The sequence below is a fragment of the Candidatus Hadarchaeales archaeon genome, assembly GCA_038736355.1.
Classification (GTDB): Archaea; Hadarchaeota; Hadarchaeia; order Hadarchaeales; family WYZ-LMO6; genus WYZ-LMO6.
The window spans coordinates 1-113,747 of the sequence record JAVYML010000002.1; the positions used below are offsets into that span (position 1 = coordinate 1).

At 56.0% G+C, this 113,747-nt stretch carries 113 protein-coding genes and 4 tRNA genes (1 of these 117 running past the window's edge); 49 read left to right on the top strand and 68 right to left on the bottom strand.

The genetic code is table 11. From position 1 onward, the window contains the following. Positions 1-131: 131 nt before the first annotated feature. The 3 genes from QXG22_02260 to rpiA form a co-directional block, all read right to left on the bottom strand. Positions 132-1,148, bottom strand: coding sequence for a pectin acetylesterase-family hydrolase (locus tag QXG22_02260; protein ID MEM0358821.1), 1,017 nt, complete (start codon positions 1,146-1,148; stop codon positions 132-134). A 264-nt stretch (positions 1,149-1,412) separates the two neighbouring features. Then, positions 1,413-1,523: transfer RNA gene (locus QXG22_02265), tRNA-Met, on the bottom strand. A 32-nt stretch (positions 1,524-1,555) separates the two neighbouring features. After that, complete coding sequence (gene rpiA, locus QXG22_02270; protein ID MEM0358822.1) at positions 1,556-2,317, bottom strand: ribose-5-phosphate isomerase RpiA; 762 nt, start codon at positions 2,315-2,317, stop codon at positions 1,556-1,558. Positions 2,318-2,377: 60 nt separating this feature from the next. On the opposite strand from rpiA, the gene QXG22_02275 reads away from it, so the two are divergent. Together QXG22_02275 and QXG22_02280 are read left to right on the top strand one after the other, a co-directional pair. Next, positions 2,378-2,902 carry a CBS domain-containing protein gene (locus QXG22_02275; protein MEM0358823.1) on the top strand — a complete coding sequence of 175 codons (525 nt, stop codon included), beginning with the start codon at positions 2,378-2,380 and terminating at the stop codon, positions 2,900-2,902. A 96-nt stretch (positions 2,903-2,998) separates the two neighbouring features. Beyond that, positions 2,999-3,096, top strand: a tRNA-Gly gene (locus QXG22_02280). Positions 3,097-3,197: 101 nt separating this feature from the next. On the opposite strand, the gene QXG22_02285 is transcribed toward QXG22_02280, so the two are convergent. Together QXG22_02285 and tsaA are read right to left on the bottom strand one after the other, a co-directional pair. Continuing rightward, positions 3,198-3,560: an MscL family protein gene (locus QXG22_02285; GenBank protein MEM0358824.1), complete on the bottom strand. Its 363-nt coding sequence runs from the start codon at positions 3,558-3,560 to the stop codon at positions 3,198-3,200. 22 nt (positions 3,561-3,582) lie between these two features. After that, positions 3,583-4,056: a tRNA (N6-threonylcarbamoyladenosine(37)-N6)-methyltransferase TrmO gene (gene tsaA, locus QXG22_02290; protein ID MEM0358825.1), complete on the bottom strand. Its 474-nt coding sequence runs from the start codon at positions 4,054-4,056 to the stop codon at positions 3,583-3,585. Between the two features lie 57 nt (positions 4,057-4,113). Here tsaA and QXG22_02295 point away from each other — a divergent pair, with 57 nt between their 5' ends. The 3 genes from QXG22_02295 to QXG22_02305 are packed head-to-tail and all read left to right on the top strand — an operon-like array spanning position 4,114 to position 6,821. Continuing rightward, on the top strand, positions 4,114-4,779 hold the full coding sequence (locus QXG22_02295) for a peroxiredoxin (protein ID MEM0358826.1): 666 nt from the start codon (positions 4,114-4,116) through the stop codon (positions 4,777-4,779). Positions 4,780-4,829: 50 nt separating this feature from the next. Then, positions 4,830-5,699: an FAD-dependent thymidylate synthase gene (gene thyX, locus QXG22_02300; protein ID MEM0358827.1), complete on the top strand. Its 870-nt coding sequence runs from the start codon at positions 4,830-4,832 to the stop codon at positions 5,697-5,699. Next, positions 5,700-6,821, top strand: coding sequence for a GTPase (locus tag QXG22_02305; GenBank protein MEM0358828.1), 1,122 nt, complete (start codon positions 5,700-5,702; stop codon positions 6,819-6,821). It abuts the gene before it with no gap. On the opposite strand, the gene trxA is transcribed toward QXG22_02305, so the two are convergent. Beyond that, positions 6,818-7,222, bottom strand: a complete 405-nt coding sequence (trxA, locus tag QXG22_02310; protein MEM0358829.1) for a thioredoxin — start codon at positions 7,220-7,222, stop codon at positions 6,818-6,820. The two genes, QXG22_02305 and trxA, sit on opposite strands and share 4 nt — an antisense overlap. A 70-nt stretch (positions 7,223-7,292) precedes the next feature. Here trxA and QXG22_02315 point away from each other — a divergent pair, with 70 nt between their 5' ends. Genes QXG22_02315 through map form a run of 5 tightly spaced genes read left to right on the top strand, consistent with a single transcriptional unit; the run spans position 7,293 to position 11,051 of the window. Next, on the top strand, positions 7,293-7,961 hold the full coding sequence (locus QXG22_02315; protein ID MEM0358830.1) for an NAD-binding protein: 669 nt from the start codon (positions 7,293-7,295) through the stop codon (positions 7,959-7,961). Next, positions 7,958-8,113, top strand: a complete 156-nt coding sequence (locus QXG22_02320; protein MEM0358831.1) for a hypothetical protein — start codon at positions 7,958-7,960, stop codon at positions 8,111-8,113. The genes QXG22_02315 and QXG22_02320 overlap by 4 nt, the downstream gene beginning before the upstream one ends. A 9-nt stretch (positions 8,114-8,122) precedes the next feature. Next, positions 8,123-9,634 (top strand): potassium transporter TrkG, encoded by a 1,512-nt coding sequence (locus QXG22_02325; protein ID MEM0358832.1) that lies wholly within the window; start codon positions 8,123-8,125, stop codon positions 9,632-9,634. Continuing rightward, positions 9,631-10,131 carry a hypothetical protein gene (locus QXG22_02330; GenBank protein MEM0358833.1) on the top strand — a complete coding sequence of 167 codons (501 nt, stop codon included), beginning with the start codon at positions 9,631-9,633 and terminating at the stop codon, positions 10,129-10,131. Before QXG22_02325 ends, QXG22_02330 begins: the two co-directional genes overlap by 4 nt. Positions 10,132-10,154: 23 nt before the next feature. Continuing rightward, positions 10,155-11,051: a type II methionyl aminopeptidase gene (map, locus tag QXG22_02335; protein MEM0358834.1), complete on the top strand. Its 897-nt coding sequence runs from the start codon at positions 10,155-10,157 to the stop codon at positions 11,049-11,051. Here map and QXG22_02340 read toward each other — a convergent pair. The 4 genes from QXG22_02340 to QXG22_02355 are packed head-to-tail and all read right to left on the bottom strand — an operon-like array spanning position 11,041 to position 15,143. Next, complete coding sequence (locus QXG22_02340; GenBank protein ID MEM0358835.1) at positions 11,041-12,171, bottom strand: MFS transporter; 1,131 nt, start codon at positions 12,169-12,171, stop codon at positions 11,041-11,043. The genes map and QXG22_02340 overlap by 11 nt on opposite strands. A 34-nt stretch (positions 12,172-12,205) precedes the next feature. Then, positions 12,206-12,883, bottom strand: a complete 678-nt coding sequence (locus tag QXG22_02345; protein ID MEM0358836.1) for a fibrillarin-like rRNA/tRNA 2'-O-methyltransferase — start codon at positions 12,881-12,883, stop codon at positions 12,206-12,208. Next, the gene (locus tag QXG22_02350) at positions 12,880-14,055 is read right to left on the bottom strand and encodes a hypothetical protein (protein ID MEM0358837.1); all 1,176 of its coding nucleotides are present in this window, start codon (positions 14,053-14,055) and stop codon (positions 12,880-12,882) included. The genes QXG22_02345 and QXG22_02350 overlap by 4 nt, the downstream gene beginning before the upstream one ends. Then, entirely contained in the window at positions 14,040-15,143 is a 1,104-nt protein-coding gene (locus tag QXG22_02355) for a radical SAM protein (GenBank protein MEM0358838.1), read from the bottom strand. Before QXG22_02355 ends, QXG22_02350 begins: the two co-directional genes overlap by 16 nt. A 35-nt stretch (positions 15,144-15,178) precedes the next feature. Between QXG22_02355 and pdxS the strand changes: the two genes are divergently transcribed. Both pdxS and pdxT read left to right on the top strand, forming a co-directional pair. Next, entirely contained in the window at positions 15,179-16,063 is an 885-nt protein-coding gene (gene pdxS, locus QXG22_02360) for a pyridoxal 5'-phosphate synthase lyase subunit PdxS (GenBank protein MEM0358839.1), read from the top strand. A gap of 15 nt (positions 16,064-16,078) precedes the next feature. After that, positions 16,079-16,687, top strand: coding sequence for a pyridoxal 5'-phosphate synthase glutaminase subunit PdxT (gene pdxT, locus QXG22_02365; protein MEM0358840.1), 609 nt, complete (start codon positions 16,079-16,081; stop codon positions 16,685-16,687). On the opposite strand, the gene QXG22_02370 is transcribed toward pdxT, so the two are convergent. From QXG22_02370 to QXG22_02385, 4 genes are all read right to left on the bottom strand, one after another. Beyond that, positions 16,684-16,884: a hypothetical protein gene (locus tag QXG22_02370; GenBank protein MEM0358841.1), complete on the bottom strand. Its 201-nt coding sequence runs from the start codon at positions 16,882-16,884 to the stop codon at positions 16,684-16,686. The genes pdxT and QXG22_02370 overlap by 4 nt on opposite strands. A 294-nt stretch (positions 16,885-17,178) precedes the next feature. Then, a complete protein-coding gene (locus QXG22_02375) occupies positions 17,179-17,928 on the bottom strand; it encodes a S49 family peptidase (GenBank protein MEM0358842.1) in 750 nt (249 codons plus the stop codon). A 22-nt stretch (positions 17,929-17,950) separates the two neighbouring features. Next, positions 17,951-20,332, bottom strand: a complete 2,382-nt coding sequence (locus tag QXG22_02380) for an SMC family ATPase (GenBank protein ID MEM0358843.1) — start codon at positions 20,330-20,332, stop codon at positions 17,951-17,953. Further along, positions 20,329-21,603 carry a DNA repair exonuclease gene (locus QXG22_02385; GenBank protein ID MEM0358844.1) on the bottom strand — a complete coding sequence of 425 codons (1,275 nt, stop codon included), beginning with the start codon at positions 21,601-21,603 and terminating at the stop codon, positions 20,329-20,331. The genes QXG22_02380 and QXG22_02385 overlap by 4 nt, the downstream gene beginning before the upstream one ends. 91 nt (positions 21,604-21,694) lie before the next feature. Between QXG22_02385 and QXG22_02390 the strand changes: the two genes are divergently transcribed. Both QXG22_02390 and QXG22_02395 read left to right on the top strand, forming a co-directional pair. Continuing rightward, the gene (locus tag QXG22_02390; protein MEM0358845.1) at positions 21,695-22,912 is read left to right on the top strand and encodes a replication factor C large subunit; all 1,218 of its coding nucleotides are present in this window, start codon (positions 21,695-21,697) and stop codon (positions 22,910-22,912) included. Positions 22,913-22,914: 2 nt separating this feature from the next. After that, positions 22,915-24,000 (top strand): DNA methyltransferase, encoded by a 1,086-nt coding sequence (locus QXG22_02395; GenBank protein ID MEM0358846.1) that lies wholly within the window; start codon positions 22,915-22,917, stop codon positions 23,998-24,000. Here the strand turns inward: QXG22_02395 and QXG22_02400 are convergent. From QXG22_02400 to QXG22_02430, 7 genes are all read right to left on the bottom strand, one after another. Continuing rightward, positions 23,966-24,379, bottom strand: a complete 414-nt coding sequence (locus QXG22_02400) for a hypothetical protein (GenBank protein ID MEM0358847.1) — start codon at positions 24,377-24,379, stop codon at positions 23,966-23,968. The two genes, QXG22_02395 and QXG22_02400, sit on opposite strands and share 35 nt — an antisense overlap. Continuing rightward, positions 24,376-25,578, bottom strand: a complete 1,203-nt coding sequence (locus tag QXG22_02405; protein ID MEM0358848.1) for a DUF438 domain-containing protein — start codon at positions 25,576-25,578, stop codon at positions 24,376-24,378. The genes QXG22_02400 and QXG22_02405 overlap by 4 nt, the downstream gene beginning before the upstream one ends. Then, complete coding sequence (gene moaA / locus QXG22_02410) at positions 25,579-26,532, bottom strand: GTP 3',8-cyclase MoaA (protein MEM0358849.1); 954 nt, start codon at positions 26,530-26,532, stop codon at positions 25,579-25,581. Between the two features lies 1 nt (position 26,533). Further along, positions 26,534-27,256: a molybdopterin-guanine dinucleotide biosynthesis protein B gene (gene mobB / locus QXG22_02415; GenBank protein MEM0358850.1), complete on the bottom strand. Its 723-nt coding sequence runs from the start codon at positions 27,254-27,256 to the stop codon at positions 26,534-26,536. Next, the gene (locus tag QXG22_02420) at positions 27,256-28,479 is read right to left on the bottom strand and encodes a molybdopterin molybdotransferase MoeA (GenBank protein MEM0358851.1); all 1,224 of its coding nucleotides are present in this window, start codon (positions 28,477-28,479) and stop codon (positions 27,256-27,258) included. Before QXG22_02420 ends, mobB begins: the two co-directional genes overlap by 1 nt. After that, on the bottom strand, positions 28,464-29,141 hold the full coding sequence (locus QXG22_02425) for a glycosyltransferase family 2 protein (GenBank protein MEM0358852.1): 678 nt from the start codon (positions 29,139-29,141) through the stop codon (positions 28,464-28,466). Before QXG22_02425 ends, QXG22_02420 begins: the two co-directional genes overlap by 16 nt. A 238-nt stretch (positions 29,142-29,379) precedes the next feature. Continuing rightward, positions 29,380-29,958 (bottom strand): PH domain-containing protein, encoded by a 579-nt coding sequence (locus tag QXG22_02430; protein ID MEM0358853.1) that lies wholly within the window; start codon positions 29,956-29,958, stop codon positions 29,380-29,382. Positions 29,959-30,030: 72 nt separating this feature from the next. On the opposite strand from QXG22_02430, the gene QXG22_02435 reads away from it, so the two are divergent. The 3 genes from QXG22_02435 to QXG22_02445 are packed head-to-tail and all read left to right on the top strand — an operon-like array spanning position 30,031 to position 31,522. Then, positions 30,031-30,441, top strand: a complete 411-nt coding sequence (locus QXG22_02435) for a secondary thiamine-phosphate synthase enzyme YjbQ (GenBank protein ID MEM0358854.1) — start codon at positions 30,031-30,033, stop codon at positions 30,439-30,441. Then, positions 30,442-30,984, top strand: a complete 543-nt coding sequence (locus QXG22_02440; protein MEM0358855.1) for a ribonuclease H-like domain-containing protein — start codon at positions 30,442-30,444, stop codon at positions 30,982-30,984. It abuts the gene before it with no gap. Continuing rightward, positions 30,950-31,522, top strand: coding sequence for a uracil-DNA glycosylase (locus QXG22_02445; GenBank protein MEM0358856.1), 573 nt, complete (start codon positions 30,950-30,952; stop codon positions 31,520-31,522). Before QXG22_02440 ends, QXG22_02445 begins: the two co-directional genes overlap by 35 nt. Here the strand turns inward: QXG22_02445 and QXG22_02450 are convergent. Then, a complete protein-coding gene (locus tag QXG22_02450; protein MEM0358857.1) occupies positions 31,512-32,195 on the bottom strand; it encodes a 7-cyano-7-deazaguanine synthase in 684 nt (227 codons plus the stop codon). The genes QXG22_02445 and QXG22_02450 overlap by 11 nt on opposite strands. A 50-nt stretch (positions 32,196-32,245) precedes the next feature. On the opposite strand from QXG22_02450, the gene gatD reads away from it, so the two are divergent. Beyond that, positions 32,246-33,556, top strand: a complete 1,311-nt coding sequence (gene gatD, locus QXG22_02455; GenBank protein ID MEM0358858.1) for a Glu-tRNA(Gln) amidotransferase subunit GatD — start codon at positions 32,246-32,248, stop codon at positions 33,554-33,556. Here gatD and purC read toward each other — a convergent pair. After that, positions 33,537-34,613 (bottom strand): phosphoribosylaminoimidazolesuccinocarboxamide synthase, encoded by a 1,077-nt coding sequence (purC, locus tag QXG22_02460; protein MEM0358859.1) that lies wholly within the window; start codon positions 34,611-34,613, stop codon positions 33,537-33,539. The genes gatD and purC overlap by 20 nt on opposite strands. A gap of 27 nt (positions 34,614-34,640) precedes the next feature. Continuing rightward, on the bottom strand, positions 34,641-36,887 hold the full coding sequence (locus QXG22_02465) for an MMPL family transporter (GenBank protein MEM0358860.1): 2,247 nt from the start codon (positions 36,885-36,887) through the stop codon (positions 34,641-34,643). 51 nt (positions 36,888-36,938) lie between these two features. Here QXG22_02465 and QXG22_02470 point away from each other — a divergent pair, with 51 nt between their 5' ends. Genes QXG22_02470 through glmS form a run of 3 tightly spaced genes read left to right on the top strand, consistent with a single transcriptional unit; the run spans position 36,939 to position 41,231 of the window. After that, entirely contained in the window at positions 36,939-37,616 is a 678-nt protein-coding gene (locus tag QXG22_02470) for a DNA-3-methyladenine glycosylase (protein ID MEM0358861.1), read from the top strand. After that, positions 37,546-39,438: a Glu-tRNA(Gln) amidotransferase subunit GatE gene (gene gatE, locus QXG22_02475; protein MEM0358862.1), complete on the top strand. Its 1,893-nt coding sequence runs from the start codon at positions 37,546-37,548 to the stop codon at positions 39,436-39,438. The genes QXG22_02470 and gatE overlap by 71 nt, the downstream gene beginning before the upstream one ends. Then, a complete protein-coding gene (glmS, locus tag QXG22_02480; GenBank protein MEM0358863.1) occupies positions 39,423-41,231 on the top strand; it encodes a glutamine--fructose-6-phosphate transaminase (isomerizing) in 1,809 nt (602 codons plus the stop codon). The genes gatE and glmS overlap by 16 nt, the downstream gene beginning before the upstream one ends. A gap of 33 nt (positions 41,232-41,264) precedes the next feature. Here the strand turns inward: glmS and QXG22_02485 are convergent, their stop codons facing one another. Then, the gene (locus QXG22_02485) at positions 41,265-42,374 is read right to left on the bottom strand and encodes an NAD(P)/FAD-dependent oxidoreductase (protein ID MEM0358864.1); all 1,110 of its coding nucleotides are present in this window, start codon (positions 42,372-42,374) and stop codon (positions 41,265-41,267) included. A gap of 459 nt (positions 42,375-42,833) precedes the next feature. Here QXG22_02485 and QXG22_02490 point away from each other — a divergent pair, with 459 nt between their 5' ends. Then, positions 42,834-43,433 (top strand): mechanosensitive ion channel, encoded by a 600-nt coding sequence (locus QXG22_02490; GenBank protein MEM0358865.1) that lies wholly within the window; start codon positions 42,834-42,836, stop codon positions 43,431-43,433. Positions 43,434-43,528: 95 nt separating this feature from the next. Beyond that, entirely contained in the window at positions 43,529-44,521 is a 993-nt protein-coding gene (locus tag QXG22_02495; GenBank protein MEM0358866.1) for a sugar phosphate nucleotidyltransferase, read from the top strand. Here the strand turns inward: QXG22_02495 and QXG22_02500 are convergent. Beyond that, positions 44,508-45,485, bottom strand: coding sequence for a bis-aminopropyl spermidine synthase family protein (locus tag QXG22_02500; GenBank protein MEM0358867.1), 978 nt, complete (start codon positions 45,483-45,485; stop codon positions 44,508-44,510). The two genes, QXG22_02495 and QXG22_02500, sit on opposite strands and share 14 nt — an antisense overlap. Before the next feature lie 2 nt (positions 45,486-45,487). Then, the gene (gene speD / locus QXG22_02505; protein MEM0358868.1) at positions 45,488-45,826 is read right to left on the bottom strand and encodes an adenosylmethionine decarboxylase; all 339 of its coding nucleotides are present in this window, start codon (positions 45,824-45,826) and stop codon (positions 45,488-45,490) included. A gap of 120 nt (positions 45,827-45,946) precedes the next feature. Here speD and QXG22_02510 point away from each other — a divergent pair, with 120 nt between their 5' ends. The 3 genes from QXG22_02510 to QXG22_02520 all read left to right on the top strand — a co-directional run bounded on the left by QXG22_02510 (position 45,947) and on the right by QXG22_02520 (position 49,448). Further along, complete coding sequence (locus QXG22_02510) at positions 45,947-46,984, top strand: adenylosuccinate synthetase (GenBank protein ID MEM0358869.1); 1,038 nt, start codon at positions 45,947-45,949, stop codon at positions 46,982-46,984. Continuing rightward, entirely contained in the window at positions 46,981-47,544 is a 564-nt protein-coding gene (locus tag QXG22_02515) for an adenylate kinase family protein (GenBank protein ID MEM0358870.1), read from the top strand. Before QXG22_02510 ends, QXG22_02515 begins: the two co-directional genes overlap by 4 nt. A 68-nt stretch (positions 47,545-47,612) precedes the next feature. After that, entirely contained in the window at positions 47,613-49,448 is a 1,836-nt protein-coding gene (locus QXG22_02520; GenBank protein ID MEM0358871.1) for a beta-galactosidase, read from the top strand. An 11-nt stretch (positions 49,449-49,459) separates the two neighbouring features. On the opposite strand, the gene QXG22_02525 is transcribed toward QXG22_02520, so the two are convergent. Then, positions 49,460-50,413: an MBL fold metallo-hydrolase gene (locus QXG22_02525; protein MEM0358872.1), complete on the bottom strand. Its 954-nt coding sequence runs from the start codon at positions 50,411-50,413 to the stop codon at positions 49,460-49,462. A gap of 162 nt (positions 50,414-50,575) precedes the next feature. On the opposite strand from QXG22_02525, the gene QXG22_02530 reads away from it, so the two are divergent. Next, complete coding sequence (locus QXG22_02530) at positions 50,576-51,442, top strand: zinc metalloprotease HtpX (protein MEM0358873.1); 867 nt, start codon at positions 50,576-50,578, stop codon at positions 51,440-51,442. Here QXG22_02530 and QXG22_02535 read toward each other — a convergent pair. Then, entirely contained in the window at positions 51,439-51,594 is a 156-nt protein-coding gene (locus QXG22_02535) for a preprotein translocase subunit Sec61beta (GenBank protein MEM0358874.1), read from the bottom strand. The two genes, QXG22_02530 and QXG22_02535, sit on opposite strands and share 4 nt — an antisense overlap. 52 nt (positions 51,595-51,646) lie before the next feature. Between QXG22_02535 and QXG22_02540 the strand changes: the two genes are divergently transcribed. Then, positions 51,647-53,017 (top strand): ATPase, T2SS/T4P/T4SS family, encoded by a 1,371-nt coding sequence (locus tag QXG22_02540; GenBank protein MEM0358875.1) that lies wholly within the window; start codon positions 51,647-51,649, stop codon positions 53,015-53,017. Here QXG22_02540 and QXG22_02545 read toward each other — a convergent pair. The 3 genes from QXG22_02545 to QXG22_02555 are packed head-to-tail and all read right to left on the bottom strand — an operon-like array spanning position 52,989 to position 54,977. Beyond that, positions 52,989-53,513 carry a DUF367 family protein gene (locus QXG22_02545; protein MEM0358876.1) on the bottom strand — a complete coding sequence of 175 codons (525 nt, stop codon included), beginning with the start codon at positions 53,511-53,513 and terminating at the stop codon, positions 52,989-52,991. The genes QXG22_02540 and QXG22_02545 overlap by 29 nt on opposite strands. 15 nt (positions 53,514-53,528) lie before the next feature. Next, the gene (locus QXG22_02550; GenBank protein ID MEM0358877.1) at positions 53,529-54,542 is read right to left on the bottom strand and encodes a radical SAM protein; all 1,014 of its coding nucleotides are present in this window, start codon (positions 54,540-54,542) and stop codon (positions 53,529-53,531) included. A gap of 33 nt (positions 54,543-54,575) precedes the next feature. Further along, positions 54,576-54,977, bottom strand: a complete 402-nt coding sequence (locus tag QXG22_02555) for a DUF488 domain-containing protein (protein ID MEM0358878.1) — start codon at positions 54,975-54,977, stop codon at positions 54,576-54,578. Positions 54,978-55,024: 47 nt separating this feature from the next. On the opposite strand from QXG22_02555, the gene QXG22_02560 reads away from it, so the two are divergent. From QXG22_02560 to glyS, 3 genes are read left to right on the top strand one after another with little or no spacing between them, the layout of a single operon-like run. Next, positions 55,025-56,137 carry an amidohydrolase family protein gene (locus QXG22_02560; protein MEM0358879.1) on the top strand — a complete coding sequence of 371 codons (1,113 nt, stop codon included), beginning with the start codon at positions 55,025-55,027 and terminating at the stop codon, positions 56,135-56,137. 41 nt (positions 56,138-56,178) lie between these two features. Continuing rightward, a complete protein-coding gene (locus QXG22_02565) occupies positions 56,179-56,994 on the top strand; it encodes a CBS domain-containing protein (GenBank protein ID MEM0358880.1) in 816 nt (271 codons plus the stop codon). A gap of 6 nt (positions 56,995-57,000) precedes the next feature. Beyond that, a complete protein-coding gene (gene glyS, locus QXG22_02570) occupies positions 57,001-58,560 on the top strand; it encodes a glycine--tRNA ligase (protein MEM0358881.1) in 1,560 nt (519 codons plus the stop codon). On the opposite strand, the gene QXG22_02575 is transcribed toward glyS, so the two are convergent. Further along, positions 58,510-59,436: a hypothetical protein gene (locus QXG22_02575; GenBank protein ID MEM0358882.1), complete on the bottom strand. Its 927-nt coding sequence runs from the start codon at positions 59,434-59,436 to the stop codon at positions 58,510-58,512. The two genes, glyS and QXG22_02575, sit on opposite strands and share 51 nt — an antisense overlap. Positions 59,437-59,529: 93 nt before the next feature. Between QXG22_02575 and QXG22_02580 the strand changes: the two genes are divergently transcribed. Continuing rightward, positions 59,530-60,042: a dCMP deaminase family protein gene (locus tag QXG22_02580; GenBank protein MEM0358883.1), complete on the top strand. Its 513-nt coding sequence runs from the start codon at positions 59,530-59,532 to the stop codon at positions 60,040-60,042. Position 60,043: 1 nt separating this feature from the next. Here the strand turns inward: QXG22_02580 and QXG22_02585 are convergent, their stop codons facing one another. Then, on the bottom strand, positions 60,044-60,736 hold the full coding sequence (locus QXG22_02585) for a winged helix-turn-helix transcriptional regulator (GenBank protein ID MEM0358884.1): 693 nt from the start codon (positions 60,734-60,736) through the stop codon (positions 60,044-60,046). A gap of 136 nt (positions 60,737-60,872) precedes the next feature. On the opposite strand from QXG22_02585, the gene QXG22_02590 reads away from it, so the two are divergent. Further along, positions 60,873-61,613 (top strand): anaerobic ribonucleoside-triphosphate reductase activating protein, encoded by a 741-nt coding sequence (locus QXG22_02590; GenBank protein ID MEM0358885.1) that lies wholly within the window; start codon positions 60,873-60,875, stop codon positions 61,611-61,613. Continuing rightward, positions 61,610-65,872: a ribonucleoside triphosphate reductase gene (locus QXG22_02595; GenBank protein ID MEM0358886.1), complete on the top strand. Its 4,263-nt coding sequence runs from the start codon at positions 61,610-61,612 to the stop codon at positions 65,870-65,872. Before QXG22_02590 ends, QXG22_02595 begins: the two co-directional genes overlap by 4 nt. A gap of 51 nt (positions 65,873-65,923) precedes the next feature. Here the strand turns inward: QXG22_02595 and QXG22_02600 are convergent, their stop codons facing one another. From QXG22_02600 to QXG22_02630, 7 genes are read right to left on the bottom strand one after another with little or no spacing between them, the layout of a single operon-like run. Continuing rightward, positions 65,924-66,685, bottom strand: a complete 762-nt coding sequence (locus QXG22_02600) for an AAA family ATPase (protein ID MEM0358887.1) — start codon at positions 66,683-66,685, stop codon at positions 65,924-65,926. Continuing rightward, positions 66,682-67,386: a hypothetical protein gene (locus QXG22_02605; protein ID MEM0358888.1), complete on the bottom strand. Its 705-nt coding sequence runs from the start codon at positions 67,384-67,386 to the stop codon at positions 66,682-66,684. The genes QXG22_02600 and QXG22_02605 overlap by 4 nt, the downstream gene beginning before the upstream one ends. Further along, positions 67,370-68,149 carry an acyl-CoA dehydratase activase gene (locus QXG22_02610; GenBank protein MEM0358889.1) on the bottom strand — a complete coding sequence of 260 codons (780 nt, stop codon included), beginning with the start codon at positions 68,147-68,149 and terminating at the stop codon, positions 67,370-67,372. The genes QXG22_02605 and QXG22_02610 overlap by 17 nt, the downstream gene beginning before the upstream one ends. A gap of 5 nt (positions 68,150-68,154) precedes the next feature. Continuing rightward, positions 68,155-68,937 (bottom strand): acyl-CoA dehydratase activase, encoded by a 783-nt coding sequence (locus QXG22_02615; GenBank protein MEM0358890.1) that lies wholly within the window; start codon positions 68,935-68,937, stop codon positions 68,155-68,157. Between the two features lies 1 nt (position 68,938). Continuing rightward, entirely contained in the window at positions 68,939-70,315 is a 1,377-nt protein-coding gene (locus tag QXG22_02620; protein ID MEM0358891.1) for a 2-hydroxyacyl-CoA dehydratase family protein, read from the bottom strand. Beyond that, entirely contained in the window at positions 70,293-70,628 is a 336-nt protein-coding gene (locus QXG22_02625; GenBank protein ID MEM0358892.1) for a hypothetical protein, read from the bottom strand. The genes QXG22_02620 and QXG22_02625 overlap by 23 nt, the downstream gene beginning before the upstream one ends. Next, positions 70,625-71,728 carry a 2-hydroxyacyl-CoA dehydratase family protein gene (locus QXG22_02630; protein ID MEM0358893.1) on the bottom strand — a complete coding sequence of 368 codons (1,104 nt, stop codon included), beginning with the start codon at positions 71,726-71,728 and terminating at the stop codon, positions 70,625-70,627. Before QXG22_02630 ends, QXG22_02625 begins: the two co-directional genes overlap by 4 nt. A 77-nt stretch (positions 71,729-71,805) precedes the next feature. On the opposite strand from QXG22_02630, the gene QXG22_02635 reads away from it, so the two are divergent. Genes QXG22_02635 through QXG22_02645 form a run of 3 tightly spaced genes read left to right on the top strand, consistent with a single transcriptional unit; the run spans position 71,806 to position 75,844 of the window. Further along, positions 71,806-73,002: a saccharopine dehydrogenase NADP-binding domain-containing protein gene (locus QXG22_02635; GenBank protein ID MEM0358894.1), complete on the top strand. Its 1,197-nt coding sequence runs from the start codon at positions 71,806-71,808 to the stop codon at positions 73,000-73,002. 35 nt (positions 73,003-73,037) lie between these two features. Continuing rightward, positions 73,038-74,336: a RuBisCO large subunit C-terminal-like domain-containing protein gene (locus QXG22_02640; GenBank protein MEM0358895.1), complete on the top strand. Its 1,299-nt coding sequence runs from the start codon at positions 73,038-73,040 to the stop codon at positions 74,334-74,336. An 8-nt stretch (positions 74,337-74,344) separates the two neighbouring features. Continuing rightward, positions 74,345-75,844, top strand: coding sequence for an FGGY-family carbohydrate kinase (locus tag QXG22_02645; protein MEM0358896.1), 1,500 nt, complete (start codon positions 74,345-74,347; stop codon positions 75,842-75,844). On the opposite strand, the gene QXG22_02650 is transcribed toward QXG22_02645, so the two are convergent. The 3 genes from QXG22_02650 to QXG22_02660 all read right to left on the bottom strand — a co-directional run bounded on the left by QXG22_02650 (position 75,841) and on the right by QXG22_02660 (position 78,095). Continuing rightward, a complete protein-coding gene (locus tag QXG22_02650; GenBank protein ID MEM0358897.1) occupies positions 75,841-76,263 on the bottom strand; it encodes an archease in 423 nt (140 codons plus the stop codon). The genes QXG22_02645 and QXG22_02650 overlap by 4 nt on opposite strands. 327 nt (positions 76,264-76,590) lie before the next feature. Continuing rightward, entirely contained in the window at positions 76,591-77,718 is a 1,128-nt protein-coding gene (locus QXG22_02655) for a DUF1464 family protein (GenBank protein MEM0358898.1), read from the bottom strand. Between the two features lie 14 nt (positions 77,719-77,732). Beyond that, positions 77,733-78,095, bottom strand: a complete 363-nt coding sequence (locus QXG22_02660; protein MEM0358899.1) for a DUF192 domain-containing protein — start codon at positions 78,093-78,095, stop codon at positions 77,733-77,735. Positions 78,096-78,131: 36 nt separating this feature from the next. Between QXG22_02660 and QXG22_02665 the strand changes: the two genes are divergently transcribed. Together QXG22_02665 and QXG22_02670 are read left to right on the top strand one after the other, a co-directional pair. Beyond that, a complete protein-coding gene (locus QXG22_02665; protein MEM0358900.1) occupies positions 78,132-78,899 on the top strand; it encodes a sulfide-dependent adenosine diphosphate thiazole synthase in 768 nt (255 codons plus the stop codon). Between the two features lie 140 nt (positions 78,900-79,039). Further along, positions 79,040-80,182, top strand: a complete 1,143-nt coding sequence (locus QXG22_02670; protein ID MEM0358901.1) for a M23 family metallopeptidase — start codon at positions 79,040-79,042, stop codon at positions 80,180-80,182. 92 nt (positions 80,183-80,274) lie between these two features. On the opposite strand, the gene QXG22_02675 is transcribed toward QXG22_02670, so the two are convergent. Then, positions 80,275-80,359 (bottom strand) — tRNA-Ser (locus QXG22_02675). Between the two features lie 72 nt (positions 80,360-80,431). On the opposite strand from QXG22_02675, the gene QXG22_02680 reads away from it, so the two are divergent. The 3 genes from QXG22_02680 to QXG22_02690 are packed head-to-tail and all read left to right on the top strand — an operon-like array spanning position 80,432 to position 82,603. Next, entirely contained in the window at positions 80,432-80,767 is a 336-nt protein-coding gene (locus QXG22_02680; protein ID MEM0358902.1) for a hypothetical protein, read from the top strand. A 22-nt stretch (positions 80,768-80,789) separates the two neighbouring features. Beyond that, positions 80,790-81,782 (top strand): ATP-binding cassette domain-containing protein, encoded by a 993-nt coding sequence (locus QXG22_02685; GenBank protein MEM0358903.1) that lies wholly within the window; start codon positions 80,790-80,792, stop codon positions 81,780-81,782. Beyond that, on the top strand, positions 81,764-82,603 hold the full coding sequence (locus QXG22_02690; GenBank protein MEM0358904.1) for an ABC transporter permease: 840 nt from the start codon (positions 81,764-81,766) through the stop codon (positions 82,601-82,603). Before QXG22_02685 ends, QXG22_02690 begins: the two co-directional genes overlap by 19 nt. Here the strand turns inward: QXG22_02690 and rpsJ are convergent. From rpsJ to purB, 20 genes are all read right to left on the bottom strand, one after another. Beyond that, on the bottom strand, positions 82,600-82,908 hold the full coding sequence (rpsJ, locus tag QXG22_02695; GenBank protein ID MEM0358905.1) for a 30S ribosomal protein S10: 309 nt from the start codon (positions 82,906-82,908) through the stop codon (positions 82,600-82,602). The genes QXG22_02690 and rpsJ overlap by 4 nt on opposite strands. Positions 82,909-82,948: 40 nt before the next feature. Then, positions 82,949-84,211 (bottom strand): translation elongation factor EF-1 subunit alpha, encoded by a 1,263-nt coding sequence (gene tuf, locus QXG22_02700; protein ID MEM0358906.1) that lies wholly within the window; start codon positions 84,209-84,211, stop codon positions 82,949-82,951. A gap of 49 nt (positions 84,212-84,260) precedes the next feature. Next, a complete protein-coding gene (locus tag QXG22_02705; protein MEM0358907.1) occupies positions 84,261-84,866 on the bottom strand; it encodes a 30S ribosomal protein S7 in 606 nt (201 codons plus the stop codon). Positions 84,867-84,873: 7 nt separating this feature from the next. Next, positions 84,874-85,302 (bottom strand): 30S ribosomal protein S12, encoded by a 429-nt coding sequence (locus QXG22_02710; GenBank protein MEM0358908.1) that lies wholly within the window; start codon positions 85,300-85,302, stop codon positions 84,874-84,876. Between the two features lie 21 nt (positions 85,303-85,323). Beyond that, a complete protein-coding gene (locus tag QXG22_02715) occupies positions 85,324-85,746 on the bottom strand; it encodes a NusA-like transcription termination signal-binding factor (GenBank protein MEM0358909.1) in 423 nt (140 codons plus the stop codon). After that, positions 85,743-86,042: a 50S ribosomal protein L30e gene (locus QXG22_02720; GenBank protein ID MEM0358910.1), complete on the bottom strand. Its 300-nt coding sequence runs from the start codon at positions 86,040-86,042 to the stop codon at positions 85,743-85,745. Before QXG22_02720 ends, QXG22_02715 begins: the two co-directional genes overlap by 4 nt. Next, positions 86,029-87,216, bottom strand: a complete 1,188-nt coding sequence (rpoA2, locus tag QXG22_02725) for a DNA-directed RNA polymerase subunit A'' (GenBank protein MEM0358911.1) — start codon at positions 87,214-87,216, stop codon at positions 86,029-86,031. The genes QXG22_02720 and rpoA2 overlap by 14 nt, the downstream gene beginning before the upstream one ends. Further along, on the bottom strand, positions 87,217-89,835 hold the full coding sequence (locus tag QXG22_02730) for a DNA-directed RNA polymerase subunit A' (protein MEM0358912.1): 2,619 nt from the start codon (positions 89,833-89,835) through the stop codon (positions 87,217-87,219). 11 nt (positions 89,836-89,846) lie between these two features. After that, positions 89,847-93,161, bottom strand: coding sequence for a DNA-directed RNA polymerase subunit B (locus tag QXG22_02735; GenBank protein MEM0358913.1), 3,315 nt, complete (start codon positions 93,159-93,161; stop codon positions 89,847-89,849). A gap of 3 nt (positions 93,162-93,164) precedes the next feature. Continuing rightward, positions 93,165-93,446 carry a DNA-directed RNA polymerase subunit H gene (locus QXG22_02740; GenBank protein MEM0358914.1) on the bottom strand — a complete coding sequence of 94 codons (282 nt, stop codon included), beginning with the start codon at positions 93,444-93,446 and terminating at the stop codon, positions 93,165-93,167. After that, positions 93,422-93,496: transfer RNA gene (locus tag QXG22_02745), tRNA-Lys, on the bottom strand. The genes QXG22_02740 and QXG22_02745 overlap by 25 nt, the downstream gene beginning before the upstream one ends. A gap of 56 nt (positions 93,497-93,552) precedes the next feature. Beyond that, positions 93,553-95,031 carry an amidophosphoribosyltransferase gene (locus tag QXG22_02750; GenBank protein ID MEM0358915.1) on the bottom strand — a complete coding sequence of 493 codons (1,479 nt, stop codon included), beginning with the start codon at positions 95,029-95,031 and terminating at the stop codon, positions 93,553-93,555. A gap of 31 nt (positions 95,032-95,062) precedes the next feature. Further along, on the bottom strand, positions 95,063-95,548 hold the full coding sequence (locus tag QXG22_02755) for an AIR carboxylase family protein (protein ID MEM0358916.1): 486 nt from the start codon (positions 95,546-95,548) through the stop codon (positions 95,063-95,065). A gap of 37 nt (positions 95,549-95,585) precedes the next feature. Then, positions 95,586-95,981: a DUF2703 domain-containing protein gene (locus tag QXG22_02760; protein MEM0358917.1), complete on the bottom strand. Its 396-nt coding sequence runs from the start codon at positions 95,979-95,981 to the stop codon at positions 95,586-95,588. 14 nt (positions 95,982-95,995) lie between these two features. Next, positions 95,996-96,781: a phosphoribosylformylglycinamidine synthase I gene (gene purQ, locus QXG22_02765; GenBank protein ID MEM0358918.1), complete on the bottom strand. Its 786-nt coding sequence runs from the start codon at positions 96,779-96,781 to the stop codon at positions 95,996-95,998. Continuing rightward, complete coding sequence (purL, locus tag QXG22_02770; GenBank protein ID MEM0358919.1) at positions 96,778-99,132, bottom strand: phosphoribosylformylglycinamidine synthase subunit PurL; 2,355 nt, start codon at positions 99,130-99,132, stop codon at positions 96,778-96,780. The genes purQ and purL overlap by 4 nt, the downstream gene beginning before the upstream one ends. Next, positions 99,129-99,395 (bottom strand): phosphoribosylformylglycinamidine synthase subunit PurS, encoded by a 267-nt coding sequence (gene purS / locus QXG22_02775; protein MEM0358920.1) that lies wholly within the window; start codon positions 99,393-99,395, stop codon positions 99,129-99,131. The genes purL and purS overlap by 4 nt, the downstream gene beginning before the upstream one ends. Before the next feature lie 4 nt (positions 99,396-99,399). Beyond that, on the bottom strand, positions 99,400-100,536 hold the full coding sequence (locus tag QXG22_02780) for an AIR synthase-related protein (protein MEM0358921.1): 1,137 nt from the start codon (positions 100,534-100,536) through the stop codon (positions 99,400-99,402). After that, a complete protein-coding gene (locus QXG22_02785; GenBank protein MEM0358922.1) occupies positions 100,533-101,402 on the bottom strand; it encodes a tetrahydrofolate dehydrogenase/cyclohydrolase catalytic domain-containing protein in 870 nt (289 codons plus the stop codon). Before QXG22_02785 ends, QXG22_02780 begins: the two co-directional genes overlap by 4 nt. A gap of 4 nt (positions 101,403-101,406) precedes the next feature. Next, a complete protein-coding gene (gene purB / locus QXG22_02790) occupies positions 101,407-102,855 on the bottom strand; it encodes an adenylosuccinate lyase (GenBank protein ID MEM0358923.1) in 1,449 nt (482 codons plus the stop codon). Between the two features lie 53 nt (positions 102,856-102,908). On the opposite strand from purB, the gene purH reads away from it, so the two are divergent. Genes purH through QXG22_02805 form a run of 3 tightly spaced genes read left to right on the top strand, consistent with a single transcriptional unit; the run spans position 102,909 to position 106,230 of the window. Further along, positions 102,909-104,441, top strand: a complete 1,533-nt coding sequence (gene purH / locus QXG22_02795) for a bifunctional phosphoribosylaminoimidazolecarboxamide formyltransferase/IMP cyclohydrolase (GenBank protein MEM0358924.1) — start codon at positions 102,909-102,911, stop codon at positions 104,439-104,441. Positions 104,442-104,458: 17 nt separating this feature from the next. Beyond that, positions 104,459-105,472, top strand: coding sequence for a CoA-transferase (locus QXG22_02800; protein ID MEM0358925.1), 1,014 nt, complete (start codon positions 104,459-104,461; stop codon positions 105,470-105,472). Beyond that, positions 105,472-106,230 carry a CoA-transferase gene (locus QXG22_02805; GenBank protein ID MEM0358926.1) on the top strand — a complete coding sequence of 253 codons (759 nt, stop codon included), beginning with the start codon at positions 105,472-105,474 and terminating at the stop codon, positions 106,228-106,230. The genes QXG22_02800 and QXG22_02805 overlap by 1 nt, the downstream gene beginning before the upstream one ends. Here the strand turns inward: QXG22_02805 and guaB are convergent, their stop codons facing one another. From guaB to QXG22_02820, 3 genes are read right to left on the bottom strand one after another with little or no spacing between them, the layout of a single operon-like run. Beyond that, the gene (gene guaB / locus QXG22_02810) at positions 106,231-107,688 is read right to left on the bottom strand and encodes an IMP dehydrogenase (GenBank protein ID MEM0358927.1); all 1,458 of its coding nucleotides are present in this window, start codon (positions 107,686-107,688) and stop codon (positions 106,231-106,233) included. A gap of 55 nt (positions 107,689-107,743) precedes the next feature. Next, the gene (locus tag QXG22_02815; protein ID MEM0358928.1) at positions 107,744-108,235 is read right to left on the bottom strand and encodes a DUF359 domain-containing protein; all 492 of its coding nucleotides are present in this window, start codon (positions 108,233-108,235) and stop codon (positions 107,744-107,746) included. Next, positions 108,232-109,098 (bottom strand): UbiA family prenyltransferase, encoded by an 867-nt coding sequence (locus QXG22_02820; protein MEM0358929.1) that lies wholly within the window; start codon positions 109,096-109,098, stop codon positions 108,232-108,234. Before QXG22_02820 ends, QXG22_02815 begins: the two co-directional genes overlap by 4 nt. Positions 109,099-109,173: 75 nt before the next feature. On the opposite strand from QXG22_02820, the gene QXG22_02825 reads away from it, so the two are divergent. The 4 genes in view from QXG22_02825 to QXG22_02840 are tightly spaced (at most 48 nt apart) and all read left to right on the top strand, a layout consistent with a single transcriptional unit that may run on beyond the window. Then, positions 109,174-110,784: a radical SAM protein gene (locus tag QXG22_02825; protein ID MEM0358930.1), complete on the top strand. Its 1,611-nt coding sequence runs from the start codon at positions 109,174-109,176 to the stop codon at positions 110,782-110,784. 48 nt (positions 110,785-110,832) lie between these two features. Continuing rightward, the gene (locus QXG22_02830) at positions 110,833-111,999 is read left to right on the top strand and encodes an NAD(P)/FAD-dependent oxidoreductase (GenBank protein ID MEM0358931.1); all 1,167 of its coding nucleotides are present in this window, start codon (positions 110,833-110,835) and stop codon (positions 111,997-111,999) included. Further along, entirely contained in the window at positions 112,000-112,755 is a 756-nt protein-coding gene (locus QXG22_02835; GenBank protein ID MEM0358932.1) for a geranylgeranylglyceryl/heptaprenylglyceryl phosphate synthase, read from the top strand. Beyond that, on the top strand, positions 112,752-113,747 hold the 5' portion of the coding sequence (locus QXG22_02840; protein MEM0358933.1) for an NAD(P)-dependent glycerol-1-phosphate dehydrogenase. The gene runs 45 nt beyond the window's last position; 996 of the gene's 1,041 nt are visible here — the first part of the coding sequence; the start codon lies at positions 112,752-112,754; its stop codon lies beyond the right edge, outside the window. Before QXG22_02835 ends, QXG22_02840 begins: the two co-directional genes overlap by 4 nt.

Sequence of the window (113,747 nt, forward strand, 5' to 3'; positions counted from 1 at the left end):
CTATGATGGTTCGGGGAAGGACCTCCTCCACTACAGCTGTTTGGCCGACAGGAAGCTGGGACAGTACGGGAAGACCATCATGCTGGGGACGATGCCCTACAAGCTTCCTGAGGAATGAGTTTAGCTAGCTATTAACAATCCCTTTCCACCAAATCCATCGGTTGTCTTCCCTCGAGCCTCAATAAGCCTTTCACCCATTCGCACACCGATATTCCGTTTATTTCCCTGGTGTAAAAGTCAGAACCCACGAGGGGATAGCCATAGAGCACGGTGTGGCCCATTCCAAATGGCAAGAATCTGAAGAGGTTGTTTGGACATGAGTTCTTGAGTTCACCCCAAACCTCCAACAGTTTTTCTTTGAATTCCTTTCCCGTATACCATAGAAACACGTTACCTATAACGAAATCCTTCTGATCTTCGTAGAGAGCATAAATACTGTCCCTATACTTTGGATCGTTGTAAAGATCCAAAAAGTACAAGAGACCATATGCCACCTCCCCCCTCTCCAGGATTATTTTCCTCACATTTTCGGGTTGATTTTGGAGGAACCCCCAACAATAATCCGTCATCTCGAGCGTGAAATTCGGATTCCTCTTGGAAGTCAAGCCCGGACCGGCATCGTTTATGATAACAACGGGTTGGTTGAAGATTTCGATCACGTTGAGAGCATGGGCAAGCGTTCCATATCCTCCAGCACTCGAGCCCGCCAACACGATTTTACCGGGGTTTTGGAACTCCTGTGCCGCCCAACGGAGGGCGACCGTGGCATTAACATAACCCACGTGATATACTACCTTGCTTTTCTTCGGATTAATCGGATTCAAGTATTTCATTACCCTATTACCTGAGTGAACATCCGCAGTACAATAAGGAACGAAAACAAAGGTCCAATCCCTGAAGGGGTTGTCGGGGTTCCTCCTGTCAAAAATACCACACTTGGGTGGTAACAACTCACAAATGTAGCTGAAAGCCATGGTGTAGTAAGTGACGAAATCAGTGGCAGCTCCACCCCCTTCTAAATATATGAGGAGATTGTTGGAGCTTCCCTTGCTCACCATGATATAGGTTCTCTTATTATCGGCATTAACACACGGATACGGAAGATAGATTTTTTCCCAATCGATACCATTGGCTGGATCATCTATCATCAGCTCGTTTGCTCTTTTCATGGAGGAAATGTCTATCTTGAAGGGATCCGCGTAATACGATACAAGGATTTGTCTATAAGCGCAACTAGAGCTTCCGGTATTGGCCGTGGCACTTTGGAAAGAAACTAAACAAATGAGTACCGAAACACACACCGCTAACAGAGGATACCGGATCGAATCCTTCTCATTCTGTTTAAGTCTCCCCACCTTTTTTTCTTTAGCGAAGTCGTTTATAAATTTGACTTACCTCGGAAAACGAGATAGTGCCGGGGGCGGGACTCGAACCCGCGATCTCCGGATTTCCCATCATCCCTGAGGTCAGCACTCATAGCAGGGCTATGAGTCCGGCGCTCTAACCATCTGAGCCACCCCGGCCAAACAAAAATAAGGGGTCAAAAACTTATAACTTACTCCAAAGTAAGCCCCCAACCTTTCAGCGATTCACCAAGCCTTTTTCCCTTGCAGAGTGCTGTACACCCTTCCTCGTGTCCCACCACCACTACATCCGCCAAACCACTAAAAATTCCGTTCTCTACCACTCCAGGCACCGAGTTTATTCTCTTCTCGAGCTCTCGGGGCCTTTTTATCAGACCAAAAAACACATCCAGCACATAATTCCCGTTGTCTGTGAGGAAGGGCCTACCCTTCTCCTCTCTTATTGAAGCTTTTCCTCCCAGTCTTTCAAGCCTTGTCGCCGTTTGCTTCCAACCAAAGGGAAGAACCTCAACTGGAACAGGCCTCTTTTCTCCCAAGACCCTCACCAACTTGGTTTTATCCACGGCAATCACCACTTCCCTCGAAACCAGTGCCAAGAGTTTCTCCCTTGTATGTGCTCCCCCTCCCCCCTTGAGGAGATCCAATTCCGGATCGACTTCGTCTGCCCCATCTATCGTCAAATCCACTTCCCCATATTCTTCCAACGTACCCAATCTAAGTCCCACTTCTTTACAAAGACTTTCCGTGGAGCGGGAAGCAGGGATGAAAATCGACCTGGGTCTTCTTTCTCCCAGCATCTTCACCATCTCCGCCACCGTAGTACCAGAACCCAAACCCACCACCTCTTTACCATCCGCCAATTCGACTGCTCCCCTAGCGGCCTTCCTTTTCCATTCCGCCACTGCTGAAGGAGTCGGAACCACCTTCTTTTCCACTTCCTTCCCCTCCCACAAGCCTTTCTTTTCAGGGAAGGAGGGGTTAAATATGGTAGTGGACAAAAAAAGGAGGAGCCTATGAAGACCATACCTGTAAGGGAAATAATGACAGAAAACGTGGTAACCTGTACGCCCAACACCAACGTAGCTAAAGCCGCCAAACTGATGACCGAAAAAGGAGTGGGATGCGTAGTGGTAACAAGGAACAGAAAACCCGTGGGTATCCTCACGGAACAGGATATTCTCACGAAAGTGGTGAGCGTGGATTTGAAGGCCAGCAAAATAAAGGTGGGAGACATCATGTCGAAGAAACTCATCACCATAGAAGCCGATTCCGATGTACTCGACGCTGCCAGGCTCATGACCAAGCACAAGATAAGAAGGCTTCCTGTGGTGAAGGGAGGGGTTTTGGTGGGGATCCTCACCGCCTCCGACATAGCTTCCTTTTCTCCAGGAATGGCCGAAACCATCGAACACCACGAAGTGCTCAGAAGGGAGGAAATAGGGAGGAGCGTCTGCGAACTCTGCGGGGAGGTCAAGGAGGGGCTTAGGGAAGTAAACGGAAGATGGGTTTGCGAAGACTGTGCTGAAAGCGAAACCTAGAACCAAAACTGAAGGGGAGAAACCTTCCAGCAAAACTTTTTACTCTCCCCCTTCTTCGACGATAAAGTTAAAGTTGGTAAGGAAGAGGGGGATAGGGCGGCCGTGGTCCAGCCTGGTCTAAGACCCGGGCTCCCCGTGAGCCAAGGGCTCGGGGAGGGCCCGTGACGCGGGTTCGAATCCCGCCGGCCGCACCACTGCCTTTGGCGAGGGTTAAAAGCTCCAAATCTATTCGTTTGGGTGAAGGATTCCCCCAGTACCTCCGTAATCCTCGTACTGGATCCCTTGGAAATTGTACTTATTCGATTCTCCACTTCTTCGCTGCCTTTACGATGAGGAAGATCACGAAAGCCACGATGATAAAGGTTAGGAGGGCACCCAAGAAGTGACCCACCCTGAAGGGACCCACCTCCAGTCCTTCCCAAGGTCCCGGGGTCACCAGCTGGATGATGGGCATGATCAAATCCGAGACCAAGGCCTGTACCAGTGCACCCAAGTAAAGACCTAGGATGAAAGCCACTGCCATCCCCAAGACTTTATATTTGGAGAGAAAGTCCATGAACTCTGCCCTGAAACCTTTAGGAGGCGGAGGAGGAGGTTTCGGCTCCAAAAGGGTCCTTATGCGCTTTAACTCCTCCAGCATTTCTTCCTCTTTAGCCACATTTCTTTTTCTCCCCCAATTTTTAAAGCCTATCCTTTATCCTCTCCAACCAAGCCGGTAGAGTAGGCTCTGGAAGGATCCTGCGGGGAACATATGGTCTAAGGTCCAAAACGGGTGTACCGTTGAAGAGGTCCAAGCCCGAGACCCTCAGGAATCTCCCCCTCCTTTCCTCCAACTTCACCACCGTTATGCCCAGAGGATTGGGACGGTGGGGGGAATCGGTACAGAAAACTCCCACTTCGGGTATTTCCTCTTCGGGAACCCCCAACCCGATTAACCTCCTGGGTCTCACTTTCAGGACCTTCCTCTCCCTTTCTCCAACCTTATGCAGCCAAACCAACAGTTTAAGGTGAGAGAAGTTTTCTATTCCATCCAACGCCTGCTCGTATTCGGGATAGATCTCTATCTCTCCCTCCACCCCTCCCGTTTTCCAGGCCTCTTTCACTTGCTCGTCACTCAGGTTCACTCTAACTACCCCGATCGGTCTGAGTTCCATCAGCACACAACGACCCTTCGTGGGAAAACTTAAAAAATGGTCCTCGAAGGTTAGCCGATGGAGGAAAAGAAAGGGATACCTCTGCTGGGAGACAGGTTTCCCGAAATGAGGGTTAGAACGACACACGGTGAAAAACTCTTACCCAACGACTATGCCGGAAAATGGTTCGTGCTCTTCAGCCATCCTGCGGACTTCACCCCGGTATGTACCACCGAGTTCGTGGCTTTCCAGAAGAGGTACGAAAGGTTCAAGGCTCTCAACTGTGAGCTCATAGGCCTCAGCGTGGATCAAGTCTTCTCCCATCTCAAATGGATGGAGTGGATCAGGGAAAAACTGGGTGTGGAAATCCAGTTCCCCATCATCGCCGACACGGGGGCTGTGGCGGAGAAGTTGGGACTCATCCATCCGGGCAAAGGAACGAATACGGTAAGGGCCGTTTTCGTGGTGGATGCGGAGGGAAAAATACGCATCATCATATACTATCCCCAAGAGCTGGGGAGGAACATCGATGAAATCCTCAGGACGGTGGAAGCCATGCAGCTCTCCGACAAGTACGGGGTAGCCATGCCCGCCAACTGGCCCAACAACGAACTGGTGGGGGACCATGTGATCGTTCCTCCAGCGAACACCGTGAAAGCCCTGCAGGAAAGGCTGGAAAAGGCCAAGGCTGGAGAAATAGAGTGCTTCGACTGGTGGTTCTGTCACAAGAAACTCCAGCGCTGAAGCCTAGAAATCCGGCATGATTTAAGGGAAAAGACGGCGAAAAGAAAAAGATGGAAATAAGGGCAGTGAAGCCTCTCGTGTGGAACTTTCAAATAGTGGGGGGAAGGGATGCGTGGAGAGAAGTAGTCTATTCCGCTAGGCTTTCGGGGGTACCGGAAAACCTGGAGGAGGAAGAAGTCTTCAGGATGATGGTGAGGAACGATTACGGTTCCGCATTGGAACACATCGTGATCAAGTTCGATGTGAAGATGTCGAAAGGGATGGCCCCCGAATTCCTCGAGCATAGGATCGTCAGCCACACAGGCTTTTCCACCAGGTATCTAAAGGCGGACGAGGGTATAGAGAAGGAAAAGCGTGTTTACGAAGTGATAGTGCCTTGGCATCTCCTGGGAAAGAAGGAAGACGATCCCTTCTTGAAGGGTTTCTGGAGGGTGGTGGAGGAATGCTTGAGGGAATACGAGAGGATGCTGGAAGGGGGATTGCCTAGGGAAGCTGCGAGGTATCTCCTTCCCTTTTGCCAAGCGGTGGGAATCTACCATGTCACCATGAACCTCCGCTCCCTCCTCAACCTCCTGGGCCTGAGGCTCTGCGTCAGGGCCTCTCCCGAATTCAGATGCTTGGCCTCCCAGCTCTATTTCCTGCTCCTCGAACACCTCCCCCTCCTCAGGGGGCTGGTGGGATGCAGGGGTTTCATGCTCAGGGTCTGCCCGGAGGAAGGAGTAACTGGGGTGAGAAGTGGAAAACCGCATCCCTTCTATCCCCCCTGTCCTTTCAGGAATCCCAAGAGCAAGATCTTCCTTCCCACGAAGGGAGAAAAACCCTCTTCCTTTGATCCCTCCAAGGCCCTGAAGGTACAGGAGGAGCTTTTCCTCCAATGGGCCTCTTGGGGTGAAAAACCGAGCAGAGAACCCCGTAGTTAAATGCCCGCCAACCTTCCCCCAGAGTACTTCAAGGCCGAACAAAGGTACTTGCAGGCCAAGACCCTCGAGGAGAAAATCCAGGCCACCCAGGAGCTCATCAGGATCGCCCCAAAGCACAAGGGTACTGAAAAGCTCCTCCGGATGCTGAAACAAAGGCTCGCCAAGCTGAGGAGGGAATTGGAGGAAAGGGAGAGGAGGAGGGGTGGAGGGGGACCCAGCTTTGCCGTGAAGAAAGAGGGATGCGCCCAGGTGGCTCTGGTAGGACTGCCCAATTCTGGTAAATCCACCCTCCTCAGGAAGCTCACGAATGCTAGACCAGAAGTGGCGGACTATCCCTTCACCACCAGGTTCCCCGTTCCGGGTATGATGGACTACGAGGATGTGCAAGTCCAGCTCGTGGAGATACCCTCAATCGTGGAAGGGTCCAGCTGGGGTAGGGGACTGGGGGCTCAACCTTTGAGCGCCGCTAGGAACGCGGATGTCATCGCACTCGTCTTGGACGCCTCTTCCCATCCCCTCCAACAACTGGAAATCCTGGTGAAGGAACTGGAGGAGAGCGGGGTTAGGTTGAACCGTTCCCCACCTAAGGTCACCATAGAGAGGAGGGAGGAGGGGGGAATAGTGATCAGGGGAAAGGAATTGATGGAGGGAGGGGAGGAAGAAATCAAGAGGATTTTGAGAGAACACAGGATACATAACGCCTTCGTGGTGGTGGAGGAAAGGATAACTCCTCAGACCTTCGAGGAGGTGCTGGAGGGATCGGTGGTCTATCGCCCATGCTTCGTTCTCCTCACCAAGACCGATCTTTGCCCCACACCCTCCCTCCCCATACCCTTCAAGGTAATAGACGCTGGGAAGGACCCCGGGGAGCTCAAGAGGGAAATTTTCCAAAGCCTTGGTCTCATCAGGGTCTACACCAAAAAACCCAACGAGGAACCCTCCGACAAACCCCTCGTTTTGCCCAAGGGATCCACCCCCATAGATGTGGCGAGGGCCATCCACAAGGAACTCGAAAGGGAAATGAGGGCGGTGAGGGTGTGGGGATCCACCCGCTTCCCCGGACAATGGGTGCCCAGAGACTATCCCCTCCAAGACGGGGATGTGGTTGAGCTTCACACCTAAAGGAGCCTCTTGATCCTCTCCTCTATCACACTTGCGGGCAGGGCCCCTACCGTCTCATCCACGAGCTTTCCTTCCTTGAAGTAGAGGAGGGTGGGAATGCTCATGATCCCGAAGCGCTGTGCCACGGAGGGGTTCTCATCCACGTTCAGCTTTCCGAAGACCACCCTTCCGGCATATTTCTTCGCCAGCTCCTCTACCACGGGTGAGAGGAGCCTGCAAGGGGGACACCAAGCGGCCCAGAAATCCACCACCACTCGAGGATTCGCCCTGATGAACTCGTCGAAGTTCTCCTCCGTAACTTCAACCGGTCCTTCGGTACCCATTTTCCTCCCCTTTAGCCACCTCTCTTCCAACTCTTTAAGCTTCCTCTCCCGTATCCTCGCGAGTTCCTCATCCTCCATCCTACTACCCCTTCTGCCCCTAAAATACCTCCAAGTTAATTTTTAAAGAAGACCCCCTAAGGAGAGAGGGATGAAAAAGCCCAAGCTCATCGTCATAGCCGGAGGGGGAAGGGTAGGTTCCCACCTGGCCGAGATCCTCACCAAGAAGGGAAAGGATGTGGTCCTCATAGACAAGGATCCCCAGGTGTGCGAAAAACTGGCCGAAAGGCTCAACGCCCTCATCCTCTGCGGTGATGCCACCGAGAGGGAGACGTTGGAGGAAGCCAAGATAAAGGAGGCGGATGTCTTCGTGGGGGCTACGGGAAACGACAACGACAACATCGTGGCCTGCCAGCTGGCCAAAAACGCCTATGGTGTTCCCCTGGTGATGGCCAGAGTAGAGGATCCGGAGATGGCCAAGATGTCCAAGAGCTTCAACATCGACCTGATGGTCAGTCCCTCCCATGTGGCTTCCATGGTGCTTGAGAACGCCATTTCCCTTCCAGGCACCACCTCCATCTTCCTCTCGGATACTCCCATGACGGCGGCGGAGATAAGGATCCCAGAGGGTTCGAAGGTGGTCCACAAGAAACTCTCGGAGCTCGCCATACCCAGGGGATGCATCATAGGAATGATCTACAGGGATGGGGAACTCGTCGTCCCCAGGGGGGAAACCGTGCTGGAGGCGGGGGATATCGTGGCAATCATGGGTAAGGAGGAGGCTATAGCCAAGCTGGTGGACCAAATAAGGGGTAGGTGAAGATGGCCTTCAGAAAGCTCGGACTGAGGGGATTCTTGGAAAAGAACTGGGATTTCCTGAGCGGGCTCGTGGTGGAGTTCACCATCGCCTCCGCCCTCATCCTCCTCTCCGCGGCTCTCTGCTTCCTAGTCGTAACCCTCTCCTCCCTTTGAGGTGCTCGCTTGCTTTTCCGTCTCACGGGAGGGGACTGGAAGATCATCCTCTACAATCTGGGGAGGATGCTCCATCTCCTCTCCTTCGTCTTCCTCCTCCCCCTCCTTCCCGCCTTCCTTTACGAAGAACTCGACACCCTGCCCTACTTCTTCCTCACCTCCGGTCTGACACTCCTCATAGCCACCTTCCTCTCCCACTCGTTCAGGACGGAAGAACAAATGGAACTCAAACATGCCCTATGTTTGGTGGCTCTGGCCTGGCTCCTCACCTCTCTCTTGGCCTCCTTTCCCCTCTGGCTGGGAAAGGCCTGCTCTTCCTTCCTGGATGCCTGCTTCGAATCTCTAAGCGGCTTCACGGGCACGGGTCTCACCCTAGCCGTTGATCCCGACCACCTCGCCCGCTCCCTTCATTTCCACCGCCATCTCCTCCAGTTCCTGGGTGACGGGGTGGGAATCGTGGTGGTCTCCCTCGCCGTGCTGGGGAGGACCGAGATGAGCAGTGTACTGGCCTTCAGGGGGGAGGCGAGGGAGGAAGGGATCAGACCGAGCGTGATAAGGACCACCAGGCTCATCTTCGGCATAGCCTTCACCTTCTTCATACTCGGAGCCCTTCTCCTCACCCTTGCGGGAATCTACGAGGGAGCCGACCCCGATACGGCCCTTTTCGACGGTGTTTGTCACTCCTTCACCGGATACGCCACGGGCGGGTTCAGTCCCCATTCCCAGAACCTCATGTACTACCACGGAATGGTTTACGAAATCGTGGCCATGATCCTGGCGGTAATAGGGGCCCTGAACTTCAACTTGCATTATGCCCTCCTCACGGGCAGAAAGAATGAAATTTTCAAGAACACGGAAGTAAAGGTCTTCTTCTCCACCACCTTCCTCCTGTGCACCCTTACCACCCTCTTTCTCTTTGGAAAGGGGATATACGCCTCGACCGAGGCCCTCTTCAGGAGGGGTGTCTTCCAGCTCATCTCCGCCCAAACCACCACCGGTTTCTACACCATCCCTCCCCCCCACTTGGTACTGATCTGGCCCCTCTCCCTCCTCCTGATCCTCTCCCTCTCGATGTTGCTGGGGGGCTGCGCCAACTCCACGTCCGGAGGCATCAAATCCCTAAGGGTTGGAATCCTGCTCAAATCCTTCGCCTTGGAGCTCAAGCGCCCCTTCCTTCCCAGATCCGCGGTAATAGGGGACAGGTTCCACCATCTGAAGGATTCTCCCCTCACCTCGGCGGTGGTTAGGGGTGCAGCGGTGGTGGCCACTTCTTACCTCCTCCTCTTCTTCTCGGGAACCTTCATCACCGCGGCCTATGGTTACGGTGTTGGGGAAGCCATGTTCGAAACCGCTTCCGCCCTCTCCAACGTGGGACTGAGCTGCGGGATCACCCATCCCTCCATGCCAGCGGGTCTCAAACTGACCTACATGATGCTCATGTGGATGGGGAGGCTGGAGGTCCTGACCGTCCTCGTCCTCCTCATCGCCCTAGCCCTGAGCTTGGGGAGGAAGGTCGAATGATAGAAAGGATCCTCCTCTGCCTCCTCCTCTCTTTGCTCTTCCTTCCCGCGGTGGGAGCCATTCCGGTGGAAGAACTGATGAAGAATCCCCAAGAATGGGATGGAAAATCCCTCACCGTAAGGGGGGAAGTGGTGGGAAGGCTGGAAAAGAAGGGGGGTGTCTGGTTGAACCTTCTGGACAACGGCTGGCCGCTGGGAGTTTGGTGTACGAAGGAACTGGCAAGGGAGGTGAGGGTGATAGGGGACTACAAACAGGTAGGGGATACGGTAGAGGTAACGGGGATCTTCCATGCCAAATGCAGGGAACACGGAGGGGAACCGGATTTCCATGCCGAAAACTTGAAGGTGGTATCGGAGGGATACGCGATCCGGAGACCCATAAACTTTCCCCTCCTAATCCTCTCCCTTTCCCTCTTCTTGGCCGGTCTCTCCACCGCCCTCCTCCTCCGCCTGAGACGCAGGGAACCCTTCTGGGGCTACTCCCCTGAAAGCTTTTAACCCCGGGTGGGGGGAATGGGTGGATGCTCCAAGAACAAGAACTGGAAGCCTACAGGAAGGCGGGAAAGCTGCTGGCAGAGGTGAGGGAAAAGATCAAGCCCATGGTGAAGGTGGGGGAGTCCCTAGTAAGAATAGCGGAGGAGGCGGAAAGGCTCATCCAAGAAAAGGGGGCCAAACCCGCCTTCCCCTGCAATGTTTCCCTCAACGAGGTGGCGGCACACTACAGTCCCCCGGCCGACGATCCAACCGTGATCAAGGAAGGGGACTTGGTGAAGGTGGACCTAGGGGCCCACCTGGACGGCTACATCGCCGACACTGCCTTCACGATAGCCACGGACGAGGAGGGAGAAAGGTTGAAGGAAGCTGCCGAGAAGGCCCTGGAGGCAGCCATAGCAACGGTGAAACCGGGAGTGGATGTGGGGGAAGTGGGAAGGGCCATAGAAGAGGCTGCCAAAGGGGCTGGCTTCAAACCCATCGCCAACCTCACGGGACATGCCCTCTCCCGCTGGACCTTGCATGGAGGCCTCACCATCCCCAACCTCTCGGGACGAACGGGACAAAGGCTGGAGGCGGGGGAGGTCATAGCCCTGGAACCCTTCGTGACGGGAGGGGCGGGTTATGTGGAGGATACCAAGGAAGTTCTCATCTTCAGGTACCTTAGGGAACGCCCGGTGAGGCTGAGGATGACGAGGGAGCTCCTGAGGGACCTCAAAAAGATGTACAACGGTCTTCCCTTCGCGGAGAGATGGTTGGCCAAGCGCATGTCCAAACTTAGACTCAGGCTCACCCTCAGGGAACTGGTGGAAGTGGGTGCCCTCTGGCCATACCACGTGCTGGTGGAGAGGTCTGGTAAGAAGGTGGCCCAGGCGGAGCACACGGTTTTGGTAACGGAAGAGGGGTGTGAGGTCCTCACCGTCTGAGATCACTGAGGGAAAGGACACCCAGCACTAGGCTGAGAAGGGAGTAGGGAAAGAGGAGGAAGGCGAAATTGCCCCTGCTTAAAACTGCCCCACCCACCAGAGGACCCACCACATGGCCCACGGAATAAGCCATGAGGAAAAGGGCCGAAGCCACCCCTGCTTCGGGGACGGCTTCGGTGATGAGGGGAAGAGCGGAGGAGAGGGGTGCCCCTATGGCCAGACCCAACAAACAAAAGGTGGCGGTCGCCTGCAAGGGGGAATTCACGAAGAGAACCGTTGGAAAGGAAACCGCACAAAGGAGGAGGCCCCACCCTATTACTCTCCTCCTTCCGAACCTATCGCTGGCGAAGCCGAAGAGGGGTCTGGAGATCACCAAAGAGAGGGCTGCCAGCCCGAACATCGTGCCTATCTCACCCTGTCCCAGCCCCAGATGGGAGGAAAGGTAGGGAGGGGCGAAGGGTTCCAGAAAGCCAAAGCCCATCCAGACGAGCAGGGCCACCGAGCAGGAGAGGACGGCATCGGGATTCCTAACCCCTTTGAGGAAAGGGGAGGAACCGAGGCCCAAGCCTGAAGAAGGGGGCTCCCGGAGGAGTAAGAAGGAGAGGATGCCCAACAAAAGGGAGAGAAGGGCCCATACCTCGAAGGGTCTGGAATAACCACCCACTTCGGCCAACCATCCCCCGAAGGGAGGTCCCGCTATGGCTCCCAAACCCATGGAAGCGGTTACCCACCCCAACGTCCTCCCCCTCCTGGAAGAAGGGGTGAGATCCGTCAGGAGGGCCAGGGAAGCGATCCAGATCGAGGCCGCCGCCATTCCCTGGATACTCCTGCTCAAAAAGAGCTGGACAAAGGAAGAAGAGAGGGAGAAAGAGAGACTGGAGAGGGCCAGCGCTATCATCCCCAAACCCAGCAAAGACTTCCTCCCCATCCTTTCACAGAGGATGCCCAAGGGAAGGGTGACCAGAAGGTGGACCAAGGGATATGCGGCAAAAACCAAACCCAAGAGGGTGGGGGAAAGGTGGAATTCCGAGGCCCTCAGGGGGACGGTGGGAATCACTATTCCATAACCTGCTGCATCCAGGAAAACCGCAACACAGGCCAAGAAGAGAGCCCTTTTCATCTCTCCTCTTCTCGACCTGAATAAAAACCGATGCTCATTCCTTACGGAGTACCAGGAGGACGTGGTCCTTCTCGTATGGCTCCAGCAACTTGAAGTCCACGAGCTTCATTTCCTCACCCAGTTTCTCCCTCTCCTCCCTGAAAACTTCCTTGACACTTTTGGTAACGTCTATGCTTTTTGCCTTAAGGAAGAAGAGGACCCAGCCTCCGGGTCTCAAATAAATCAGGTTCCTCTTCAGGATCTCCGTTTGATCGGGTTGGGCCACGTCCTGATAGATCACGTCGGCCTCCTCCAAAAGGAAGCGGTAGGAAGAAGGATACCTGGCGTCGGAGAGAATGGGAATCATGTTCTTCCTCTTCTCGCAGAGGGGAAGGAGATCCCTCATCGGACGGAAGGAGAGCTCCACACACCAGATCACCCCTCTTTCCCCCACGATGTCGGAGAGATGGCTGGCCGTAGTACCCGAAGCCGCGCCCAGGTAGAGGACCCTAGACCCCCTGCCCACGGGCATTTCCTTCAGTCCCAGATGGAGGGCTGAGGAGAGTTTGCTCCTGTAGGGATCCCAAACCCTATACTCCGTTCCATCCACCCTCACGAGCTCCTCCCCATACACCCTCTCTCCAGGAAGGAGGTTCCTGGTCGCCAGCTTCTTCCCTTCGGGAAATCTAAGCCAATAAACTCCTGGAAACCTCTCCTCCACTTCCACCCTCACTTCTTTCCACCCCTTATTTCGGATAGACGCCTTTCGAGCTCGAGGGATAGCCTGTCACCCAAGTAGCTCCCTCCCATCAGATCCACCCTAGCCGCTATGCTGACCTTTCCCGCCACCGCCCTCGCTATCTTTCCCCTCAGCTTTTTGGGAGCAGAACGGAGGGGAGGGAAGCGATAGAGTACTCCGTGCTTGGGCGGTTTTCCTTTGGAACGTAGGGCCCTGAAGAGGGCCTTTTCCGCCCCCAAGATTTGGATGGTGCTGGTGGGCATCCTAGCCAACTTCTCCAGCCCACCCGCGAGCGAGATGAGGCGAGCGCCCAGGAGACTTCCCACCACGGCTTTCAAGTTGGGTGCCACCTCCTCCATCTTCCTTTCCAAATACTCGGTCAGCTTCTTCCTGAGGGAGAGGAGTTCCAGGATCTTCCTCCCGCCCTCCTTCATGACTTCCAGGTCTTCCCTCCCCACTTCTGCCCCAAGGGAGTTCCTAGCTGAGGAGGCGATCTTTTTGGCCCTCTCGGGGGGAAGACCCAACCCCACCAGTTTTTCCTCCGTAAACTCTTCCCTCTTTCCCAAGAGAACCAGCAACCTGACATATTCCTCATGATCGGCCACCAGTTCATCCAGTTCCGGGAAGTGTAGGGAATACCATTCCCTCAGGAGGTTTACGAGGAGGTTGAGGGTCCTGTCCAGCTCCTCCAGCATCTTGGAGGCCCCGATCACACACCTGTCCCTTTCCGCCATTTTCTCTCCCACTTCCTTCCTCGCCAGCTCCAGCGAGACCTCCCTCACCCTCTCCGAGAGGGGGATTCCGCAAATGCTGGCTATCTCCCCTCCCCTCCTCCTCAGTTCCTCCCCCCCCTTCCCAGGAAACTCGGCGCGGAAGAGAATCCCTGGAAAACGGGATCCCAGCCTCCTCGCCAGCTCCTCTTCTTCCACCACGAACTCCCTGTACCCCTTCCCCACCAGCTCCTCCACCAACTGGAGATGCTCTGGGGTGGGCTCCCCCCTCCGGAGGATTGAGATCCTCTCCGCGGCCTCGGAGGGTGAACCGAAGATCCTGAAGGCCACTACCCTCTCCCCCTCGAAGGCGAAGACCCCTAGCACGTTTTCCGCCAGCTGGAGTTCCATCTTCCTTCCCTCCTCCGCAGACGATAAAGCTACCTGAGTAGCCATGGATTACCAATCCTCACCTTCACTAGTCCCTCCTTCTTACAGAGGGCCAAGTACCTCTCCGCCTCCTCTCTCCTCGTGTAGGGGAGATCCCCCATCCAGTGAAGGGGATGGAAGGCCAAAAGGACATACGGAATGGTGGGGTCGAGGTCGGCGATGAAGGAGGCAAGGGCCCTCACCTCCTCTTCGTCCACGTAACCTGGAACGAGCAGGGTGCTGGCGCGAAGGAAGGGTACCTCCGGTCTCTTTGCGTGCAAACGGGAGAGTCTCTCGAAATTTTGATAGGGGACCCTCGTCCTCACGCCGGAAAGAGCATAAAGCATTTCCTCAGACCAGCATTTGAGGTCGGCCTTTATCCCTCCCCCGCTCTCCAAACAAATCCTTCCCACTTCCTCCAGATCCTTCGGATGCTGGTTCAGGTTGGTCTCCAAACATATCCTAAGGAGCCTTCCCTCCCTTTCCGCCCTTTCCCTCAGGGCCCTGGCCGAGGAAAGGACGAAGGGCATTTGACTTGAAGGATCCCCCCCGAAATAACAGGCACACCCCACCCTTTCATCTGCCTCCTCCGCCAGCTCCTCCGGTCCCGCCACCGGACCGCCCTGCCTGAGCATGGTCTTGAAGCTAAAGTTCTGACAGAAAAGACAGTTGTAAGTACAGCTTCCCAAGAAGATGGCGAGGTTGAAATATCCCAAGTCCCCCCTGGGAGAACGACACCACTTGGGATAACCCGCTCCCCCAGAACCTGCGCAGAACTCGGCGGGCACGCAGTTGGTGGGGAGGGGATCCAGATACCAACTGACCAGTCCCCTTTCGGCGGTTCCCCATCTCCTCACCAACTTTCCCCCCTCGTTCTTTACCAGTCCACAATAACCCCATCCCCCCTCGGGTATCCTGCAGGCGTTTCCGCATCCCTCACAAGCCGGAGCCCCAGGCTCTTTGGGAACCAGCGGAGGAAGACCCATCCCCTTCCTGGTCCTAGCGTGGGCTGCCTCTATCCAAGGCTTGGCCTCTTCGAAGCGTTCCCTCACGCAACGTGGACAGACAGCGAGCACGGAAGAAAGGGCCTCCTTCCCGCATACCCTGCACTCCATCAGAATCCTTTAAGGAAGGAGGGAAAGTATAGATGATGAAGCTCTTCGGTACGGAGAGGCTCAAGAGGGGTTTTGCCAGCATGTGCAAGGGCGGGGTGATCATGGACGTGACCACGCCGGAACAGGCCAGAATAGCCGAGGAGGCGGGTGCGGTGGCGGTGATGGCCCTGGAGGCGGTTCCGGCCGATATAAGGAAGGCGGGAGGGGTGGCCAGGATGGCCGACCCCGCCAGGATCAAGGAGATCATGGACGCCGTCTCCATACCCGTGATGGCGAAGTGTAGGATAGGACACTTCGCCGAGGCCCAAGTGCTGGAGGCCCTCGGAGTGGACATGATAGACGAGTCCGAAGTTCTCACCCCTGCCGATGAGGAATATCACATAGACAAGAGGAAATTCAAGGTCCCCTTCGTTTGCGGGGCAAGGGATTTGGGGGAGGCCCTGAGGAGGATCCACGAGGGGGCGGCCATGATAAGAACGAAGGGGGAGGCCGGGACGGGAAACATCGTGGAGGCCGTCAGGCACATCAGACTCACCCTTCGCCAGATAGAGGAACTGAAGAGGCTGAACAGGAAGGGACTGGAGCAGAAGGCCAGGGAGTACAGGGTGCCGGTGGAACTGGTAAAGGAAGTGGCCAGGCTGGGAAGGTTACCCGTGGTATGGTTCTGCGCGGGTGGGATAGCCACGCCCGCCGATGCCTCCCTAGTGATGCAGTTTGGAGTGGATGGAATTTTCGTGGGTTCGGGTATTTTCAAGTCCTCCGATCCCCCACGCATGGCAAGGGCCATCGTGGAGGCCACCAGGTACTACGACGATCCCGAGGTTGTCCTGAGGGCCAGCTGGAACCTCCCCACCCCCATGAAGGGCACGGACCTCAGGACCCTAAGGCCAGAGGAGCTCCTCCACACGAGAGGGATTTAATCCCGGGTGGACTCTTTGAGGATAGGCGTTCTGGGACTGCAGGGAGCCGTTTCGGAACATCTCCTCTCCCTCAGGAGGGCCCTGAAGGTCTTGGGCATGAAGGGTGAAGCCCTTTGGGTGAGCAGGAAGGAGCAACTGGATGGTCTGGAGGGTCTCATCCTCCCGGGAGGGGAGAGCACCACCATAGGTAAACTCATGGTAACTACAGGAATCTTCGATAGGATTCAGGAGGAGGCGAGGAAAGGTCTACCCCTGATGGGGACCTGCGCCGGGATGATCCTCCTGGCGAAGGAGGGTGATGAGGAAGTGAGGAGGACGGGACAACCCCTCCTGGGTCTCATGGACATGAAAGTGATCAGGAACGCCTTCGGTAGACAGAGGGAATCCTTTGAAGCCGATCTGAGGGTGGAGGGTCTGAAGGGGGGACCCTTCAGGGGCGTTTTCATAAGGGCCCCCATCGTGGAGCGTCTGTGGGGAGAAGCCAGGGCAATAGCGGAATTCGAGGGTAAGATCGTGGGGGTAAGGCAGGGAAAGATGCTGGCCCTGAGCTTCCATCCTGAGCTCACTTCCGATACCAGAATACACGAGTACTTCTTACAACTGTGCAGGGGAGGAAGGCCCTAACCCGTGCTGTCGAACTTCCTCATCCTGAGTTCTTTCTTCTTCTGGTCTATCTCCACCAAAAGATAATCGCCGGGTTTGAAGGGAAAGGCTGAGTCCCTCACCAGCTCGGTGGGGAGGTAGATGAAGAACTTATCGTACTCCTTCTCCCCCGTCTTCGTGGGCCTGTTGATCAGCCTTCCTCTTCCCTTGGAAGCCATCCCTACGCTTCCCACGAATTCCTTTATAGGCTTTCCGGTTTTCCCTTCCCTTTTAAATGGGAGGACAGTTTGGTACCCCAATGTTATAAAAAGGGGGAAATCTTGGGGAAGGGTAAAAATTTGTTGACACAAAGTTTAAACCTTGGATTGAAAAGAAAAAACGGTGCAATCCCAAGAAAAAAGGAAAAACTGCCCGGAATGTGGGGCTGAATTCTACTCAACTTTAGGGTTGGTCCTCCATCTACAACAACACGGCTATTCCAAAAGGGAAGCTTGGGAGAAGGCCAGGAAAGCTCAGAAATAAACCAGTCGGTAGGTACCCTTCTTCAACCCAGCGAACTCCTCCACCTTGTCCACCGCATCCTTGAAGGTACCAAGCCCGTCCACCAAACCGAGGGCCAAAGCCTCCGTTCCGTAAACGGTGGAACCATCCTTGAGGGACTCGAGCACGTTCTCCAACTGGGGACGGTTGCGCTTGATGCGGTCCGTCATCTCCCTCAGCATGTTCTCCACCAGGCTCTGCAGATACCTATTCTCCTCCGGAGTCGGACTCCTATACCATGCCCCCATGTCCTTGAGTTCCCCCGTACACCACCTGTAGTACTTTATTCCCTCCTTCTCCAGCCAGTTCTCATAGCTCACCCAAATGGCTATCACCCCCAAACCCGCAGTGAGGGTGGTGCTACGGGCGAAAAGATACCGAGCAGGAGTGGAGAGGAGGTAGGCACCGGAGGTGGCATACTCCTTCATGCTGACCACCACCGGCTTCTCGGAGGCGAGCTTGCGCATGACCGCCTCCGTCTCAAAACAGGCCTGAACGGTTCCACCCGGACTGTTCACTTCCACCACCACTCCCTTCACCCGAGAATCCCTCAGGGCCCTATCGAGGAGATCCGCATACCTGAAGTCTTCCACCTCCCCCTCCACCCTTATCACGACCACCTTGTCCTTGGGGCCCAAGAAATGGAGAGAGGCGAAGGAGAGGGAGGAAAGCAGGAGCAGGGCCACCAATCCCCAGAGATACTGTTTCTTCTTGTTCCTCATCTTTTTTTCTCGTACTCCAGCCTTAAAACATCTCGGGAAGGGAAATTTGTTCCACCATCGTGGGTCCTTCCCTATCCTTATCCCTATAGAACCGATAGAGGTAACCGCTCACGGCGGCCTCCAGTCTCTCCTCGTGGGTGATGAGCAGAACCTGACGCACCAGAGAAGGAAGACGTTCCCTTAAAACCCTCGCCAGCTCTTGGATGGCTTCGGCATCCAAGTTGTGGGTGGGTTCATCCAGCACGATCCAACCAAGGCCTGGGGCTAAAACCCTAGCCAGGGCTACCCTGATCACGAAACATGCATCCGTCCTTTCTCCTCCGCTGGCCACTCCTTCGAGGGGAAGCCAGTTGCCCTTTCTGTCCCTGAGTTCGAATTCGTAGTTCCCCTCCTCATCCACCGAGAGTCTGAGAGAGGTATAATCCCCATACGGATAAACTTCCTGCCAGAGATCTTCCATCAGCTGGTTTACCTGCTCCACGAAGAGCGAACGCATGAGGGCTTGAGTCCTGGAAAGGGCGGTTTGGATGAGTCCCAAGGCTTCTGAGGCTTCCTTGAGCTTTAGGGCTTCGAGCTCCAGTTTCTGCAGCTCGAGGAGGTTTTCCTTCAGGAGTTCCATCCTTTCCCCTTCCTCCTTCAGGATCCTCTCCAAACCCCTGAGCTCCCCCCTCACGCCCTCCAGCTGGGAGGAGAGGGCTTCCTTTTCTTCCCTCATCCTCCTCACCTCATCCTCCTTGTACCTCCTTTCCAGCTCCCAGAGCTCCCTCTGGAAATGGAGGCGCTGGACCTGTCTTTCCCTGAGCTGCCTTTCAAGTTCAAAGAAGCTCTTGGCCATCTCCAATCGGTTCTTGGCTTCCTGACAGTTTCTCCAGCTTTCCTCCCTCTTTTCCTCCGCCTTCCTGTGCTTTTCCTTTAAGACCTTCAACTCCTCCTCGCAGGTCTCCAATTCCCTTTCCTTCTCCCTCCTTTCCCCCTCCAACCTCTCCAGTTCCTTCCTCAACTCGGGCAGTTCCTTCAGTTCCCCCTCTATTCTCCTTACTTCCCTATCGAGTTCGGAAAGCCTTTTCACCTCTTCCCTCAGCTTCCTCAGCTCGGTCTGTAGCTCGACCTTCCTCGCTGCCAATTCTTCCAGTTCCCTCTTGCGCTTCTCCACGAGGGCCTCCTTTCTCTCCCTTCCCAGAGGGGCTTCACAGACGGGGCAGGAAGGGCCGGCGGAAAGGAGCTCCCTCAATCCCCTCCCCACTTCTCCCTCCCTAGCCTCCACCTTGGCCAGTTCCTTCCCAACCTCCTCCATCCTTTTTCCAGTTTCCTCCAGTCTCGAGGGAAGCTCCCTCGCCCCCTTTTCCTCCAACCACTTCTCCTTCCCCTCCTTCTCCCTCACCCTCCGTTCCAGTTCCTTCCTCCTCTCCTCCCTTTCCCTCAACTCCGCCCTCAGGGTTCCCACCCTCCTTTCCAGGGAAAGGAGTTCCAAGCGTAATCTTTCCTCTTCCTCCTTGGCCTCGGAGAGGATCCTCTCCGCCTCCCTCCCCTCCCTCTCCAAGACTTCCAAATCGGAAATTCTACCCAGCTTGGATTTCATTTCCTCCAACTGCTTCTGGAGCTGTTCGATCCTAGCCCCTTCCTCCTTCTCCCTAATCCTGAGCCTCTCCACCCTTCTCCCCAGCTCCTCCAGTTCTTCCAGCTTCCTCTTCACCTCTTCCAGCCTGGAGGAAAGTCTCCCCTCCTCACGCTTCATTTCCGCCATCCTCTTCTCATCCTCCTCCTTCTTCCTCCTCAGCTCTTCCAGCTGCTTGAGGAGGGTCCCCCTGTCCCTTCCCTCCACCATCCTTTTCTTTTCCTTGGCCTCTTCCAAGAGTCTCCTAGAAAGGGATCCGAGCTTCTGACGGGCTTCCTCCAACCTATCCATGCCCGTCAGCTCATCTATCTTCTTCTTCCTCTCCGAAGGAGAAAGGAGGAGGAAGTAATCGAGCCTGTTCTGCTGGGAGTAAACGGCCCTTTCAAAAAGTTCGTAGCTCACCCCCAGTAACTTTTCCACCATCTCCGTGACCTTTCCGGCCGTTGACCCTTCCACCAAAGTACCATCCGCCTTCCTCAGCTCCGCGGAGGTTCCACCCTTCCTCCTTATCACCCTCCTCACCAGATACTCCTCACCCGTGGGAAGCATGAACCCAACTTCTATTTCCGCCAACTCCGCGGGCTCCGGCTTGCTCCTGATCAGATCCTCCTGCTTTATCCCCCTCTCCCTGAGCCCGGGAATCTTGCCGAAGAGGCCCATCGAAATGGCTTCCAGCACGCTGCTCTTCCCACTCCCCATCCCCCCCACCAGCAAGTTGGTGCCGTCACCGAACCTCAATTCGGTTTGGGCATGCGATTTCCAGTCTTTCAGTCTTACGCGGGTGATCATCTCTCCCCCTCCAGCTCTATCTCCACCATCTTCCTGACGAAGGCCCTCACCTTCTCCTCCACCTCTCCCTCCTTTCCCTCCAGCATGAGGGTGTAGAGACTCCTGGCTTCGAGCCCATAGGAATACTTCAGCTCAGAGAGTTGTTGCTCCAAAAGCCTCAGGGTCATCTCCTCGAGTGAACGAGCATCCTTCAACCTCTCCAAAACCTCCCTCCTAACTTCCTCCTGTGGGGAGGAGAGGTCTTCCTTGCTTATCACGAGTAAAGCCCTGTCCGAAAACTCCTCCACCAAAGATGAGTCTTCGAAGTCTCCCTTCTTCCCCCTCGCCAACCTTCCCTTCAACCTCAGGCGGATGAGCGGGAGCTTTTTCATGTTCCTCCTCCTCGAGGAAAGGAGGGTTTCCACCCTTTCCCTCACCCTCTCCTGCAGCTGATGGACATCCATTCCCTCCGCATCCACCTCTTCATAGAAGAAGTCGCGGGGAGTCTCCAATTCCACGAAACGCGGTCTTCCCCCCTCCACCAAGTAAAAGCCCTTCTGGCTCTGGGCTTCTATCGGAAGGAGCTGTGTCCTTTCCGTGCTTCCGGGGAAGAGGAGGGGCCTTCCCCAGACACTGGCCTCGGCCCTGTAATGCACGTGTCCGCAGAGGTAGAGGTCGAAACCCTTTGGAAGGTCCTCGGGAAAGATACCCGGGGACTCCTCGGTTGAAAAAACGTACTGGCCTAGGGACTGATGAAGCATGAGCACGTTGAAGGCACCCTCCACGGGCTTGGGATTCCAAGTTTGCAAAAAGCTCTTCGAATATCTCTCCGGAACGTGGCTCATACCATGGACTGCCACCCTTCCTCCCGGACCCTCAAAGATCACGGTTTCCCTGTGGAGGTGGATGAGCATTCCAGCCGCCTCCAACACTTCCACCGGATTCTTCAATCCTTCCGTCCTGCTCTCATGGTTTCCATGAAGGGCCACCACCGGGATTCCCTGCAGGGAGAGGGGTGAGATTTCCTTTTCCTCCTTCCCCTTCACCCCAACCAACCTCATCCTTCCCTCGGCCATCCTAGGAAGGGTAAAGAGTCTCATTGCCTTGGCCCACACCTCATGCCTGGGAGCCCTAGTGTCGAAGAGATCTCCCAACAGGAGGATGAGGTCCACATCTCCCTCCACGGCCTTCCGCAACGCTTCCTCGGCCTGATCGAAGGGATCTTCCTCCCTTTGAGTGCCCCATTTTGCTCCCAGGTGGGTATCCCCTATCACGGCGAGCTTCAAGTTCATTCCCCCTTTCTTTTTTCCGCCATCCTTTAACCCATGGGGTGAAAGTATTCTCCTGTCAAGGGCTTTATCCCTGTGGGGCCAAAAATCTACGATGTTCCTTCCCTGGTCCGAGAAATACAGACCAAAGAAACTGAGCGAAGTGGTGGGACAAAAGGCTGCCCTCCAGAAGGTGAAGGAGTGGGTGGAGGGCTGGAAGAGGGGAAAACCCGAAAAGAGGGCGCTCTTGCTCTACGGCGCCCCCGGAACGGGAAAGACCTCCATCGCCGAGGCCCTGGCGGGAGAGGAGGGATGGGATGCCATCCAGCTGAACGCCAGCGACCAGAGAACCTTTGAGGTATTGAAGAGGGTGGCGGGGGAGGCTGCCGCCACGGGTACCCTCACGGGAAAGAAGGGTGAGAAGAGGCTGGTGATCCTGGACGAAGCCGACAACCTTCACCCTCACGAGGACAGGGGGGGATACAGGGCGGTGAAGGAAATCCTGGAGACCACCAAGAATCCCATCATCCTCACCGCCAACGATCGCAGGAACTTACCGCAGGAAATTCGGGAGCTCTGTTTGGAAGTGAACCTGAGACGCTTCACCCCTTCAGAAATAGAGGAGATCCTCAGGAGGATCTGCCTGAAGGAGGGAATAGAGGTGGATCCGATGGTACTGAAGAGGATTGCGGAAACCAGCAGGGGTGACGCGAGGGCTGCCATCAACGACCTCCAAACCTCCTGCGGGGCCAAAAGAAAATGCGGGATCCAAGATTTGGCCCTCTACTTGAGGGACCTGGAAACCAACGTCTTCGAGGTTTTGGGAAAACTGCCCCATGTGGACTCGGTGGAGAAGGGGAGGAGGCTGGTGATGGAACTGGACCTTCCCCCCGATGAGTTCCTGGGGTGGGTAACGGAGAACCTCCCCCCTGCCCTCTCTCCCAAGGATAGGGCCAGGCTCTACGATGCCCTCTCGAAGGTGGAGATCTTCCTATCGAGGGCGGTCAGGAGAGGGCACTACGGGATGTGGAGCTACGCTTCGGAAATAATGGGTGCCGGTCCAGCCCTCCTGAGGGAAGGGGAACTTTCCCCAAGAAGGCCCCAGTATCCGAGCTCCGCCCTCTTCTACGCCAGAACGAGGGGGAAGAGGGCCCTCCGGGACTCGATAGCCAAGAAGTGGGCCCTCCGCTCCCATACCTCCTCCAGGAGGTGCAGGGAGGAATTGGGGTATCTGGCCCTGATGGTGGAGGGGAAGATGGGGGAGAAAATCATCGGGGAGTTGGAACTCACGGAACAGGAGAGGGAATACCTGAAGAGCCTGGTGAAGACTTGAAGGTGGTAAAGAATCTGAGGTTGGGGAAGCTGGTCACGGATCTCCCCAACCGTGGGGTTCCAGTGTATGGCTGGTTTCCCCTCAAGGAAGCCTTCTCCAGGTCCCTTGTGGTGATGCTCCTTCAGAACCTCTGGATGGGAAGGGGCGATAGGGTACTGGACCCCTTTTGCGGGAAGGGAACCACCCTCCTAGCATGCAAGGAGCTGGGGGTGGACGCGGTGGGTTATGAGGTACATCCCCTTCTCCTCTTCCTCTGCAGGGTGGAGACGAGGGATTACGACCTCTCCTCCCTGAGGAAGGCGGGGAAGGAGCTCCTCTCCACTCCCTTTCATCCCCCCAGCACCTCCCCTCCGAAATTCCTGCAGAAGTTCTTCCATCCCGGTGTTCTCCAGGATCTCCTCTTCTTCAGGGAGGAAATCCTCAAAAGGGAGGAAGGGGAGAGAGAGTTCCTCCTCACGGCCCTCATGCTGGCGGCGGTGGAGAGTAGCTGGGCCTTCAGGGATGGGGAGGTGCTGAAGGTCAGGAAGAGGAAAACCCCTCCCCTGAGGGAAGCCCTGGCCAGGAGAATAGGATGGATGTGTGATGATCTGGAAAAGCTGGGAACGAAGAGGGTGGACCTCACCATCGTGGAAGGGGATGCCAGGGAAATGGAGGTGGAGGAGGAAGCCTTCGACGCCGTGATCACCTCTCCACCCTATCCCGGAAAGCTGGAATATGTCCATGCATATCGGTTGGAGGAGGAAATCCTGGGCCTCCCCCCACCCCCACCGGAAAAACTGTTGGGGGTGAGAATGGAGGAGGGGGAACCCAAGTTCGAGAGGGAAGCCTATCTGGAAGACCTCTCAAAGGTGGTGGAAAAACTGTATGTGGCCTGTGTGGAGGGGGGGGAGGTGGCGATGGTGATCTCCGATGGATGCTTCCCGAACGAGGGTGGTGTCTTCGAAGTCTTCACCCCCGTCTGCGAGATTGCGGAGAGGGCAGGCTTCAAGGTGAGGAAGGCCACCATCGTGAACGAGAGGTTCTGCACCACACCCTCCAGGAAGAAGCTGGGGATCATGAGGGAGTACCTGCTCCAGTGGAGGAAGTAGCCAGCCTCCCGACCAGTTCGAGCACTCTCCTCTTTATCTCCCCCACCACCCTCCTGGCCTCCCCTGGCTCCATGTCCGCCGGGTCGGGGAGTTCCCACCTCTCCACGGGAGCATGCACGACGGGACATCGCGCCCCGCAGACCACCACTACCATATCAGCTCCCTCGAGGAGTTCGCGGGTGAGGAAGCGAGGCTTCCTGTCGCCCAGCTCTATCCCCTCTTCCCTCACGAGCTCGGCGGCGATGGGGTGTACGACCTGAGCGGGGGAGATTCCGGCACTCACCGCTCTCCACCCCTTGGGTGCATATCTGTTGAAGTAGGCCTCTGCCACCACACTCCTAAAACTGTTCTCCACACAGACGAAAAGAACGGTCCTCATCCTCCCCAGTCCAGGAGCCTCCTCTCCCCTTCGATCCTCTTCAGCTCCGTTATGTCTTGGGTCACCTCCAGCGTACCCAGGTACTTCCCTTCTCTGTCCCTCACCGCGAAGTACCTGATGTAAATTAGGCGTCCGTCCTTCTGAATCCAGAACTCCGCTACGTCCCTTTCCCCCCTCCTGAAGGCCTCCAGAATCCTGTTGACCACGTGAACACTTTTCTGTGGGTGACAGAGCTGGACCTTCCTCCCCAAGACTGCCTTCGTCCTGACGAAGAAGCGTTTCTCCGGCTTGTTGAAGTACCTCACGGTATCGTCCTCTCCCACGAAGGTGAGGTCCACGGGCAGGGTGTTCAGGATGGCTTCCACCTCACGCTCGGAGAGGGAACCCGTCTCGAACTGGAGCAGGTTTACCTCTTTCTCCTCGACCTTTCCCTCCTCCGCGGGCACCGGTGACAGCGGAGGGGTGAAGCAGCAGTAACCTATCTCATCGAAGCCTCTCCTCACCTCCCGCCACTCCTCAGGGGTGATGACCCGGAGGGCGGAGGGGAAGAGGATGCGGTTCTCCTTGAGGATGTGGCCCTGGAGGAGGCGGTCCAGCGAAAGCACGCGTTCCTCCAGCCTCTTCTTGAACTCCCCAAAATCCATCGCCGGGCCCTCCTGAAGGAGGCCGTGAAGCTCCTTTTTCTCCCTGCGGAGCTGGTCGTGCTCCATCCACATGATGGCCGGAGGCTCGGTTATCCCGTGCTTCTCCAGCATCGGGAAGAGCACATTCTCCTCCCTCAGATAATGCTTCTCGGCCTCCAGCAGTTCCTCCGAAAGCTTGAGCATGGTGGAGAGCTCCCCTTCCGCAGAGGGGGGTCCCCCCGCCTCCGCGATTCTGCTCACCCCCTCCTTCATCTTCCCCATTCTCTTCTGCAGCTCCTCGTGCTCCCCCATCAAGATTTCCAGAGGATTGCCTGGAGGAACCTCGACCCTCTGCCTTTCCAGCTGCTCCCTGAAAACCTCCAAGTGCACCTCGCACAGCCTGCGGATTTCCTCCCTGGGAAAGCCTTCCTGCACGAGTTCCTGCTCCACCCTTGCGATCTCTAATGGGCTCACCCCCTCCAGTACCTTCTTAAAGTTCTCCTTGACCTCCGCGGGGGAGGCGCCGGCGTGCAGCCGCCTGAGGAGCTCCCTCAGGGCTTCCTTCCTCTCCTCCATCTATCTCCCCTCTCCTCCCATTCTTCGGAAGATGATAAATCCCTGCCTGACCATCCCGAAGTATGGCCTCCTCCTCCTCACCGCCAGCTCGAAGGCCTCCCTCACCCCATCCTCCTTTCCCTCCCTCAGGGGAGAGAGCACGTCTACCAGGTTGTCGTTCCTCATGAGGCAAGGCTTGAGATAGCCATCGTGGGTTAGCCTGAGGCGGGTGCAGTGGAGGCAGAACTCGGAGTTGTGCATGGGCCTCACCACCTCCACCTCCACCCCGTCCAACTCGTAAACCCTCCTCGCGTGCAGTTCCTTTCTCACCTTCACCCTCCCCCTCTCCTTCAGCCTCTCCTCTATCCCCGATAGGTCCACGTGGAACCTCTCGTAAATCTCGGGGGGGTCGGTGGGGAGGCGGATGAGTTCGAGCAACTGTAGCTTTAAACCCATCCTCCTGGCGAACTCCACCATCCCCTCCACCTCTTCCTCGTTGATCCCCCTGAGCAGGAGCATGTTGAGTTTTACGGGATGCAGCCCGGCATCCAGGGCTGCCCTTATCCCATCCAGAACCCCGTCGAGGGCCCTCACGCCCGTGAGTTTGGCATACTTCTCCGGGTTCAGGGTATCCAAGCTTACGTTCACCCTCTTCAATCCTGCCTCCGCGAGGCCCGAAGCCCTCTCCTTCAGTCCTATTCCGTTCGTCACCATGGAAACCTCTTCCGAGGAGGAAGAAACTTCCCTCACTATCTCTTCCAAATCCTGGCGCAGGAGGGGCTCCCCACCCGTGAGTTTAACCTTTCCCATCCCCAGACCACAAGCCACCTCCGCTATCCTCCCTATCTCCCACGCCTCCATCCTCCTCCCACCTCCCTCCAGACCTTCCCTGTGGCAGTAAAAGCAACTCAAGTTGCATTCCTCCGTGACGGAAATCCTCAAGCTCTTCAAGGGCCTGCCAAACCCGTCTTCCATCTCACCCCCTCCTTATCCTCAGTTCCACCTCCCTCCCCCTTCCCCCCTTGAGGGAGGAAAGCATGCCGAGAATGGTTCTGGAGACGATTCTCCTCACGAAGGGATTGAGGGGGACTCTCTTCCCATCCACCCAAAGCTCCACCCCTCCCATCAAGGCCGCACACTCCCTCCTTCCCTTCCTACCCGAAGCGGCTGCCCGTAAGAACTCCCTGCAGGTCCCAAAACCGCACTCCCCACAGTCAAGACCACCCGTGGGAGTGGTGGCCCTCTCCACCACCAAGTCCGCCAACCGACGGTAAGCCCCAAAGGGGAAAACGGGCTTTCCCTTCACCCCACATCCCACGAAGGCTGCGGTGAAGTCGTCGTCCAGTTCCTCCGCCTCCCCCTCCCTCCTGGCCACCATCACCTTCACCACCTCCTCCCTTTTGAAACCTTCCAAGATGACGAAATCCAGCCCCCTCAGGGAAAGCAGGACCTCCCTCAGCTCAGGTTTTCCCTTCCTCTCCCTGACCGCCACCTCCCTCTCACCCACCGCCACTACCACCTCGCTTCCCGCCTCCCCATGCTTCCAAGTATCCGTTCCCACCCTATCCATCGAATGCTTGGAGAGATGCTTCACCGTTCCCACCCTGTACCCCCTCCCCACCAGCTCCCTTACCAGTCCCACCACCACTTCCGTCTTACCACTGTCCTTGTATCCACCCACTCCCAGCACCCTGAACATCATCCACCTCCGAAGAGGAAGACCTCCACTTCCTCCCCCTTTTCCAGTCTTTCCCTTTCCCTGGGGATACGGAAATACCCATCCACCTCCAGGAGAGAAGTGATGGCCCCCGATCCCTTCCTCACCACTTCCGCCCACCATCCCCCGTCCTTCCATCTGAGCCTCACCGGGACCAACTCCTCCCTTCCCCTCGCCTTTTCCATTCCTTCCGAGAGTCTCGCCCGGAGGGAGAGGAGGGGTGGTTCGGGAAGACCGCCCATCCTCCTGAGATAGGGCTCCACCAACAGATGGAAGACCAGGAGGGCGGAGAGGGGATAGCCAGGCAGGCCGAAGAGGGGCTTGTTCCCCACTAGGGCGAAGAAGGTGGGCTTTCCCGGTTTGAGGGCCAGACCGTGAAAGAGAAGCCTCCCCATCTCCCCTACCACCGAAGGAACCAAATCCCTCTCTCCCTCGGAGGAACCTCCAGTCACCAAGAGGACCTCACAGGAGGAAATCCCTTCCCTTATCTTTTCCCTGAGATCCTCCGGTCTATCCCTAGCCACTCCCAACCAAAGGGGAAGACAGCCACAGGAACTCAGGGCAGAGCAGAGCATGGGGCCGTTGGAGTTGAATATCTTCCCCCTCCCCAGTTTTCTCCCCGGTTCCTCCAGTTCATCACCCGTGACCAGCACCCCCACCTTCGGCCTAGCGTAAACCCTTACCCTTCCCACCCCGGCTGCCGCCAGGGCCCCAATTTCCCTGCACGTGAGGATACGGCCTGGGTCGAGGAGGAGGTCCCCCTTCCTCCTTTCCGTCCCCCTCTTCCACACGTTTTCCCCCGGAGAGACGGGACGGTAGATCTTTACCCCTTCCCCCTCCTCCGCGGTGTATTCCACCATCACCACCGCATCCGCACCCGGGGGGAGGGGTGCCCCCGTCGCCACGCGCACACATCCTCCCCTCTTCACTCCAACCGAAGGCCACTCACCCGCCTCCACCTTTCCCAGCCTCTTCAAGAAAACGGGGGAAGCCTCACCCGCCCCAAAGGTGTCCTCCGCCCTCACGGCGTAACCATCGTAAAGGGCCCTGTCGAAAGGTGGAAGGTCCACCCCACACCTCACCCTTTCCGCCAGAACCCTCCCAGTTGCCTCCCAAATCCCCACCTCCTCCACCCGTGGCGAAGGCTTCCATTCCCTTTCCAGCCTCCTCTTGGCTTCCTCCAATCCTATTACCTTCTTGACCATTCCCTTGCCTCCTGGGCGAGCAGGGAGAGGAAAATCCTGAAGCCGCTCAGGATGGTCGTACCCTTGGCCTTGCTGTACTCATGGTAGAAACACTTGACGGGGACCTCTCTCACCCTCCATCCCTTCTTCGAGGCCTGGAGGATGAACTCGGAAGAGACGGCATATCTGTTGCTCTCGATCTCCAGTTCCCCAAGTGCCTTCCTGGAAAATCCCCTATTCCCCGACTGTGAATCCGTGAAGATCCCGCTCAGCAGAAAGGTTAGAACGTCGAGCAAAAAATTGCCGAGGCGCTTGTTCAGGGGAATTCCCACACTCCTCCTCTTACCCACCACGAAATCCGCCCCTTCCAGGGCCTCCACGATCTTCTCCACGGAATCGGGATCATGCTGCCCATCCGCATCGAAGGTTACCGCTGCCTTTGCCCCCCTCCTGAAGGCCTCCCTGAGACCCGTACGCAGGGCAGCCCCCAATCCCGAGTTCACCTCGTGTCTGATCACCACGGCTCCAGCCTCTCTGGCCACTTTCCCCGTGGCATCGCTCGAACCATCGTCCACTACCAACAGGTTCTTCCATCCCCTCTTCTTCAGTTCCTCCAAAACCCTACCCACGGATCTTTCCTCGTTGTAGGCGGGTATGACTATCCAAACCTCTTCTTTCCTCATTTACCCGCAACCCCCCTTTCCCCATCAAGGAAAGGAATGCGAAACAGCATGCTTGGGAAGAGAACAAAACGAAGCCCAAACGAGGGACCATGCCCTTTCATCTTCTCTCCTGGCCTCAGGGAAGTAAAAGCCTTGCATCAAAGGTTAGCAATCTCAATCCTTTTTGAAGAGAGGTGGTGACTTTACCCAGTCCCCTCGCCAAAAACTAAAGGGACTCTAGACTGGGTTAAGACTCTTCTCATCTCCCCCGCTCCAGCAACTCCCTAATTTTCACCAGTTCTTCCACTATTCTACCCGAATCCCCAAACAAAGGTCTTCCCCTCACCCTTCTCAACACTTCTTCCTTGATCTCCCTGAAGTTGGAGAGATGGATAAGGGAAGCCTCCGCTCTCCTGGTGCCCGGACCTCCCCCACCTCCTGCCTGGCCCGTGTAACCAGCCGTGTAGATGTCCACGGAGCCTATGCCCAACCTCCTGGAGAGGGGACCCTGAACGGTATCCACGCTCATCACCCTGGCATAGGGAACTGTGTGTTCCATCTTCCACCACACACCCTTTCTCACCCTCACCTCCTCCTCCCTCAGCTCGTACCTAAGGGAGGAATAGTATCTTGGGATCCAGTAGAGCACGAGGGTCGTTGCAAGAAAAAGGGGCACGAAGTAAAGGGAGAAGAAGAGCAGGAAATAGAGAGTTCCGTACTTCAGGATGAGGAGGGAGAGACCCAGACCCAGCAGGAGTAAGGGCAACAGGACCAACAAAAGGTAGAGATGGTAAAGCCTTTTCATGTTGGGGTGGGGACCGAATTCCTTATCCGCCATTCTCTTCTTTTAGGCCCCTCGAGTAAAAGCTTTACACCAAAGGATAATAATGAAGTTTCCCATTCTTCTCCGATGAAGGTCTGGTACAGCGAAATAACCTTCTCCACGAGGAGGAAGAGCGAAGTGGTGGACCTCACCGATCAAATCCTCCAGGAAGTTCGGAAGTCTGGAATAAAGAACGGCCTGCTCGTGGTGAACCTTCCCCACGCCACCGCCTCCCTCACGCTCAACGAAGGGGAGAGCGGTTTGAAACACGATCTCCTGAAGAAGCTGGATGAACTCATCCCTCCCGTAGGGAATTATGAGCACGATAGGATAGACGACAATGCCCATGCCCACCTGAAATCTGCCCTGTTGGGTACCTGTAAGGTGCTCCCCGTGGTGGAGGGGAGGGTCGTGAGGGGCACCTGGCAGAACTTCCTAGTAATAGAGGAAGACGGCCCCAGGACTAGGAGGCTCTCCGTCTTCCTGATGGGTGAGTGAGTGCTCCTCTATCTGGACATAGAAACTTCATCCAAAACGGCTGACGAGGGTTCCATAGTAGCCCTTGGCATGCTGAAGGGGGAAAAACTCTCCGTAAAGTTCTGTGCCGATGAGGGGGAGGAGAAGGAGGCGCTGGAGGAGCTGGCTAAGGAACTGGAGGGATGTGAGGGGGTGGTTACTTGGTACGGTTCCGGTTTCGATCTTCCCTTCCTCACGGCCAGGGCCCTCCTCCTCGGAGTGGATCTCAGGAAGCTTCTCCTCCTCCCCTCCCTCGACCTCTATGTCTGGTGCAAACAGCACCTTCTCCTCTCGAGCTACCGTCTGGACTCGGTTGCCAAGTTCTTCGGTCTGAGCAGGAAGGTGGAATTCGAGGGAAGGGATGTCTCCACCCTCTTCAGGCTGGCCAAGAGGGGAGACCCTACCTCCAGGGAACTGATCCTCCAGCACTGTGCGGAGGACCTGGAGCTCCTCAGGGAGGTACACAAGAGGATGGAGCAGTGGGTGGGGCATGGAAAGGAGACTGGAGGATCTGAAAAGGCTTGAAGCAGAGGTCTCCGAATGCAGGAAGTGCGGACTCTGGAAAACCAGGACCCAAACCGTCTTTGGCTCCGGCCCTTCCCTTCCCAGACTGGTAGTGGTGGGGGAAGCCCCCGGTTCCCAGGAGGATAGGGAGGGCCTTCCCTTCGTTGGTGCCGCCGGAAAATTCCTCACTTCCCTTCTTCTCTCGGCTGGGGTGAAGAGGGAGGAAGTATACATCACCAACGTGATCAAATGCCGCCCTCCAAACAACAGGACCCCCCTCCCGGAGGAGACGGAGGCCTGCAAACCCTACCTAGAGGAACAGCTGAAGATCCTGAAGCCAAAACTGGTAGTGGCACTGGGGAGGGTAGCGGCTTCGGTCCTTTTGGGGAGGCCCGTGGAGATGGCGAAAGAACATGGGAGGAAGGTGAAGTGCAGGTTCGCTGACCTGGATTTTTCCCTCTTCCTCACCTATCATCCAGCCGCAGGACTTTACAGCGGCAAAAACCGCTCCTCCCTCGAGGAGGACTTCAGGAAGCTTGGAAGGCTCCTCAGATCCTGACCTCGTACTCCGTCCTATCCTCTATCCCTGCCCTCCTGAAGGCCTCCTTCCTGTTGAGACAGGATTCACACCTTCCACAGTGCAGCCTTCCGCTCAGATAACAGCTCCAGGTCTCATAGATGAGATCTCCCATCACCCTGAAGCTGCGCCTCAAACACTCCACCTTGTCCATTCCCTCCTGGGCCGGCGAGGTGATCTCAACTAGCCTGTTGAAGTGTCCCACGGCTAGGGCCCCCGAGAGTAAAGAGGAGAAAAGGGGGGTGGTATCCGGGTACTTCACCCATCCCGTCCTGCCATCCACTTCCGTATCGCTGAGTGTGGCACCGTAGAGGACCTTCTCCGCCCCCACCGTATGGGCGTAAGCCGTGGCGAGGGTGAGGAAGACCGCGTTGCGCAGTGGCACCACCACATCCGGCCGGTATTCCCCCTTGACTTCTACCCCCTCATCCGTGAGCTGGGTTCCCCTCCAGATCCCCTTCATGAACTCCATCTCCACCACCATGGGTTCGTGGAAGCCAAGCTTCCTACAGAGGGAGAGGGCGACCTCCACCTCCTTTTCCCCTTTCTGACCGTACCTGAAGATCATCGGATAAACTTCGTATCCCTTGGCCCCGTACTGGGAAGCAAAACCCGTACTGTCCATTCCCCCGCTGACCAAGGCCACTACTTTCATCTCCCCTCCTTTTCCATGGGACTTAATATCCTTCCCCTCCAAGTTCGATGATGTTTGGATATTCCGGGGAGCTGGCCAAACTCCTCTCGGAGCTCTCCATCAAGGTGGGGGACCTCGTGAGGGTGGAGAGCGGGGAAAGAGTATACGAGGGAATCCTGATGCCCAGGACCGAACTGGGCGATCCCACTTGCTTGGTGCTGAAGCTCCCAAACGGTTACAACATAGGAGTGAGGATAGGAAAGGAGACTAGGATCACCAAGTTGGGAGAAGGGGAGGGTTGGAAGGGACTCCCCCCACCCTCTCCCCCCGATCCCTCCAAACCCCTCGTGAGGCTGGTGGGAACGGGGGGCACCATAGCTTCGAGGGTGGATTACAGAACGGGGGGAGTCCACCCTGCCTTCTCACCGGAAGAGCTCTATTCCTTGGTCCCCGAGCTGGCTGAACTGGCTAGGCTGGAAACGGTGGAGGCCTGTAGCGTTTTCAGTGAACACATGACCCCTGAACTCTGGGTGAGGATAGCGGAGAAGGTGGCGGAAGGTCTGAACGCCGGGGCTAAAGGGGTGGTGGTGGCGCATGGTACCGATACCATGGCCTACACTTCTTCCGCCCTCAGCTTCATGCTGAAAAACCTCACCGGACCCGTGGTCCTCGTGGGCGCCCAGCGTTCCTCCGATCGTCCGAGCACCGACGCCCATCTCAACCTCTTGAGTGCGGTAACGGTTGCCTCCCGCTCCGACCTTGGGGAGGTTTGCGTGGTCATGCATGGCTCCATGAACGACGATTACTGCCTGATCCACAGGGGCACGAGGGTGAGGAAATGTCATACGAGCCGGAGGGATGCCTTCGTGAGCATCAACGAGGGGCCCTTGGGAATGGTGAAGAACGGGGAAGTGAAGATGCTGAGGGAATACAGGAAAAGGGGAGAAGGGAGGGTGGAAGTGGACGGCAAGCTAGAACCGAGGGTGCTCCTCCTAAAGGTCACGCCGGGAATGGGCGCCGATCTCCTCCTTTCCGCCCTAGAACTCGGATACAGGGGGATAGTGCTGGAGGGAACGGGACTGGGGCATGCTCCCGAGACCCTCTTCCCCGCCCTGAAGAGGGCGGAGGAGGAAGGGATACCGGTGGTGATGACTTCCCAATGCCTCTGGGGAAGGGTCAACCTCCACGTTTACTCCACCGGAAGGGACCTGCTGAAGATGGGGGTAATCCCCGCGGAGGACATGCTCCCTGAGGTCGCCTATGTGAAACTCATGTGGGTACTGGGCCACACGAGGGAACCCCAGCAGGTGAGGAGGCTCATGCTCCAGAACCTGGCGGGCGAGCTTTCCCCCAGGAGTCCCCCTACCCCTTCCCCTCCCTGAGGTCCCTATCTTCGGCATACTCCCTGTAGGCCCTCACCACCTCACGGAGATTGGGTACCTCGAACATCCTCCTTCCCGTTAGGGCGTTGGCGGCCGCCATGTACATCTGACTCACGATCTTCCTCAGCTGTGGATCGAGCCTGGGGGGTTCCAGCCTGCAGAGGCTTTTCCAATTCTCTACCCCCTTCTCCGCAGCCTCCCTTTTGGCCCTCTCCGTGTCCAAATACCATTCCGTTTTTCTGTAGTAGAAGCGGGCCACCTCCTTGCTCACGTGGATGCCTTCATAGGTAAACCTGCATTCATCCAGGGTACCCACCACATCCACCACCATCAACCTCCTCTCGGGATCGAAAGCCAGTTCTATCTTGCCATCCTCGTTCACCATTCCGGCCCGTTGGGCTATTTCCGTTATGACCTCATCCACCCTGAGGAGCAAAGACTTAACCTCCTCCACCTCCCTATCCGTCAATCCAGCTATTTCCCTGGCTTCCCTCCAACTGATATACCTGTCACCCTCCTCCAACTTGGTGCTCACCTCGAAGATGGGTCTGGCCAACCTCTCACCCGGTTTGGGCATGTGATCCAAGCCCAAATCCTGAAGGGTCACGAGTCCCTGTTGCAGTCTCTTGAAAACAGAGGAACCCTCGGGGAGGCCGTTCCTGTATATTATCTCGAGGGGAAGCAAGTAGTTTCTCAGGGAGGGACGGTAAACGGTATAATCGTATCTGAGTTTTCCCCCCTCCAAGTAGGCCTTTGGTCTGTAAACGTTGACCAAATGGATCTCCATTATCCTGGAGGGTTCCTGGAGTTCCTCGAAGCGTACCACCCTTCCCCTCCCATCCACCACCCCCCTGTAATGGGTTCTGATCCCCCTTTCCTCCAGCTTCTCGAAGCAGTGGGCTCCCATCAGGCACAGGGCCGCACCCTTTCCTTCGATGTGATCGGGCATTTCTCCCCAGTCGAAAACCGAATAGCGATCCGAGAAATGGAACCTACCTATTCCCATCTTCGTAGGGGTGGGCTTCTCGATTACCTCCAGATCCTTGACACTACCCATCTACCCTTTTCTCTTTTTCACAATAAATTACCCCTTCTTTCTTTCGAAGGAAAACACGGAGAGGAGGAAAAGGAGGGCTGCTAGAAAGGCGTAGAAGATGACCAGGGCTACCAGTTCCCCAAACCTAGCCATGGCAGGCATCTTCGAGAGGGAGAGGACGAGAAAACCTCCACCCATAGTCACCGCGGAAGCCAGTACTGCCCTCCCTATGCTTCCCGCCGTGCGGGAGGCGATTTCCTCAGGCGATCCACCCTTCCCCTTTTCCTCCCTCAACCTCGAGGAGAGCTGGACACTGTAGTCTATTCCCATCCCGATCATGAGGGAGAAGCTACCGAGCGTGAAAACGTCTAGGGACCAGCCGAGCAGGTAGAAGGTCGCCAGTTCCCACATCACCACCATCCCCACGGGAAGGATGGTGAGGGTACCCACCACGGGAGAACGGAAGAGGAGGATCAGGACGAAGAAGCAGGCGAGGAGGGCCAGGACCGTCGTCTTCACCATATTGGGAATGACCCTCGAGAAAAGATCCGAGATGACGGCGGGTGCCCCACCCACCGCCGGCTCCCCATCCAACCTCAGGGTAAAGAAGGGGCTGGAAAAGTTCCTCACGTGTTCCCTCACCACCTCCGTGGCCTTTTTGAAGTCCCTATCGGTTCTGCCAAGCACATAAAAGATCACGAGGGTCTTCTCCCCCGAAAGGGGTAGGAAAACGCTGTTGGTCCTGCGCAGGTTCTCCAATACCTCCAACACCCCTTCCTTGGTCTGGGGAAGGTTACCCAGCGTGTAACCGTAGACGGCATCGGCCACGCTGTAACTACCCCCTATGAGACCCCTGACCCTCGGATCTCCCACCACTTCCCTTTCCAGCACCAGCAACTGTTGAAGGGCTTGGGGTTGCAGGAAGTCCCCCTGCACCAGGACGAAGAGCTGGTTCTGGCCCCCGAAGAGCTCCTCCATCCTGTGCTGGGTCTGAAGGGATTCCACCCCCGAAGGCAGGAGGAGGTTAAAGGACATGGTGGACCCCACCCTTGGAGCAACGAGAGCGGAGAGGACCACGGTTACCGCCAAACCCAATAGGATGACCTTGCGGTGGCGGGAAATTCCCCTCCCGAGGGAAGCCAAACCCCTACTCACTCCCCCCTCCCTTTTGGCCCTACCCACTTCTTCCCTGTGAACGAGTGCTGGGAGAAGGGTCAGCGTCAGGAGGAAGGCGAAACCCACCGCCAGGGCAGCGAATTGTCCCAGGGTTCTGACCGGTGGGAGATCCGAGATGGAGAAGGAAAGGAAACCTATCATGGTGGTCAGGAAGCACATGGCAACGGCCCCACCCACCCTGCTGGCCGAGGTCCGCAGGGCCCCCTCTACCCCCTCTCCCTTCCTCCTCTCCTCGTAGTACCTGGAGAGGAAGTAGAGGGAGTAATCTATTCCCGCCACCATGGAGATGGGTACGAGGGCCACGTGGATGGAAGTGAAATCAGAACCCGTTAGACCCATTATTCCCATCGTCCAGAGGGCCGCCAGTCCTACCACCAACAGGCACCTGCCCACATCGGAGAACCTCCTGAAGGTCAGAAAGAGGAGGAAGAGGATGAAGAGAAAGGTGGCGGGCATGAGCACCCTGTTGTCCCTGTTCATAACCTCCCTTATGTCCCTCTCCATGGAATAGGATCCGGTGAGGTGGAGGCTCAGACCCTCTACCCCCTTGATCTCCCTTCCCATTGCCTCCACCGCTTCCATGAGCCTCTCCTTGGGCAGGGAAGAATTCAGATATACCATCATCTTCCCCGCCCTCAAATCGGGCGTCAGGTAGCCGGAGAGCTGTGCGGAGGTCTGGGGATTGGACATGAGGGTAAGGTAGGCAGCCATTACCATCTGTTCGACGAGGGGATCGTTGGAGGGATTCCCAAGCATCTCCCTCACTTGGGGGAGATGCTGGAGGAGGAGATCGGCATAGGAAGGACATCTCAACACCACGTTCTCCAGTTCGGGAGAGGAGAGGAGGAAATTCTCCAAGTAGAGGATCCTTCTGAGAGCCTCGGCCCTGAGTAGGTTCTCCCCCTCTATCAGGACCGTTTCAAAGATCATTCCCTGGAACTCGCTGGCAACGAGCAGGGTCACTTTAACCGAGGGCTGTTCGGAGGAGAGGAACTTCTTGTAGTCGGAGGTCTGCCTTACCTGACCGGCACCATAGGCCATGAAACAGGAAAAGAGGAGGACGACGAACAGGATGGTTTTCTTCCTCCTAGCACAGGAAAGGGCGACCCTATCAAGCATCTGCAAAGATACCTTCCTCTCCTTTAAAGGATTTCTTGAAATCCTTCTTGAATGGCACCCCTTCCCAGATCCTTCTACGAAAGGGATCCCTCAAAGGTGGCGAGGGAACTGCTTGGGAAGATACTGGTACACCGCTCGAAGGAGGGTCTCACCTCGGGAAGGATCGTCGAAACGGAAGCCTACTACGGGGAAGGGGATCCCGCCTCCAGGGCCTCGAAGGGAAAGACCAAGAAGAACGAGGTGATGTGGGGACCGAGGGGAATTTCCTTCGTCTACATGGTACACGGGAACTGGCTCTTCAACGTCGTCGCGGGAAGAAAGGGGGAAGCGGGTGCGGTACTGGTGAGGGCCCTAGAGCCCCTGGAAGGGACAGAACTCATGAAGAGGAGGAGGGGGGTGGAGGAGGAAAGGGAACTGACTTCCGGTCCGGGGAAGCTCACGAAGGCCATGGGTATCACCGGTCTCCACCACGGAAAGGATCTCACGGATCCCGAAGGAGACCTCCTCATCCTTCCCGGAAGGAGGGTTGGGAAGATAGCGAGTTCCCACCGAATAGGGGTGAAGGAGGACCTTCCTCAAAAGCTCCGCTTCTACCTCTCAGGAAATCCCTTCGTTTCCAAAGCGTTGCTTTCTAAAGCTCCACGAACAAAAGAGGTGGATGGAAAGGGACTACTCCAAGCTGGGCTTGAAGGTGGGTCTGGAAATCCATCAAGAGCTCGACACGAATAAACTCTTCTGTCGATGTCCCTCCGTCCTACGCGAGGAGAAGGCCCCCCTCGAGGTGAGGAGGAGGTTGCATGTCTCCCAGAGCGAGCTCGGGGAGGTGGATAGGGCCGCCCTCCTCGAGGTCTCCAAGGAGAGGGAATTCAGATATCAAGTCTATCCCGATACCACATGCTTGGTGGAGCTGGACGAGGAACCTCCCCATCCCCTCAACGAGGAAGCCCTGGAGGTGGCCCTCACGCTCTCCCTCATGCTGGAAGCAAAACCCGTGGATGAGATCTACGTGATGAGGAAAATCGTCGTGGACGGAAGCAACACCTCTGGCTTCCAGCGGACGGCCCTCATAGCCACGGACGGAAAGATCAGGACGGAGAAGGGAGTCTTCCGTCTCCCCACCATCTGCTTGGAAGAGGATGCTGCCAGAAAGGTGGGAGAAGGGGAGGGATATGTGGAGTACAGGTTGGACAGGTTGGGAATTCCCCTTCTGGAAGTGGCCACGGCACCGGAATTCTCAGACCCAAAGACTCCGGCGGAGGTAGCCCTCCGACTGGGAATGTTGATGAGGGCCACGGGAAAGGTGAAGAGGGGATTGGGCACCATAAGACAGGACCTGAACATCTCCATCTCCGGAGGGGCCAGGCAAGAGATCAAGGGTATCCAAGAACTGGAGCTCATACCCATCGTGATAGAGAGGGAAGTCCAGAGGCAGCTGTCCCTTCTGGAGATAAGGGAGGAATTGAGGAGGAGGGGTGCGGGAGGAGTGGAGAGGAAGTTTTTGGATGTCACCCGCCTCTTCGAGAAAACGGGCTCCCAGCTGGTGAGGAGGGCCCTCGAGAAGGGGGGGAAGGTGATGGCCCTCAAGTTGCCGGGTTTCTCCGGTCTCCTCGGAAGGGAAATACAACCGGGTAGGAGGTTGGGCACGGAACTCTCCGATAGGGCAAGGGTGGAGGGAGGTGTGGGAGGAATCCTCCACACGGACGAGTTACCGGGATACGGGATCTCGGAGGAAGAGGTGGAGAGCCTCAGAAAGGAGGTGGGGGCGGGAGAAGGGGATGCCGTGGTAATGGTGATGGGACCGGAAGAGAGGTGCAGGAAGGCCCTTGAAGCTGTGGCCAAAAGGGCGGAAGAAGCGAAGGAGGGTGTGCCGGCCGAGACCCGAAGGGCCCTGCCCGACGGAAACACGGAATTCATGAGACCCCTTCCGGGGGCAGAAAGGATGTATCCCGAAACCGACATACCCCCCATCCCCATCACCCCCGAGAAGCTGGCTTCCCTGAGGCTCCCCGAACCTCCCGAAAAAACCAAGGAAAGGTTAAGGGGATATGGACTCTCGGGAGAAACCGCGGATCGCCTGCTCTATTCCGGGATGGTGGAGACCTTTGAGAGGCTGGTGAGGGAATCCGGCGCATCCCCCAAGCTAGTGGCCTTTACCCTCCTCGAAACCATGGTGAGCCTGAGGAGGGAAGGAAGGAGGGTGGAAAGGATTGGGGAGGAATTCCTGCTGGAAGCCTTTAGGAAGGTGGCCTCAGGGGAAATCGCCAAGGAAGCCCTCCCGGAACTCCTGAAGCTGGCGGCGGAGGGAAAGGAGGTGGGGGAAGCCATAAGGGAACTCGGTTTGGAAAGGGTGGGGGAGGAGGAGCTTAGAGCCAAGGTGGAGGAAGTCGTTTCCTCCCATCTGGAGCTCGTGAGGGAAAGGGGGGAGGGGGCCGTGCGTCCCCTCATGGGCATCCTCATGAAATACTTCAGGGGGAAGGTGGACGGAAAGGTGGTGAACGAATTACTCACGAGGGAAGTGAAGAGGAGGCTGGGAGAGTGTGTGGAATCATAGGGTACGTGGGTACGAGGAAGGCCGCCCCCCTTCTCCTGGAGGGGCTGAGAAGGCTGGAATACAGGGGGTATGACTCAGCGGGAATAGCCACTCTGGAAGGAAAGCTTTGGGTGAAGAAGGATGCGGGAAAGCTGGAGGAGATAGAAAGGAGGTTGGGCCTCTCCTCTCTGCCCGGAAGGGTGGGGATAGGGCACGTGAGATGGGCCACACACGGAAGTCCCACGAGGAGGAACGCCCATCCCCACCTCGACGACTCGGGGGAGGTGGCGGTGGTACACAACGGCATCATAGAGAACTACTTGGAGCTGAGGAAGGTGCTGGAGAGGAAGGGACACAGGTTCGTTTCGGAAACGGATACGGAGGTAATCCCCCATCTCATCTCCCACTTCCTCAGGAAGGGTGAGGGACTGGAGAGGAGTGTGGAGAGGGCGGTGGGGGAGTTGAAGGGAAGCCTGGCCATGGCCGTGCTCTACGTGGGGGAACCGGAGAAGCTCATAGGGGTGCGCCGCAATTCCCCCCTCCTGGTGGGGAAGGGGGAGGGGGAGAGCTTTCTGGCCTCGGACATTCCCGCCCTCCTCCCCTTCACCAGGAAGGTGGTACCCCTCCAAGAGGAAGAGATGGTCGTCCTCACCTCCTACTCCTTTTCCCTAAGACACCTCCCTTCCCGAAAGACCATCGAGAGGAAGCCCATGACGGTGAAATGGACGGCGGAGATGGCTGAAAAGGGAGGATACCCACACTTCACCCTGAAGGAAATCTTTGAACAACCTTGGGCGGTGGGGGAGACCCTGCGGGGGGCAGGGGAAGAGGTGGGGAAGCTCTCCCGTTTCCTGCTGAGGGCAGAGCGCCTCTATTTCGTGGGGTGCGGAACCTCCTACCATGCCGCGGTGGTGGGGAAATATCTACTCGCCAAGCTGGCTGGTCTGCCCGTGGAAGCCGTGGTAGCTTCCGAATTCTCCGAAAGTTGCGGAGGGGATGGAAGGACGGCCATACTCGCCATCAGCCAATCCGGGGAGACCGCAGACGTGCTCAGGGCGGTGAGGACGGTGAGGGCCTTTGGAGGAAAGGTAGCCTGCCTCACCAACGTGGTGGGAAGTTCGGTGACTAGGGAGAGCCAGCTCTCCTGCTACATCAGGGCGGGACCAGAGGTGAGCGTGGTGGCCACCAAAACCTTCACCTCTCAAGTAGCCTATCTACTCCTCCTCTCGCTGGAGCTGGGGGAGGAGAGCGGGAGACTCGGAAGGGGCGAAAAGAAGGAACTCCTCTCCGATCTCTTGGGCTCCCCCAAGCTCATGGAAAGCACCCTCCGTCCCTCCATGAGGAAAACGAAGGCGCTGGCGAGGGAAATGCTGAGGGAAGAGCATCTCTACCTAGTGGGGAGGGGACTGGGATATCCCATCGCCATGGAGGGCGCCCTCAAGGTCAAGGAGATTTCCTACCAGCACGCAGAGGCGCTGGCAGGGGGGGAGCTGAAGCACGGAACGCTTGCCCTACTCGAGAAGGGAACTCCTGTGATAGGGGTGGCCGTGCCGGGTGAGACCAAGGGGAAACTCATGAACAACCTGGAGGAAATGAGGGCGAGGGGGGCTAGGATAATAGCGGTGGCGGAGGAGGGTGATGGGGAAGTGGAGGAGCATGCGGATCTCCTGCTCCCCGTATCCAAGACGGGAGAGTTCCTCAGCCCCCTCACCTTCATCCTCCCCCTCCAGCTCCTAGCCTACCACCTCTCCGTGGGAAGGGGTCTGGACCCAGACAGGCCCCGTTCCCTGGCCAAGTCCGTGACGGTGGAGTGAGGGACCCTTTCTCGGGCTTCCAGGCCCCTCAGGCTAGCCCTTGATCTCCTCTTCGTAAATCTCCCCAACCAATTCCGCTATGGCTGGGGCTGCCGTAAGACCGGGTGACTCTATGCCTACCAAGTTTATGAAACCGAAAAACCCCCTATCGGCTTCGTGCCTTATGACGAAGTCCCTGAACCCCTCCCCAGGACCATGCAGTTTGGGTCTCACTCCCGAAAACTCGGGTATGAGCTGGTACTCCTGAATGGAGGGCAGGAACCTCCCTATCTCTTTCCTGAATTCAAGCTCCTCCGAAGTCACACCGTATTCCGGCTGTGAAACATAGTAAGCGTTGGGTCCAGCCCTCACGGTTCCCCCCAGGTCGGGAGTGAGATGGATCCCCAACCCCTCACCTCGGGGAACGGGGTACACGGGCATTCTCACGGGTGGTCTGTTGAACCTGAAATAATCGCCCTTACAGTAGTGGATCCTGTAGCCGAGCTCGTCCACCCTCAAACCCACCAGAGAAGCCACTCTGTCCGAGCTGAGGCCGGCACAGTTGACCACGCTGCTGGCTTTTATTTCAAATTCCTCCCCCCCGCTGATCCCCCTCAGCTCATACCCATCCACCACCTTCCGAATACCCGTGACCTCCGTCCTGGTGACCAAGATGGCACCTTTCTGAGAGGCCCTCGCCCGGAAATATTCTAGAAGTGAGTCGGGATCCACTATGCCCGTGGAGGGGGAATAAAGGGCTTCCACAGCCCTTATCCTGGGTTCCATCTCCCTGATCTCCTTCTCTTCCAGGAGCCTCAGACCCTCCACTCCATTCTCTTCCCCCCACCGCATGAGCCTCTCCAGTTCTCCCATTTCTTCCTCCTCCACCGCCACGGTAAGTTTTCCCGTCCTCCTGTGCGGAAGCCTGTATCTCTCGCAGATCTGGTAAAGGAGGGAATTGCCCCTCACGCACAGCTTGGCCTTCAGGGAACCTGGGGGATAGTGGATGCCCGAATGGATCACCCCGCTGTTGTGGGTGCTCGTTTCCTGCCCGAACCTTTCCCTTCTCTCCAGCAGATATACCCCCTGGCTCCTCTCGGATAGTTCTGCGGCCACTGCCAGGCCCACTACCCCCCCTCCTATCACCACCGTCTCCACCCTCATCCCCCCACCTCCGCCTCACCGAACATCGCAGTTTGTCTAAAAAGATATAGAGCACGTATCTAGCCTTTGGCCCGTTAGTTCAAAGTACGCCCAAGTGGCTAAAGTGAGTGGCGCTGAACTTGAAGAAAGGTTGGAGGCCCAAATGGAATGCTGGTGTGCCAAAGAGTAACTCGCTCAAATTGCCAAAAAGCGCTCGCAAGAACGTGATAAAATAATCGCGGAAATGAAAGCACCGTGTCTGAAACCAACGCGTCATCTCCAGCGGAGATATGACACTGCAATACCGGCGTACGAACAAACGGTTTCCCGGCAGAAAGGATACCCCTGGGACAACAAGGCTGTGCCTCACCGCCAGGGCTTGCTCGCTAACTCTCAAGCTAGCAGGTGGGACTGCTTTGCGACCCTTCTAAGGATGTCATGAAGGAGTGAGTCCCTTCCCTGAGAACTAGCCTACAGAAACTGGCCTCCGTCACCGTTTGGGGAATAGGGCTGATCCTCGCCATTGGGATGCTGGGACTCAACACGAACCTGCTTCTCCTGCTGGTGGGCCTGCTGGGATTGGGGATGCTCCTCGCCATGAGGGAGGTTCTAGAGAACGTGGGGGCCAAGTACTTCACCGACATCTACGTTCCCTTCAAGGTGGGAGACATCATCAGGGTGGGGGAGTACTCAGGAAAGGTCATTGAGATAAACCCAGTGGCCACCGTTCTCCTCACGAAGGACGAGCACCTGATCTCCATCCCAAATTCCTCCTTCCTGAAGGAGAAGATGGTCAACCTGACCCCCCATGTCTGGAAGGAGATACTGATACCCATCACCATAAGCTCCTCTCTAAGCCTCCCCGAGTTCGAAAGCGAGGTTCTCAGGGCTTGCAACAGGCTCAGGCAGTACCTAGACGAGCGCTTCCCCCCCATCCTCACGGTGAGGAGGAGAAACACCAAGTACGTGAACCTCTTCCTCACCCTGATGGTGAAGGAGCCCTCCAAGAAGGGAGAAATCGTGGAAACGCTTAACCGCACGATTTCGGAGATAGAGGATAAGCTGAGGAAGAGGAGATAAATCATCCCCAGTCCCCGCATGGTCTCGCCAAAGCGAGAGTTGCCCCTCCGTTGTGATACCAAATGCTAAAATCCGGCCAAAAAACATAATATATGATGAAGGGTCTCATCCTAGCCGGTGGTTTCGCCACCCGTCTCGGCGCCATAGGGGAGGTCTTTCCCAAAGCCATGCTGATGGTGGAAGGAAACACCCTTGTGGGACATCTCCTCTCCAAGCTCGAAAGACTGGGAATAGAAACCGTGATCACCACCAACAGGCGTTTCGCGGAATTCTTCCGTTCCTATCCCCATGTCTTGGTGGAGGAAGCCACGAGGGAAGAGGAGAAGCTGGGGGCCGTGACGGCCATAGCCAACGCCATAAGAAAGGAAGAGATCAGGGAGGATTTGTTGGTGGTGTGTGCCGACAACTATTTCTCCTCCGACCTGAGGGGTTTCGTTTCTTCTTACCAGGGCGACCCCACGGTGGGGGTTTACTACGCTGGAGGGGATCCGGGAATGCGCCTGCAGGAGATGGCCACGGTGAAGTTTTGTGGAAGTGAATCCTACCCCCCTCCCACCCAAAGCTTCTGTCTGGAGGACTTCAAGGAAAAGGTGGATCCTCCCCTCAGCCCCTACGTGAGCACCGGCCTCTACCTCTTTCCCCCCAAGATTTTCCCCATCCTGCTGGAATATTCTGCCGAGAAGAAAAGGGATGCTCCCGGATTCTTCATCCAGCACCTGATGGAGAGGGGAATCACGGTGAGGGGATACTTGCTCGGAGGGGAATGGTTCGATGCCTCCTACCAAAACTATCTCCTGATGTTCAAAGATTCAAAACTGGTGAGGAGGGATGAGGACCTCATCCAGTTCAGGAGGGAAAGCGGAGGAATGGTGATGCTCCTTTCCTTCCTCAGGAAGGGAGGAATGTATTACGTTTCCAAGGGGGAGAGACTCCTCTTCTTCATAGAGGGAGGGGTGGAGATGAAGATGGGGATGAAGAGGATGAGGGTGAGGGGGAGGGAGGTGGTGGAAATCCCTCCAGGGGAAGAAGTGAGTCTACTCAATCCCTCCCATCCCTACTCGATCTTCCTATCCCTCAAATGGGAGTAGCAAGCGTCTCCCCATCGGAATAGAGCTCCTTCCCCAGTCTTTTCCTTCCCCTTACCAAGGGTCTGGGACCCTCCAAAACCTCTGCCCTGATCAGGCTGGAGGCGTACCAAGGAACCGTGGCCCTCCCGAATTTCCGGAAGAAGAGGGTCTTTTCCTCTCCCGCAAAGGTGGGAGGATAGAGGCTGAAGTTCCTGCGAATATCCGTGATCACCAATCCCATCTTCAACAGTCTCCTCTCCACTTCCAGCCACTTCCTCCTGGAGGCTTCCAAGGTGGTGAGTCCAAAGTAGAGGGCTCCCCCCACACCCTTCAGCGCCGAAACCGCCCGAGAAAGGAAAAGCTCCAAACCCGGCAGACTCTCCACCGGTTCCGTTACCGAAACATCGAACTTCCCCACCAATTCCTCCGGCAAGGGATCCCGAACATCGTAGACCAGGGCCCTGAGCCTCCATCCCTCCCTTCTGGCCATGGAATTGAGGAACTCCACCAATCTTCCATCTATCTCCGCCACCACCACTTCTTCGGGGAGGAGGGTAAGGGAGGCGGCTATGCTGAAGAGATCATCATCCCCTATGACCAAAATCCTTCCTTGAAGGTCTCCCCTCTCGTAGATGAACTCCACCCTCCTCACCACCTCTTCCTCCAACATGTAGGCTTGGGTGTATCCCTCCAGGGGAGGAGGACGTTTCTTCGTCCTTTTCCTGAATTCCTTCAGGAGCTTCCCGAAGGTGAGAGAATACCCCGTGCCCCGGCATTTTCCACACTTCACCCCCGGCAGAAACCTTCCCTCCTCCAACATCCTGACCCTATCCCCTCTCACCTCCACCTTCCCCTTTTTCTCCAGGCTTTCCAGAGCCTTCAGAAACTCCTTGAGGGAACCATCCTGAACGGAAAGGAGCTCGTATACTCCAGCCTCCCCTTTTCCCAACAATCCCTGCAGGATTTGCCTCTCTATTCTTTCCATCTTTAACCCCTGTCCAAAACCACCCTTCGGTAGGATTTGGGCTTGAGCCTCTTCAGGATGAGCTCAAAAACTTTCTCCGCTTTCGAGGGATCACCGCATGTGAAGATATCCAAATTCACAAGGCCATATTCCGGCCAAGTATGCAAAGAAATATGACTTTCCGAGATGAGGACCACAGCCGTAACGCCCTTCGGCCTGAACTGTTTGAAGATACTCCCCACTCTCGTGAGCTTCGCTTTTTTCACCACTTCCTCCAGCAATTTCTCTATCTCGTCCCTCTTGGCGATGAGCCTCTCCTCTACTCCATAGAGTTCTGCCACTATATGCCTCCCTACTATCATCGAACCCCACCTTCTCCCCCCTGTTTTTTTATCAATTTCTTTTTGCAACTTATTTAATTTTTATTTTTTTTCGATGGTTTGCGAAAAAAAAGTCGATGAGTAAGCTGTAAAAAGAAACAAATGGGAAGAGGAAAAGGTGAGCGTTTGCCCTGCATCTTGGTCTGCGGTGGCCAATGGGGAGACGAGGGGAAGGGAAAGATCGTCGCCTATCTCTCCCTCAAGTACAAACCCCACATAGTGGTCAGAGCGGGGGTGGGCCCGAACGCAGGACACACGGTTTATTTTGCTGGGAAAAGGTTTGGCCTCCGACAAGTTCCCTGCGGTTTCGTTTACGAAGGAGCCAGGCTCCTGATAGGTCCGGGAGTCCTGGTGAATCCGGAAGTCCTCCTCAAGGAAATGGAAGAAACGGGAGTGAAGGGAAGACTGGGAGTCGACGGGGGATGTGCCATCATAGAACCCAAACACATAGAAAGGGACAGGAGCTCCGAACATCTGAGCAAGAAAATTGGGACCACGGGAAGCGGATGTGGACCGGCGAACGTCGACAGGGTGAACAGGGTGGCCAAACTGGCCAGGGAAGTGGAAGAGCTGAAGCCTTTCCTAACCGACGTTCCCCTGGAACTAAACGAGGCCCTGAACCAGGGAAAAAAGGTACTCGTGGAAGGGAGTCAGGGTTTCGGACTTTCCCTCATCCACGGCACCTATCCTTACGTCACCAGCAAGGACACCTGTGCGGGAACGATGCTGGCCGATGTGGGAATAGGACCAACCAAAGTCTCGGAGGTGCTCCTGGTCTTCAAAGCCTATGCCACAAGGGTGGGTGAGGGAACCTTCCCCACCGAGATACCGGCGGAAGAGGCTGAAAGGCTGGGGTGGGTGGAATACGGTACCGTCACGGGAAGGAGGAGGAGGGTGGGACATTTTGACTTCGAAATGGCGAGGAGGGCAGCCCTCATCAACGGGGCCACGCAGATAGCCATCACCTGTCTGGACAAAGTCTTCAAGGAATGTGCTGGGGCCAGAAGGGTGGAGGAGCTGAGCGAGAGGGCCAAGGAATTCGTGAGAAAGGTGGAAGAAGCCACGGGAACCCCCGTCACCCTCCTCTCGACGGGAGAGGAAATGGAAAACACGATAGACCTGAGCAGGGGCAGACTTTGAAGAGACTCGTGATAGCCGTCACGGGAACTCCCGGGACGGGAAAAACGAGCTTTGCCTTGGAATTGAGCAAGAAAATAGGGGGCAGGCTGATCAGGCTCAACGAACTGGTGGAAAGGGAAAGGGCCTACACGGAGGAAGGGGAGGAAAAGGTTGTCAAACTAAGGGAAATGATCAGGGCCGTGGGTAGGATCCTGAAAGAGACGGAAGGCCCCGTGGTGATCGAAGGACATCTCTCCCACTTCCTTCCGACGAGATACCTCTCCCATGTGGTGGTGTTGAGAACCCATCCCAAACTCTTGGAAAAGAGGCTGAGGGAAAGGGGTTACCCTGAGGGGAAAGTAAAAGACAACGTGGAGGCGGAGGCTTTGGACCTCATCCTTTGGGAGGCGGTACAGAGACATGGAGAGAAGGTTTATGAGATAGACACGAGCAAGAGGAGAAACACCGTTTCCCTTTTCCTGCAGGCCCTGGAGAAAGGTACCAGGTTGCCCCCTGGGAAGGTGAGGTGGCTCGAGGAATACTTAAACCTCAAGGAGCGCGCCGGAAGACGTAAAACCTAACTCCCCCACCTTCGGCGGATCCTAGTAGGCATAGGTTTAAAAGCCCTAAAACCGAGAGTGGCGAACAAATGAAAAAAATCCTTTCCGCAGTGGCGATATCGATCGTGGTCCTTCTCTCCACCGTTCTGTTCTTCCACCTGGGCCAAAAACCCTCCGAGGAATCCCCCTACCTTTTTACTAGGGACTGGATTGGAAAGGGAAACCTCTGGGTATTCGACCAGCCACCCTTAGCCTACCTGAGGGAGCTAGGTGCCACGGGGACGGCCTTTTCAGTTTACTACCACGGCTTCAACGAGTACGATTGGGATTACGTGAAAACCCTGCATCGACATGGCTTCAAGGTCACCGCCAACCTCCCGCTGGGACAGGGAACTACCACCGAAAACATGCAACTCAGGGAAGAAGCGGCCAAGAGGGACATCCACAACAATCCCATCTTCCTGCTGGGGCTGGAAGGCCTCTACAACATGTGTGGCAATCACCCGCTCTGGCGCGAGTTCCTCATGAACAGAATAGCCGAGCAGGCACGGGGGGGTGTGGACGGAATACTCCTCGACGAACCGGGGGATCTGGGGGACTGTTTTTGCGACCACTGCATGCAAGCCTTCAACCATTATCTGGCCGACCATTACTCCCCAGGCGAGCTGCAGCATCTCTTCGGAATAGCGGATCTTTCCTCTTTCAACTACAGGGAATATCTTCTGGCACACGGGGGTTCCCAGTGGTGGGACGACCCCAACCCGCAGTTGCAGCTCGCGTACCTCCAGTTCAGGTACTCCGAAAGGGTAAAGTTCATCGGAGAACTCATCCAGCACGCCAGGCAAGCAGCGGGATGGGAGCTTCCTGTAACGGCAAACGTGTACGGGCTGGAACCGAACCACCAGATCTTCGTTCCCCTCCTCGATTTCGTGATTTTCGAGATGCCCTTAACCCTTGAGGTCCATCCCAACATGCCCCATCTCAGACCCAGACCAGGCAAACATTTCACCACCTACCTCCTCGCCGAGGCCCTCGACCCGGAGAAGCCCTTCTCCGCCTTTCCCGATGTCTTCGAACTGCTCCACCTCTCGGAGGATGAGTGGTGGTTATGGAGACAATGGCTGGCGGAGGCGAGGGCCTTAGGGGCCTCCTTCATGATACCATACCAAGCCTACGTCTACGGAGGGGAGCGATCCTATACCCTCCCCGCCGACCGGATTTCCCCCTACATCAGATTCTTCGCCGAGCATCCCCAGTATTACGAGAACTTGGAAAGGATAGCCAAGATAGCATTACTCTACGACCTGCATTCCACCCTGATCAACCGGTACACCTGGAGGACCTATCTAGCCTGGGAGAGCTTCGAGAACTTGGGACTGATGTTGCAGGAAGCTCATCTTCCCTTCGAAGTGGTGTACAGGGGAGACGGAAAGTTCGTAAAGAAGCCCTTGACACTGGAGGGACTAGAAAAGTACAGCGTAGTGGTGGTACCGAGGTACTACGACCTCGACCAAGATACCCTCAACCTCCTGCAGCAGTACTCGGCTGGGGGAGGCCTCGTTTTGAAGTGCGACGATCTGGCCGACGACTCCCAACTCATACCAACCCTGAAGGGGTTGAAAATCGATTTCGGACTGGAAACGAACGCCTCCCAAGACCTGTCTTTGGTGGCCTACCGGGGAAAGGACTCTCTCTTGGTCCACCTGATAAACTATAGATACAACAGGCAGGCACTCGACTTCTCAGACCTAACGAACATACGGGTGACCTTAACCCTTCCCGAGGGTCTTACCCTGGAGGGAAAAACGCTGAAGATCCTCAGTCCGGACGAGGGGGAGCTCACACTGGATTTCATACTGGAGGGGGGAAGGGTCACTTTCACCCTCCCCCGTCTCCACTGTTATTCCGTTGCCTCTTTCGAGTGAAAACTGAAAACTCAAAGGAGCTCCCACTCGATTCTTTCTCCTTCCTCCACCCTCCTAACCTTTCCCTTCCCCTCCAGGTACCTCAGGTGGGCCAAGGCCTCTCCTGTTGCAAACCATTTCTGAATGGGTGGGAAGTTCTCCCAAGAACCCGGGAGGTCCCAGGTCATGCCCGAAGCCAGCTCGTACGCCGTCTTCCTTCCCCTCTCGAGCAGGGAGAGGACCTCCTCCGCCCTCAGGTAATGGTGGAGTCTGAGCTCTTCCACCCTACCACGGAGATCCTCGAAGGGCTCTCGATGTCCGGGAAGGACCAGATCGACCTCAAGGGAAGCCGTTCTCTCCAGACTCCTGAGGTAATCCTCCAGCGGATTCTCCTGCCCGGAGAGAGGTGTGAGGTTGGGAGTGATGTCCTGAAGCACGTGGTCTCCCGAGAGGAGGAGCTTGCGCTGGGGTTCGTAAAGACAGAGATGCCCCCTCGTATGCCCCGGAGTTGCCAAACAGCGAAAGAGGAAATCCCCCACCTCTATTTCGCTACCCTCCTCCAAGAAGGTGAAAGGTGGGAGGGTGGTGGGACCGTACAGGCGGCCTGGATGGGTTTCCAGCATGCGGTAGAGCTCCGTCTCTGGAATCCCACTCAGAAGGATCACTTCACCTATTCCCTCCCAAGAGGTGAGGAGTCCAGCCTCGAGACGATTAAAGTATACCCTGGAGCCTTCGGAAAAGAGGGAGGAAACCAGACCCAGATGATCGGCATGGAGGTGGGTGATGAAGAAGTCTGTTTTGCGCAGGTCTATCCCCAGCTTCCTTATTTCACTCAGCAGAACGGAAGCGCATTCTTCCCTATTCATGCCCGTATCCACGATAAGGTTTCTCTCCCCTCCCCTCACCACATAGGAATTCACGGCCCTCAGGGGGTTGCGTGGGAGGGGCACCTCCACTCTGTAGAGACCAGGCAGGACTTCTTCCACCCTCCTCCATCGCAGGGATGGTATTTAGGTTAAGTGCTTTGGGAGGACGAAAACCGTGAAAAAGCTTGGATTAAACCGTTTTTATCCAAAATCTCCCTTTTTCTCTCCTCTTTTTTCCTTATCGATATCTTTATAAACCATCTTCACCCCTCTTCCTAATTGATGTGGGTTCTGAGAACTACTCTGCTCCTGGGAGCCATGACTGGGCTCCTCCTAGCGGTAGGAGTGGCCCTAGCCTACGTTGCCAGTCTCCCCTTCCTCCCCACCCTCACGGTGGCCTTCGTGCTGGCCATGTCCATGAACCTCATCATGTTCTTTTACGCCGACAAATGGGTGCTGCGGATGTACAGGGCCAAACTGGTGAGCGAGCAAGAACAGCCCACCCTCCACCGCATCGTTTCCCGCCTGGCGGAGAGGGCTGGAATTCCCAAACCCAGGGTGGCCGTGGTACCCCTGGATATTCCCAACGCCTTCGCCACCGGGAGGAACGCCAAGAATGCCGTGGTGGCCGTTACCAGGGGGGCCATGGAGATCCTGAAGGAGGAGGAGCTGGAGGGAGTAATAGGACACGAGCTCGCCCACATCAAGAACAGGGACATGCTGGTGAGCACGCTTGCCGCCATCGTGGCCGGTGCCATCTCCTACTTGGCACTGGTGGGAAGGATGCACCTCTTCTGGGGGAGCGGGGAAAGGAGGAGCGGGGGAAGTACCTTCCTTCTCCTCTTGGCCCTCATCCTCGTGCCCTTGGCCGCCCTGATGATAAGGCTCGCCGTTTCCAGAACGAGGGAATATGGGGCGGACGAGGAGGGGGCTAGGATTTCGGGCAAGCCCCTGGCCTTAGCCTCGGCCCTGAAAAGGCTCGAGGACTATTCCCTTTCCGAGAGGATGGCGGAAGGGAATCCAGCCACTTCCCACCTCTTCATCGTCAATCCCTTCAGGGGATCTTCGCTGGTGGAACTCTTCTCCACCCATCCCTCCACGGAAAAGAGAATTCAGAGGTTGGAGGCCCTGGCGAGGAGAGGCCGCTAAAACATCAAATGAAGAAAGACCACTGCCAGGATAAAGGCCACGGAAAAGCCCACCACTGCTCTGGGGGAAACCTTTATCCCAGAACCCTCTTCGGAGAAATACCTCATCAAACCGGCGCCACTGGGTGGGAGCCTTTCTTCCCTCCTGCGCATCTTTTTCCCTTCCCCACCCATCTTTTAACCCTTCCGGGAAGAATACGGTAGCATGACGAGATATCTACCCGACGAGAGCGTGCTGCTCAATGGAATGCTCAGGAAGAAGGTGGAGGAAGAAGAGGGCTGCGAGGTAATCATTCCCAACCTCCTCTTGGCCTACTTTGAAGTCCAGGCGAGGGAGGGAAAGGACTCTGGACTCGTGGCCCTAGCAGAACTCTCCCACCTGAAGAAGCTTTCCGAGGAAGGAAGGATCAAGTTGGATTTTTGGGGAGAGCGATGGATCCCCAGCGAAAACGATCTGAGCTGGCACCTCAGGGAGGCGGCCGATCAATCCGATTCCATCCTTCTCACCAGCGACCAAGTGACGGCGGAACTTGCCAGGATAGAGGGAAGGAAGGTGGAGTTACTCCTTCCCTCTCCAGAAGAAAGGAAGCCCAAGCTCTTGGAGTATTTCGGGCCCGATACGATGTCCGTCCACCTGAAGGCTAGGGTGAGGCCCCTAGCCAAGGTGGGAAGACCGGGGAAGCTGAAAGTACAGTATGTGGGGGAAAGACCCCTCACCGAAAAGGAGCTCAGGGAAATGATTCACGAACTGGTGGAACTCGCCAAGCGCGATCCCGAATGCTTCGTGGAAATAGAGAGGAAAGGCGCCACCGTCATTCAGTACAGGGAATACAGGATAGCCATAGCCAGACCTCCCTTCAGCGATGGTCTGGAGATAACGGCCGTGAGACCCGTGGCAAAGGTGAAGCTGGAGGACTACAAGCTTTCCAACAAGCTGAAGGAAAGATTGAAGAGTAGTGCGGAAGGCATCCTCATCGCGGGACCACCGGGCGCCGGAAAAAGCACCTTCGCCCAAGCGTTGGCGGAATTCTATCGTTCCTTCCATAAGATCGTGAAAACCATGGAATCCCCCAGGGACCTTCAAGTGGGGGATGAGATCACCCAATACACCTCACTGGAAGGGGACATGGAAAAGACTGCTGACATCCTCCTGCTGGTTAGACCGGATTACACCATCTACGACGAACTCAGGAAAACCTCCGATTTCCAGATCTTCACCGACATGAGGCTGGCGGGGGTGGGGATGGTAGGGGTGGTGCACTCCACGAGGGCCATCGATGCCATCCAGCGTCTCATAGGGAGGGTGGAACTGGGGATGATCCCCATGATCGTGGATACCGTCATTTTCATCAAGGACGGGGAAATCTCGCAAGTCTATTCCCTCAGATCCTCCATCAAGGTACCCTCAGGCATGAGGGACGAGGACCTCGCGAGGCCCCTCGTGGAGGTATTGGACTTCGAGACCGAAGAACCCGTTTATGAAATCTATACCTTTGGAGATCAAGTGGTGATCAGCGATTTGAGGGAGCTTCATAGAGAGGCTCCTTTTAGGTATTCGAGGAAGAGGTGGAGGTAGGAAGGAACTTCTTCTGTGTCTCCAGCACTTCCTCACTGTTGGCCGCCTTGGCATATTCCTCCAGCCGGTGGAGGTTTAGCTGGAAAAAGGTAGTTCCCCACTTGAAGGGCTCCAGCATCTCCTCGGCCTCTTCCCTGTATCCCAGGATGAAGAGGGCTGCAGAAAGGGCCTCCGCCGTGCTGAGGACCGTGGGCCTTCCATAATGGACCGGGTTGGCGGCCACGAGATAGGGCAGGATCCTCGACACCAAACCCTTCGGGGAGCCCCACTCGGGAAAACGTCTCCAGGAGAAGTCCAGAGCCACCAATCCCTTCCTCTCAGCGATCTCCCTGTCCTCCCTCGAGAGGGCCTTCTCCGCCCTGGGATCGAGCAGAATGGCACCCTTGGGCAGATCGCGGAAACGGGAAACCATTTCTATCTTTCCAAGCCTGTGCAGGCGGAGGGCGGTGCACTTCTTGGGATCGCACTCCCCGGCACGATAAACCACTATCCTCACTTTCCCCTTTCTGAACTAGGCACTCCTCCCCCTAAAGGGACATTCGGGGTCGGAAGCGGAAAGTCTCCCCTGTACCCTGAGGACCCTCGACATACACCCAAAGCACTCTTCGAAATGGAAACATGAGGAACAGGGTGCTTCCCTCTTACCCCTATCCTTGAACCCGCGGATGAGTTCCGAATTCCTCACCCTTTCCCATCCTTCCTTCAAACTCCTCTCCGGATAGCGGGAGAAAGGGAAGGAAGTGGGAAAGAACATGCAGGGAAGGATCCTGCCGTCGAAGGTGACGTAAAGGGTAGTCCCGCAGGCACATCCCCTTACCTCGGGGATGGTGATCCCGCTCCTCCCCTCCGGTAACGGAACTCCCTCCCTCTCAGAAAAGGCCCAGAGGAAGGGTGCGTCGTAGTACACCTCCACCTTCCACTCCCTCTCGTAAATCCGGTGCATCGCCAAAAGATGGTCTTGGGGAGAAAGACCATGGGTTCGGTAATAGGGATCGTTGCCTCCGTTCCTGGGCTGGAGGGGGATGAAGGTCACGAACTTTCCCCCATGTTCCTCCACGAATTTTATCGTCTCCTCCATCTGGTGGAAATTCCTTTTCGAAAGGACCACCGTGACCCCATGGAAGATTCCCTCCCTCCTGGCCTCCTCCACCCCCTTACAGAAATCCCTGAAACTGGCTCCACCCTTCGTTCCCTCGTAAACCTCCTTGCTTGCCCCATCCATGGAAAAGAGTACCTTTACCCCCCTCCTTCCCAGCTCCCTCGCCACCTCCCCCCTCAACATGGAACCGTTCGTGATGAGGTAGAGATCGAGCCCCTCCAACTCTCTGAGGAGAAGGGAGAGGTCCTCCCTCAAAAGGGGTTCTCCCCCCTCTAAGATCACCCAGTCCGGCCCCAGTTCCTTCACCTCTCCAGCCAACGCGAGGAGCTGTTCCCTAGGGAGCTCTTCCCCCCTCTCCGCTAAGCAGTGACTGCATCTCAAGTTGCACTTGGAGGTTATGGCCCAATCCACGAAACGGGGTCTCATCCTTCTTCCTCCCCGGTATCCCCCTTATAAAAGCTACTCCAGTTCCACCACCTTCCAACCCCTCCTCTTCAATTCTTCTATGACGAAACGTCTGTGACATATGGAAGAGAGGGGCTCTACACACATCAAACAAACCTTCTTCTCCCTAGCCCTTCTTTCCAGTTTTTCCATTCCAAGTGAGAATTCCTTTGTCTTCATGAACTTGAGGTAACCACCCTTCCTATAACCTCCCAACTCCGGGAGGTGAAAATATGAAAGACCGTGGAGGGGAAGATTCTTCTCCAATTCCTCCTTTTTGAACTCCTCCCGTTTGGAGGTGGGGAAGGCCCTTATGTCCACCACCTCCTCCACTCCCGAACGATGCAGGAGTTCCACCAATTGCTTCAAACTTTTGTTTCCATAACCAACTGCCCAGATCTTCTTTCCTTCACCCACCTGGTTATATCGGGAAAGGAAGGATTTAAGGAAGGACCGGTGATGGAATGAGGATCTCGGGGGCTAGGATCCTAGAAGGAGAAGAATTGGAGATAGTGGAAGGCTACCTGGAAATCCGAGAGGGGAGGATCGAGAAGATAGGGAGGGGCTTCAGTCCCAAATCGGACCTCGATCTCAAAGGAGGTTTCGTCCTCCCTCCCCTCACCAACGCCCATACCCATCTGGCCGACTCGGTGGCGAGGGAACTTTACTCGGGAAGAACTCAGGAGGAAACGGTGGGACCGGGAGGGCTCAAGTTCAGGGTGTTGGAGGGAACCGGGGATGAAAGACTGATCGAAGAAATGGACCTCACCCTGAAGAACATGGCAAAGATGGGTATCCTGGCCCACTGCGATTTCAGGGAGGGTGGGAAGAGGGGTGTGGAGCTCCTGCGCAGGATCAAGGGGGAGTGTAAGAGCGTGGTACTGGGCCGCCCCCTTCCAGGAGAAGATTTCCGCGAACTCCTTTCGGAAGCGGACGGGATGGGTCTTCCCTCCCTCCTCCATCACTCCCTTTCCGAACTCAGAAACTTCGCGAAGGAAACCAGGGAGAAGGGAAAGATCTTCGCCTCCCATGTGGCCGAATTGCCTCAAAGGGCTGAGGAAGAAATTGAAAGGGCGCTGAAATTGGGGCTTTCCTTGGCCGTCCATCTCACCCATGCCTCGCAGGAAGATCTCTCCTCCTTCAGGAAGAGGAGGATACCCGTGGTTTTCTGTCCCAGGTCCAACTCCCTCCTCTCCTCCGGAAGCCCCCCCATAGCTACAGCCTTGGAGGAGGGAGTAAGCTTCATGCTCGGAACGGACAACGTTTGCGTTTGTCCCCCCAACCTCTGGGAAGAACTCAAGTTTGCTTGGGCTTGCGTGAGGAGGGAAAATCCCAGGGCTGGAGGAGAGGAGGCGAGGATCCTTCTCAAAGCCGTCACCCTCGAACCTTCGAGGCTCTTCCACCTTCCCTGGGGACCCCTGGAGGAAGGAAGGGAAGCAACCTTTCTCCTCCTCTCCGCCACAGGGGAGCTGAGAAACCTCAAGGATCCCTATGCCGGCCTAGTCAACAGAACCCAGCCTGAAAACCTCATAGCCGTGTGGTATAGGGGAAAGGATATTTTAAGGAAAAGGAGGTAATTTTCTGAAGCGGGGGGAGATACCTGAAGGTAAAGGAAGTGATGACCGGAGATGTGAAGTACGCCGAGATTCCGGGAACGAGAGCGGAGGCCATCGAGCTCCTCAAGAAATTGGAGGTAAGTGCAATCCCAGTGGTGAATAGCAACACCAGGCAACTGGTGGGGATGGTAACCCTGAGGAAGCTTTTGGAACACCCGGAGGAGGACCAGCTCGCCATGTTGGTAGACAGGGATGTGCCGAGGGTTAGTCCTGAGGACGATTTGAGCGTGGCCGCTAGGCATATCCTCACCACGGGTAACAGGAGGCTGCCCGTGGTGGAGAACGGGGAGTTGGTGGGTGTGATAACCGTCAGGGATATCGTGTACCGTGCTCTGGCCAACATGAATTTGGAGAGACCGGCTTCGGATTTCATGCAACCGAGCGTGGCGGCCGTCTGGGAGGGCACCCCCCTGAGGGCAGCCGTGGAAATCATGAGCTTGGCGAGGGTTAGGGCCCTCCCGGTTATAAACGAGATGGGGGACCTGGTGGGGATCATCGACGATTCGGACATCATAAAGTTGGCGGAAGTGGAGACCACTTCCAAGATCAGCCAGCTGGCGGGTAAAAGCGAGGGGGATAGCTGGAGCTGGGATAGCGAAGCCAGGATCTACATTACCAAAACCGAGTTGAAGCTTCCCCCCATCCCGGTAAAGGAGGTAATGGTCAGGGATCTCATTTACATCACCAAGAAAACCTCCGTGAGCAAATGCGCCCAGCTCATGAAAGAGCACAGGATTGAGCAGACTCCAGTTCTTTCCGCCGACAACAAGTTTTTGGGACTGGTGAGGGACATCGACCTGCTGGGTGCTCTCCTCTGACACGGGGTGAAGCCCTTGTCGTCAGGGGAAGAGCTGATGGAGCTTGCCAAGCGCAGGGGTTTTCTTTGGCCCTCCTTTGAGCTTTACGGGGGTATCAGCGGCTTTTATGATTTCGGCCCTTTGGGGACCATCCTGAAAAACAAAATCGTGGAAAAATGGAGGGAGCACTTCGTGAAGAGGGAGGGTGCCTTGGAGATCGACTCTCCCACCCTCACCCCCGAAGAGGTTTTCAGAGCCAGCGGACACGTAGAACATTTCGTTGACCTCATGAGTGAATGTCGGAAATGCGGGCAACCCTTTAAGGTTTCGGAATTGGTGAAGGAGAAAACTGGACTGGATGTTGAAGGGAAACCGGCTGAGGAGATAGAAAGACTGTTGAGGGAGAAGGGAATTACCTGCCCCGAATGTGGTGGAGAGTTGGGGAGGGTTTTTGAATTCAACACCATGTTCAAGACCACCATAGGACCTGGAGGGAAAAAGGTGGGCTATCTGAGACCGGAAACCGCTCAGGGAATCTTCGTGGATTTCAGGAGGCTGTGGAGGCACGGTAGGGAAAGACTCCCCCTCCCCGTGGCGCAGATAGGGAAAGGATACAGGAACGAAATCTCTCCCAGACAGGGTATAATAAGGCTAAGGGAATTCACGATGGCGGAACTGGAAGTCTTCTTCGATCCGAAGAATCCCTCCCATCCCTCCTTCGAAAGGGTTGCGGGGGAGAAGCTGAGGCTCTGGAGGGCAGAAGATCAGCTAAAGGGTGAGGAAAAAACGGTGGAAGTGAGTGCGGGGGAAGCCGTGCAGAAGGGGATGATCTGCAATGAACTCATGGCCTATTATCTCGTCCTCACCAAAAAGTTTCTCTTGGACCTGGGACTTCCCGAGGAGCGCCTGAGGTTCAGGGAACAAACTCCAGGTCAAAGGGCCCACTATTCCAAAGAAACTTGGGACGCGGAAGTGAAAACGGAAAGGTTCGGATGGGTGGAGGTGGCGGGGATAGCCTACAGGACGAATTACGATCTCTCCAGGCATGCCGAAGCCAGCGGGGAGGATCTCTCCGTAGTCCTTCAACCTGATCGGAGGAAGGAAATTTGCCATGTGGTGGAACCATCCTTCGGCATCGACCGGATTTTCTACTGCGTGCTAGAAACGGCCCATCTGCAGGGGAAAAAGGGACTCAAGTTCAAGAGGGAACTTTCCCCCATAGAAGTGGGCGTTTTTCCCCTCCTCAGAAGGGATGGTCTGCCCGAAAAGGCCAAAGAAATAGCCGAGCTGCTGAAGGAGAAGGGCTTCTGGGTGGAATACGATGAAGCGGGATCCATAGGGAGGAGATACGCCAGGGCGGATGAAGTGGGAACCCCCTACTGCGTCACCATCGACCACCTCACCCTCTCCGATAACACGGTTACCATAAGGGAGAGGGAAACCGCCAAGCAGATCAGGGTCCACCTCGATAAACTTCCTTCCGTTCTATCTTCCCTCATGAGTGGGGAACTGGAGTTCGAAAAAGCGGGTATTCCGTTAGAGAAAGAAGAGGAAGGGAAGGAGGAAGAAGAGGGAAAAGAGGGTTAGGAACATCACCGCCGCTCCATACAGATCCCTTTCACTCTTGTAGGTATGTGCCAGGAGCAGGTTGAAGGCCGCCGGAGGCATGATGGAGAGAAGGAGGGAAGGTTTGGGGGAGAGGTCATGGGCGAAACTGAGGTCCATCATCATCATGGCAAAGATGGTGATGGCTGGTGAAAAGAGGAATCTAGCAACCCCTATCAACAACAGCTCCTCCTTATACTTCCTGGGACTAACCAACTCCAGACAATACCCTGCGAAAAGCAACATGAGAAGGAAGAAGGGTCCTGCCAAGTAATCGTCGAAAAAACCCCAAACTTCCTCCGGAAGGGTGGCACCCGCTCCCACAAAAACCATGGCGAAGAGAAGGGCCAACAGGGGAGGAAAGCCTATGAAGTAATTCAGGGGGTGCTTTCCCCCATTCGAAAGGGAAGAGAGCATGTAAACTCCCATCACCAAGTTGAGAACCGCCACCGCCACCGCATAGAAACTGGCGGGCAAGAGATATTCGGTCCCCAAAAGGACATAGACCAACGGAAGGCCCAGATGTCCCACGTTCATAAAGGATGAGTTCAGAACCACCCCCACTGTCCTTTCCCTCCCAAACCCAGCAAGGAAACTTATTCCGGTGGAGAAAAGGAAGCACCCCCCTACCGCCAACAGGGCCATCGCCATCGCCGCCAGTCCCCCCATGAGTTCGGAAAGGGAGTACCTAGCCACGGAAACCAAAACCGTGAGGGGGAGGATTACACACATGATCATGTTTTCCAGCTGGTTGAAGAGAGGAATCGTGAAGGGTCTCAACCTTTTCATCCTTTTGAGAAAGGCCCCAGTCAGCAGGGGAAGGAGCACGTACAGAACGGTTCTTATGTAGCCCGACACAACTCCATTTCTTTTTGTTTCATAAAAAGTTCAGATAAAACGACAAGAGTCGAACTTCCCAAACCTTATTTCCTCGAAGGGGAAAAAAGAAAGATGGCCAACCGAAGACCCTCCATGGACGAATATTTCTTAGAGCTGGCGAGGGTAGTGGGTCTCAGATCCACCTGTCTGAGGAGGAAATTCGGGGCCGTGATAGTGAAGGATGGGGTGGTGCTGAGCTCCGGTTACAACGGTGCTGCCAGAAAGGTTAGGGACTGTCTGGAAGTGGGTCTCTGTCTCAAGGATGTGGTGGGGGCTCCCCACGGTGAAGGATACGATGTCTGTCCCGCCGTGCATGCCGAAGCCAACGCCATCGTCAACGCCGCCAGATCTGGAGTGAGCATCCTCGGAGGAACCATGTATCTCTATGGACAGGATGCCCAAGGAAAGGTGGTTGAGGGAAAACCCTGTACCTTCTGTAGAAGGCTTCTGATAAACTCCGGCATAGAAAAAATCGTGTTCAAAAAAGAAGACGGTACGTTGGGATACTACGATGTCAAGGAATGGGTAAGGGACGAATCCTTAGACCATCAGAGAAAGATCCAGCAGTACACCGGAAAGGGATGACTTAAACGCACTTACTTTCTTCCGGATACTTGGAATAGACGTATTCCAGTAATTCCTTGAGCCCCATCCCGTTGAACTTTTTCAGCTCCTCCATCTTTTTCCTGATTTCCTCCGGAAGACCGTTGAAGAGTTCGCTAGCCATCTTCTCTCCTTCAGGGGTCAGCGAACAAAATACGGGTTCCAGCAATTCCCTCTCAACCCTTACCAAACCAGCCCTTTCCAACTCCAGCACATCGTCCGGTATCTCCTCCGAATAAGGGCCCCTGAGGTAGGGGAGGAAGCGATAGGGGAGGGAATCCACCCCAAGTTCCCTTTTCAGGAGGAAGAGGAGTTTCTGAAGTCTTACGCTCCCTTCGACCGCTCCCCCCAATGAGTAGAGGAGGGCCAGAATCCATTTTCCCCTTTCCATCACCTCCTCCCTCTCCCTCTTTCCAGGCTTGGAAACCGCCGAAACTTCCAGCTTGAGAATGGCCGCCACCCTCCTTCCCTCAGGCGTGAGCTCCAGTATCCTGCGGAAGGGCCACTCCTTCATCTCCCTTTCCCTCACCAAACCCTCCCTTATGAGCTCCTTCAAGCGCATCTCTATCGTCAGAGCGCTACCCTTAACCTCTGCCTGTAGTTCCCTAACGTGCTTGGGTCCTTTGAGCAGACTGAGGAGGATTTCCGGAGCCTTGCTTCTCCTCAATCTGTACATCCAAAAGTGTTACATTCGATGTAACGTTTATACCTTATTCTAGACTACTTTCGGCCCTGCCATATTCTACGGGTCAAGTATAACCTTTTTAAAAAATGTTACGTGTTTTAAAAACGATAACGCGGAGGGAGGTTTGGTGGGGGTTTTAATGAACGAAGCCATGAAAATCCCTTCAGGGGAACTTCCCTGGGGAGGTCTTCAAAGGCTCTCCTTATTAGACTATCCGGGGAGGGTAGCCTCCATTCTCTTCGTGAAGGGGTGCAATTTTCGATGTCCCTTCTGTTACAATCCACAGCTGGTGAGGGGGGAGGGAAGGGAAATACCCACCCAAGAGATCCTGGACTACCTGAAGAGGAGGAAGGGATGGATAGACGGGGTGGTCATCACCGGAGGAGAACCCACTCTTTACCCGGGATTGGTGGAATTCCTGAGGGAACTGAAAGATGAAGGGCTCGAGATAAAGCTCGACACCAACGGCTCCAGGCCTGATCTTCTCCGGGAGCTTCTGGGGGAAGGTTTGGTGGACTATGTGGCCATGGACATAAAGGCTCCCCTCAGGGAAGAGAGCTACAGCAAAGTGGCGGGCGTTCCCCTTCACCCAAGGGAAATCAGGGAAAGCCTTGACCTCCTCCTCTCCTCACGGATAGATTACGAGCTCAGGACTACCGTGGTTCCCACCCTGCTTGGGGAAGAGGAAATACTGGAAATAGCGGGGGAAATAAGGGGTGCCAAGAGGTATTGCCTCCAGCAGTTCAGGCGCACTCCTTTCCATCTGGATGAGCGTTTTTCCCGAGTTTCCCCTTACCCGAGGGAATTCTTGGAAAGGATCAGGGAAAAGATCTCCGGGTACTTCGGTGAGTGCCTGGTGAGAGGATGAGCCCGATTAGAACGGTGAAGAAGAGGGATGGATCGGTACAGGACTTCGATCCGAGGAGGATAGGGGAGGCGATAAGGAAGGCGGCGGAAGCGCAGGGATGGCTGGAGTTCGAGGGGGAGGCCAGGAGGCTTCAGGAAATCGTGGTCAGGAAACTGGAGGAGAAGGGGTACGGGGAGGAGAGGATCCCCTCGGTGGAGGAGATCCAGGACGAGGTGGAGGCGGTGCTGAGGGAGGAGGGATATGGGACGCTGGCGGAGAGGTACCACGAGTACAGGAGGAGGCACGACGAGCTCAGGAAGAGCAGGAGCACCCTCTTCGATGTGGGGAAGATGGTGGAGGAGTTCATAGGGGAGAGGGACTGGAGGGTGAGGGAGAACGCCAACCTAAGGCCTTCCATTTCCTCGATGATGTTCAACTCGGCCGGCGCGATCAACGCCAGGTACCTCCTGGACAAGGTCTATCCTCCCGAGGTGAGCGATGCTCACATCGACGGGGATCTCCATCTCCACGATCTGTATCAGGGAGTGTGCGGGTACTGTTTCTCCGAGGACACGAGGGTGCTGACGAGGGAGGGATTCAAGTACTTCTGGGAGGTCACGCCCGAGGACGAAATAGCGACGCTCAACCTCCGCACCGGCGAGCTGGAGTACCAGAAACCCCTGGCGAAGCAGGAATTCTATTTCGACGGTTACCTCTACCACTGGCAGAACAAAGCCGTGGACCTTCTGGTGACCCCCGAACACAGGATGCTCGTCAGGATGGCGCTCGTCAAGAAACGCGCAAAGCCCGACGGGGAGAGGCTCAGGAAGTACAGGAGGGTTTTCATGCTGAGGGATGGGGGTCTGAGTCTGAGGGGGGTCTCCGGCAGGGTTGGGATTCCGCTCGGAACCATCCAGGAATGGATCTACCACGGGAGGAAGCCGGTTTACCGGGGGCACAAGCTCAAGGTGGAACCGCAGGTCCTCATCAACGGTTGGAGGATCCTGACCGCCAAACAGCTCAGCGACCACTACTCCCTGTACGAGTTCAGGAAAGGAGGGGTGAGGTGGAGGGGCAAAGAGAGAGATTCCTTTGACTTTTTGTCGGTAAGGGTCTGGTGCGGGGAATGCGGGAGGAGGGTACCCCCGGATGCCCTGAACTGTCCGAGGTGCGGCTCCTCCTCCTTCACCAGGAAAGAGGAGGTGAAACGCGTTCCGGCGGAGGTTTTCGTCAGGTTCATGGGGTGGTACCTTGCGGAAGGCAATGTTTGTATATCGAAAAAGGGGTATAGGATAGCCATCTCACAACTCAACGGGAGGAAGCAGAAGAGGATAGCATCCATAATGCGCGAGATGGGGCTGAACCCATGCATTACCAGGTTCCATGTGTCCTCCCATGCAAGCTGGCTCTACGAGTACCTGAAGAGGCTGGGCGGGTCAAAGGAGAGGTTCATTCCGCAGGAGATCAAGGAACTTCCCCCGAACCTGCTGAGACTCTTCCTCTCCGAACTCTTCGCCGGGGACGGCGTGAAGAGAAAAGGTAAGCTGATACGATATTACACGGCGTCCAAGAAACTGGCGGAGGATGTGGTGGAGTGTCTGATAAAGGTGGGGAAATGCGGGACGATAAGGGAAGAGAAGGGCCGCTATGAAGTGACGGTGATCCACAGACAACTCACTCCAGAATTTGAAGGCAAGCCCAAGCTGGTCCGCTACCGGGGGAAGGTCTATGACCTAACCGTTCCCAACGGGACCCTCCTGGTGGAGAGGAAAGGGAAGGTGGTGTGGTCGGGAAACTGCGCGGGCCATTCGATGGAGGATATCCTGACGAAGGGGCTGGTGAGCGTGGGGAACAATCCCCATTCCCATCCCCCGAAGCACCTGGACGTGGCCCTGATGCAGGTCGTGAACTACATAGGGGTGATGACGCAGGAGTGGGCGGGGGCGCAGGCCTTCTCCTGGATAGACGTTTACCTTGCCCCCTTCATCAGGGAGGATGGTCTGAGCGACAGGCAGCTCAAACAGCTCCTCCAGATGTTCGTGTACAACCTGAACGTGACCTCCAGGTGGGGAGGGCAGTGCGTCTCCGAGGACACGGAGGTGTTGACCGAGGAGGGATGGAAGAGGTACGATGAGCTGAGCATGGAAGACAGAATAGCAACTCTTAATCCGGAAAAAAGAAGGATAGAATTCCTCAAGCTAGAAGGCATCCACGTCTACGATTACGAGGGGGAGCTGATCCTCCTCAAAAACAGGGTTACCGAGCAGCTCGTCACACCCAATCACAGAATACTCAGGAAAAAGTTCAATTCTGAGACCCTCGAATTCACCGAAGCGGAGAAACTCTTAGCCTTTGATTCTTCCCCCATCCTGCCCATAGCAGGGGAAAATGAGGGAAAGAAAGAGGTGGACGAAAATCTGCTCAGACTTTGTGCCTGGGTCATTGCGGAGGGGACTTTCTCGGATGATAGGGGGAGGATAGCCATCTATCAGTCAGAGAAACATGTCGAAAACTGCGAAAGGATAAGGGAGTGTCTTAGAGCCCTGGGGCTCGAGTGGAATGAACAAAAAAGAAAAACCGGATGGTCGAAAGCTCCTTGCATAAGATTTAGGCTGAAGGACAGGAGCTCTCGGTGGCTCAAACGGTTCCTACCCAGAAAGGAAATTCCTAGATGGATGTTCGACCTCCCGGCAAAGCAGATACGCCTCTTCCTCGAAGAGTATGCGAGGGCGGACGGTCACGTAGACAAGAACGGCAGGATCAGACTTTATACCAACGACGAAAAGTTGCTTGACGGCTTACAAGCCCTGGCTGTTCTGGCGGGTTTTGGCTGTACAGCGAAGCGCAACACCGGAGGAACAGCATGGAACGTGAACCTGGTGAGAAATTCCTTCACTCGCATAACCAAGATAGAGAAGGTGAAGTACAGGGGAAAGGTCTGGTGCCCCACCACGAAGAATGGGACCTTCGTGGCCAGGAGGAACAAAAAGGTGTTCATAACCGGGAACAGCCCCTTCAGCAATGTAACGCTGGCCTGCGGGGTTCCCGAGCCCCTGAGGGGAAAGCCGGCAGTGATAGGGGGAAGGCCGCTGGACAAAACCTATGAGGAGTATGAAGAGGAGATAGAGAGGTTCGATAGGGCCTTCCTGGAAGTCCTCCTGGAAGGGGACGCGATGGGCAAGCCTTTCACCTTCCCCATCCCGACCTTTGCCATCACAAAGGACTTCCCTTGGGAGGACGGGTTCAGCTCCCTCCTTTTCAAGGTGGCAGCGAAGTACGGCCTCCCCTACTTCCAGAACTTCGTGAGGAGCGACCTGAGCCCCTGGCAGGTGTACTCGATGTGCTGTCGGCTGAGTCTGGACCTGAGGGAGCTCCAGAGGAACGTCACGGGAGGACTCTTCGGGTCCAGTCCGAAGACGGGATCCGTGGGGGTGGTGACCATCAACCTCTCCAGGGCGGGGTACCTGGCGAAGGGGAGCGAGGACGAGCTCTTCAGGAGGCTGAAGTACCTGTGCATCCTGGCGGGGAGGGCGCTGGAGCACAAGAGAAAAATCGTGGAGAAGAACATTCAGACCGGTCTCCTCCCCTACACAAAGGAGTACTTCGGGGATCTGAAGAGGCACTTCTCGACGATAGGGGTAGTGGGGGGGCACGAGATGTGCCTGAACATGGGGATAGAAGGGGGGATCATGAGCGAAGAGGGGAGGGAGCTGTGCAGGAGGGTGCTGGAGTTCCTGAGGGAGGAGTGCAGGAGGCTCCAGGAGGAGACGGGACACCTCTACAACCTCGAGGCCACGCCGGCGGAGGGAGTCAGTTACAGGCTGGCGAGGCTGGACAGGAGGAAGTTCGGGAAGGCCATAGCGACCTCGGGGGAGAGGGAGCCCTTCTACACCAACTCCACCCAGCTTCCCGTGGATGCCGATTTCGACTTGGTGGAGGCACTGGAACACCAGGAACCCCTTCAGACCCTCTACACCGGAGGGACGGTCTTCCACATTTACCTGGGGGAGAGCTTGGAGGATGGGAGCAGCTCCAAGAACTTAATGAGGAAGATCACCTCCATGACCAGACTCCCCTACTTCACCTTCACCCCCACTTACTCCATCTGTGGAGACCACGGATACCTGAGGGGAGAACATCCCTCCTGTCCCATCTGCGGAAGGGAGACGGATGTTTATTCAAGGGTGGTGGGGTACTATCGGCCGGTCAAGAACTGGAACGCTGGAAAGCAGGAGGAATTCAGGCTGAGGAAGAAGTACGACTATGGTCCCCCCCACTGACCTCCGAGGGGGTTGAAGGCGGGAGTAGCATCCCCCTGCGAGGGGGTAAGGCTACTCCCGACCTCCCCCTCCAGGGAGGTATCCCATCCTCTTGAGCAACCCCTCCACGCCCAGCAGGGCAGGGCTGTTCCTCCGCAGGTGAAAGATGGTTAAACCTTTCCTGTCCAGTTCCTCCACCTCCGCATCCTGGGGCACAAGACCCAATACCTCCATTCCCCCGGGAAGCTCCACCCCTTCTCCCCCCACCACCTTGTTGAGGACCAGACCAGCCCTTTCATATCCCACCGCCCCCCTATCCGCCACTTCCTTGATGATCGAAGCCACCCTCAGGGACTTGGGGGAGGAATCCGAAACGAGTAGGAGATCGTTGACTTCCCTCATCACCCTCCTGTTGATCTGCTCCACTCCCGCTTCCCCATCTATTACCACCACTTCAAAACCCTTGGAAACCGAGGTGAGGACCTCCCTCAGGAATTCGTTTACCTTACAGTAACACCCTTCTTCTTCAGGTCTCCCCATGGCCAGCAGGGCAAAACCCCTTCCCTCCTCCATGATCTTCATTACCCCGTAGTCGAGGGAAAGGGCCAGCTCCTCCCTGCTCAACCCCCTCCAAGAGGAGAGCCATTCCTTCCTCAGATCTTCCACCGTTTTCCCAGTCCTCACTCCCAAGGCCTGAGAAAGGCCTGAAGACGGGTCCGCATCCACCGCCAGGATTTTCTTCCATCCCCCCTCCACCAGCAACCTCACCGAGGCTGAGGCCAAGAAGGTCTTTCCCACTCCTCCCTTTCCGCAAAAGGCCATCACCCTCGTCATCCCTTCCCCACCATCCTTTCCCTTATCGCCCTGAGCTCTTCCACGCTCCCGCAGATTTCCCTGTAGTCACACCTTTCACAGTCCAGGGAAACCTCTTCCACCATTTTGCCTATGGCCGAGGCAATCTTCCTGGCTTTCTCCCCTATCCCGAGTAGCGAACTCACCCCTTCTTCGGAGGTGGAGAAAACCACCTCCACGGAAGAAACGGGAAGGGAGCGCAGGGCCCTCCTCAGGGCCTCCCCCACCACGGAGAGGGAGAAGCCCCTCTCCACCACCTGCCTGCTCACCCTGCTCCAGACCCTCATCTGCGAGGGAAGACCCCTTATCGTGTATCCCTTGAGGACCATCCTGAAGGGCACCAAGTTCAGCTTCCGGTAGTCTTCATCCCTTATCTCCCTGGATTCCACCAAACAAAGCTGGGCAAAGGGCACTTCTCCCCTCAGCTCCGGAAGATCTTTCCCCCAAAGGCTCACCCTCCCATCCTCCACCAGTCCAGGTGTTTCGGTGAGGAGGACGGAAGAAAAGGAGGGAAGCTCGGGAGGACCCAGTTCCACCCAAGTGTCCTCCTTGAGGATCACCTCTGGACCTTCTCCCAGGAACTCCTCCGGAAGGAAAGGGGAGAGCCTCCTCACCTTTCCTTCCCCCTCAGCTTTTTCCAAGAGGCCGCGCAGGAACTTCAGGTCCTCATCGAAAAGCTTCATCCGCCTTCTCCCGTGCGAAGAGACAGGCCCCGTAGGCCCCTGCCAGGATGGGATCGAAGGGCAACCTCTTCACCTTCCTCCCCAGCTGTTCCTCTAAGGCCTCCACGAAACTCTTCAGCCTGCTCACCCCTCCCGCCACCACTATCTCCCCCCTCATCCCCACCCTCCTGACTATGGAGGAAACCCTGCCGGCAATGGCCCTCGTGACCGCAGCCAGAATGTCCTGAACTTCCTCCCCCTCGTTCAAAAGGGCTATCACCTCGCTCTCCGCAAACACCGTACACTGGGAGGTGATGGAGAGTCTTTTGGTGGAACGGGCAACCTCCTCATCCCACCTCTCGAGGCTCACCCCCAGCACCTCCCCGAGCATCTCCAAGAACCTCCCCGCCCCAGCCGCGCACCTGTCGTTCGTCCCATAATCAACTATCCTACCCCTCTCCATCACCGCCACCCTCGTGGTATTGGCCCCTACCTCCACCAACGTTCCAGTCTCCGGGAGCAAGGGGGCGCAGGCTTTGGAAAGGCAGAGGAGGATGGGCTTGACTTCCCCCACGAAATCCAAGCCCCTCACCCTCTCTCCAGTCCCCACCCAGCAGGTTACTTCTTCCCTTTTCCTTCCAGCCCTTTCCAAAACCTCCCTCAGGATCCTTTCAGCCGTTTCCTTGGCCTTTGGACCGGTTTCCAGGACGGCTTGAGCCACCATCGAACCGTTCTCCATAAGAACTGCCTTCACCCTTCCGCTACCGATATCCAGTCCACCCACCAACATCAGTTTCCCCCCACCCTCTCGCTGGCGAAGAGGGCCGCACCGAGAGCGCCCACCAGCTGGGGATCGAAATCCAGCTTGATGAGCGGGACTCCAAGCATTTCTTCCAGGTACTTCACCACGCCTATGTTCTTCGCCACGCCTCCCGAGAGGACCACCTCCCTCTCCACCCCCACCCTGGAAGCCAGTGCCTTCACCCTTGCTGCCATTGACTGGTTCACACCGGCTGCCACATCTTCGGCACTTGCCCCTTCCGCCAAGTAGGAGAGGACCTCTGACTGCGCGTAAACCGCACAAATGTTGGTGATGGGTATGGGCTCCTTGGAGGAGAGGGAAAGCCTCCCCAGGTCTTCCACTCCCACTCCGAGTGTCTTGGCCATGAGTTCCAAGAACCTTCCCGTCCCGGCGGCACACTTATCGTTCATGACGAAGTTCACCAGTCTTCCCTCCCCATCCACCCTTATCACCTTGCAGTCTTGCCCACCGATGTCTATCACCGTCCTCACGGAAGGGAGGAGCCAGTGGGCCCCCTTCCCATGACAGGAGATCTCGGAAATGTTCTCGTTGGCGAAGGGAATCCTCACCCTCCCGTAACCCGTCCCCACGCAGTATGCCACCTCCTCCCACCTTCTTCCCGCCTTCCTCAGAGCCTCTTCCATCACCTCCCTGGCCGAAAGCTCTGGTCTGGGTCTCACCCTTCTCACCTCATGGGAGAGGATGCGCCCGTTCTCCATCAAAAGGGCTTTGGCAGTAAGGGAACCCACGTCGCAGCCGGCCACCAGCATGCTAACCCAGTCCCATCGTCTCGTTGAACTCTAAAATCCTGCGTTTGATTTCAGAAACCGGACTAACCCTGAAGTCCCAGCAATCGGCCTCTATTTTCAGACAGGGAAGACCCGTCTCCTTCTGTAGCGCCCTTATAAAGGCTTGGAAACCCCCCCACACATTCTTACAGGCTGGATGACCCGCAAAAACAAAACAGTCCCCTCCCCACTGCTCCACGCACCAAAGGTAGTCCTCAAGCCACTGTTCCGGGTAATCCATGGGTCCTCTCTGTTGCCTGGTCATGGGATAATTCCAGCACCTCTGCGCCAATCCCTCGAGCATGGTATCCAAGGAGGAAGTATCGATGGGTCTCTCAGCGTGGAAGAGGGTCAGGATATCCACCACGTAGCTCATCCCATTCTCTTCCAGCCAGAACCAAAGATCCATGCTCGGAGAGTAGAAGCCCGTGTACACCCAAATCTGTCTAATGCGCTCCTCTGGTTTGGCCCCTTCCCTCCTCCTCAGCCTGTCCTTGGAGGCCTCCAACACCGTTTCGAAGAGCTTGGTCCCCTGGGGGGTTCCCACCGAGCTGAACTTCACGGCCTGCAAGAAGATGTTGAAACAGGAGTGGACGGGATTGGGGCGGGCCCTCTTCAGATCATTGATCTCCAGATAACACCTCCTGCACTTCTCGCTTTCCTCTACCACCTCCCTCAACCTCTCCTCCTCCAGCTTCCTTCCCGCGAACTCCTCCAGTTTCCTCACTTGGTGCCTGTACTCCTTTAGGTAATACCGGAAGGCCCTTTCTCCATGATAGGTAGGGCAGTCTATTCCCAGATAGGGAACACCCAACCTAACAGCCATGTATTCGTAGAGCTTGGAATTGGCATCACAGCTTCCCGGGGCAGCGGTGACCACTAGGTCCGGGCGGAGACCGAGGCCCTTCAGGATGGCCCCACAGGCTGCCCTCTGCGAGGTGCACATGGTCTCGAGCAATCCCTCCTCCACACTCCAGTCGAAGTACACGTGCGGATCTTCCAAGAAGATGGTGGCAAAGGAGGTGAGCACCTCCGGCACCAGTGGGACTAGGTCCAGTGCGTATAGAACTTCGGGAGCGGTGTTGAAGCTGGAGAGCACCACCTTCTTCCCCTCCTCCTTCGCTCCCCTCACCATCCCCAAGTACCAGCCGGCCCACCTGGATACCTCCATGGCCACCCTCCGGATGGCAGGATCGGAGAGGAAGAGGTGTCTCAGGACCTCGGCCTGGGAGGGAACGGCCGCTACCAGGTCTTCCAGCTCCCTCTCCGTCACATCCTCTGGGATGGAGGAAGCTAGGGAAAGAAGGGTAAAGAGTCTCTCCTCGAGCGGCAGCTGCCTAGCCTCTTCCAACCCTCTCACCCTTCTCGGCGAGCTTCCTTATTTCCCTCTCCTCCAGCCTTGGGCGGAGGTAGACCGCATATCCCCCCTGGGTCCTCTCCACCATCACCTTCCACCCTCCCCTCTCCCCCTCCTCCCTCTCCGACTGGCCCTTCACCACCCGATGCAGCATCTCCTCCATCCCCTCCAAGAGTTCCTTGGGAAGCCTGGGCCTGAAATCGGGACAGAGTCTCAGGCTGGCGGGGTTCTCCTCGGCCCCCTTCAGCTGGCAACTTATCCTCTCCCACCCTTCCCATCTCGCCCAGAAACAGTCCTCGCATCTCACGGGACTCATTTTCCCAGCCTCTCCAAGAAGGCCTGGACCCTAGTCCTGATCCTTCCCACCTCCGCCAGCGGGCCGTACTGCCTCTCCAAGAGCAGGGTGGGCACTCCCTCTTCCTCCAGCCTCCTGGCGAAGAGGGTGTTGTCCCCTCCGTGCGTGTCGCAGAACTTCATGTGTTCCAGGATCACCCCTTCCACTCTCCATTCCTTGATCAACCTCCTCAAAAAGCTGAGCTTCCTTTCGAATTCCCCGTAGGTCCTGGCACAGGGCATGTGATAGTAGTACCTCCTGACCAAAGCCTCGAAGGGATCACCCCTTTCCTCCACCAGATCCACGATGGACCTCATGCCAAAGCAGAGGGAGTCCGTGACCACCAGACCTCCCTGCCCCTCTATCACCCTCACCAGCTCCGGATCATCGTTCACACTCCCCACGAGCATAAGTCTGGCTCCCGAATGCTCCTTTCCCCTTTCCTCTATTTCTTCAAGGGCTTCCTCCAGCAGACGGTTGTAAACCTCCCTCCTCATAGCCGTGCTCGCCACATGAATGGCTAAGGCCTCCTGCCCGGAAATGAGGGGCTTCTCCTTCTTTCTCTTCTCGTTCAGCTCCAGCAAGAGCCTCCTCCCCCTGTTGTACTCCCTTACGGCCTCCTCCAGCCTCTCCCCCTCGAGCTTCGTCCCGAAGTGTCTCTCCATGGCACCCAAAAGGGAGGAGATCTCCTCCCGGTAGAACTCCAGCCCATGCTCCGTGAGGGTGTGGGGAATCCCGAAGTAGTAGAAGAAGGGAGGGAGATTCCCTGCGGCCTTCCAGCAGTCGTACATCCTCCTCATGTGGTCACAGGTGCGGGAAATCACGGCCCCGTCCAGAAAGCCGTACCTCCCCTCCAGCACCAGCTGCAGGCAGCAACGTGTGTAGCTACAGTTGACGGGACCGTACCAGGCATCAGCCAGGTGGGTCCCGGAGCATCCCGTCCCCCTTATCCTGAAGGGAAGCATGCCCAGAGCATGGACTAGTTCCTCCGGGAAGTAGCTGCAGGTATAGCCTATGACCCTTCCTCCCTCCCTTTTCCACCCCTCCACATGGGGATTGGAAATTCCAGAAGAGACCTGCACCAGAGTTTCGAAACTCCTCACTGAAAAAGGTTGGGCCACAAACTTAAGTTTTTTTGGTGAGGGGGAAAAGAAGAAAGATGGGGGACAAAAAAGTGGTGGTCCTGGGCGGCGGTGGGGTGGTAGGGAGAACCGCCGTGAAGGACCTGGCCAAGAGCGGGACCTTCTCCGAGGTGGTGGTGGCCGACAAGGAGGTGGAAAAGGCCAGAAGATACCTGGAGGGAATCCCGCACCTCTCCTTCGTGAAAACGGACATCACGGAGCTTGCCACCCTCCGGGAGGTGATAAAGGAAGCGGATGTGGTGCTCAACACCGTGGGACCCTTCTACAAGTTCGGCCCCCTCCTCACCAGGGAAGCCATCCGAGCGGGGGTGAACTACGTGGATATCTGTGACGACTACGAAGCCACACTGGAGCAGCTGGAGATGGACGAAGAAGCCAGGAAGAAAGGGGTGACCGTCCTCACGGGGATGGGTTCTTCGCCCGGCGTGTCCAACGTGGTGGCCAAGTTCTGCTGCCAGCTCTTGGACCAGCCGGAGGAGATCCACATCTACCACATCCACGGGGGGGAGCCCGATGAAGGTCCCGCGGTGATCTACCACCGCATCCACTACATGGTGGGAAAGATTCCCATGCTCAGGGAAGGAAAAATGGTGTATTTCGGGTTCTTCAGCGAAGAAGGGGAGAAGGAAATAGAGGAAGTGGACTTTTACGATCCCATCGGGGTGGTGAAGGTTTATCCCTATCCCCATCCAGAAACCATCACCCTTCCCCGCCATATCCCAGGCCTAAAAAAGGTGACCAACAAGGGAGCCGTCCTCCCCCTGGAATATTACGAGCTGCTACGAAACGCCGTGAGGATGGGATTGGCCGAGGAAAAACCGTTGAAGGTGGGGGAAGCTTTGGTGGCCCCCATCGATTTCCTAGTTTCCTTCATCCTCTCCAAGAGGAAGGAATATGCAAGCAGGCTGCCCGAACCCGTGGGCTGTCTGAAGATAGTGGTGAGGGGGAAGAAGGAGGGGAAGAGGATGGAGTATAGGTTCGCCACGCCTTCGAGGGGGGCAGGGATGGGGGAAGGAACGGCCATCCCCGCCTCGGTGGGCACGCAGATGGTGGCCAGGGGAGAGATCGAGGAAAAGGGAGTTCTTCCCCCGGAGGCCTGCGTGGATCCCATGAGATTCTTCGAGGCGGTGAGGAGCAGGGAGGGAATGGGAGGGGTAAGGATCATCTTCGAGGGCGTTGACGAGGAAGGAAGAGTGACCAGCATACCCCTCTAACAAGCCTTTTTTCCCCCAAAGAGCACCTCTTTTGAATGTTCAAATGGAGGGAAAGGGAATACGAGGAACTGGAGGCCCAGCCCGAAGCCCTCCCTGAAGGGGTAGACCCGGAAGAATATGTCATTGCCACCTACTTCCTCTCCCTACCCTCTGCCCTGGATCCCTGGGAAGTGGCCAGGGCCCTAGCCATAGAACAGAGCACCGGCACCTGGGTACCCGTTCCCGGGGAAACCCCGGAGGTGAGGAAGAAGCATGTGGCGAAGGTAGTCGGAGTATACGAAACTCCCTTCCCGGAAGTGCTGGCCCCCACAGAGACCAAAGAAAGGAATTACATCGTGCAAATCGCCTTTCCACAGGTAAATTTTGGAAAGCAGATCCCCATGCTCCTTTCAACCGTGGCTGGAAACCTCATGTGCTGGGAGAAGATCAAGCTCCTCGACCTCCGTTTTCCCAAGAGCTTCGTGGAGGGTTTCAAGGGGCCCAAGTTCGGGATAGAGGGAATAAGGAAGCTTCTGGGGGTAAAGGAGAGGCCCCTGATCAACAACATGATCAAACCCTGCACGGGCTTCACCCCTGAGGTGGGCGCCAGGCTGGCCTACGAGGCCGCGGTGGGAGGGGTGGACATGATCAAGGATGATGAACTGCTGGGCAATCCCTCCTTCAACCCCATCGAAGAAAGGGTCCCGAAGTACATGGAGGCCCTGGAAAGGGCCGACAGGGAGAAGGGGGAGAAGACCCTCTATACCGTCAACATCACGGATGAAGCCTCCAAGGTGCTGGAGAACGCCGACAGGGCCCTGGAGCTCGGAGCCAACGCCCTTATGATCAATTACCTCACCGCCGGAATCTCCCTCCTCAGGGAGCTGGCCGAAGATCCCAGCATCAACGTCCCCATCCTGGCCCACATGGACTTTTCTGGTACCATGTACGTCTCCCCCTACTCGGGTCTCTCCTCCTCCCTCCTGCTCGGGAAACTCCCCAGGCTGGCGGGAGCCGACATAGTGGTCTATCCCGCCCCCTACGGGAAGGCCCCCTTCATGAAGGAGAGATACGTGAGGGTGGCCCATCACCTGACCTTCCCCTTCTACCACCTCCGTCCCACCTTTCCCATGCCGAGCGGTGGGATCACCCCCTCCATGGTTCCCGAAGTGGTGAGTGACCTGGGAAGGGATGTGGTGATAGGAACGGGGGGTGGGATCCACGCCCATCCGATGGGACCCAGGGCGGGAGCTAGGGCCTTCAGACTCGCGGTGGAAGCGGTGATGAAGGGGATAAGCCTGCAGGAGATGGCCAAAGAACATGAGGAACTCAGGATAGCCCTCCAGATGGGTTAGGGGATTCTTTGGGATACATCCTAGCACACGATCTCGGGACGGAACTGAACAAGGCCGCCTTGGTGGATGAGGAGGGGAGGATAACGGTCTACTGTACCCAAGAATACTCCGTTTCCTACCCCAGACCCGGATGGGCGGAGCAGGATCCGGAAGTCTGGTGGAAGGCCGTCAGGGAAACCACGAGGAGGGTTCTGGAGCTCGCCGGAATAAAACCTGAAGAAGTGGAGGCCCTGGTCTTCGACAGCATGATGTACACGCTGGTGGCGGTGGATGAGGAGGGCAGACCCCTAAGACCCGCCATCCTCTGGATGGACACTAGGGCCAAGGCCCAGGCCGAGGAGCTGATGGGAAGATTGGATCTGCTCGGCATGCTGGAGAGGGGTGTGATCCCCCCCACTTCCGCCAAAGACATCACACCTAAGATTCTTTGGATAAAGCAGGAGGAACCCGAGATCTTCGAAAGGGCCCGTTTCATAGACAGCAAGGACTACCTGGTACACAAGTGCGTGGGTGAGTTCTACACCGACTGGAGCTGTGCCAGCCTCTTCTGCCTTTTCAACTTCAGGGAGAAGGAATGGGAAAAGGAGCTGGTGGAGGAAATGGGCCTCTCGGTGGAGAGGCTCTCCAAACCGGTGAGGAGCACGGAGGTGGTGGGGAACCTCACGGAGAGGGCCTCCAGGGAGTTGGGATTGCCGAGGAAGGTGGAGGTGGTGTGCGGATCCGGGGATGCCACCGCCGTGGCGGTGGGGGCGGGAGGTCCCCATCTCTACATCGGCACCTCCGCCTGGATAGGGGCCCACGTGGAGGAGCCCCTCTTCGACCTCACGGGAGTGGGAAGCATCTGCTCCGCAGATCCCTCAAAGTTTTTCCTCATAGGGGAAATGGAGAATGCCGGGGCCTGTCTCAAGTGGTTCAGGGAAAACCTAGCCAAGGAGGAAAGGGAAAGGGCGGAAAGGGAGGGAAAGGGTCCCTACCAGCTCTTGGATGAGCTCGCAGCAAGGGTGGAGGCGGGATCCGAGAAGCTCCTCTTCCTTCCTTGGATGATGGGGGAGAGATGTCCCTTCACGCAATCCACCGCAAGGGGGGCCTTCCTCAACCTCACCTTCGGGCATACCAAAGGGCACCTGATAAGGGCGATCATGGAAGGAGTGGCCTACCACATGAGGTGGATCCTGGAGGTGGTGGAGGGGATGGGTCTCTCCCTTCCCTCCCTCAGGGCCTGCGGCGGGGGGGCCAAGAGTGAGGTCTGGCTCCAGATCTTCGCCGATGTGATGGGAAAGAGGGTGGAAAGGATTTCCTTCCCCCACCACGTGGGCTCCGTAGGGGCTGCCACGATAGCCAGGGTAGGACTGGGGAAGACGGATTTCCCCTCCGCCGAAAAATCCGTGAAGGTGGAAAGGGAGTTCCTCCCCTCCGAAGAAAAAAGGGAAATCTACGACAGGATGTACGAGGAGTTCAAAGGGATGCAGGGAAGACTCTCGGAAGTCTTCGAACGTCTCAACACCTAGATATCCACCACCGCCTGAACCACCACCCTATCCCCTTCTTTCCTTATCTCCATGAGGTGGTAGGTCATGGCCTTCACCGCCGTCCTTTCCTCGTGTTTGCTGGGATCGAATCTTTCCCCCCAGGCCCTTCCCCTCAACCTCCATCTTTCCCCTTCCTCCCTCACCTCCACCTCGAAACGCGAGAGGAGGAGACCCTCCGCATCCCTGAAATAGAGGAGCCTATCGAGCCAGTCGTAAAGGAGGGCCTGTTCGTCCTCGGCCTCCAGTTCCACCTCCACCTCCTCCCTGGGTTCCACCTTGCCCGTATCCGTCATGATCTCGAAGAGGGCAAGGGCAGCGTTTTCGAAGGCCTCTCCCAGGTCCTTTCCATAGGCCCTGAAGCCTATGTCCGAGGGATGCTCCACCCACTCGAACTTCATCCTTGCACTTCGGAAAGAGAAGGTAAAGGGTCATCGGTAGCTTTTTTCCTCCCATCCAGCCTCTCGTCCAGACTCCCTTCCAGAACCCTCGGGACACGGAGGGTAAGGCCCAGCAGCAAACCCGGGGCTAGCGCACAAGCAAATCCAGGAAATCACCAGAACCTTTCCTCTCACCACGATGTTTCCAAAACCGCCGTGCTCAGGAGGAGGTTTCACCGCTCCACCTTAAGCACCGAGTTCCACCATCTCCCACTTCTTCCCGAACCCAGCACCTTTACTGCAACTTCATGCCCCGAATTCTAAACCTTTCCTAAATACCCTGTAAGGTTAGCCCTTGAACCTCACGAACCTTTCCCTGATTCCCCTGGCCTTGGGGTGGTAGAGGTGGTCCAGGGCCGTTCCCTTCGCTTTTCCTATCCCCATCCATTCCACCAGCTCCCTGAACCTCCCGCCCGCCAATCCATCCGCCACGACCGCGTAGCCCTGCGCCGTTTCCTTGGTGAGCTTCGCCCCCTCCAGCCCACCCACTTCCTTCACCTCACCCAACCTGCGCTCCAGTTCCTCCCTGATCCTCCTTATCCTAGTGAGCCTCCCCGAAATCAGAAGCTCTCTGGGTTCCTTCACCGATACCCTCATAGAAGCCACGGCTTTCTCTATTCCTTCCATCATGGCCTCAAAGGCCAGCTCGAACCTTTCCCCCTTTCCCTCAACGAACCTCTCGGGGTCCATCTCCCCCGTGATGGTGGCCGCTCCCCCCACGAAAACATCTCCCCTTTCCCACTTTCCCACTATCTGCACCAGTTCCCCATCTAGGGAGGAAGCCGTGAGAAAACCTATTCCGGGAAAGGTAGTCCCCCCTATCCCGTCCACGATTCTTCCCCCCTCCACCCCTATTACCGCGTTGTAACCGAACCCCAGCTCTATCAGGATGAAGGAGACCTCCCGATAGGGAATGCCCAACCTAGAGGCCTGGCAGTGGACCCCCAGCACCGCCACCGCCATCTTGTCCGCCGTCCCCATGTCCAGCTTGTTGACCTTTCTGAACTCCGGAACCGTGGGTAGCTCGACTACGGAAGGTATGAAGACCACTGGAAGTCTCTCCTTCCTCATCCAAAGGCATGCTTCGGTCATGTTCTTGTAGAGGATCGCCCCGAAGAGCCCCTCCTCGATGGCCTTCAGAACCTCCTCCTTGCTGGTGAGGAGGATGTAGTTGTAGTACCACTGCTCGAACCTTTCTTCGGGGACCTCCTCTATCCTCGTCAGCTCCACCCCATATCCGGAGGGTCCGGCGATGAGGTCCACGGGAAGAGCTTCCTCAACCGCCTCCCTGAAGAGGCCGGGTCTCTTCACCAGCTCGGCGTTGTCCAGTGACCTCTCGTAAACCACCCTCCCGTCCTCCAGACCGCAGAGGTCCATGCTCTTGGTCCCCGGATCTATCCCCAGCACCCTCGCCATTGAACTCAAACTTTCTAGGTTCTCTCTAGTTTTATCCTATGCCCTCTCCTCACCCCTCCCTTCTTAAGGGTGTCAGGAGGAAACTCCAGCAGGACCTCGGAACCCTTGGGAGCCAAGCAGAACCTCCAGGGCTTCATCCCCCTCACCACCTTGATCGCCCTGCCATCCTTTAGGAAGAGGAGGTCCAAGGGAAAGCGTACCAGGCAGGTGTGGACGTGCAAGCTCCCTCCCTTGAAGAGGAGGGTGGCAGGTTCTTTCCTGAGTATCTGACCCCTCAGCCTCTTCCAGAAGCCCTCGACCACCTCCACCTTTTCCGCCAGCACATAACCCGTGTCCTCATCCACCACCCTCATTCGCTCATCCCCCAGCTTCCACACACAATCCTTAAGGAGTGGGGGGAGGGAAAAAAAAGGATGGAGGCCGAGATCGCCGCCAAGATCATAGAGGAGTTCTCCCGGGAACTCCTGAAGAACCTGAAGCTGGATGTCGCAGTGGTAGGTGCTGGACCTGCAGGTCTAACCGCGGCGAGGTATTTGGCCAAAGAGGGGAAGAAGGTGGCTGTCTTCGAGAAGAACCTCTGGGTGGGAGGAGGGATGTGGGGTGGGGGAATCCTCTTCCCCAAGCTGGTGGTGGAAAGGGAAGCCGCCGATCTGCTTCGGGAAGTAGGGGTGAAGCTCCAAGGTGAGGGCTCTCTGCTGACGGCCGATGCTGTGGAGGTGGTGGCCAAGTGTACCTCCTCCGCCCTCGACGCAGGTGCCAAGATCTTCGTGGGGATGGAGGTGGAGGACCTGATGGTGAAGAACTCCAGGGTCTGCGGGGTAGTCCTGAACTGGAGGGCCGTGAATCTGGCCAGGATGCACGTGGACCCCATAGGGGTGGAGGCCAAGGTGGTGATCGATGCCACGGGTCACGAGGCCTTCCTCGCGAGGGTGCTGGAGAGGAAGCTTCCAGGAGTGAGGTTCCCCACCCCCACCGGGAAGATCGTGGGGGAGGGACCCATGGACGCTGAAGTGGCCGAGAGGGAAATCGTGGAGAACACGAGGGAGATCTACCCTGGCCTGGTGGTGGCGGGGATGACGGCCGGGGCCGTGTTCGGCTCCCCGCGCATGGGCCCGGTGTTCGGGGGGATGCTGCTCTCCGGAAAGAAGGCAGCGGAACTCGCTCTAAAGCTGCTAACCTGAGAGGTGGGAAAGCCCCACGAACAAGCAAAACTAAAATATCGGCACAAACGACGCTAGCTGATGGTGGACAGACCCGGGAGCCCGTCTCATCCTCAAAGACAACTGGAGTGGTTGGTGGGACCTCGCTGAGAAAGATCCTGGTGCTTCTGGTTTTTGTCTGCCTCTCGCTCCTGGTGGCAACCACCTTCTTTCGCGGTGGGGAGAGGATGGAGGGGGCCCCTCCTTCGTTTGAGGAGAGGGAGAACGAGTTTTGGGGTTCCCACCCCGAGCTTGGTGAGGGTCGAGTAACCTACACCGTTGTGCCAGTAGAACTCGAATACATCGAAGAAATAGTGCCGATCGGAAAGATAGGCACCATCGGCCATCCCATCCCCACCTCGCACACCTATTGGGTACTTGCCAGGAAGGACTTGGGTTTCCCCGAAGACGGTTTCTCAAAGCCCGTCAGGGCACCCGCGGACGGTGTGATCACGAAAATCATCTTCACGTACTGGGCGGGCTTCCCGGATTACGGCATCTATCTCAGGCACACCAACACCTTCATGACGGCATTTTACCACCTCTCGGAGCTGAGCGAGGGAGTGCTGGCCAAAATAGGCTCACCCCTGAGGGAGGGTCGCGCAAACGAGGTATACGTTCCGGTGAAGGCGGGGGATATCATCGGGAAAACGTCTTCTGCCATGGGACAGAGCGCCTGCCTGGACATGGGTGCCTACGACAGAGAGGTGCTGAACTTCATCCACCCGGAAAAGTATCCCCTGCCACAGCAGCACGCCATTTCCCCCTTGGACCTCTTCTCGCCCTCCCTGCAGGAGAGGGTCTACGAAAAGGTCAAAAGGACAGCGGAACCGCGCGGCGGTGAATGCGACTACGATCTCAGGGGAAAGCTCTCCGGAAACTGGTTCCTGGAGGGGACGGATGGATGCACCGGTGAAAACGGGTACCAGAACTACCTCTCCTTCGGTTACGATGTTTACGACCCTCGGCAGTTGAGGATAAGTTTGGGTTGGAAGTTCCTCGAAGCATTTGGCTTTCCCTCATGGCTTCCCCCCCTCTCTAGGGTGGAGGGGAATGCCCCGGACTTCAAGAACGTGGGCGTGAACAGCGGAAGGATCGTCTACAGGCTTTCACCCGTGAGGGAGGAGAACCTCGCACCCCTGCCAGAAACCACGTGTACTCTATTGGTGGAGATGATGGACGAAGAAAAGATCAGGGTTGAGGTCTTTCAGGGCAACGTTCAAAATCCCTCCTTTACCCAAAGGGCGCTGATCTACACCAGGTAGTGGTGGAGGCTGCCACGGTTTTACATTCGTCTGCTTGTTCCCACGCGAACGGGAAAGCTGGGAGGTGAGGGCATGACTCCGGCCCTTTGAGGCGCCGGGGGAGGGATTTGAACCCTCGAGACCCAAAGGGTCACACGCTCTCAAGGCGTGCGCCTTACCTGGCTTGGCTACCCCGGCAAGAAAATCTGGGAGCGGGAAGGTATAGAGTTGACGAAAACTCCTTTTTTGAGTCAGTACCATCTGAAAATGATGGAAGCGGAGTTGGGGGAAATACCAAAGCTGGCCTGGTATCTGGAGCTCTTAGCCCTTGTGTATGTGGGATTGGGAGTCGTTCTCCTAGGTGTGGACGCCTACCTGGGAGGGGCAAGCCAGGAACTCTCCGAGCTGGGAACGGAGGCCGAAGGTGTGCAAAACACCCTGAATTCGGCGGTTCTGATAGTCCTGATCCTAGGGGTGGTGCTACTGATCTGCGGAGGTGAATGTTGGTACTTGAGTCACAGAATCCAGAAGATCATGGAAGAAGCTTCGAAAGATCTGAAACTCATAGAGGTGAAGAAGGCGGCACGTCAAGCTCCGAAGGAATGAATCCAGGAAAGGGAAGGAGAAGATGGGAGATGTGATCAAGGCGGAGGGTCTCACGAAAGTTTTCAACGGTTTTACTGCCGTCGACCACATCACCTTCCGGGTGAGGGAAGGGGAGATCTTCGGCTTTCTTGGACCCAACGGGGCTGGAAAAACCACCACCATCCACATGCTCACCACCGTCCTCAAACCCACCAGTGGAAGGGCTGAGGTATGCGGTTACGATGTGGTTAGGGAACCGGAAAAGGTGAGGAGATCCATAGGAGTGGTGCCCCAGGAGTATACCGCAGACGAGGATCTCACCGGGTATGAAAACGTGATGCTCTGTGCGGATCTCTACGGGCTCCCGAAGGAAGAAGCGAGAAGAAGGGCCCTCGAACTTCTCTCCCTGGTACAGCTGGAACCCTTCAAGGACAAGAGGGTGGAGACCTACTCCGGTGGGATGAGGAGGAGGCTGGAGTTGGCCTGCGGGCTCATCAACCGCCCGAAGGTGCTCTTCTTGGACGAACCCACGCTGGGACTTGACGTTCAGACCAGAACTTCCATCTGGAGGTACATCCTCTATCTCAGGGAAACCTTTGGGATGACGATTTTCCTCACCACCCATTACTTGGAGGAGGCAGATCATCTCTGCGATCGTATCGCCATCATCGACCACGGGAAGATCGTGGGAGAGGGAAGTCCTTCGGAACTTAAGGACTCACTGGGAGGAGACCTCCTGACGCTGGAATGCGAAGGTGAAGGCGTGGAGGAAGTACTCGGGGAGATAGATGGGGTGAAGGAAGTGAAGAAGGAAGGAACGGAGTACAGGATAAAGGTGAACAAAGGGGAGAGCGTTGCCCCCCTCCTCCTCAAGGCCCTGGGGGAAAGGAGGCTGACGGTCAAACGACTTTCCCTCACGAAACCCACTTTAAACGAAGTCTATTTGGAAAAGACCGGAAGATCCTTCAGGGACCAGGAAGAAAAGCCGGAGGAGAACCTCAGGCAGAGGATTACCCTATGGAGAGCCAGGAGATGAAGGGAAGACCCCTCCAAGGCTTCCTTGCCCTTACCCACAGGGAGCTGAAGAAATGGTACAAGGAACCTCTCCTCCTCCTCATCACCATCCTCCAGCCCCTCATCTGGATGATCTTCTTGGGAAAGGCCATGAACCTAGAGGCCGTTTTCGGAGGGGGGTTACCGCCCGACTTGGCAAGACAGCTCATGCTCCGCTCCTTCGGAACCGCAGATTACTTCTCCTTCATGGCTATAGGCATGATAGCCGTCACCTGTCTCTTCACCACGATGTTCACGGGCTTCTCCATCATCTGGGATCGCAGGCTGGGCTTCCTCAACAAGGTCTTGAGCACCCCCGTCTCCAGGGTCTCCGTGGTTTTCGCTAAGGTCTTCTACGCCACCCTGCGCTCCTCCTTCCAGGTCCTCATCATTCTGTCTGCAGCCTTTGCCCTAGGCCTCCAAACGGGACCGGGCTTTCATCCCCTTTACCTGCTCGGGGTCCTCCTGGTAACCTTCATGGTATGCGTGACCTTTTCTTCCCTTTTCCTCATGCTGGCCCTCAGATCCACCCGATGGGAAACGCCGATGGCGATGGTGAACCTCTTGGTCATGCCCCTCATGTTCGCCTCCAACGTCTTCTTCCCTCTGGAGCTCATGCCCGGATGGCTCAAAACGGTGGCGAGTTTTAATCCCCTCTCCTACACCAACGACGCCCTCAGACAGTTCACCATTTACGAACTGGACCTCAATGCCCTTCTCAAAGACCTGACCTACCTGGGTCTCTTCTGTTTGTTCATTTCTTCCCTCAGCATCTACCTTGCCAAAAAATACCTTTCCCGCTAACCCTTGAGCTCTATCTTGATGTGAACGTCCTGGGGGACCTGTAGGCGCATGAGCTGACGCATCGCCCTTTCATCGGCACTCATGTGGATGAGCCTCTTGTGGATCCTGAGCTCCCACTTGTCCCAAGTGGCCGTTCCCTCCCCATCCGGAGATTTCTTCACGGGTATCACTATCCTTTTCGTGGGGAGGGGAATGGGCCCGGAAATGCTCACTCCAGTACGCTGGGCTATGTCCTTGATCTGAGCGCAGATTTCATCCAGCTTCTTGTGATCCGTACTCGAAAGGTGAATCTTGGCCTGCTGCATCTTCGCACCCCCTCACCTTCCTCCACCGGATAAAAAAGGTTCACTTGGCCTTTACCACATCGATACACACACCGGCCGCGATGGTCATACCCATGTCACGGATGGCAAACCTGGCGAGCTGTGGTATGTCCGAAACCTTCTCTATCACCAGGGGTTTCGTGGGCCTCACCTTGATGGTGGCCATGTCCCCCCTCTTTATGAACTGCGGGTGATCCTCCAAGACGGCACCAGTCTTGGGGTCCAGCTTGTTGATGATCTCCGTGATCTGGCAAGCCACTTGGGCGGTGTGAACGTGGAAAACCGGTGTGTAACCCGCCGCTATGGCGGTGGGATGCTGTAGAACGGCGATCCTAGCGGTGAACTCACTCACCACCGTTGGAGGTGCATTCGGAAGACCGGCAACATCACCCCTCTTGATCTCGTTCTTCGCTATTCCCCTAACGTTGAACCCGATGTTGTCTCCAGGCTCTGCCTTGGGAATGGGCTCGTGGTGCATCTCTATGGATTTTACTTCACCTGTCTTCCCGGAGGGTTCAAACACGACCGTGTCACCCGTCTTTAGCACTCCCGTCTCCACCCTTCCCACGGGCACCGTTCCCACTCCAGTGATGGAATACACATCCTGGATGGGGATCCTGAGGGGCTTGTCTATGGGCTTGGGTGGGAGGCTGAAGGTATCCAAGGCCTCCAAGATGGTGGGACCACTATACCAGCTCATCTTGCTGCTGGGCTTCGTCACGTTCTCTCCATAGAAAGCAGCCACGGGGACAAAGGGGAACTTGTCCGCGTTCCTGTAACCTACCACCCTCAACATTTCCATGATTTCTGATTTCAACTTCTCGTAAACTTCTTTCTTGTAATCGACCAGATCCATTTTGTTGATCGCCACCACCAGCTGGTTCACTCCCAGCGTGAAGGCTAGGGCGGCATGCTCCCTCGTCTGGGGCATGATCCCATCGTCGGCCGCCACCACCAGGATGCCAGCATCCGCTTGGCTCGCCCCCGTGATCATGTTCTTGACGAAGTCCCTGTGCCCTGGGGCATCTATCAAGGTGAAGTAATACTTGTTGGTTTCGAACTTCCTGTGGGCCAGGTCTATGGTAAGACCCCGTTCCCTCTCTTCCTTGAGATCATCAAAAACCCAAGCGAACTTGAAGGTTTTTCCCTTGTCACCCATCGCCTCGAACTTCTTGATCTCATCTTCCTTCACTTCCCCCGTTTCGAAGAGCAATCTGCCTAGCAGGGTGGACTTGCCATGGTCCACGTGCCCCATCGTCACCAAGTTCAAGTGTGGTTTGGCCATTTTCCCGACCTTAGTCTCGATTGTTTTCCCGAATTTAAATCTTTTTGCGTCACCTGGCTTTTTCCGCTATCCTCTCTATTTCTTCCTTTCTGGCCACCGCATAACTTCTGGAATCGTATTGAGAAGCCAAAATGATCTCCTCGGCCAAACATTCCTCTATGGGTTTCTTGTTGCGGAAGGAGGCTGCAAAGGCACCCGCCGCTATGTTCATCAAGGCCACATCAATACCCCTGGCGGGAGAAGCATCTACCGCCACATGGTAGGTGATACCACCATAGGTAATCCTGGTCGTTTCCTCCCTGGGTGCGGCGTAATGGATGGCATCCACTAAGACCTGTAAGGGATTCTTTCCCGTCCTCTCTTCTATGATTTCAAAAGCTCTCTTCACGATATTGTAGGCCTTGTGCTTCTTCCCGCATGCCCCGGCCCCCCTTATCACCCTCCCCCCTATCTTTTTGGCCCCTGGCCCTGACCTCATGATCTTGTTGATCAAACGCTCAACGATGGGCACTTCTGCCTTTCCCAAGGGCTTGGAGGCATGCCTTCCACCGGAAGAAAGGGAAAGAGTGGGTTGTAACCTGAGATATTTCTTCATGCCAGGATCCTTTATCTCCACCCCCTCTGCCGACCACTTCCCAAAGTACTTAAATTCCACCAAGTTCTCACCTCGTGGGTTTTTCCTTCCTCCCCTTCACCAATTCCTTCAAAGAAACTCCGTTCACCTTCACCACCTTGTATCTCACCCCAGGAATGTCACCCTTGGGACCCCCTTGGGCCCCCCCTATTCCTTCTATGATCACCTCATCGTGTTCATCGATGAATCCAATCGCCCCATCACCGGGCGCGAAGGCAGTTACCTGTCTCCCATTCTTCACTATTTGAACCCTCACGCACTTCCTGATGGCGGAGTTGGGCTGTTTTGCCTCCACCCCCACCTTCTCGAGCACGATGGCCCTAGCTTGCGGGGCCCCTTCGAGCGGGTCAGCTTTCTTGTCCAGCATGAGCATCCTCCTTTTGTACTCCGAATCCTTCCACCTGAACCTCTGTCTGTCGGAACGGAGCTTCCTAGCCGCAAACTCTCCCTTTCCCATATCATCCCCTCTGAGGCTCCTTCATTTTATTATTATGTTATGTAAGCCACAATTCCTTTGTGCCAACAACTTCGCCTTCTTGAGCCTAACACCTCCTTTACCGATGGCCAAACCCTTGTCCTGCTGTCTCACTTCAAGAACCGCCACTTTTTTTCCATTTTCCTCTATAAAAGTCAGGGAGTTTATCTGGGCCGGGGAGAAGAGGATTCTGAGGAACTCTTCGGGATCCTCAGAATATCCCACCACTTCTATTTCCTTTCCCAAGAGTTTCCTGAGCTTCTTTATGTGACATCCGTTCTTTCCCACGCAAAGACCCACCAGTTCCTTTTCTACCAAAAAGATCAACTTGTCCTCGCTCAGAAGACAGTCCCTGGCCCTCACCCCACTCACCATTTCCAAGAGTGACATGTACCTCATTTCTTCCTCGCTTAGAGTGATGCTCAACCCACCACCGTGGAGAGAATGTTGGAATTGCCGGGATCCAACACCGAACACACGTTCACGGAGAAAGGTCTTCCCACTGCCGTTCCCAGCTCCACGCTGTTTCCGGGATACCGAAAGAGGGGAACGCCGAAAAGCTTTGAAAGGTATTCGACTTCCTTCTTCACTTTATCCGGACAGTTGGAAGCTACTATGACCATCTTTACCTTTCCCGCCCTAAGAAGTTTCAGAGAACGATCCGTTCCCAAGATTACCTTCCCGCTCTCCACCGCCTTTCTTATCTCTTCATTTATGTTCACTTTTACCACCTTGCATCACTAGACGTACTGCACCAGTCCCCAGCGGAATGGGATTCCCCGTAATGATACTCTCCGTTACTCCCCTCAACCTGTCCACTTCTCCCCTCAAGCTGGCCTCCAACAGATGTTTGAGGGTGATTTCAAAGGCCGCCCTAGCAAGCACACTGGCCTTCTCCCCACTTACCCCGTGTCTGCCTATTTGCCTTACTTCACCCTTGGCCGTCATCATATCCGCCACCAGCATGATGTGCCTTATATCCACTTCCAGCCCCTGCTCCTTCAAAGTTTCCATCATCTCCTTTATCAAGGCATTTCTAGCCGCCTCTATCCCCAAGATTTCTTCTATTTCCCGAATGTTATTGGTTACGGTCCTCCTCTTGTCCACTCCTTCTATCTTCAGGACCTCTGCGAAGTTGGATCCTTCCGTGTATATCACATACTCTTCTCCCTCCTTCTTCACCACCACCTTTGTGATGTCCCTGATGCCCTTCAGCCTGAGTTTCCTCACCCTGGCCGCCAACCTACGTAGTTCGGAAAGACCTTCTTCCTCACCCATCCTTATCCTGATTTTGTTTTCATCCATGTTTATCTTCACCTTTGGTCCCAATTCTTGGGAGAGGATTTCCGCCACCTTACTGGGAGTGAGATTCCTCTGACGAAGCCTGGAGCGGTTCAGGGAAAGTAAGAGCTGCATGTTGATGAGGTCCGTTTCCATTTCGGAAATGATGTCTTCCACCGTAGTCATCTCAATCTCCTGGGCAAGGGCCTTGGCCTTTTCCTTGTCTTTGGAATAAGGAGGCTCTAAGTAGACCGTCATCAAGGCAGCCGAGGGAGTCCTCCTAGTGTCCAGGATCTCTATGAGTCTGGGCAAACCCAGAGTAACGTTCAATTCCGCCACTCCAGCATAGTGGAAGGTACGAAGGGTCATCTGAGTACCAGGCTCCCCAATAGACTGTGCCGCCACCGTTCCTACCGCCTCTCCAGGCTCCACCAGGGAAGAAAGATAGGCCTCCTTCACCGCCTCTATGACCTGCTGAAGGGTTTCCGTAGTTATGGCTTTTTCCTTGCTCACCTTCAAGAGGGTGTGCTCGAGCTCCTCTATGATGGCGGGGGGTACTTCCCCTTCCAACTTCCTAACTTCGGACTTGATGGTTTCTGGGGAAACTCCCACCATTTACTCCACCTTCACCCCCACTATTCTCTCCACTAGTCTATCCACCCTCACGGCCTTTCCGTTATCCGTCCTCATGGGGTCGGCCCCGTCCTCCCCGTAGAGGAACTGCACGATGGCTCCCCTGTCATCCCTGACCGTCCCATCGTACTCCACGTGAAGGTCCTGCAACGCATTTATCAACCTGCGCTGCATGTAACCACTCTGGGCCGTCCTCACGGCCGTATCCACCAATCCCTCCCTACCACCCATGGCATGGAAGAAGAACTCCTTCGGTTTAAGCCCATCCTTGTAGCTCGAACTCACGAATCCCCTGGCCTCAGCTCCCAGGTCCCCGGGCTTGAAGTGTATGAGCACCCTGTTGGTATATCCGCGGTTGAGCCTTTCACCCCTTACCGACTGCTGTCCCACGCAGGCTGCCATCTGGGTGAGGTTGAGCATGCTTCCCCTTGCACCCGTTCTGGCCATGATGACGGCAGGATTGGAAAGGGTGAGATGTTTCTCGGCTACTTCTCCCGCCTCATCCCTGACCTCGGCCAGGACCTCCATGATCCTCATTTCCAGGGTCTCCCTCATCGACCTCCCGGGTAGGGGTTCCAGCTCTTCTTTCTCGTATATCTCTATGAGCTGCTGGACCTTCTTCTTGGCCTCCTCTATTTTCTCCTCTATCCTCTCCTTGGCTATGAGGGGAATATCCTCGTCCTCTATGCTGGTGGTGAATCCCAGCATCGTGGCGGCGGCTATGGAGAGTCTGGTCACCTGGTTGAGGAACTCGGACGCCCTTTCCACCCCGTACTCCTTGGTGAGTCTGTCCCAGAGTTCACATTTATCGAGGGCCTTGTAGGCATGGGCATCGATCACCCCATACTTGAGCTCTCCCTTCTCTATTACCACATAGGCCTCCTTCTCGCATTCCTTTTCCTTGCATTTCGAACAACCCTCACATATCTTTGCCCGATAGGTGAGGTTGAAATCCTTGGGCAGAAGGATGCTGAAGATCTGCTTGCCCGTCCAGTATTCCTTTCCCTCCCTCCTCACCGCAGGTTCGGGAAGGATCGGTTCTACCCCCGCCTGAAGGAGGAGCTGACAGGCCTTTTCCCTGTCCAGCAGGGTCTCCTTCCTGGTGAGTAGGTAGGCACCCGTTATGTGATCCTGGATGCCACCTATGATGGGTCCTCCGAATCTTGGAGAGATGATCTGGTTCTGTACCGCCATGAGGATCATGGCCTCCACTTGGGCCTCCTCGCTCTGGGGTACGTGGAGGTTCATCTCGTCCCCATCAAAGTCTGCATTGTACAGGGGACAGACGCAGAGGTTCAATCTGAAGGTCAGGCCCGGCATCACCCTCACTTTGTGGGCCATGATGGACATCCTGTGAAGGGAAGGCTGACGGTTGAAGAGCACGATGTCGCCATCCCTCAGGTTCCTCTCCACTATGTATCCTGGTTCCAGCTTCTGGGCCAGCTCCTCCCTATCCGCGTATCGGAGGTCGTACCTTTTACCATCCGGGCTTATTACCCACTGGGCCCCAGGATATTTCTCCACCCCCCTCCTCACCAGCTCGCGCATTTCCTCCAGGTTGAAAGTAGTCACCCTGGTCCTAACCGTGAGAACCCTAGCCACGTACTCCGGCACGCCCACCTCGTCGAACTTCAAGCAAGGATCGGGTGAAATCACTGCCCTCGCGGAAAAATCTACCCTCTTCCCGGAAAGGTTCCCCCTGAACCTCCCTTCCTTTCCCTTCAGTCTCTGCCCCAGGGTACGGAGGACCCTTCCAGATCTGTGCCTGGCTGGTGGAACTCCGGAAATCTCGTTGGAGAAGTAGGTGGCCACATGGTACTGGAGGAGCTCCCACAGGTCTTCCACGATGAGATGGGGGGCACCCGCCTCCATGTTCTCCGCCAGTCTCTGGTTGATCCTTATGATGTCCACGAGCTTATGGGTGAGATCGTCCTCCGATCTCACTCCAGTCTCAAGCGTGATGCTGGGCCTCACGGTGACGGGTGGGACCAAAAGCACCTGTAGGACCATCCATTCCGGTCTGATGGAAGGATTGATGCCCAAAAGCTTTAGGTCCTCGTTCCTTATCCTTTCCAATCTTGCCCTTATGTCCGAAGGGGTGAGTCTTCCCTTCCCCTCCACGAAGGTGAAAGGCTTCTCGAACTTCACTTCCTCCTGTTTTTCCCCGCAGTGGGGACACTCCTTCCTTCCCCTAGCCGCCTGTACGGCTTTCTCAGAAACTTTCCACCACTCCTCCTTTTCCTCCATTTCTTGCAGGAACTTCTCCCTCTCCTCCTCCTTCAAAAGGATCCTTCCGCACTTCCTGCAAGTGGACTGGAGGAGATCGAAAATGGTTTCCACATAGTTCACATGGATAACGGGCCTGGCCAGTTCTATGTGTCCGAAATGACCGGGACATTCCTTCGGACCTCCCCCACAGGTCTTACAGGTCAGTCCTGGCTCTACCACTCCGAGCCTCCTATCCATCAGCCCCCTCTCGATGGGAAAACCGTCCTCATCGTAGGTGTCGGCGGTGACTATCCTGGTAACCGACATCTTCCTTATCTCATCAGGAGAAAGCAGGGAAAATTGGATGCTCTCTATTGCCCTCTGCGGTCTCATCTCTTCCCCCCTCAAGCCTTGTCCCGCAGCTTTATGCGGGTGTCCAAACACAAGGACCTCAGCTCATCCAAAAGCAGTTTGAAGGCATAGGGCATCTCCACCGTGTAAATCTCCGACTCCTCTTCGCAGAACGGACAGTAAATCCTGTTCCTCTTCTTGTCGTGGACGGCGAAATGTCCGCATCTTCCGCAGATCAGGGCATCGAACTTGTCCGAGCTCTCCAGCAGTCTATCCCTGAGTAACCTGGCTGCCCCATACCCTATGAGGCAGTCCCTCTCCATTTCCCCAAACCTCAGCCCTCCTTCCCTCGCCCTTCCTTCCGTGGGCTGGTGGGTAAGCACCTGGACGGGTCCTCTGGACCTCACGTGGATTTTGTCCGCTGCCATGTGATGGAGTTTCTGATAATAACACACACCTATGAAGATCTCCGCAGGGATCATCTCGCCCGTCATTCCGTTGTACATTACCTCCTTCCCGGCGGGACTGAAGCCGCACTCCAAAAGTATTTTCCTTATCCTTTCCTCGGGTTCTCCTTCAAAGGTCGTGCCGTCTATCTCCCTTCCCGCTAGGGCTCCGGCTTTTCCTGCAACCATCTCGAGCAACTGCCCTATAGACATCCTGGAGGGAATGGCGTGCGGATTGATGATGAGATCGGGTACTATACCGTTCTCGGTAAAGGGCATGTCCGCCCCATCCATGATCAGCCCCACTACCCCCTTCTGCCCGTGCCTTGAAGCAAACTTGTCACCCAGCTCCGGAATCCTGAGGCTCCTAACCCTCACTCTGGCCGCTCTGTTCCCCTCCGCCGTCATCACCAAGTAAACCATGTCGGCTATTCCTTCTTCCCCAGGCTTTATCCTCACGGAGCTCTCCCTCCTCCCCATCTCCATTTTCACCCCGAATTCGTCCGTTTCTTCAAAGAACCTCGGAGGACTGGTCCTTCCTATGACCACATCCTCCACCCTGAGCCTCGACTCCACTTCCACTATTCCTTCCTCTCCCAACTGGGCGTAGTGGGAAGCATCGGAATAACCTCTTATTTCCTCGCTTGGTATTTCGAACTTATCCTTCTGTCCCCCAGAGTACCTGCCCTCTTCGGCCTCGTAAATGGTAAAGGAGGTGCTCCTCCCCAACCCCCTGTCTATTGAATCCCTGTTCACGATGATGGCATCTTCCATGTTGTAACCACCATAACAGGCTATTGCCACCACCAAGTTCTGTCCGCTGGGCCTCTTCCTCAATCCCACAATTTCCATTACCTTCGTTCCCACCAAGGGACGCTGGGGATAGTGGAGGAAATAGGAATGAGTGTCCGTTCTCGTATGCATGGCGGTGGAGAAAACACCCAGCGCCTGTTTGGCCATGTTAGCTCCATAGGTATTGCGTGGTGACTGGTTGTGCTCCGCGTAGGGAATGAGGGAAGCACTTACTCCCAGGATAACCAAGGGATGGAGCTCGAGGTGGGTGTGGGCGGGAGTGAGCTCTTCGGGATTTATCGCCACATAAGTGTTCTCTTCCTCGTCCGCATCCAAGTATTCCACCACCCCCATCCTGACGAGATCCCCCCAAGTCATCCTCCCGCTCTTGAGCATTTCCAGGTGCTGGTCCGTAACCAAGGGTTTGCCATCCTTCACCACAATCAGTGGTCTCCTCACCCTTCCGTGGTCACACCAAACGGCTACCTCCTTTGTGTCCTTCTTGAACCTAACATTTACCTGGTCGCTGAGTTCACCCCTCCTCCTCCTCTCCCTTATCTCCCTCGCCAGCTTTTCCCCATCTTCCACCGTACCCACCACCCTCCCGTTCAGGAGGACCACCACCCTACCGCTCCGCTCTCCTCCCTTCCTGATGGGGGTTACCCCCATCTTGTAGAGGGCCTTCTCCACTTCCTCTTCATCGGCACCAGTGGAGATCTCTGCCGTGAGGGCGAGGTTCTTGACCAATCCACAGTTTGGTCCTTCCGGAGTTTCAGAAGGACATATCTTACCCCAGTGGGTGGGATGCAGGTCCCTGGCCTCGAAGTGGGGCTGGCTCCTGCTCAGGGGGGAGACGATCCTGCGGAGGTGCGAGAGGGTGGAGATGTAGTTGGTCCTGTCCAGGAGCTGACTGACCCCCGTCCTACCACCAGGCCAGTTCCCCGTGGCCAAGGTATGCCTGATCTGCTCGGTGAGGAGATCCGCCCTAGCCGCCGTCCTCAGGTTGAGCTCCCTGCCCCTGGAATGGGAGCGCTCCAGCTGGTATTTGATATCCTTGATGAGGTTTAGAAGGGCCACCCTGAAGATGTTCTCAAGCATCTCACCGCTGAGCTTCAGACGTTTGTTTCCGTAGTGGTCCTTGTCATCCACCTCCCTTCTACCCAGCGAGAGTTCTATCACTCTCTCCACCATGCTACCGAGGAAGTAGGCCTTAGCCAGTCTGTCCTCGGGAGAGGTGCCTATGTGGGGGAGGAGGTATTTATCCAGGACTTCTTGGGCCCTCTGGAGTCTGTAACTCTTTACCTGCCCTATGGCCACCCTCTTCCCTATGATGTCGAGCGCATCCTTCTCCGTTTTGATCTCCGCACCCTCCTGCAGGTTCTCGAAGAGTTCCCTTATGATCTCGGGATCATCGGAAACCGCCTCCACGATGTCCTTATCCTTCACCAATCCCAAGGCCCTCATCACCACCACGAAGGGGAGCTGTCCAGGTACCGCGGGGAAGGACACCCTTATCAGTCCATCCCTCTTCCTCTCCACTACCACCAAAGCCCTGAAACCCCTGCGGCTCGAGAAAACCTTTGCAACCTCTACTCCCTGTCTCTCATCCCTTTCCACTAGGATGGAGTTCGTGGCCAGATCGTCCTGGATCACGATAACCCTTTCAGAGCCGTTGATGATGAAGTAACCTCCGGGATCCATGGGATCCTCCCCCATGGCGATGAGCTCCTCATCCGTCCTCCCATAAAGCACGCATATTTCGGACTTCAGCATCACCGGAATCTCCCCAATCATCACCCTCTGTGGGGGTCCCCTCTGTCCTTTGTAGACAATGCTCATTTCGAGGAAGAGGGGAGCCAGGTAACTCATGTTGCGTATCCTAGCTATGGCAGGGGTGACGTCGGGAAACCTGGCATGAGACCCATCGGCCTCCCTAAACCAGGGAGTCCCCACCGTGATCTTCCCGAATTCCACGTAGGTTCCCTCGATGTCAAGGTCTATCCCCCCTACGTCGTCTATAACCCGCTGGAGCCCATTCTTGATGAAGTCGTTATAGGAATCCAAATGTTGTCTAACCAATCCCCTTTCTTTAAGGAAGGCTTCCACCAATACCCATCTGTCCTTTAACATGGCTCATCCCTCCACCACATATCTATAGGCCAAGGTCCTACCGGCGGTGGGACTTTCCCTCTTCACTTCTACTATATCCCCGGGTTTTGCACCTATTGCCCTCGCTACGGGATCCGTGCTCTTCATGAGGGGAAGCTGATGGGGCTTCACCTTATACTTTCTCAGGATTTCTTCTTTTTCCTCTTCTGACAAAACCCTATGCTCCGGCACCAGTACGTGCCCCCGGGGATCGAAGCCTTCCTCCATCTTCCCACCCCATACGGGCCTGGTGGGATTCGAACCCACGACTCCCGGCTTAAAAGGCCGGTGCGCTAGCCAGACTGCGCTACAGGCCCAACTAACCGATGACTCAAAACTACTTATATTTATCCCTTTCGAAGACATAAAAAGCCTACTCTACCTCGTAAACCCTTCCCCTCTCCACCTCCCCCCTCTCGAACCTCTTCCTCATCTCGTCCGCTATCTTCTGGGCAAGGGGAGTGGGATATTCACCCGTAAGACAGGCAAGACACAGATCCTCCTTCCTAACGCCCGTGGCCCTCACGAAACCCTCCAGTGACTGATAGTGGACGGAATCTGCCCCTATCAGCTGAGCTATTTCTTCCTCTCGATGGGTGGAACCTATGAGCTCCCCAAAGGTGGCCATATCGATGCCATAGAAACAGGGGGAAATGATGCGGGGGAAGGTGAAATACATGTGTATCTCTTTGACCCCTGCCATCCTGAGTTTCCTTATGACCCTCTTGGAGGTATCCCCCCTCACAATGGAATCCTCCACCACGGCTATCCTCTTCCCCTTCAGGGCTTCCGTAACGTTGATCTTCCTGGAAATGATTTTCTCCCTCTCCTCAGTGCTAGAGATGAAGGCACGGTCCACTACATACCTATGTCTCCTCACCGCCCTTTCCCAAGGTATACCCGTCACCTCATGCATTCCGTAAGCCGCGTCATCCCCAGTGGAAGGGATGGAAACGATCACATCCACCTTCTTCGCCAGGTCTGGATCTTCTCTGGCGAGGTTCCTTCCGAATTCTTCCCTTATCTTGTATACGGGCTTATCATTGCAAAGTATGGAGTCGGGGCGGGCGAAGTAAGCGAACTCGAAACTGCAAAAGGCCCTTCTTTCCCCCTTTACTATTCTCTCCCTCCTAGTCCCTTCTCCAGACCAGACGATCAGTTCACCCGGTTGAACCTCCGCCTCGTATTTGAACTCGTTTATATCCAATCCCACACTTTCGGAAGACACGGCGAAGGTTTGGTTATCCGGACTGCAACCATAGCAAAGGGGTTTTATCCCCAACGGATCGCGGAAAGCGAAAAGCTCCCCCCTTTGGGTCATACCCACCACGGAGAAGGCACCCTCTATATCCCTCATGCAAGCTTCCACTGCCGAGAAGAGATCCGAGTTCTTCATCCCCTGCAGGAGCTTCTTGGAGAGCAATTCTATATCGGAAGAGGAGGAGAGCCTACAGGTTTTTTTCTTCAACTCCGCCCTGAGCTCCTTCACATTCACTAGATTTCCGTTGAAGGCGATGGTGATCTTTTCTTCCCAACCCGCCAAAAAGGGCTGCATGTCCCTCAGGAGCCAGTACCTCGTGCTTCTGCCGGAGGTAGCGTACCTCACATGGCCTATTCCCACGTGGCTCTTGAAAGACCTAAAGAGTCTCCTTATCACGGGATGCCTCATGGGAGGGATAAGACCCAACGAGCGATGGGCGACGAATTCGTTCCCCCTGACCTCTGCAAAACCATAGGAATGATGCCCACGATGATTTTGGGAGATCAGACCCCAATATACGTGTGGAAAAACCTCCTTGCCTTCGAAATCGAAGGCACCAAAGACCCCGCAGGCCTCACCAAAAGGCTCCAATCCCCCACCAGAAGGGTTAAGGGTCCTTCCTTTAAATTTTTCCCCAGCTTTCCCTAACCTCCTCATCCGCCGAGATAACTTCTTCCCTTCTTTTCTTCTGCCAAGAGGAAACCCTTTCCGCCAATCCTTCATCCAGCAACGAGAGGATCTTTGCGGCTGCCAAGGCCGCTCCCTCCGGATCCGTCACCACCAAGGGAGCCACACCCCTGGGCATGCGCAGTGAAGAAAAAATGTCGAAGGGGAAGTTTTCCATTCTGACCGGACAGGTTATCACAGGGTGTCTGACCTGCGCATCCACCATCCCAGAGAGGGCGTTGGATCTCCCCACCACGGTGAGATAGACCAAGTCTTCTCCACTGCGTTCGTACTCCCTCACTATCTCCAGGAGTCTGTCTGGCGTCTTGTGGGCGGAGGCCACCCTTTCTTCGAACCTTATCCCAAGCTCCCTGAAAAGTGCTCTGGCGGGCTCCGCGAACTCCATATCCGCCCTGGACCCGTAGAGGATTACGACCTTCACTACACCCGGGAAAGGGTCGGTGGGGAAGTTTTTAATCCTACCGCCCTCGTCCAGCTTTCGACTCCCGGCGGCCCATCGCTTCTTCCACGGCCTTCTTGATCATCCTCTTGGGTGGATAGGGGTAGTGCCTCCCCCCGTAGAAGTAAACCCTGCACCCGAGCTTGCACTCCCTTCGAACGAAATGACCAGCGCTCTCGGCAAGCTCCTCGCAAGAAGGGCACCTCCCCTTCGTGACCTCCTCTTGAACATCCCTACCATCCACCAGCACGGTGGGCGAACCCAAAAACCCGTACTCCTTGGCCTTTTCCTCCGTGTCTATCAGTATTTCTTCCACCTCCGCTTTTACGCCCAGTTCTCTCAGGACCTCTCTGACCACCTCCTTGGTCTTCAGGCACCATGGACAGTCCAATATGTACAGAATCTGAATCTTCATCTTCTTTCCCTCGATTATCTCCTTAAATTCTCCACCATGGAAAGGAAGATCCTCCTTCCATCCCCCCACTCGGGAAGTTCCCCCTTTGTCCAGTCGGGAAGCTGCCAACCGAAGACCGCCCTCTCCGGATGGGGCATCATGCCCATTACCCTTCCGGTAGGGTCGCAAATCCCCGCGATATCGAAAAGGGATCCGTTGGGGTTCGTCGGATATTTTCCCCTAGCCGGTCTTCCTTCCCTGTCGCAGTACCTGAAAACCAGTTGATCGTTTTTCCTAAGTTTTTTCCAGCATTCTTCCTCTCTCCCCGCCGGAAAGAGGAACTTACCCTCCACGTGTGCCACGGGCATCCTCACCACTTCCCCCCTTTTCATCCCCCTCGTGAAGAGGCATTTCCCACCGTTTTCCACCCTGAGGTAAACCCATCTACACTCAAACCTCCCGGAGTCGTTGAGGGCCAGGGCGGCTTGAACTTTCCCCCACTCGAATCCGGGTAAGATGCCTGCCTCCACTAGGACCTGAAATCCATTACATATTCCGAGAATGGCCCCTCCCCTCTCCAAAAACTTCCTGAGGGAAGAACCCATCCTTTCCCCAAGTTCCCTTCCCATGATGGCCCCAGCCCTAACCCTATCACCAAAAGAGAAACCTCCTGGTATCACCAACGCATCGTACCTTTCCAGTCCTTCCCTTAGCAATCTCCGGAAGTGGATGAGCTCCACCTCCGCTCCCACTTCCTCCAGCGCCACCACGGTTTCCCCATCACAGTTGGTTCCACCAGCCCTCACCACACAGACCCTCACCATTCCGGATTCCTCCAAGCCCTCCTCAGCTCTTCAGCATCCACTTCCCACCTTTCCTTCCTTCCCAGGACCCTCAGGACCCCTTCATCCGTGACCCAGCCTATCCTCCTCGCCCTTTTTCCCGCCTTCCTCCGGAATTCCTCCTCCTTTTCCCTCTTCACCTCGAGCAGGAATCTGCTGTTCGACTCGGAGAAGAAGAGGTAATCCTCTCTCAGTCTTTCAGGGGAGGGAACAAGCTCGAGTTCAACTTCCGCCCCACAGTCCCCACCGAGTACCATCTCCGCCAAGGCCACTCCCAGACCGCCCTCCGAAAGATCGTGACATGCCCTCACCAGTCCAAGCTCTATGGCTTCCTCCACCACCCTCAGGTTCCTCCTCGCCTCCCCTACCCTTACCTTGGGAACACTCCTTCCCAGATATCCCAAGAGGGCGTAGTATTCGGAACCCCCAAGCTCCGGAAAGGTGTTTCCTACGAGGTAGAGCGGGTTACCACCCTCCTTCAATTCCGAAGAAACGGCTTTCCCCACATCCTCGATCAAACCCACGGCGGTGATCAGGAGGGTGGGGGTCACGGGACCGAGAGGTGACTCGTTGTACAGGCTATCCTTTCCGGAAATGAAGGGGGTACCCAAAGCCAGGGCAAAACGATAGCAGGCCTCGCAGGCCCTCAGCAGTGAACCCAGCTGTTCCTCCTTCTCCGGATTTCCCCACACGAAGTTGTCCAAGAGGGCTATTCTCCTTCCTCCGACCGCTACGTTGTTCCTCACGGCCTCCTCCAGACTCGAAGCGGCCATCCAGTAGGGATCTATCTTTCCATACCTTGGTTTGAGCCCGCAGGAGAGGACCACCCCCTTCCTCGATTTCCTCAGGGGTTTGAGGACCACTCCATCGTTTGGACCGCCATATTCCCCCTGGAGGGGTTTCAGGACCGTTCCACCCTGTACCTCGTGATCGTAAGTTCGGATCACTTCCTCCCTGCTACAGATGTTGGGGGAAGAGAGAAGCCTGAGGAGGGTCCTCTTGAGGGGGGGAGGGGAGAAACTTGGCTCCTCCAAGGATGGTGCCTTCCACCTCGCCTTCCTCTCCGGCAGGGGAGGGGAGAAGAGGAAGGAGAGTTCCAGCTCGGCCACTCGATAACCGCGATAGAAGACCCTGAGTAGACCGTTTTCAGTGAATTTCCCTATTGCCGTGGCCTCAACTTCTTCCCCTTCAAAAATTTTCAACACCTCTTCCAGATGTTCTGGGGGAACGCTCAGGGCCATTCTCTCTTGGGATTCTGAAATCCAAATCTCCCAGGGTCTCATACCCGGATACTTGAGGGGTACCTTGTCCAGCCATACCTCCACCCCACACCCTGCCTCCCTGGCCATTTCACCACTGGCACAGGAAATTCCTCCTCCCCCCAGGTCGGTGATGGAGCTGGCCAATCCCCTTTCCGCCACTTCCAGGATCCCCCTTTTCAGTTTTTCCTCCTCGATGGGATCCGGGATTTGAACGGCCGGTCTGGATACCTCCTCAGACTCCTCTGAAAGCTCAAGGGAAGCGAAGGTCACCCCATGAATTCCATCCCTTCCCGTCCTCCCCCCCACCAAAACCAAAAGATCTCCTGGTCTCGTTTTCTTCACGTACCTCTTCAGGGGAAGGATACCCACGCACCCGCAATAAACCACGGGGTTTCCCACATAGCTCTCATCGAAGTAAATGGCCCCCGCCACGGTCGGTATCCCCATGTTGTTTCCGTAGGCCCCTATTCCTGCCACTACCCCGCGGTAGATGTATCTCGGATGCTTGATCCCCGCAGGAAGTCGTTCCCATGGGAAATTGAGAGGACCGAATCCCAATACGTCCAAGCAAGCTATGGGCTTTGCCCAAACGCCCAAAATGTCCCTTATCACACCACCCACTCCCGTGGCCGCACCCCCGAAGGGTTCGATGGCGGAAGGGTGGTTATGGGTTTCCACCTTGACGGCCAAACCGTGCTCCTCGTCGAACCTCACGATTCCGGCATTGTCCCTGAAGGTGGAAACGCACCAGGAAGGGGAGAGCTCCTCCGTCACCCTCGCTATGAAGTCCCTGAAGAGCCTGACCCTCTTCCTCCCCACCCTCACCACCCCTTTGAAGGTCTTGTGGAAACAATGTTCTGACCAGGTCTGGGCGATGCCCTGCAGCTCCACGTCGGTGGGGTCCCTCCCTTTCCTCGAGAAATATTTTTTGCATTCCTCCATCTCCCTCAAGTTCATGGCCAGGCCCATCTCCAGGCTGATCCTAGAAAGTTCTTCCCCCTTCGCCTTGCTCAACAGGACCTCGTATACTTCGAAGGGAAGGGGGAGCCTCCTGTAAAGCTCGCTCAACCCTTCACCCGCCTTTCCACCTTCCTGACCTCAAAGGAGTAATCGTCCTTTACGGGATTGGAGAGAAGTTTCCTGCACATCTCTTCCGTAAGCTTCTTGGCCTCTTCCAGAGAAGGGGCGGAGAACTCTATTTCATAGACCTTCACCACCGAGACCGAGCCAACCCTATAGCCCAAATCCTCCAGAGCCTTCCTAGTACTTTCCCCCTCCGGATCCAGATAACCGGGCTTGAGCCTTACCTCTACCCTGCTCAGGTACCTCAAACTTTCACCCGTATTCGAACTTGCCCCTTTCACTCTTTACTATTACTCGGTTGCCCTCTTTTCCCTTCTCACACCTTCCTATCACCTTCGCCCCCAATCCGAACCTCTCCGAAATCCTTATCACTTCCTCCGCCTCTTCAGGATCCACCACCAACTCGAACCCTACCCCCATGTTGAAAACTTGGTACATCTCCTCCCACCTCACCCTTCCTTCCTTCTGGATCAAGGAAAAGAGTGGATCGGGCTCGGGAAGCTGATCCTTCACGTAAACCACGTTCCTACCTATCCTCAGGCTCTTGGTTAGACCTCCTCCCGTGTTATGCACCATGGCCTTCACCCCCCTTCCCACCTTTTTAAGGATTCTCAGAACAACGGGAGCAAAGAAACGGGTGGGGGAGAGAAGGGCCTCACCCACGGTCATACCCAGCTCCTCCAAATAATCATCGAACTTGAACCTCCCCCTGTACCCTTCCCGGTCCACCAGCTCTGGATACTTGCGTGTGTATTCCCGTCTCATGAGGACATGTCTGGCCAAAGTTAGACCATTACACATGATGCCGCTGTTCTCCCTTTTCTCGTACTTCGTCCTCCCTCCGCTCCTCAGTCCCACGATGAGATCTCCCTTCCTTATTTCCTCCCCCCTTCTCACCTCTGAGAATTCGATCCTGGCGGCGATGGTTCCGGAAAGATCAAGGGTTCTCACTTGGTCGGGAAGATCCGCCGTTTCTCCCCCCAAAAAGGGAATTTCCAAACCAAGGGCCTCCAGCTCCTTCAGAGTCCTTCTGAAACCCTCCGCGAGGGAGGAAAGGAGCTCTCCTTTGGGGAGACGGTGGGGATTGAGGGTGAGGTAGTCGGCAAAAGCCAGCGGGGAGAAGGGACCCACACAAACCACATCGTCCACGTTCATGGCCAGAACATCCTGGGTCAACCCTTGAAACCATTCGAGATCCCCTGTCTCCTTCCAGTGAAGGTAGCTCTGCTGTGGTTTGCTTCCCGCCCCGTCCGTGTGGAGGATGATACCCTTTCCCCCTTTTCCCTTCCCCACGGGACAAAAGGGTTTCAGGTCCGCATCCAGGAGGGGGAGGAAGAGCTCTGTTCCCTTCTTCTTCACATCCACCCCAAGGGACCTGTAGAAGCTCAACCGCTCTCCCCCAGGGTCTCTGAAGCTAAGAGGGTGTTGTGCAAAAGCATCACCCTGGTCATGGGGCCCACTCCCCCGGGCACGGGGGTAAGATAGGAGGCCTTGCGGCTCACCCCCTCAAAGTCCACATCCCCCATCAGCTTTCCTCCCACATAGTTCATCCCCACGTCCACCACCACTGCCCCCTCTTTGATCATCTCCGCCGTTAAGACGAAGGAGGGTCTCCTTCCAACCGCCGAGACCACGATGTCCGCCTCCCTCGTCTTTCCCTCCAGGTCCCTCGTCTTGGAATGGCAGAGAAGAACGGTGGCATCCCTGTCCAGGAGGAGCTTGGCCAGGGGTTTGCCCACCAAATCGCTCCTGTTGATGATGGTCACCAACTTCCCCCTCACTTCCACACCATATCTGTCCAGGAGCTTCAGGATACCCTTGGGAGTGCAGGGGAGGAGGCTCCTCTCCGGATCGTACTGTCCTTTCCACAGCCTTCCCACGTTGTAGGGATGGAGACCGTCCACATCCTTCTGGGGGGAAATCTCCTCCACCAGCCTTGCGGAATTCAGGTGTGATGGGAGGGGAAGCTGTATGAAAATTCCGTGGACTCCCCTCTCCCCGTTCAGACGATGGAGGAGCTCCTTCAACTCTTCTTCCTCCACCGTAGGGGGAAAGGTGTAAAGCCTGAAGGAAATTCCCACTTCCTCGCAATCCTTCCTTTTCCCTTCCACGTAGATTTTGGAAGCTGGATGATCCCCCACCAGAAAGGTGGCGAGCGTGGGCACGATCCCCTTTCTCTTCAGCTCCACCACTTTCCCGCGCAACTCCGCCTTGATTTCCTCCGCCAGTGCCTTCCCATCCATTAGCACGGCCATATCTTCAGAAGGAGGGAGGAACCTTTTTCCCCAGCCTGTCTGAGTACTTGGCCAAAACGGGGTCTATCTCCCTCTCCAAGAAGCGCTCACATCTCTCCACCGCATCCCCCAAGTGCTTGGAGGGGTCCAAGATTTCCTCCCACTCCTCCTCGGTGAGAAGGGGACCCACCGAAGGATCCTCCTTCAGAAGGGAAGGCAAGGGGTTCTCCCCCCCTTCCCTGATCCTCTCCCAAGCCATGGAAGAAAGTCTTCTCAGCCTTTCGTGGAGCTCCTGCCTGTTTCCCCCCTTCTTCACCAGCACCATCAGGAGGGGCTCTAGGGCGGAAAAGGGGAAGAAGAGTTTCAGGTTCCTATCGATCATGGTCTTGTTTACCTCCATTCCCTCCACCAAGTGCTGGTAGAGGATAAGGATTTCGTCCACCGCCAAAAAACCTTCTGCCAAAATTACCCTCCTATTGGCCGAATCATCCAAAGTGCGTTCGAAGAGGGTATGGGAAGCATTTTCCCATGCCACCCTTGGGAGGGAGGCCACGTATCTGGCCAGGGAACACATACGTTCGGAGAGAACGGGGTTGCGCTTGAAGGGCATGGCGGAGGATCCCACCTGCTTTTCCCCTATGGGCTCGTAGACCTCGCCCCAGAGGGGTGAATGCGTGTGCCTGAGATCCGCTCCAAACTTATGGGCACTCTGGGCAATCCCGGCGAGGACGGAAAGGACTATGAAGTCCTGCTTTCTGGGATAGGTCTGCCCCGAGACGGTGAAGTAAGAAAGACCCAGTTTTTCCATCACCCTGGCCTCCAGCTCCTCGGGCCTGGCCTTTCCTTCCAATAATCTCTTGAAGCTGGCCGAGGTACCCACCGCTCCCTTCATACCCTTTCCCTTCAGGAATTCTGAAAGGAGGATCTCCACCGCCCTGAGATCGATTAAAAGATCTTGGGCATATAGGGCCAACCTGTATCCCAGCGTGGTGGGCTCCGCGGGTTGCAGATGGGTCCAACCCATACAGATGGTGTCCTTATGCTCCCTTATCCGAAGGGAAAGGGCGTGAAGACAGTTCACCAACCTCGTGAGGAGGAGGTCGAGTGCCCTCCTCATCCTCAGAACTTCTGCGTTGTCCTCTACATCCATGGAAGTGGCACCCAGATGGAGCTTCCCACCACCCTTAGAACACTGCTGGGAGAAAACCTTCAGCTCTGCCATGAGGTCATGCTTTATTTCCCTCTCCAATTTATGGGAGAGCTCCAGATCTATGTGTTCCTTTTCAGCCTTCTCCCTTATCTCCTTCAGCTCCTCTTCGGAAATCAAACCCCATTCGGCTTGAGCCTCGGCCAGTGCCCTCCAAATCTTCCTCCAAAGTGCCCTGTACTCCAGCTCGGAGAAAAGGGATCTCATCTCCTCGCTGCCGTACCTCCAAGTAAAAGGGGATAGAAAGGTGCTGTAATCGAAGCTCATCCCTTTTTCTTCTCTTACAAGGTTTTTAATTTTGGGGAAAAAAGGAAGGGAAGATGAAGGTAAGGAATGCCCTGATAAGCGTTTGGGACAAAAGGGGTTTGGAAGAGTTTGCCAAGGGTTTGGTTGAACTTGGAGTTCAACTTTTCTCCAGCGGAGGAACCGCTCGCTTTCTGAGGGAAAAGGGAATACCCGTCAAAGAAGTGAGTGAACTCACGGGTTTTCCCGAAATCTTGGACGGAAGGGTCAAGACCCTCCATCCCTTCATCCATGCGGGCATCCTAGCCAAGAGAAACCAGTCATCCCATCTAAACACTTTGAAGGAAAGGGGGATACCCACCATCGACTTGGTGGTTGTAAACCTCTATCCCTTCGTGGAAACTATTAGCAAAGCTGGAGTGGAGCTAGAGGAGGTCTTAGAGAACATCGACATCGGGGGCCCTGCCCTGGTGAGGGCGGCCGCCAAGAACTACAGGGATGTGATCGTGGTGGTCAGACCGGAGAGGTATGGGGAGGTTTTGGAGGAGCTGAGATCGAAAGGGGACTTGGGAGAGGAAAAAAGACTGGAACTGGCCGTGGAAGCCTTTGCCCACACCTCTTACTACGACTCTTCCATCTTCTCCTATCTGACCGGACTGCTTCCCCAGCGGACCTTTCCCACCTTCCTGGGACTGGGCTACAGAAAGCTCCTCGATCTGAGGTATGGGCAGAATCCCCACCAGAGGGGGGCTTTCTATGCCGAAGTTCCCGCCTGGGGGATGGCAACCGCCAAGCTCTATCAGGGAAGGGAACTGTCTTTTAACAATCTCCTAGACCTGGACTCGGCGGTGGAAATCCTCAGAGAGTTCGAGGAGACCACGGCGGTGGTGATCAAGCACACCAACCCCTGCGGGGTGGCCTCCGATCCAGAGGTCTGGAAGGCCTACGTCAAAGCTAGGGAATGCGACCCCATCTCTGCCTATGGAGGGGTGGTGGGGATAAACCGAAAGGTCGATAGAAAGACTGCGGAGGAGATCACTTCTACCTTCATCGAGGCCGTGGTGGCCCCCTCCTACGAACCGGAGGCCCTGGAGGTGATGAAGAAGAAAACCAACATGAGGGTGCTAGAGCTTCCCTCCTTCGAAAGCAAGGCAAAGATGCGTTTCAAACAGATAAGCGGTGGACTCCTAGTTGAGGAAGAGAACTCCCTCCTCCTGCGTCCTGAGGAACTCAGGGTGGTCACAGAGAGGAAGCCCACTCGAGAAGAAATGGAACAGCTCCTTTTCGCCTGGAAGGTGGTGAAACATGTGAAATCCAATGCGATCGTGGTGGCCAGGGACAAGCAAGCGGTGGGGATTGGGGCTGGGCAGACGAGCAGGGTGGACTCCACCGAGATAGCCCTGAAAAAGGCGGGTCCGCGCGCGAGGGGGGCCGTTCTCGCTTCTGATGCCTTTTTCCCTTTCCCCGACTCGGTCCAAAAGGCGGCCGAGGCTGGAATCACGGCCATCATCCAACCTGGAGGTTCTATCAGGGACAAGGAATCCATTGATGAAGCCAACAAGCATGGCATGGCTATGGTCTTCACCGGAATAAGGCACTTCAAACACTGAGTTCCAGAGGGGAGGGAATGGAGGTACTGGAAGAGGGGAAAGGGAAGCTTTTGGGATGGTGTGATCCGGAAGAACACAGGGAATGGGTGAGAAAGAACAAAACCAGGGAAATGGTTGAAAAAGTCATTACCCTCAAAGAAGCTGTTAGCCGCTTCGTCAGGAGGGGTTGCCTGATGGCTTTTGGAGGCTTTGGACACGTGAGGGTTTCCATGGCCTTCATCTACGAAATGATCAGGCAAAGGAAAAGGGGTTTGAAGGTGGCCGGAAAAACCGCCGTACACGATCTCGATTGTCTGATCGCGGCTGGTTGTGTGGAAGAAGTGGAGGTGGCCTATTCCTTTGGACACGAACTGAGGGGGCTTTCCCCCGCCTCCAGGAGGGCGGTAGAAAGCGGGAAGGTGAAGGTGGTGGCGGAGTTAAGCAATGCTGCCTATCAATGGAGGTTTAAGGCCGCAGCGGCCGGGCTCCCCTTCATGCCTGCTTACGTCATGCTGGGGACCGACACCTTCAAGAGAAGCTCGGCCAAAGTGGTACGTGACCCCTTTACGGGTAGACCCATCTGTCTCCTTCCGGCCTGCTTTCCAGACGTAGCCGTCATCCACGTGCATGAGTGCGATCCTTACGGAAATTGTAGGATTGAAGGAGCATTGGTGGAGGATTCAGAGCTGGCTAGGGCGGCCAAAAGGTTGGTGATAACCACGGAAAAAATCGTCCCTACAGAGAAGATAAGGAAGGAACCTTGGAGAACCGTTATTCCCTACTTCTACGTGGATGCCGTCGTGGAAGTTCCTTATGGTTCTCATCCATGCAACATGCCTGGTCTCTATTATTTCGATGAGGAGCACTTAGCGGAGTATCTTCATCTGACCAAAACAGAGGAAGGAACAATGGAATACTTCGAAGAGTATGTGTACGGGGTGGAGGACTTCCCACAGTATCTGGAAAGGGTGGGTGGGAAGAAGAAGCTAAAGCTACTCGAAAGACTGGAGAAGGGAAAGGGACCCTACTCTTACCCCTGGAAGGGGAGATGATGGAATACAGCAGGACGGAGATGATGGTGATAGCTGCCTCCCGCCTGCTGAGAGATGGGAAAATCGTTCTCACCGGAACGGGCATGCCCGTACTTGCGACCCTTTTGGCCAAGACCGTGAGGGCACCCAACCTTTCCATCATCTTCGAGGCTGGGGGAATAGCCCCCATGCGCCCTCCCACCCTTCCCCTCTCCGTAGGGGATTCCATGACCACCTACAAGGCCGTGATGGCCGCCAGCATGGATCATGTCATGTCCCTCGCCCAAGCTGGGTACGCCGACTATGCCTTCCTTGGGGCTGCCCAGATAGATCCTTACGGTAACCTCAACACCACCGTGATAGGTCCCTACGAGCGGCCCAAGATCAGGCTTCCAGGAAGTGGAGGGGCAAACGATTTCGGCTCCCTTTCCTGGAGAACCATCGTTCTCATGAAACAGGGAAAGAACAGGTTCGTGAAAAAGCTGGATTTCCTCACTACCCCGGGCTATCTCGACGGAAAGGGGGCCAGGGAAAAAGCTGGGCTCCCCAGGGGAACGGGACCTTGGAGGGTGGTCACCCAACTCGGGGTTTATGGGTTCGGAAGGGATTTGAGACTCAGACTCCTCAGGATCTATTCCGGGGTAACGCTGGAAGAGGTGAGGAACTCCAGCGGTTTCGAAGTGGTAAGGGGAAAGGTGGGAAGGGAACCCGAGCCTACTCCAAAGGAACTGAAGACCTTGAGGGAGCTGGACCCACACGGGATAATCATAGGAAAATGATTAACTTCCCCTCTCGGCTTCCGAGGGAAGTAAAACATCGTGGGGTTTGGTCTCCTGGGCCCCCAAGGGGGAGAGAACCGCGAACCTGGCCTTCTCCCAGAGCTCCCTGATGTTCCTAGCACCCGCATATCCCATGGAGGCCTTCAGTCCAAGCACCAGTTCCTTTATGGCTACGCTCACCTCTCCCTTGTAAGGCACCCATCCTTCCACCCCTTCCACTATCCCCTTGGAGGGTAGGGAATATCTGTCCAGGGAGTATCTCTTGGCCATGGCCGAGGGACTTCCCATTCCCCTGTACTGCTTGTAGTATCTTCCGCCTATGCTCACCAAGGCACCCGGTGCCTCCTTGCATCTGGCGAAGAGGTTTCCGGCCATCACCGCGGAAGCACCAGCGGCGAGGGCCAAGGCTATGTCCCCAGGACCGCGAATTCCCCCATCCGCTATGATGGGGAGCTCCATACCGTAGTCCCTGAGAGCATCGGCCACGCTGGCGGTGGCGTAGAGGGTTGGAGCACCTGCCTTGGTGACCTCCGTGGTCACGCATATGGAACCGGAACCCACACCCACCCTGAAGCCCGCCACTCCCTCCAGCTTGGTGATCACATCCTCCGCCGCTTGATAGGTCCCCACGTTCCCCACCACCAGATCCGCCTCCACCTCTTTCAGCATCTTCTTGGTTGCCTCCAACACGGCTGAGTTGTGGAAGTGTGCCACGTCGGTCACCAGCACGTTCACGTATTTGTCCAACTTTTTCGCCCTTTCCAAATCGAAGGGAGAAACCGCGGCAGCACAGAGGAGTTGTCCTTCCTCATCCCTCGCCGCATCTGGATACTTCCCCCTCAGCATGATGTCCTTGAAGGTAATGAGTCCCTTGAGGTTTCCCTTCTCATCCACGATGGGTAGCTTCTCGATCCTGTGCCTGTGCAGTAGCTCCTTGGCCTCCTCCAAGCTTATCCCTTCTCTGGCCGTGATCACCTCCTTCGTCATCACGCTCTCCACCTTGAACTCTGGATTGGCGAATCGGACATCCCTTCCCGTCAGGATCCCCACCAATTTTCCACCCTCCACTACGGGCAAACCGGAGATGTGGTGGGTTTCCATCAGCTTTATGGCCTCCCCCACGGTCTGCTCCGGGCTTACCGTGATCACATCCCTTATCACCAGTGCCTCCGCCCTCTTCACCTTCTTGGCCATCTCCACCTGTTCCTCCACGCTACAGTTCCTGTGAAGAACTCCCACTCCTCCCTCTCTCGCCATGGCTATGGCCATCTCGGTCTCCGTGACGGTGTCCATGGGAGAGGAAACTAGGGGAATGTTCAGGGAATAATTCTTGGTGAACTTCGTTCTCACATCGATTTCCGAAGGCTCCACGGCCAAGCCTGGCAGGAGGATGAGGTCATGGAAGGTGAAAGCCAGCTCCGCTCCCACTATTTTCTTCCTGAAACCTCCTTCCGGCACCTTTCCACCTTTTTCTAAGGGAAAAGGGGAGTTTAATCCTATCGATAAGGGAATTCTAATCCTCGAATTCCCCCAGGAGTTCCTCCACCTCTCTCCTCACCCTCTCCACCTCCACCACCACCACTCCCTCCTTCGGCTGTCCATAGAGGACTGCGGTGCCTGGAGGAGATTTCATCACGGCCACGAGCGTGGCGAGGTCTTCCTCACCCTCCACCACTATTTTCAGGGGAGGAGGGAGATCGAAGGCCTTCCACAGTTCATCGGAAAGGGTAGCGGGTGGGTTGACCACCCTTTTCTCCGGAAGATCCAGCCTCTCCAGCCTCTTCCTCTCTTCTTCGGCAAGCGGGGAACGGAGGGTCTTGAGGTCGACCACGCACACATCTGGTCTGATTCCCTCCTCCAAGAGGGTGAGGGTGACCCTATCCCCCACCGTCACTATCCTCTTCGGCTTCAGGGTTCTCAGATACTCCACCGCCTCGCCCATGCTCGGGAAAACCCTTCCCAGTGGTCTTTTGAGTCTGTCCCTCAAGTGTTCGGGAAGTTTCATCCCCATCTCCCCAGCAGGAAGGCCAAGAGGCCGAAGAGCATCCAGAGGAGGGAAAGACGTTTGAAGCTCTTCGCCCTTTCCGGCGAGGGATCCCTCAACGAGAGGAGACCCGTGAGGAGGAAGCCCCCATCCGCGAACAGCAAGGGTGGGAGATACCAGACGGAGACCTCTCCCAAGAGGAGGGGGAGGGGACTGAGTGCCACGGCGGAAAGGTAAAAGAGAAAAACGAAGGGAGCGGCTCCCCCCACTCCCCTCGTCACCGCCAGCGTCCTTATTCCCCTCCTCCTGTCTCCTTCCACATCCGCCATTCCCTTCAGGATTTCCCTCCCTGTGTTGGAGAGGAAGGCCATTAACACGAAGAGGGAGAGGGAAGGAGTAGGTTTCTCCCCGAGCACGAGGGGACCGTAAAGAAAGGGTACGGCCACACAGGTACTCACCATTAAGTTCCCCGGCAGTCCCGTTTTCTTTCCCCTTGCATTGTAATAGGTGGAGAGGAGGAAGGAAAGTAGGGCCACGAGCAAGGGATAGGGGGTACCACGCTCCGCGAAACTCCCGGCGGCGGAGAGGAATCCAATGGCCGCCCATCCGGAAGCGAAGAAAAGGGCTTCCCTAGGAGAGACAAGCCCGCTGGGAATGGGTCTACCCGGCTGGTTCACTTCATCCACGAAGCGATCGAAGTAGTCGTTGATGGTCATGGAAGCTCCCGTGAGGAAAAAGGCCGTGGAAAAACCCAGAAGGCTTGGGAGGAATTCCATCCTTCCCACCGCCAGGACTTCCCCCACCAGGACGGCCAACCCCATCATCAAACAGTTGGGAAGCCTTGCGAGGGAAAGGAAAGCCGAGAGCCTTCGAAGGGAGGACATACTTCCAAGGGGGATGAACCCTCCAAGTTTTAACCCTACCGCAGCTTCCAAAAGGACATTTTATAATAACTTAACATGCAAAGACTCAAGGACATGGAACTCGGAAAAACCACTTCCCTCTGCCCGGAATGCCTGAAGCTCCTCCAAGCGACCCTTTACGAAAGGGAAGGGAAGGTCTGGATGAAAAAAACCTGTCCCGAACACGGGGAATTCGAGGAAGTATACAGTGGATCTTACGAGTGGTACAAAAGGGCTGAAAAATACGCGATGGACGGAAGGGGGATAGAGAATCCCCAGATAACTAAAGAAGAACCCTCCTGTCCCCAAGACTGCGGTCTTTGCCGTTTACACCTCAGCCACACCGCACTTGCGAACGTCGTTCTAACGAATCGATGCGATCTGGTTTGTTTTTACTGTTTCTTCTATGCCCAGCGTATGGGTTACGTTTACGAACCCACCCTGGAACAGATAGAGCAGATGTTCAAGGTCCTCAAGGAAGAGAAACCCATCGCCTGTAATGCCGTGCAATTCACGGGTGGGGAGCCCTGTCTGAGGGAAGACTTGGTCGAGATCGTGAAACTCGCGAAATCCTACGATTTCGACCACATCCAGCTCAACACCAACGGAATAAGGCTTGCCCACAACCCAGAATTGGTCGAAAAAATCCGCGAGGCAGGGGTCAACACCCTCTACCTGAGCTTCGACGGGGTGAGCGAGAAAACCAATCCCAAGAACCACTGGGAATTTCCCTTGACACTCGAGCACTGTCGCAAGGTGGGGCTGGGAATCGTCCTCGTGCCCACCATCATCAAAGGGGTGAACGACCACGAAGTGGGGGAAATGGTCAAGTATGCCTTCAAGAACCTCGATATCGTCAGGAGCGTGAACTTCCAACCCATCTCCTTGGTGGGAAGGATGCCCAGAAACGAAAGGAACAGGTACAGGATAACCATTCCCGAGGTCATCAAAAAGCTGGAAGAACAAACCAACGGCGAGATCACCCTCGAAGATTTCTTCCCAGTGCCCACGGCGATGGTGATAAGCAGGTTCATCGAAGAGCTCACGGGAAAACCGAGCTACGATCTCAGCTCCCACTTCGCTTGCGGGGCTGCCACCTACGTCTTCAAGGAGGATGGGAAGATGATTCCGATCACCAAGTTCATAGACGTGGAGGGCTTCCTGGAATACCTGAAGGAGAAAACGGAGGAACTCAGAAAGGGAAAGAGCAAGACCCTCATCAAGCTGAAGCTTCTCACCTCCATGGGAAAGTTCATAGATTCCAGGAAGAAGCCCAAGGACCTGAAGCTCGGCAGACTCCTCTACCACTTGCTCATCAGACGCGACTACGGTGCCCTGGGTAAGTTCCACCTGAAATCCCTCTTCATAGGGATGATGCACTTCATGGATCTCTACAACTACGATGTGGAAAGGGTGAAGAGATGTTGCATTCACTACGTGATGAGCGACAACAGAATAGTTCCCTTCTGTGCCTTCAACGTCATTCCGGAATGGTACAGGGACAGGGATCAGGAAAGCCAGGGGATCTCAATAGAGGAGTGGGAGAGGAGAACGGGAAAAAAGCTCAAAGATGATCTTTACAAAAGGGATGTGGAGAAACTGAAGAGGACGGAAGCCTATAGGAAGTTCGAACAGGATCTCAGGGAGATTAGGTCCGGTCTCTATTAGCCCAGCCCAACGCTTTCCTTATATGTCTACCGGAAAAGTTAGCTGAAGATGTTGGCTAAAGAGTACGATGTCATCGTGGTTGGAGCGGGACCGGCTGGCCTGATGGCCTCTCGGGGGGCCGCGGAAAGGGGGGCGGATACCCTTCTGCTTGAAAGGGAAAATTCGTTGGGGAAAAAACCATGCGGCGAGGCCGTGTCCCTCTCCACCCTCAAAGATGCTGGGGTGAGGGGTAGAAAATTCATCCGCAACCGTGTGGAAATTTTTAGGGTTCATGCACCCGACGAGAGGAAGTACGTCGACATCCTTTCCCGCAAACTCGGTACGGCGGGGTACGTGATAGAGAAGGGACTCTTCCTGAAGGAGCTGGCCTATCTGGCCGTCAGAAGGGGGGTGGAGATCAGGATGGGAACCCCCGTACTGGACCTAAAGAGGAGGGAGGGAAAATGGGAAGTGCTGGTCCGATTCGGTGGAGAAAGGAGAAAGGTGCGGGGCAAAGTCGTGATAGGGTGCGATGGGGTTAACTCGGTGGTTGCCAGCAGGGCCCTTGGAGTGAAAAGGCCAGAGGTCATACCCTGCTTCCAGTACAAGATGGTGAACTGCGGAGTTGAGGATCCCCACATGTTGGAAGTTTATTTGGGAAGGGAAGTGGCACCTGGGGGCTACGTTTGGGTCTTCCCAAAGGACGGGGGCGAAGCCAACGTGGGAATAGGGGTAAGGGGAGCACCCGCCAAGCCTTACTTGGATCGTTTCCTTTCTTCTCATCCCTCCCTCTTCGGTAAGGCGGGAATAGTGGAGGTGGGGGCCGCACCCGTACCGGTGGGTGGGGAAGTGGAGAGGTTGGTGGATGAAGGGGTGATGCTTTGCGGGGACGCGGGGGGGCAAGTAATACCCCTCACGGGTGGAGGAATCCATTCCTCCGTGGTCGCAGGGAAGGTGGCGGGAGAGGTGGCGGGAGGGGTGGTGAAGGGTGAAAACACGGTGGAGGAATATCCCAGAAGGTACGAGGAATGGAGCAACAGAATTGCCCGAAGCCTCAAGGTCCTGAGACTGATCGAGAAATTGAACGACAAAGAACTCAACCAGCTGGCCGACCTCCTCACCGGACAGGACGTGGTGGATCTGGCCAACGGGTTGAATCTGAAGAGGGTGGGAAGGAAGCTGCTGAAGCATCCATATTTTGCCCTCCGCCTCGCCAGAGGACTGCTGGGTGGTTGAGTGGGAAGGGTGGAGGAATACCTGTTGAAGGGTCTGCGCAAACATCCCCTACATCTCACGCTGGTGGATCCGGAAAAGACGAGGGGGGAAAAGGCCGGAAGGCTCTGCAGGGAAGCGGAAAAGGCTGGGACCTCCGCCATCATGGTGGGAGGTTCCACCGTTTGTTCCACGACCCTCGTGGATGAAACCGTTAAAAGCATTAAGAAGGCGGTGGACCTTCCGGTGATCCTCTTTCCCAACAATCTCTCCGGCATCAGCAGATATGCCGATGCCATCTTCTTCATGTCCCTCCTCAATTCCTCCAATCCCTACTTCCTCATAGATGTGCAGGCGCTGGGGGCTCCCCTCGTGAAGGAATATGGACTGGAAGTTTTACCCATGGGATACCTCATCCTGGGAAGCGGGGGGACAGCGGGTTTCGTGGGGCAGGCGAGATACCTTCCACCCGAAAAGGCGGAGCTGGCCGCAGCCTATTGCCTAGCAGCCGAGTACCTGGGAATGCATTTCGTCTATTTGGAAGCGGGTTCGGGTGCCCCAGCACCCGTTCCCACCCAAACCATCTCCACGGTCAGGAAATGGGTGAGGCTACCCCTCATCGTGGGGGGAGGGATAAAGAAGGGGGAGGATGCGGAAAGGGTGGCGAGGGCGGGGGCCGACCTGATCGTGACGGGAACGGTGGTGGAGGAAGGGGGGGCAGAAAGGATAAGGGAAATAGTGGAGGCCCTCCGAAGGGTCGACCGGGGTAAGGGGAGTTGAGGGACATCCACACGATCGACCTCCCCACTAAGGTGGTGGTGGGGAGAGGAGTTATCGAGGTAGTGGGTGAAATCTGCAGGGGGCTCGGACTGAAGGACAGGGTCTTGGTGCTTTCCGGTCCCCACACCTACGAAAGGGCGGGAAGGAAGGTCGTCAAGTCACTGGAGGAAGAGGATTTCGAACCCCATTTCTTCAGGGTGAGGGGTGAACCCCTGGAAGAGGTAAAGGAGGAAATAGAGAAGGTGCGTCCCTCCTTCCTGGTGGGGGTGGGAGGGGGAAGGGTGATAGATCTGGCCAAATATTCCTCCTTCAAAGCCAACCTCCCCTTCCTCAGCATCCCCACGGCGGCCTCGCACGACGGTATAGCCAGTTCTAGGGCTTCCCTTCGCCGGTTGGGACCCCTTTCCGTCGATGCCCGCACCCCCCTGGCCATCCTAGCAGACGTGGAAGTGATTTCCCGTTCTCCCCACCGCCTGACGGCCAGTGGATGCGGTGACCTCGTGGCGAAGTTCACCGCCGTCAAGGACTGGAGGCTCTCCCACCTCCTCACGGGGGAATACTACGGGGAGTATGCCGCCCAGCTGGCCCTGATGAGTGCGGAGATGACGGCGAAACACTCGAAGCTGATAGGGGAGGGGAAGGAAGAGGGGGTAAGGGTGGTGGTGGAAGCCCTCATCAGCTGTGGGGTGGCCATGTGCATAGCGGGAAGCTCCAGACCGTGCAGCGGTTCGGAACATTCCTTCGCCCACGCGCTGGAGGAGCTTTCCCCAAACACCTCCCTCCATGGGGAGAGATGTGGGGTGGGAACCATCCTCATGGCCTACCTGCACGGACTCAACTGGAAGAGGATACGCAGGGTCCTTTTGGAGGTGGGGGCCCCCACCACGGCGGAGGAGTTGGGAGTGGAGGAGGAAACGATAGTGGAGGCCCTCCTCAGGGCAAAGGAGATCAGACCGGAGAGGTTCACCATCCTGAACAGGAAGGAAATGGAT

Coding starts and splice junctions, on each gene's coding strand:
- QXG22_02340 (MEM0358835.1), bottom strand. CDS start 12,171: ATGAAAAGGGCTCTCTTCTTGGCCTGTGTTGCGGTTTTCCTGGATGCA.
- speD (MEM0358868.1), bottom strand. CDS start 45,826: ATGATAGTAGGGAGGCATATAGTGGCAGAACTCTATGGAGTAGAGGAG.
- QXG22_02375 (MEM0358842.1), bottom strand. CDS start 17,928: ATGAGGAACAAGAAGAAACAGTATCTCTGGGGATTGGTGGCCCTGCTC.
- QXG22_02680 (MEM0358902.1), top strand. CDS start 80,432: ATGGAAGCGGAGTTGGGGGAAATACCAAAGCTGGCCTGGTATCTGGAG.
- QXG22_02530 (MEM0358873.1), top strand. CDS start 50,576: ATGTGGGTTCTGAGAACTACTCTGCTCCTGGGAGCCATGACTGGGCTC.
- pdxS (MEM0358839.1), top strand. CDS start 15,179: ATGAAGCTCTTCGGTACGGAGAGGCTCAAGAGGGGTTTTGCCAGCATG.
- QXG22_02435 (MEM0358854.1), top strand. CDS start 30,031: ATGAAGGTCTGGTACAGCGAAATAACCTTCTCCACGAGGAGGAAGAGC.
- QXG22_02825 (MEM0358930.1), top strand. CDS start 109,174: ATGCAAAGACTCAAGGACATGGAACTCGGAAAAACCACTTCCCTCTGC.
- tsaA (MEM0358825.1), bottom strand. CDS start 4,056: ATGGAACTCAGACCGATCGGGGTAGTTAGAGTGAACCTGAGTGACGAG.
- QXG22_02585 (MEM0358884.1), bottom strand. CDS start 60,736: ATGTACAGATTGAGGAGAAGCAAGGCTCCGGAAATCCTCCTCAGTCTG.
- QXG22_02385 (MEM0358844.1), bottom strand. CDS start 21,603: ATGAACTTGAAGCTCGCCGTGATAGGGGATACCCACCTGGGAGCAAAA.
- QXG22_02615 (MEM0358890.1), bottom strand. CDS start 68,937: ATGCTGGTGGCCGGCTGCGACGTGGGTTCCCTTACTGCCAAAGCCCTT.
- QXG22_02550 (MEM0358877.1), bottom strand. CDS start 54,542: ATGAGACCCCGTTTCGTGGATTGGGCCATAACCTCCAAGTGCAACTTG.
- purH (MEM0358924.1), top strand. CDS start 102,909: ATGAAGGTAAGGAATGCCCTGATAAGCGTTTGGGACAAAAGGGGTTTG.
- QXG22_02535 (MEM0358874.1), bottom strand. CDS start 51,594: ATGCGCAGGAGGGAAGAAAGGCTCCCACCCAGTGGCGCCGGTTTGATG.
- QXG22_02330 (MEM0358833.1), top strand. CDS start 9,631: ATGATAGAAAGGATCCTCCTCTGCCTCCTCCTCTCTTTGCTCTTCCTT.
- QXG22_02640 (MEM0358895.1), top strand. CDS start 73,038: ATGTTCAAATGGAGGGAAAGGGAATACGAGGAACTGGAGGCCCAGCCC.
- QXG22_02785 (MEM0358922.1), bottom strand. CDS start 101,402: ATGGCCGTGCTAATGGATGGGAAGGCACTGGCGGAGGAAATCAAGGCG.
- QXG22_02405 (MEM0358848.1), bottom strand. CDS start 25,578: ATGGAGGAGAGGAAGGAAGCCCTGAGGGAGCTCCTCAGGCGGCTGCAC.
- QXG22_02350 (MEM0358837.1), bottom strand. CDS start 14,055: ATGGCTACTCAGGTAGCTTTATCGTCTGCGGAGGAGGGAAGGAAGATG.
- QXG22_02635 (MEM0358894.1), top strand. CDS start 71,806: ATGGGGGACAAAAAAGTGGTGGTCCTGGGCGGCGGTGGGGTGGTAGGG.
- purC (MEM0358859.1), bottom strand. CDS start 34,613: ATGGGTAGTGTCAAGGATCTGGAGGTAATCGAGAAGCCCACCCCTACG.
- QXG22_02450 (MEM0358857.1), bottom strand. CDS start 32,195: ATGAAAGTAGTGGCCTTGGTCAGCGGGGGAATGGACAGTACGGGTTTT.
- rpoA2 (MEM0358911.1), bottom strand. CDS start 87,216: ATGGTGGGAGTTTCCCCAGAAACCATCAAGTCCGAAGTTAGGAAGTTG.
- QXG22_02625 (MEM0358892.1), bottom strand. CDS start 70,628: ATGAGTCCCGTGAGATGCGAGGACTGTTTCTGGGCGAGATGGGAAGGG.
- QXG22_02735 (MEM0358913.1), bottom strand. CDS start 93,161: ATGTTAAAGGACAGATGGGTATTGGTGGAAGCCTTCCTTAAAGAAAGG.
- tuf (MEM0358906.1), bottom strand. CDS start 84,211: ATGGCCAAACCACACTTGAACTTGGTGACGATGGGGCACGTGGACCAT.
- gatE (MEM0358862.1), top strand. CDS start 37,546: ATGGAAAGGGACTACTCCAAGCTGGGCTTGAAGGTGGGTCTGGAAATC.
- QXG22_02485 (MEM0358864.1), bottom strand. CDS start 42,374: ATGAGGGTGGAGACGGTGGTGATAGGAGGGGGGGTAGTGGGCCTGGCA.
- QXG22_02305 (MEM0358828.1), top strand. CDS start 5,700: ATGCCCGCCAACCTTCCCCCAGAGTACTTCAAGGCCGAACAAAGGTAC.
- QXG22_02465 (MEM0358860.1), bottom strand. CDS start 36,887: ATGCTTGATAGGGTCGCCCTTTCCTGTGCTAGGAGGAAGAAAACCATC.
- QXG22_02445 (MEM0358856.1), top strand. CDS start 30,950: ATGGAAAGGAGACTGGAGGATCTGAAAAGGCTTGAAGCAGAGGTCTCC.
- QXG22_02655 (MEM0358898.1), bottom strand. CDS start 77,718: ATGGCGAGGGTGCTGGGGATAGATCCGGGGACCAAGAGCATGGACCTC.
- QXG22_02315 (MEM0358830.1), top strand. CDS start 7,293: ATGAAAAAGCCCAAGCTCATCGTCATAGCCGGAGGGGGAAGGGTAGGT.
- QXG22_02830 (MEM0358931.1), top strand. CDS start 110,833: ATGTTGGCTAAAGAGTACGATGTCATCGTGGTTGGAGCGGGACCGGCT.
- QXG22_02730 (MEM0358912.1), bottom strand. CDS start 89,835: ATGAGACCGCAGAGGGCAATAGAGAGCATCCAATTTTCCCTGCTTTCT.
- QXG22_02500 (MEM0358867.1), bottom strand. CDS start 45,485: ATGGAAAGAATAGAGAGGCAAATCCTGCAGGGATTGTTGGGAAAAGGG.
- QXG22_02540 (MEM0358875.1), top strand. CDS start 51,647: ATGACGAGATATCTACCCGACGAGAGCGTGCTGCTCAATGGAATGCTC.
- QXG22_02400 (MEM0358847.1), bottom strand. CDS start 24,379: ATGAGGACCGTTCTTTTCGTCTGTGTGGAGAACAGTTTTAGGAGTGTG.
- QXG22_02815 (MEM0358928.1), bottom strand. CDS start 108,235: ATGAAACTTCCCGAACACTTGAGGGACAGACTCAAAAGACCACTGGGA.
- QXG22_02595 (MEM0358886.1), top strand. CDS start 61,610: ATGAGCCCGATTAGAACGGTGAAGAAGAGGGATGGATCGGTACAGGAC.
- map (MEM0358834.1), top strand. CDS start 10,155: ATGCTCCAAGAACAAGAACTGGAAGCCTACAGGAAGGCGGGAAAGCTG.
- QXG22_02605 (MEM0358888.1), bottom strand. CDS start 67,386: ATGAAGCTTTTCGATGAGGACCTGAAGTTCCTGCGCGGCCTCTTGGAA.
- thyX (MEM0358827.1), top strand. CDS start 4,830: ATGGAAATAAGGGCAGTGAAGCCTCTCGTGTGGAACTTTCAAATAGTG.
- QXG22_02420 (MEM0358851.1), bottom strand. CDS start 28,479: ATGGTCAAGAAGGTAATAGGATTGGAGGAAGCCAAGAGGAGGCTGGAA.
- QXG22_02380 (MEM0358843.1), bottom strand. CDS start 20,332: ATGATCACCCGCGTAAGACTGAAAGACTGGAAATCGCATGCCCAAACC.
- QXG22_02805 (MEM0358926.1), top strand. CDS start 105,472: ATGGAATACAGCAGGACGGAGATGATGGTGATAGCTGCCTCCCGCCTG.
- QXG22_02510 (MEM0358869.1), top strand. CDS start 45,947: ATGGGAAGAGGAAAAGGTGAGCGTTTGCCCTGCATCTTGGTCTGCGGT.
- QXG22_02600 (MEM0358887.1), bottom strand. CDS start 66,685: ATGACGAGGGTGATGGCCTTTTGCGGAAAGGGAGGAGTGGGAAAGACC.
- QXG22_02820 (MEM0358929.1), bottom strand. CDS start 109,098: ATGTCCTCCCTTCGAAGGCTCTCGGCTTTCCTTTCCCTCGCAAGGCTT.
- moaA (MEM0358849.1), bottom strand. CDS start 26,532: ATGGAAGACGGGTTTGGCAGGCCCTTGAAGAGCTTGAGGATTTCCGTC.
- QXG22_02495 (MEM0358866.1), top strand. CDS start 43,529: ATGAAGGGTCTCATCCTAGCCGGTGGTTTCGCCACCCGTCTCGGCGCC.
- QXG22_02295 (MEM0358826.1), top strand. CDS start 4,114: ATGGAGGAAAAGAAAGGGATACCTCTGCTGGGAGACAGGTTTCCCGAA.
- gatD (MEM0358858.1), top strand. CDS start 32,246: ATGTTTGGATATTCCGGGGAGCTGGCCAAACTCCTCTCGGAGCTCTCC.
- QXG22_02275 (MEM0358823.1), top strand. CDS start 2,378: ATGAAGACCATACCTGTAAGGGAAATAATGACAGAAAACGTGGTAACC.
- QXG22_02355 (MEM0358838.1), bottom strand. CDS start 15,143: ATGGAGTGCAGGGTATGCGGGAAGGAGGCCCTTTCTTCCGTGCTCGCT.
- QXG22_02425 (MEM0358852.1), bottom strand. CDS start 29,141: ATGAGGAAAGAAGAGGTTTGGATAGTCATACCCGCCTACAACGAGGAA.
- QXG22_02370 (MEM0358841.1), bottom strand. CDS start 16,884: ATGGCTTCCAAGGGAAGAGGAAGGCTGATCAACAGGCCCACGAAGACG.
- QXG22_02685 (MEM0358903.1), top strand. CDS start 80,790: ATGGGAGATGTGATCAAGGCGGAGGGTCTCACGAAAGTTTTCAACGGT.
- mobB (MEM0358850.1), bottom strand. CDS start 27,256: ATGTTCAGGGTGCTGGGAGTGGGTGGATACAAGGACAGTGGTAAGACG.
- QXG22_02560 (MEM0358879.1), top strand. CDS start 55,025: ATGAGGATCTCGGGGGCTAGGATCCTAGAAGGAGAAGAATTGGAGATA.
- purB (MEM0358923.1), bottom strand. CDS start 102,855: ATGAGCTTCGATTACAGCACCTTTCTATCCCCTTTTACTTGGAGGTAC.
- QXG22_02260 (MEM0358821.1), bottom strand. CDS start 1,148: ATGATAGATGATCCAGCCAATGGTATCGATTGGGAAAAAATCTATCTT.
- QXG22_02690 (MEM0358904.1), top strand. CDS start 81,764: ATGGAGAGCCAGGAGATGAAGGGAAGACCCCTCCAAGGCTTCCTTGCC.
- QXG22_02665 (MEM0358900.1), top strand. CDS start 78,132: ATGGAGGCCGAGATCGCCGCCAAGATCATAGAGGAGTTCTCCCGGGAA.
- QXG22_02710 (MEM0358908.1), bottom strand. CDS start 85,302: ATGGGAAAGGGAGAGTTTGCGGCTAGGAAGCTCCGTTCCGACAGACAG.
- QXG22_02580 (MEM0358883.1), top strand. CDS start 59,530: ATGGCCAACCGAAGACCCTCCATGGACGAATATTTCTTAGAGCTGGCG.
- QXG22_02470 (MEM0358861.1), top strand. CDS start 36,939: ATGGCACCCCTTCCCAGATCCTTCTACGAAAGGGATCCCTCAAAGGTG.
- QXG22_02520 (MEM0358871.1), top strand. CDS start 47,613: ATGAAAAAAATCCTTTCCGCAGTGGCGATATCGATCGTGGTCCTTCTC.
- QXG22_02800 (MEM0358925.1), top strand. CDS start 104,459: ATGGAGGTACTGGAAGAGGGGAAAGGGAAGCTTTTGGGATGGTGTGAT.
- QXG22_02390 (MEM0358845.1), top strand. CDS start 21,695: ATGTTCCTTCCCTGGTCCGAGAAATACAGACCAAAGAAACTGAGCGAA.
- QXG22_02650 (MEM0358897.1), bottom strand. CDS start 76,263: ATGAAGTTCGAGTGGGTGGAGCATCCCTCGGACATAGGCTTCAGGGCC.
- QXG22_02565 (MEM0358880.1), top strand. CDS start 56,179: ATGACCGGAGATGTGAAGTACGCCGAGATTCCGGGAACGAGAGCGGAG.
- QXG22_02760 (MEM0358917.1), bottom strand. CDS start 95,981: ATGAAGATTCAGATTCTGTACATATTGGACTGTCCATGGTGCCTGAAG.
- QXG22_02430 (MEM0358853.1), bottom strand. CDS start 29,958: ATGGCGGATAAGGAATTCGGTCCCCACCCCAACATGAAAAGGCTTTAC.
- trxA (MEM0358829.1), bottom strand. CDS start 7,222: ATGGAGGATGAGGAACTCGCGAGGATACGGGAGAGGAAGCTTAAAGAG.
- rpsJ (MEM0358905.1), bottom strand. CDS start 82,908: ATGCAGCAGGCCAAGATTCACCTTTCGAGTACGGATCACAAGAAGCTG.